This window comes from Klebsiella sp. PCX (assembly GCF_021869705.1).
In the GTDB taxonomy this organism is placed as follows: domain Bacteria; phylum Pseudomonadota; class Gammaproteobacteria; order Enterobacterales; family Enterobacteriaceae; genus Klebsiella; species Klebsiella quasipneumoniae.
This window is the reverse complement of sequence record NZ_CP091527.1, coordinates 5,018,997-5,129,959: the sequence shown is the minus strand read 5'-3', so window position 1 is coordinate 5,129,959 and position 110,963 is coordinate 5,018,997. Positions and strand designations below refer to the sequence as shown.

The following is a 110,963-nucleotide window of genomic DNA, read 5'->3' as shown; positions in this document are numbered from 1 at the left end:
CGCTATCCTGATCGTGATTCTCGGCGGCCTGGTCACCGCGGTGCTGCATAAGCTGTTCAATATTCCTCTCCCGGTGGTGCTTGGCATCTTCTCCGGCGCGGTGACCAACACGCCGGCGCTGGGGGCCGGGCAGCAAATCCTGCGCGATCTCGGGGTGCCGTTCGAGGTGGTCGATCAGATGGGGATGAGCTACGCGATGGCGTATCCGTTCGGCATCTGCGGCATTCTGCTGACCATGTGGCTGGTACGCCTGTTCTTTCGCATCAATGTCGAGAAAGAGGCCCAGCAGTTTGAGGAGAGCAGCGGCAACGGCCATGCCCATTTGCACACCATCAACGTGCGGGTGGAGAACCCCAACCTCCACCAGATGGCGATTCAGGATGTGCCGATGCTCAACAGCGACAATATCGTCTGTTCGCGGCTGAAGCGCGGTGAGCTGCTGATGGTGCCTGCGCCGGGAACCCTTATCCAGGCCGGCGATCTGCTGCACCTGGTGGGGCGGCCGGAGGATCTGCACAATGCGCAACTGGTGATCGGCCAGGAGGTGGCCACCTCGCTGTCAACGCGCGGCACCGACCTGAAGGTGGAGCGGGTGGTGGTGACTAACGAGAAAGTGCTGGGGAAGAAAATACGCGATCTGCACGTCAAACAGCGCTATGACGTGGTGATCTCCCGGCTTAATCGCGCAGGCGTCGAACTGGTGGCCAGCAGCAGCGCCAGCCTGCAGTTTGGCGATATCCTCAACCTGGTCGGCCGTCCGGAGGCGATTGACGCCGTGGCCGCCGAGCTGGGTAACGCCCAGCAGAAGCTGCAGCAGGTTCAGATGCTGCCGGTATTTATCGGCATCGGCCTCGGGGTACTGCTGGGTTCTATCCCGTTGTTTATTCCCGGCTTCCCCGCCGCCCTGAAGCTGGGGCTGGCCGGAGGGCCGCTGATTATGGCGCTGATCCTCGGGCGTATCGGTAGCATCGGCAAGCTGTACTGGTTTATGCCGCCGAGCGCCAACCTGGCGCTGCGCGAGCTGGGGATCGTGCTGTTTCTGGCGGTGGTCGGGCTAAAATCGGGGGGCGACTTTGTGGCGACCCTGACCCAGGGCGATGGCCTGAGCTGGATCGCTTACGGCATTTTCATCACCGCCATCCCGCTGCTGACGGTAGGCATTCTCGCGCGCATGCTGGCGAACATGAACTATCTGACGCTGTGCGGCATGCTGGCCGGCTCGATGACCGACCCGCCGGCGCTGGCCTTCGCCAACAATCTGCACGCCACCAGCGGCGCGGCGGCGCTCTCTTACGCTACCGTCTATCCGCTGGTGATGTTTCTGCGGATTATCACCCCGCAGCTACTCGCCGTGCTGTTCTGGGGGCTGAGCTAGCGGGCTTTGGGCCTGGACGCGGCGCAGGTGATAGTCCACCTGATACTCGCTGGCGTTGCGGAACATGACCGAATAGTTAAGAAACTCGCCGCTGTCGCTGTAGGAAAGGGAGGTAATACGCAGCAGCGGCGTCTGCTCCGGGACGTTCATTGAGCGCGCCAGCTGCCTGTCCGCCAGCACCGGCGTCAGCGTTTCATAGTTCCCGCTGATGATGATCCCGCACTCCTTCTCAATATAATCAAATTTCGACCCTTCCAGATGACTCAGCGACAGGTTGCGGAACAGCTTCACCGGCATATAGCTATCCTCCAGCATCAGCGGCTTGCCGTCGACGAAGCGCACCCGCCGTGAGAAGTAGATCCGTTCATCAATTTTAATCCGCAGCAGACTGGCGATGGCCGGCGGGGCGGGCATCACCTCGAAGGCCAGCACCTGACTCACCACCTCTTTACCCTGTTTGCGCAGCACTTCCGCCAGGCCGGTGAGATTGCTGGTTTCATGATGGACGTCTTTGCGCGCCACGTAGGTCCCCGAGCCGTGACGACGGACCACCAGCCCCCAGTCCACCAGCAGGTCGATGGCTTTGCGGATGGTCATGCGCGCCACCCCGAACTCCTCGGCCAGTTTTTTCTCTCCCGGCAGCGGGCTGCCGATGGCGAAGTCGGCAGAATTCAGCCGTAGCCGCAGGCGGTCAGCAATGGATTTGTAGATCACCAGTAGTCCTCTTGTACAGGAAAGGGCGAGGTTATTTTCTTCACCTGTTAGCAAAAAATAGGTTTTAAGACAGATAGTTATTATCCATTCATTAGATCGATTACATCCTTTAGCTTATCGATGTCTAACTTTTGTTAGCGAAGTAGACAACTTTGGCCAAATTAAAACCATGAAAGCGATCACGAATCGCAACGGCGCGGCATGTTGTCGGACGGGCAAATTCCTATTCTCGAGTGAGGCCGGTAACCAAGAAAAAGAAGGCCATTCACCCTACGAGTTGTTATATGAGGATTTCCCAATGCTCAGTCAAATACAACGCTTTGGCGGCGCCATGTTTACCCCGGTTTTATTGTTTCCTTTCGCCGGGATCGTGGTCGGTATCGCCATTATGTTGCGCAACCCGATGTTCGTCGGCGAAGCGCTGACCGCACCCGACAGCCTGTTTGCACAAATCGTTCACATCATCGAAGAGGGCGGTTGGACCGTCTTTCGTAATATGCCGCTGATTTTCGCCGTCGGCCTGCCGATTGGCCTGGCGAAACAGGCCCAGGGCCGGGCCTGTCTGGCGGTACTGGTGAGCTTTCTCACCTGGAACTACTTTATCAATGCCATGGGGATGACCTGGGGCCACTTCTTCGGCGTCGACTTTTCCGTTGAACCCACGGCCGGCAGCGGCCTGACGATGATTGCGGGGATTAAAACCCTCGACACCAGCATTATCGGGGCGATCGTCATCTCCGGCCTGGTGACGGCCCTGCATAATCGCTATTTCGATAAACCCCTGCCGGTGTTCCTCGGCATCTTCCAGGGCTCATCGTTTGTGGTCATTGTCGCCTTCCTCGCGATGATCCCCTGCGCCTGGCTGACGCTGCTCGGCTGGCCAAAAGTCCAGCTGGGTATTGAATCGCTACAGGCCTTCCTGCGCTCTGCCGGCGCGCTTGGGGTGTGGGTTTACATCTTCCTTGAGCGCATTCTGATCCCCACCGGCCTGCACCACTTCGTCTATGGCCCGTTCATCTTTGGCCCGGCGGTGGTGGAGGGGGGACTACAGGTCTACTGGGCAGAGCATCTGCAGGCGTTCAGTCAGAGTACGGAACCGCTGAAGACGCTGTTCCCGGAGGGCGGCTTTGCCCTGCACGGTAACTCGAAAGTGTTTGGTTCGGTGGGCATTGCGCTGGCGCTCTACTTCACCGCCGCGCCGGAAAATCGCGTCAAGGTTGCCGGCCTGCTGATCCCCGCCACGTTGACCGCGATGCTGGTCGGGATCACCGAGCCGCTGGAGTTCACCTTCCTGTTCATCTCGCCGCTGCTGTTCGCCGTCCACGCGGTGCTGGCGGCGTCCATGGCGACGGTAATGTACATCTGCGGGGTGGTGGGCAATTTCGGCGGCGGCCTGCTCGACCAGTTCTTGCCGCAAAACTGGATCCCAATGTTTCATCACCACGCCTCGATGATGTTCATTCAGATAGGTATTGGTCTCTGTTTCACCGCTCTCTACTTCGTGGTCTTCCGCACCCTGATCCTGCGTCTGAACCTGAAGACGCCGGGCCGGGAAGAGAGTGAAATCAAGCTCTACAGCAAGGCCGACTATCAGGCAGCGCGGGGTAAAACCACGGCGGCGGCCGTGCCAGAGACCCGGCTGGGCCAGGCCGCTGGCTTCCTGCAGGCCCTCGGCGGCGCCGGCAACATTGAAAGTATCAATAACTGCGCCACCCGACTGCGCATCGCGCTGGTCGATATGGCGAAAACGCAAAGTGACGACGTCTTTAAAGCGCTGGGCGCCCACGGGGTAGTTCGCCGCGGCAACGGGATTCAGGTCATCGTCGGCCTGCACGTTCCCCAGGTGCGCGACCAGCTGGAAAACCTGATGAAAGATTCTCTTTCGACCGAACATACCACCATGACGGAGGCAGTATCATGAAAAAATTCTCAGTTGTTATCGCAGGCGGCGGCAGCACCTTCACTCCGGGCATTGTCCTGATGCTGCTGGCAAACCAGGATCGTTTTCCGCTGCGGTCGCTGAAATTTTACGACAACGACGGTGCGCGCCAGGAGACCATCGCCGAGGCGTGCAAAGTGATCCTCAAAGAGCAGGCGCCGGAGATTGAATTCAGCTATACCACCGATCCGCAGGCGGCGTTTACCGATGTTGATTTCGTCATGGCGCATATCCGCGTCGGGAAATATCCGATGCGTGAACAGGATGAGAAAATCCCGCTGCGCCACGGCGTGCTGGGCCAGGAGACCTGCGGACCGGGCGGGATCGCCTACGGTATGCGCTCTATCGGCGGCGTGCTGGAGCTGGTGGATTATATGGAAAAATATTCGCCGAATGCCTGGATGCTCAACTACTCCAACCCGGCGGCGATTGTGGCGGAAGCCACCCGCCGTCTGCGGCCAAACGCCAAAATCCTCAACATCTGCGATATGCCAATCGGTATCGAAGGGCGGATGGCGCAGATTGTTGGCCTCAAAGACCGTAAACAGATGCGCGTGCGCTACTACGGCCTCAACCACTTCGGCTGGTGGACCTCGATTGAGGACCTCGACGGCAACGATTTGATGCCAAAACTGCGCGAATATGTGGCGAAATACGGCTATGTGCCGCCTTCTAACGACCCGCACACCGAGGCCAGCTGGAACGACACTTTTGCCAAAGCGAAAGATGTGCAGGCGCTGGATCCGCAGACCATGCCGAATACCTATCTGAAATATTACCTGTTCCCGGACTACGTGGTGGCCCACTCCAACCCGGAACGCACCCGCGCCAATGAGGTGATGGATCATCGCGAGAAAAACGTCTTCAGCGCCTGCCGGGCGATTATTGCCGCCGGGAAATCCTCCGCTGGCGATTTGGAAATTGACGAACACGCGTCGTATATCGTCGATCTGGCGACGGCCATCGCCTTTAACACCCAGGAAAGGATGCTGCTGATTGTGCCGAACAACGGCGCGATCCATAACTTTGACGCTGACGCGATGGTGGAAATTCCTTGCCTGGTGGGTCACAACGGGCCGGAGCCGCTGACGGTCGGCGACATCCCGCACTTCCAGAAAGGGATGATGAGCCAGCAGGTGGCGGTGGAAAAACTGGTGGTCGATGCCTGGGAACAGCGCTCTTACCACAAGCTGTGGCAGGCGATTACCCTGTCGAAAACCGTGCCGAGTGCCTCGGTGGCAAAAGCGATCCTCGACGACCTGATTGCCGCCAACAAAGATTACTGGCCGGAGCTGCATTAATCCCCGCCGTTGACCGGCGCCCTGCGGGGCGCCGGTTCTTCTCCCCGGTTCCTGATTTACGCTATGCTGAAGCCTGCTGCGCGATGAACAAGGAACCGTCATGAAAATCTCCCGCCTCGGCGAAGCGCCGGATTACCGCTTTTCGCTGGCTAACGAACGTACCTTTCTGGCATGGATCCGCACGGCGCTCGGTTTTCTCGCCGCTGGCGTCGGTCTTGACCAGCTGGCGCCAGACTTTGCCACGCCGCTGATCCGTGAAATTCTCGCCCTGCTGCTGTGCCTGTTTGCCGGCGGCATGGCCATCTATGGCTATCTGCGCTGGCTGAATAACGAGAAGGCGATGCGCCTGAAGCAGGATCTCCCCTATACCCGGACGCTGCTGGTGATTAGCATCCTGCTGCTGGCGGTGGTGGTCGCGGTGATGCTGCTGGTGCTGTATGGCGGATAAACGCCGGGCGCGGCGGGAAAGCGACCCGGGACTACAGCCAGAGCGTACCTCGCTGGCCTGGTTTCGCACCCTGTTGGGCTATGGCGCGCTGATGGCGCTGGCGATTAAGCACAGCTGGCACCGCGCCGGACTGCCTTTCTGGCTATCGATCGGCGTGCTGACGATAGTGGCGGTGATACTCTGGGGCTATACCCGCCGTCGTCATCTGATGGACATCGACGACAGCGATTTTTTACAGCCGCGGGCGGTTCGTGACAAATTTTTGATCGCACTCGCAGTACTTTCTTTGGCATTCCTGTTTGCTGTTACTCACCTTCAACAGATCGTTTTATTCATTAGGGATATGTCATGACAGGATGTCCGGCGAATTTGCCTCTTACTCATGCCCCCGGCCAGCACCATGACACTCCCTTTCAGGCTGTCGTTGTGGAGGCGCATCATTGCCATCAACCGCAGGCGTTCTATGCGCAGCTGCGTCAACAGGGACTCACGGCTATCCATTTTATTCCGCAGCTGGCGGCCGGCGACGCCGCGCTGTGGGGTGAGTTTCTCTGCGCAGTCTTTCACCGCTGGGTGCGGGAAGATATTGGCCGTATCAATATTTTGCTGTTTAGCGAGACGCTGAGCGCCTGGTGCGGCGAGTTGATAACGCAGGCGGGAGCGCCGGCGGCCAACAGCGCCTGCTACGGCTGTCCGTGGCTACGCCTGTGCCGCTGCGGCGAACAGGAAGACCCGCTGTGTGCGGGTTACCGACAGTTTTACGATCTCAGCGGGCCCTATATGCGGGTGATGCGGGACCTGCGCCGACAGCAGCGGCCGCCAGAGGCGTTGATGCCGCTGCTGCGCTGAAGATTAGCGCCCCTTCGCCAGATACTGCGCCATCTCCTCTTCCGGCACCATTCCGCCGCCGGTGGCCCACACCAGGTGGGTCGCCTGCTGCAGCTGCTGCTCACTCAGCCCCTGCAGCTGATGGTACGCTTTGCTGGCGCAGACGCGCTGCGGCCCGGCCATTCCGGCCAGCGCGGAGGGTTCAAGGCGGATATTTTCCGCTGTCGCCAGCCAGCCCAGCATGTCATACATCGTCTGGTCATCAAGGGTATAGAACCCGTCGAGCAGGCGCTCCATTGCCCGGCCAACGAAGCCGGACGCCCGGCCGACCGCCAGACCGTCGGCGGCGGTCAGATTATCAATGCCTAAATCCTGCACCGCTATCTGGTCATGAAGCCCGGTATAGACGCCGAGCAGCATGCAGGGGGAGTGGGTCGGTTCGGCGAACAGGCAGTGAACGTGGTCGCCAAAGGCCAGCTTGAGGCCAAACGCCACGCCGCCAGGGCCGCCGCCGACGCCGCACGGCAGGTAGACGAACAGCGGATGGTCGGCATCGACCACCCGTCCGGCTTTGGCGAACTGCGCCTTCAGGCGCTCGCCGGCCACGGCATAGCCGAGGAACAGCGTGCGCGAATTTTCATCGTCGATGAAAAAGCAGTTCGGGTCTGATTCCGCCGCCTTGCGCCCCTGTTCGACCGCCACGCCGTAGTCCTCTTCATACTCCACCACCGTCACGCCGTGGCTGCGCAGTTTGGCCTTTTTCCACGCCCGGGCGTCTGCGGACATATGCACGGTAACCTTAAAGCCGATGCGGGCGCTCATGATGCCGATCGACATCCCGAGGTTGCCGGTGGAGCCGACGGCGATGCTGTACTGGCTGAAGAACTGTTTAAACTCCGGCGTCAGCAATTTGCGATAATCGTCTGCGGTAGTCAGCAGTCCGGCTTCCAGCGCCAGCTTTTCCGCATGGGTCAGCACTTCATAAATGCCGCCGCGCGCTTTGATCGAGCCGGAGATCGGCAGATGGCTGTCTTTTTTCAGCAGCAGTTCGCCGCCAATCGGCTGGCCGAATTTTTGCTCAAGGCGGTGCTTCATTGCCGGAATGGCGACTACTTCCGATTCGATAATCCCACCGCTGGCGGCCGTTTCCGGGAAGGCTTCCGCCAGATAGGGCGCGAAGCGCTGCAGGCGGGCATGGGCGCCCTGCACGTCGTCGGCGGTCAGGCCGACGTAAGGCAATCCCTCCGCCAGAGAGGTGGTGGCGGGGTTAAACCAGGTGGTTTCTTTCAGGGCGATCAGATCCTGCACAAGCGGGAAGGTCGCGGTTAAGGTGGTCAGGTCAGCGTGTTTCATCATACGTCTCTTTGCGCTCAGATAATGAAAGAAAGCAGGAAGGTGGCGGCCAGTGCAAGTAGCGACGCGATAAAAGTCGCCGTCGTGTAGTACTTGAAGGTTTCACTGAGGCTGGCGCCGCAGTACTGTTTTACCAGCCAGAACAGGGAATCGGTGACGATCGTGCAGCCAATGGCGCCGGAACCGATGGCAATGGCGATGATCTCCGGGCTGACGCCGGGATAAAGCGGCAGCATCGGCGCGACGATGGCGGTAGCGCCCATCATCGCCACGGTGGCGGAGCCAACGGCGGCATGCAGGATAAGCGCCACCAGCCAGGCCAGCAGAATCGGGTGCATATCAAGGTTCGATAGGATCACCGCCAGGCTATCGGCCAGGCCGCTGGATTTTAAAATCGCGTTGAATGCGCCGCCTGCGCCGATAATCAGCAGGATGTTGGCGATAGACCCAAAGCCGTTTTCCGTATGGGTCAGCAGGACGCCCATCCCCATCTGCCGACGAATGCCGAGCATGTAATAGGCGACAAAGACGGCGATAAACATCGCGGTGATGGGGTTGCCGATAAATTCCAGCACCGTATACAGCGTGCCGCCTTTCTCCATGTTCAGTTCGGCGACGGTTTTCACCAGCATCAGGCCAATCGGCAGCAGTACGGTAAACAGCGTGGCGCCGAGTGACGGCAGCGTCGACGCCTCGCGGACCTCAAGGTTGGCAAATTCGGCCGGAACCGGTTTGTACGGCAGGCGGTTGCCTAACGCTCTGAGAAACAGCGGACCGCCAACCAGCGAGGCGATCAGACCGACCAGCAGGCCATAAACAATCACTGTGCCGATATCGGCGCCCAGTTTGTTCGCGACAAACAGGGCCGCCGGATGCGGGGGGACCACGCAGTGCACCGCCATCAGCGCGGTACACAGCGGAATAGCCAGCTTCAGTAGCGAGGTATTGGTTTTTTTGGCGATGGAGAAGGCCAGGGGGATCAGCAGGACCACGCCGACTTCGACAAACAGCGTGATGCCGCAGATCAGGCCGACCAGCACCATAATCACGTCCGCCGACAGCCAGCGGCAGCGCTGCAGCGTCAGGCCGATGCGCTCCGCCGCGCCGGAGACCTCCATCATCTTCCCGAGAATGGTGCCGAGACCGATCACCGCCGCAAGGAAGCCCAGCGTACCGCCGATGCCGCTCTCAATAGCGTTGACCATCTCCAGCGGGCCCATCCCCATCATCGCGCCGACGAAAAAGCTCGCCAGCAGCAGCGCCAGAAATGGATGAAACTTCAGTTTGACGATCGTTAAGACGATTAACACGATGCTGATCAGCAGCGTGCTCACAACCCAGACTTGCGAACCCATATTCCACCTCGCCTGTGAATAATCTGGCCTTATTGAAGCGAGAATCGTCATGGGCTGACAAACGATAAAAATGGGCTTTAGGGTGAGGAGAATTGAATCAAATGGGTGATTTAGCTCAAAAACAGACCATTAAATATGCTATGGGTCAAATTAACTCACCCTTTTGCGGCAAAACCGGCGTGATTTTTTTATCATCAACAGCCACTGTATTTGCCAGGAGCGCGTGATGGATGTGCTAAAAACCTTAGGTACCCGGTTGCTGAACGGCTGGCAGCTCTCCAGGCTGTCGACCTTTGAGGTGGCGGCGCGGCACGAGTCGTTTGCCCTGGCCGCCGACGAGCTGGCGCTCACGCCTGGCGCCGTCAGCCACCGGATTAATCAACTTGAAGAGGAGCTGGGGATCCTGCTCTTTGTCCGCTCGCATCGCAAAGTTGAGCTGACGCGTGAAGGTAAGCGGGTCTACTGGGCGCTGAAGTCGTCGCTGGATGGTCTCAATCAGGAGATCCTCGACATCAAAAACCAGGAGCTCTCCGGCAGTCTGACGGTCTACTCGCGGCCCTCTATCGCCCAGTGCTGGCTGGTGCCGGCTCTGGGTGACTTTACCCGCCGTTACCCGGCCATCTCCCTCACCGTGCTGACCGGCAACGAGAACGTTAACCTGCAGCGGACGGGCATCGATCTGGCGATCTATTTTGATGATGCGCCGTCGTCGCAGCTGAGTCACCATTTTCTGATGGATGAGGCGATCGTGCCGGTATGTACGCCGAATTACGCGCAACAGCGGCAGTTAATATCGAATCCGGGCAATCTGCGCCACTGTACGTTGCTCCACGACCGCCAGGCATGGAGCAACGATTCCGGCACCGACGAGTGGTATAGCTGGGCGCAGCAGTTTGCGGTGGAACTGCCGCCATCATCGGGGATTGGCTTCGATCGTTCCGATTTAGCGACGATTGCGGCGATGAATCATGTCGGGGTGGCGATGGGGCGTAAGCGGCTGGTGCAGAAGCGGCTGGAGAGTGGGGAGTTGATCGCCCCGTTTGGCGATATGACGCTGAAATGCCACCAGCACTACTATGTAACCACCCTGCCGGGTCGCCAGTGGCCGAAAATCGACGCCTTTATCGAGTGGCTGCACAGCCTGACATAAGACAAAAGCAGCCACCGGGAGGTAGCCCGGATAAGGCGTCAGCCGCTATCCGGGGCACGGCCGCCGCGCTTATACCGGCTGCTGATGATGGGTAAAGCGCGAGGCCAGCGGCAGCCAGCACAGCAGAATCAACAGACCCATCAGCATCATCAGCAGACCGAGACTGCCCTGACCGTTTTGCGGCATCATCGCCGACAGCCAGGCCAGTACGCCGGAGCCGATATTCTGCAAGCCGCCAACCAGCGCCCCGGCGGTACCGGCGAGGAACGGGAATGGCTCCATCGCGCCGCTGGTGGCCAGCGGGAACAGCATGCCGGCGCCGAAGAAGAACAGCGCCGCCGGCACCAGCAGGGTCCAGACGGTCATGACGCCCAGCAGCCCCGGGATCCACATCATCAGACCCGCCAGCAGGCAGCAGATAACCGATTGCCACATCAGTGTCGGGAAACGCTTGTTCGGGCGTCCGGCAAACCAGGCGCCGAAGAAGGCCGCCGGGATCGGCAGAATAAACAGAATACTCACCGCCATGCTGCTCAGGCCGAGCACCGCGCCCATCAGTACGCCGGAACAGGCTTCGAATACCGCAATCCCCGCCAGGCCGCCGATCAGCATCAGCAGATAGCAGTTAAACGCGCCAGTGCCGAACAGCGTTTTGTAGCTGGCCAGAAGTTTGGTGCGCGGCGCGCCCTCCGGGCGCGTTTCCGGCATCCATTTCGCCATGCTGAAGGTCACCCCGGCGCACAGAACCAGCAGGAAAGCGTAACAGGCGCGCCAGCTCCACAGGGTGTCGAGGATGCCGCCGAGCAACGGGGCAATCAGCGGGCTGACCAGAATACCCATATTTAACAGGCTATTGGCATGACGCAGCTGGGCGCCTTCGTACAGATCGCGGGGCAGGGTGCGCGCCATCACGCCGCCGACGCCGGTGCCCATCCCCTGCATGGCGCTGGCGGCGATCAGCACCGGCAGGCTATGGGTGGTCATGGCGACCAGCGTCGCCAGCATAAAAATCGACATCCCGACAAGGATCACCGGGCGGCGACCGATGCGGTCGGAGAGCGGGCCGTAAAACAGCTGTGAAATACCGTAGGTCAGCAGGTAGGCCGCCATCACGCTTTGAACCGCCCCTTCGCGAACGTTCAGCGCGACCGCCATGTCGGCGATGGCCGGAATATATATGGTCTGCGCCATCTGGCCAACGGCCACCAGCAGTACCAGCATCAACAACAAATTGAAGTTTTTATGCCGTTTCATGTCGATGAATACTTTGTGAGTAAAGAGAAATGAAGAATATGTGACTGGCACATCCCGTAATCGATGGAGGAATCTACCATATAAAAATGACAGAACAACTGCAAAGTGCCGATTGTTGAGGGAATTCCAGGCAGATTATGTAAACAGGAACGGCAACTAATGTTGCCATTGCAGGCTACGCAAGGCGCAGGAGGATCGCCCCGGCGGCAATCCCGCAGGCGGCGAAGATGCGCAGCGGCATCAGTTGCTCTTTCAGGACGATAAAAGCGATCAGCGCGCCGAACAAAATGGAGGTTTCACGCAGCGCGGCGACCACCGCCAGCGGCGCCTGGGTCATCGCCCACAGCGCCAGGCCGTAGGAGCCCATGGTGCCGATACCGCCGAGGATACCTTTTCGCCAGTGCAGGCGCAGATAGCGGCTGGCTTCAGCGCGGCGGGTCATCATTGCCCAGCTTAGCAGGCAGAAGCCGTTCATAAAAAAGGTCCACAGGGTGTAGCCCAGCGCCGAGCCCGCCAGCCGGACGCCGGTGCCGTCCACCAGCGTATAGCCGGCGATGAAGCAGGCGTTGATCAGCGCCAGCACGATGCCTTTGCGCGAGCTGGCGCGGCCGTTAAAGGCCATCGCCAGAATAGCCAGGCAGATGACGCCGATGCCCAGCCAGGCCAGCGGCGACAAACGATCGCCGAGAAACAGCACACTTATCGCCGCCACCAGCAATGGGGCAGTTCCCCGCATCAGCGGATAGGTCTGGCTCATATCCGACACCTGATAGGTCTTCGCCACCAGCACCGTATACACCACCTGTAACGCGCACGACGCCAGCAGATAGGGGGCGCTGGCCAGCGAGGGCTGCGGGGAAAAGGGCAGCATCACCAACGCGATCAGCGCGGCCGAGCCGCTGACGCCGATCGCCGCGTACATTTTATCGCCGCTGGCTTTGACAATAGCGTTCCAGCTGGCGTGCAGCAGGGCGGCGAACAGCAAAATGCAGAATACGGTGATGGTCATCGCAGACAGGTTCAACAGTGAAGGTCACCGGACTGTAACACGCGCACGCGCTGCCAGCCAGCGGGGGCTACAGCGAACAAAACAGGCGATGCGTCACCCGCGGTTCATCGTACACCGGGCGAAAGCCAAGTCTTTCATAAAAGGGCCAGGCCTGCGCCGGGGCGTGGGTGTTCAGAAAATCAAACCAGGCGCTGGAGTGGGTGATAACCGAGACCAGCAGCTGCTGGCCGATCCCCCGGCGGCGGTAGCGCTCGCTGATGTAGAGATGGCGAATACGCCCGGCCCGCGGCTGCGGGCTGAAGGGATCGCTATTGATGCCGCATACCCCAACCAGCTGGTGGTTCACAAAGGCGCCCAGCAGCGTTTCGCCCGGCGCGGTAAAGCGGTTTTTGCCGCTCTGCCAGTTTTCCGCCAGGCGGCGCAGCATATTGAAATGCTGTTCAAGGCTTTCGGTGCGCAGCGCCGCGAACCCCGGGGCATCCGGCGTCGTGGCGGCAATTAACAGGGGTGGCATAGCTTCCTCCATCAAGTCATCCCGGGACGCCCGGCGGGCGCCTGCAGGGGGGCGGTTTCCCGCCCCCCTCAGGTGCGACTTGAACCTGAATCAGCGGAACTGTTTCAGGACTGCATCAAGTAGTTGCAACACAGCAACCATGAGTTTCAGGATTAAAATAATAATATCCATTCCGCCCATACGCGCGTCTCCTGTGGTTAAGGAGCACAATAAGCTGACGTACCTTTCCGCTGCCTGTTGCCAGCTTATCCCTGCCTGTCGCCGGCGGCGTCGCCCTGGCCAATGATTGCTCCTTCCGTGGACGGCTTCCCGGCCCGCCGCCAGCAACGACAGGGGTGCGCAGCGCTGAACCACGCGTTGCCGCGCGGACCAGTGACTGCACGTTGTTGACGTAACACAGTGTGCTCTCTCGGGGTTAAGGCACTGACGGCACCACCCGTTTCAGCCAGGACTTCGTTGCGCCGGTCAAACTTGCGGCCCCCGAATGGCACACCATGAACACACCCAGTATAGATAAATACTGTATGGATGAACAGTATTTTTTGGACAAATCCGCCGCTCTCGCCCATACTCTATGACAGAGAAAAAGCGACCTTAAATTGCGCGAACTGCAGCGATCGCGTATACTTTTGGCGTTGACGTAATACAGTGTGCTTGCGGCTACCACCTGTAACCATACTGATAAAAACCTCGCTCCGGCGGGGTTTTTTGTTTTCTGCCCTTTTGCGCCGAACTGTGATCTTTCGCGCAAATTTTCGTGGATGAAAATAAATCCATTGTGAAAACGTAAAACCTGTGTTTGTATAAATTCAGCTTATTTTTCGACACAACAGGTCCCTAATGAACGCAACCCTGATCGCTTCGACCCTACTAAAAACCGCGCCAGCCGCGGTGGTCGTCGTGTCTGTGGTGGTCGTCGTCGGCAATGCGCCGTAGGGTCCGGAACAACACGAATTCCAAACCCCGCCGGCGCAAACCGAGCGGGGTTTTTTGTTGGCGAGCCCCCCGGTAAAGTCGGCCCAGAAGAAAAGGACTGGAGCATGGCAAGTTCGGGCACCACATCAAACACAATGCGCTTTACCGGCGCGCAGCTGGTTGTTCATTTACTGGAACGCCAGGGTATCACTATGGTTAGCGGCATTCCGGGCGGCTCCATCCTGCCTATTTACGATGCCTTAAGCCAGAGCACGCAGATCCGCCACATCCTGGCGCGCCACGAGCAGGGCGCGGGCTTTATCGCCCAGGGGATGGCGCGTACCGAAGGCAAACCAGCGGTCTGTATGGCCTGCAGCGGCCCGGGGGCGACGAACCTGGTGACGGCGATCGCCGATGCCCGCCTGGATTCGATTCCATTGGTCTGCATCACCGGCCAGGTGCCGGCATCGATGATTGGCACCGACGCCTTCCAGGAAGTGGACACCTACGGCATCTCTATCCCCATCACCAAACATAACTATCTGGTGCGCGACATCGCTGAGCTGCCGCAGGTGATCAGCGACGCCTTCCGTATTGCTCAGTCCGGGCGTCCCGGGCCGGTGTGGATAGACATTCCTAAGGACGTACAGTCGGCGACCATTGAGCTGGAAACGTTGCCGGAACCGGGCGAGCGCGCCGCTCCGCCGGCATTCGCCCCCGAAAGCGTGCGCGAAGCGGCGGCGATGATCAATGCGGCGAAGCGTCCGGTGCTCTATCTGGGCGGCGGGGTGATTAACGCGCCGCAGGAGATCCGTGAGCTGGCGGAAAAAGCCAATCTGCCGACCACCATGACCCTGATGGCGCTGGGCATGCTGCCGAAGGCGCACCCGCTGTCGCTGGGGATGCTGGGGATGCACGGCGCGCGCAGCACCAACTTCATTCTGCAGGAAGCGGATTTACTGATTGTTTTAGGCGCGCGTTTTGATGACCGGGCGATTGGCAAGACCGAGCAGTTCTGCCCGAACGCGAAGATTATCCACGTCGATATCGACCGCGCCGAGCTGGGCAAAATCAAGCAACCGCACGTGGCGATTCAGGGCGATGTGGCGGAAGTCTTAGCCCAACTGAACCCGCAGATTGAGGCGCAGCCGCGCGAGGAATGGCGCCAGCTGGTGGCCGACTTGCAGCGCGAATTCCCTTGCGCCATCCCGCAGGAAAGCGACCCGCTTTCCCATTACGGCCTGATTAACGCCGTGGCCGCCTGCGTGGATGATGAAGCGATCATCACTACCGACGTTGGCCAGCACCAGATGTGGACGGCGCAGGCCTACCCGCTCAACCGTCCGCGCCAGTGGCTGACCTCCGGCGGCCTCGGCACCATGGGCTTCGGCCTGCCGGCGGCGATTGGCGCGGCGCTGGCGAATCCGCAGCGCAAGGTTATCTGCTTCTCCGGCGACGGCAGCCTGATGATGAATATTCAGGAGATGGCTACCGCCGCTGAAAATCAGCTGGATGTAAAAATTATTCTGCTGAACAACGAAGCGCTGGGGCTGGTACATCAGCAGCAGAGCCTGTTTTATCAGCAGGGCGTTTTTGCCGCCACTTATCCAGGGATGATTAACTTTATGCAGATTGCCGCCGGTTTTGGCCTGCAAACCTGTGATTTAAATAACGAAGCCGATCCGCAGGCGGCGCTGCAGGCGATCATCGCTCGTCCGGGCCCGGCGCTGATTCACGTGCGCATCGACGCGCAGCAGAAAGTGTATCCGATGGTACCGCCGGGTGCGGCCAATACTGAAATGGTGGGGGAATAAGCCATGCAAAAACACTGTGATAACGTCATTCTGGAACTCACCGTCCGCAACCACCCCGGCGTCATGACCCACGTCTGCGGGCTTTTTGCCCGCCGCGCCTTTAACGTCGAAGGGATTCTTTGTCTACCGATTCAGGGCAGCGAACACAGCCGCATCTGGCTGCTGGTGAACGACGATCAGCGTCTCGGGCAGATGATTAGCCAGATTGAAAAGCTGGAAGATGTCACCAAAGTGGCGCGTAACCAGTCCGATCCCACCATGTTTAACAAAATTGCGGTGTTCTTCGAGTAAATCGCGCAAGGCTTGAACGGTAAGGTGCTTATGGTTAAGGTAAGCGCCTTTGCCGGATGGCGCTGCGCTTATCCGGCCTACGGACACAGCGCTTTGTCGCCTCAGGCACCAGGACCCTATCATGACCACCATCGCCCTTATTGACGATCATTTGATTGTCCGCTCCGGCTTTGCTCAGCTGCTGGGGCTGGAAACTGATTTTCAGGTTGTCGCCGAATTTGGCAGCGGCCGCGAGGCGCTGGCGGGGTTGCCGGGGCGCGGCGTTCAGGTCTGTATCTGCGATATCTCAATGCCGGATATTTCCGGGCTGGCGCTGCTCAGCCAGCTGCCGAAGGGGATGGCGACCATCATGCTGTCGGTGCACGACAGCCCGGCGCTGGTCGAGCAGGCGCTTAACGCCGGCGCGCGGGGCTTTCTGTCGAAACGCTGCAGCCCGGACGAACTTATCGCCGCGGTGCGCACGGTGGCGGCGGGCGGCTGCTATCTCACACCGGATATCGCCATGAAGCTGGCCGCCGGGCGCCAGGATCCGCTCACCAAACGCGAACGCCAGGTGGCGGAAAAGCTGGCGCAGGGCATGGCGGTGAAAGAGATCGCCGCTGAGCTCGGACTGTCGCCGAAAACCGTCCACGTTCACCGCGCTAACCTGCTGGAAAAGCTGGGCGTCAACAATGACGTCGAGCTGGCGCGCCGTATGTTTGACAGCTGGCAATGAAGACCATACTCCCGCGCCTGCTGTCGGTGATCGGCTGCGCCTTTATCTTCGCCGCCGCCTGGTTTTGTCTGTGGAGCATCAGCCTGCATCTGGTGGAGCGCGCCGATCTGGCGGTGCTGCTGTTCCCCTTCGGCCTGCGTTTGGGGCTGATGCTGCAGTGCCCGCGCGGCTACTGGCCGGTGCTGCTGGGAACCGAGTGGCTGCTGATCTTCTGGCTGGCGCAGGAAGTGGCGCTGGCGCACCCGATAATATTGATGACCGGAAGCCTGCTGACCCTCCTGCCGGTGGCGCTGATCTCGCGATATCGCCAGCAGCGCGACTGGCTGACGCTTCTGCGTCAGGGCGGGGCGTTAATGGCCGCCGCGCTGCTGCAATCGCTGCCCTGGCTGGCGGAGGGGGACGAGGGTCTTAACGCCCTGCTGTTGACGCTCACCGGCGGCCTGACTCTGGCGCCGACCTGTCTGGTGTTCTGGCACTACCTCACCAGCACCGTCTGGCGGCCCCTGGGGCCGTCGCTGGTGGCGCAGCCGGTAAACTGGCGCGGGCGGCATCTGATCTGGTATCTGTTGTTATTCACCATTAGCCTGTGGCTGCAGCTTGGGCTGCCCGCTGAGCTCTCCCGCTTTACCCCGTTTTGCCTTGCGCTGCCGATTATCGCCCTCGCCTGGCACTACGGCTGGCAGGGCGCGCTGATCGCCACATTGATGAACGCTATCGCCCTGATTGCCAGCCAGACCTGGCACGATCACCCCGTCGATCTCCTGCTTTCGCTGCTGGCGCAGAGCCTCACCGGACTGCTGCTGGGGGCGGGGATCCAGCGATTGCGCGAGCTTAACCAGTCGCTACAGAACGAGCTGGCGCGTAATCGTCGTCTGGCGGATCGCCTGCTGGAGACCGAAGAGAGCGTGCGCCGCGACGTCGCGCGCGAGCTCCATGATGATATCGGCCAGACCATCACCGCAATACGCACCCAGGCGGGGATCGTCCAGCGGCTGGCGCCGGACAACGCCAGCGTTCGCCAGAGCGGCCAGCTGATTGAACACCTCTCGCTGGGGGTTTACGACTCGGTGCGTCGCCTGCTGGGCCGCCTGCGTCCGCGCCAGCTTGACGACCTGCCGCTGGAGCAGGCGGTACGTTCTCTGATGCGCGAGATGGAGCTGGAGGACCGCGGCATTGTCAGCCATCTCGACTGGCGGATTAACGAGGCGGGACTGAGCGAAAACCAGCGCGTGACCCTGTTCCGCGTCTGCCAGGAGGGACTGAACAATATCGTCAAGCACGCCAGCGCCAGCGCCGTGACCCTGCAGGGCTGGCAGCAGGAGGAGCGACTGATGCTGGTGCTGGAGGATGACGGCTGCGGCCTGCCGCCGGGCTCCAGCGCGCAGGGATTCGGTCTGACCGGCATGCGCGAGCGCGTGACCGCCCTGGGGGGCACGCTGACGATCTCCTGCACCCACGGTACCCGGGTGTGCGTCAATCTACCGCTGCGTTACGCCTGAGAGGATCGCTGATGTTCGCCTTTTTAAAAGCCCCGCCTGACGCTGCGCCGATTAGCGATAAACGCGAGCTTGATGCGCGTTATCGCTACTGGCGCCGCCATATCCTGTTGACCATCTGGCTGGGCTACGCGCTGTTCTATTTCACCCGCAAAAGCTTTAACGCCGCGGTGCCTGACATTCTCGCCAGCAACGTGCTGACCCGCAGCGATATCGGTCTGCTGGCCACGCTGTTTTACATCACCTACGGACTGTCGAAATTTTTCTCCGGTATCGTCAGCGACCGCTCCGATGCCCGTTATTTTATGGGGTTGGGGCTTATCGCCACCGGGGTGGTGAATATTCTGTTCGGTTTTTCTTCCTCACTGTGGGCCTTCGCCCTGCTGTGGGCACTGAACGCCTTCTTTCAGGGTTGGGGCTCGCCGGTCTGCGCCCGGCTGCTGACGGCCTGGTATTCACGCACCGAACGCGGCGGCTGGTGGGCGCTGTGGAATACGGCGCATAACGTGGGCGGCGCGCTGATCCCGATGGTGGTGGGAGCGGCGGCGCTACATTACGGCTGGCGCACGGGGATGACCATCGCCGGCGGCCTGGCGATCCTCGCCGGATTATATCTGTGCTGGCGGCTGCGCGATCGTCCGCAGGCGGTGGGGCTACCCGCCGTGGGCGACTGGCGTCACGATGCGCTGGAGATTGCCCAGCAGCAGGAGGGCGCCGGGCTGACGCGCAAAGAGATCCTCACCCGATACGTGCTGGCAAACCCCTATATCTGGCTGCTGTCGCTGTGCTATGTGCTGGTGTACGTGGTGCGGGCGGCGATTAACGACTGGGGCAATCTGTATATGTCGGAGACGCTTGGCGTCGATCTGGTGACCGCTAACTCGGCGGTGACCATGTTCGAGCTGGGCGGATTTATCGGCGCGCTGGTGGCGGGGTGGGGCTCGGATAAGCTGTTTAACGGCAATCGCGGACCGATGAACCTGATCTTCGCCGCCGGCATTTTGCTGTCGGTTGGCGGCCTGTGGCTGATGCCGTTCGCCAGCTACGTGATGCAGGCGGCCTGCTTCTTCACCACCGGTTTCTTTGTCTTCGGCCCGCAGATGCTGATCGGCATGGCGGCGGCGGAGTGTTCGCATAAAGAGGCCGCCGGGGCGGCTACCGGGTTTGTCGGCCTGTTCGCATATCTTGGCGCGTCGCTTTCCGGCTGGCCGCTGGCGCAGGTAATGGATATCTGGCACTGGACCGGATTCTTCGTGGCGATCGCGATTGCCGCCGGCATTTCCGCGCTGCTGCTGCTGCCGTTCTTAAACGCGCAGGCGCCGCGCGCCGCCAGTGAAGCGTGATGCATCTCACTCTTTCGCCGCGAATGGGGCAAAACTAAGAAATTTTCCCGGTTTCACCTGGACGCCGTCTCAGGCCAGACGGCGCGCTGATTTTTACAATGCCTGGCTATGACGCAGGCATAAAAAATCAGCTCAGGAGATACCCATGCTGGCCTTTCTGAATCAGGTTCGTAAGCCGACCCTGGATCTGCCGCTCGACGTGCGGCGCAAAATGTGGTTCAAACCTTTCATGCAGTCCTATCTGGTGGTCTTCATTGGCTACCTGACCATGTACCTGATCCGCAAGAACTTCAATATTGCGCAGAACGACATGATTTCCACCTACGGGTTGAGCATGACCCAGCTGGGGATGATTGGCCTGGGCTTCTCCATTACCTACGGCGTAGGGAAAACCCTGGTTTCCTACTATGCCGATGGCAAAAACACCAAGCAGTTCCTGCCGTTTATGCTGATCCTCTCCGCCATCTGCATGCTGGGCTTTAGCGCCAGTATGGGTGCGGGTTCCACCAGCCTGTTCCTGATGATCGCCTTCTATGCGCTAAGCGGCTTCTTCCAGAGCACCGGCGGCTCGTGCAGCTATTCCACCATCACCAAATGGACGCCACGACGCAAACGCGGCACCTTCCTCGGCTTCTGGAATATCTCTCACAACCTCGGCGGCGCCGGCGCGGCGGGCGTGGCGCTGTTTGGCGCCAACTATCTGTTCGACGGCCACGTGATCGGCATGTTTATCTTCCCGTCGATTATTGCGCTGATCGTCGGCTTTATTGGCCTGCGCTACGGTAGCGACTCGCCGGAATCCTACGGCCTCGGCACGGCGGAGGAGCTGTTTGGCGAAGCGATCAGCGAAGAGGATAAAGAGACCGAAGAAAACGCGATGACCAAGTGGCAGATCTTTGTTGAGTACGTGCTGAAAAACAAAGTGATCTGGCTGCTGTGCTTCTCCAACATCTTCCTCTACGTGGTGCGTATCGGTATCGATCAATGGTCCACCGTGTATGCCTTCCAGGAGCTGAAGCTGTCGAAAGAGGTGGCGATTCAGGGGTTTACCCTGTTTGAGGTCGGCGCCCTGGTTGGCACGCTGCTGTGGGGCTGGCTGTCGGACCTGGCCAACGGCCGCCGCGCGCTGGTGGCCTGCATCGCGCTGGCGCTGATTATCGCCACTCTCGGTGTTTATCAACATGCCAGCAATCAGTACGTCTATCTGGCTTCGCTGTTTGCGCTGGGCTTCCTGGTGTTTGGCCCGCAGCTGCTGATTGGCGTTGCCGCCGTTGGCTTCGTACCGAAAAAAGCGATCGGCGCCGCCGATGGGATCAAGGGCACTTTCGCCTATCTTATCGGCGATAGCTTCGCCAAGCTGGGCCTCGGGATGATCGCCGACGGCACCCCGGTCTTTGGCCTCACCGGCTGGGCCGGCACCTTTGCGGCGCTGGACGCCGCCGCCATCGGCTGTATCTGCCTGATGGCCATCGTGGCTATCTTCGAAGAGCGTAAAATTCGCCGCGAGAAAAAGAACCGTATTTTGCAGACTGCCTGATTCACCAGGTATTTGGTAACCTTGCCCGGCCATTGTGCCGGGCTTTTTTATTTCTTACGTAATATGCCAGGTCCGACAGTCGACAGCGGGCAAATTCCCATTATGATAGTCAGGCTGCGATTGGATGAGAGGATGCATGATCTGGATAGGACTGGCCACCCTGGTAGTGGTATTTGTTGTGGGATTTCGGGTGCTTACCTCTGATTCACGCCGCGCGATCCGCCGCCTGAGCGAACGCCTGGGCATCACGCCCGTCCCGCTGGAATCGATGATCGATCAGCTTGGTAAAACCGCCGGCAATGAGTATTTGCGTTACCTTGAACGGCCGAATGAAGCGCATCTGCAGAACGCCGCCCAGGTGCTGCTGATCTGGCAGGTTGCAATTGTCGACGCCAGCGAAAAAAACCTGCATTACTGGTATCGCCTGATGCAAAAAGCGCGTTTAGCGGCGCCGATCACCGAGGCGCAGATCCGCCTGGCGCAAGGGTTTCTGCGCGAGCTGGATCCGGATATGAGCGATTTGCATAACCTTCAGCAGCGCTATAACGACCTGTTTCTCCCGGAAGACGGCGTGCACTGGCTGCACTGATCTCATAGTTATTCGGCCTGGGGTTCATCGCTTTTTGTGCCGGATGGCGGCTGCGCCTTATCCGGCCTACGGTTTCCGCACTCGTCACTTGTAGGCCGGATAAGCGTAAGCGCCATCCGGCAGGATAACTACAGTAGGATTTTCAGGCCGTGTTTTTGTACGACGCTAAGCAATTTTAATGACATTCCGCTTGGTCGCTTAGCGCCAGTCTCCCATTTTTGCACGGTAGACACGCTGGTATTCAGATAACGAGCGAACACGGGTTGGCTAACATTGAGTTGTTCACGTAGCGCTTTAATTTCAATGGGTTGAAGTGCGGCTACGCTACCGAGACATGATTCATCAAAATGGCGCATTGTTTCCTGTGGGATTGCGCCAACGCTGAATAGCCCCGACGCAGCGCTATGGATCGCTTCGAAAGCCGGGCTTTTGTATTTATTTTTTGCTGTCATCGCAAATCTCCACCAGTTCTTTACTTTTAACTAAGACCGTCGTTTTCTCTTAAGAGAGATTGGCATAGTGTTTTGCTAACTCACGAAAACCCATTAACTCGCGATGGTTGATATTGGCCATATCCTGTTTGGCATATAGAAAGGTATAAAACCAATACCCTGCGCTTTTGGTAAGGATGATTGCGCGATCGCGATTCTTGTTGAGTCGCTTTTTATAAACCCCTCCTCCTAAATCAACCACCTTGCCCTGAAGCGCAGATTGAATTGCCTGATAGAGCTCGTCGTCGGAAATGCCATGAGAGCTAGCCTCTCTGGCGAACCATTTGGTTTTGAAGATACGCATTGCTGACATCCTGTCGTTAAAAGTATAGCACATAGTGCTATATTAAATTCTCCTGAGATTTGTTAAAGCGATAGCAAGCATCGTTTTTTTAAACATGCGAGAAGCTACGCATCCTCTTATGAAAAGCGAGAAGAGTTGCGAAAACGTTAAATGCGTCACAAACAAAATGTTACACTGCGCAGCTTTCCGCCACTTTCTTCGCAGGTCACTCATGAGTTATTCAAATGAAGCCAAACCCTATGCACGCGAACTCGCGCGACCAAACTGGTCGGCGGTCTTCGCGGTTGCTTTCTGCGTCGCCTGCCTGATTACCGTCGAATTTCTACCGGTCAGCCTGCTGACGCCGATGGCGCTGGATTTAGGTATCTCCGAAGGGATGGCCGGGCAGTCGGTGACGACGACGGCATTCGTCGCGATGTTTTCCAGCCTGTTTATCACTTCCGTCATTGGCAAAACCGATCGCCGCTACGTGGTGATCCTCTTTTCGCTGCTGCTGACCCTTTCCTGCCTGTTGGTGTCCTTTGCCGATAGCTTCACCCTGCTGCTGCTGGGACGCGCCTGTCTGGGGCTGGCGCTCGGCGGTTTCTGGGCGATGTCAGCCTCGCTGACCATGCGGCTGGTGCCGATGCGCGTGGTGCCGAAAGCGTTGTCGATTATCTTCGGCGCGGTATCCATCGCGCTGGTGATCGCCGCCCCGTTGGGCAGTTTCCTTGGCGGGCTTATCGGCTGGCGCAACGTGTTTAACGGCGCGGCGGTGATGGGTGTACTGTGTACGCTCTGGGTGCTGAAAGCGCTGCCGTCGCTGCCTGGTGAATCGGCGGCTCAGCAGCAAAATATGTTTGGCCTGCTGAAGCGGCCGGGGGTGATGGCCGGCATGTGCGCCATTTTCATGGCCTTTGCCGGACAGTTCGCCTTTTTTACCTATATTCGCCCGCTCTACATGACCCTCGCCGGGTTTGATGTCGATGGCCTGACGCTGGTGCTGCTGAGCTTTGGTATCGCCAGCTTCATCGGCACGTCGCTCTCCTCGGTGCTGCTCAAACGCTCGGTGAAAGCGGCGCTGGCGATTGCGCCGCTGGTGTTGACCGCCTGCGCGGCGGCGCTGGTGCTGTGGGGAGAAAGCAAAATCGTCGCCTCGACGGTGGCAATTATCTGGGGCTTCGCGTTCGCCTTGATCCCGGTGGGGTGGTCAACGTGGATCACCCGTTCACTCTCCGATCAGGCGGAAAAAGCCGGGTCGATTCAGGTGGCGGTGATCCAGCTGGCCAACACCTGCGGCGCCGCGGTCGGCGGCATTGCGCTTGACCACTTAGGGCTGCTGTCGCCGCTGGTGTTGTCAGGGGTATTAATGCTGTTTACCGGCCTGTTGGTGGCGGCCAAAGTGAAGGTGAATTCACCCGCTTAAGGCCGTTCGCCTTTTGCCAGCCGGGCGTTGATGTCGGCGATCACTTCCGGCAGGTCCGCCAGGGTATCAACCACATAATGCGCCCCGGCGGCATACAGCTTGCCTGCCGCCCGCTCGCGACGGGTGGCGATTTCCTCTTTCGACATCGCCTGGTACGCCTCCCAGGTAGCGCCGAATTCGTTACCGGACACCGCCAGGCCGACGCTCCACATCCCGGCATGTAACCCTTCGCTGATACCCGGTGCGGCGTCGTCGACCTTCACGCAGTGGGCCACATCGTCTATGCCCAGGGTAATCACGTTCTGCAGCGCCATCCAGGGGCCGGGACGCCCGCCGGCGGCAAGGTCATCGGTGGCGACCCAGTGGTCCGGGGCATAGCCCTGGGCGGCGGCGGCTGGAACCAGCTTTTCCATCACCGGACGCGGATAGCCCGAGCAGGAGCCGATCTTCAGTCCGTCGGCGCGCAGCGCGGCGAGGGTGTCGACCACGCCGGCGATCGGAGCGGAAAAATCGACAACCTTAGCGATTTGCAGCGGCATAAACGCGGCGTAGATCGCATCAATATCAGCAGCCGTCATTGGCCGACCAAATTTCGCCTGCCAGCGGCTATCGACCGACGGCAGTTTGCCCAGCGCCTCAATGTGCTGCCATTTGCCAAGCCCCATCGGCACGCGGGCCTCTTCAAGGGAGAGCTCAATATCGAAGGCCTGGCGGAAGGCCTCGACGAAAATTTGCGTCGGCGCGAAGGAGCCGAAGTCCACGGTGGTGCCGGCCCAGTCGAGGATGAGTGCGGTGATACGGTTCATGGCGGTTCCTTATTGTTTCCAGTACATGGCGTTGTCGATGGCCGCCAGCAGGGCGGTGATGTCGGCGTCGTAGACTTCGCCGATGTTGCCGATGCGGAAGCAATCGCTTTGCGACACTTTGCCCGGATAGATAACGAAGCCCTGATCTTTCAGCTTCTGGTAGAAGGTGTGAAAGCGATACTGCGGCGCGTCCGGCGAATAAAAGGCGGTAATGATCGGCGAGTGCAGGCTGTCATCAAGTAGCGTCCGGAAGCCGAGCGCGCGCATTCCGGCGACCAGTCGGCGCTGATTGTGGCTGTAGCGCTGATGGCGGGCGCTGACGCCGCCCTCCTGGGCCAGTTCTTTCAGCGCCTGAGCGAAGGCCAGCACGGTATGGGTCGGTGAGGTGAAGCGCCACTTGCCGTGGTTATCCTCCATACAGCGCCACTGGGCGTAAAGATCCAGCGACAGCGAGCGCGAGCGGCCTTTGCAGGTGACCAGCTCCGATTCGCGGGCGATGACGAAAGCGAAGCCCGGCACGCCCTGAATGCATTTGTTGGCGGAGCTTATCAGATAGTCAATATTCAGCGCGGCGATATCCAGCGGAATGCCGCCGAAGCTGCTCATCGCATCGACGATATAGCGTTTGCCATACTCCTTCGCCAGCGCGGCTACCTCTTCGATCGGGTTGAGCATGCCGGTGGTGGTTTCGCTATGCACCATCGCGATATGGGTGATCATCGGGTCATCCTGCAGGATCCGCGCGATCGCCGCCGCGTCCGGACGGGCGACTTCGCCGCAATCGTAAGGATGAAAGGCGATGCCCATCAGCTGCGCCATCTCAATCATACGCGCGCCATAGGCGCCATTGCTGACGATCAGCACTTTGCCCTGTTCGCCGATGACGCTGCCGAGCACCGCTTCGACCGCGTAGCTGCCGCTGCCCTGCAGCAGCACCGCCGTATAACCGTCGGCCGGGGTGGCCAGCTGCACCAGCTGCTGGCGAATGGTCTGTACCACGCCGAGATTGTAATCATCATCCCAGGTGCAGCTATCGAACAACATCGCCTCTTTCACCGTGCGGGAGGTGGTTAGCGGGCCGGGAGTCAGCAGCAGGTAGTTCCGTGAAGTCATTTGTCTCACCATTTGGTCTATACCAGATTTATATTTATCATGGAGACAAAGCCGGGGCAGGGTCAAAGGAAATGTGGCGCTGCAACAAAAAATTCATCTGGCTATGTATAATGAGCGCACCAAACGTGGCAGCGAGTAAACATGAAATCACCCTCTGGCGAGATGCCGCAATACCTGATGATTAAGGCGCAGCTGCAGGCGCGTATTCAAAACGGCGCCCTCAAAAGCGGCGATAAATTGCCTTCCGAGCGCGAGCTGTGCGCGCTGTTCAACACGACCCGTATCACCGTGCGCGAGAGCCTGGCGCAGCTGGAGGCCAGCGGCGTGATCTACCGCGCCGATCGCCGCGGCTGGTTTGTGACGCCGGAGCGTCTGTGGCTGGATCCGACGCAGAACACCAACTTCCACAAGCTGTGTCTCGAACAGGGACGTGAGCCGAAAACGGTGCTGCTTGATGGCCGCTTAACCGCCGTGCCGCTGGATGTGATGGCGCCGCTGGCGCTGCAGCCCTTCGATCAGGTCTACCTGCTGACCCGCCTGCGCTATGCCGACGGGCGTCCGGTGTGCTATTGCGAAAACCACTGCCTGCCGGCCCGGGTGCCGGAGCTGCTGCGCCACGATCTCAATGGCAGTCTGACCGAGATTTATCAGAGTCACTACGACCTGATCTATACCAGTATGCATCTGTCGTTTTATCCCACCTCCATGCCGCCGCAGGCCGCAGAGGCGTTGGGGGTGATGGAGGGGCGCCCGGCGCTGCTGCTGCGCAGGCTGAATTACGATCAGCACGGGCGTATTCTTGATTACGATATCGAATACTGGCGGCATGACAGCCTGCGGATCGAAGTCGATACCCATTGATTTTATTGTATTAACCCTTCCCGTATCCCCGGTGGCGTCAGCGTTAACCGGGGGCGACGTATCCCCTTCGCTTTAACTCTTTCGACACACTTCTTTCATCGTTTTGTCATAAACCCTCGGTAGCGTGAACGCAAATCTGGTCTACACCAGAACAACTAACTGCGATGAGGCTAACACGATGAAACTCTCCCGACTTGCTCTGCTGTCCCTGTTCGCGCTGACCAGCTCCCCGGTTTGGGCGGACGGCGTCGTCACGGTTTACTCCGCCGACGGCCTGCATGACGGCGATAATAGCTGGTATCAGAGCCAGTTCGACGCCTTCACCAAAGCGACGGGCATCAAAGTGCAGTATGTGGAAGGCGGCTCTGGCGCGATCGTCGAGCGTCTGGCGAAGGAGCGCACCAATCCGCAGGCCGATGTACTGGTCACGGTGCCGCCGTTTATCCAGCGCGCCGCGAAAGAGCAGCTGCTGGCCACCTTTACCCCACAGGGCAGCGCGCAGATCCCCGGCGCCAATGACCGCTATTCGCCGCTGGTGAACAACTATCTGACCTTCATCTATAACGGCCAGTTGCTGAAAACCGCGCCGGCCAGCTGGCAGGATCTGCTGGATAGCCGCTTTAAGAATAAGCTGCAGTACTCCACGCCGGGCCAGGCGGGGGACGGCACCGCGGTGATGCTGCAGGCCTTCCACAGCCTTGGCGGCAAAGATGCCGGCTTCGAGTATCTGGGCAAGCTGCAGGCCAATAACGTCGGCCCATCGGCCTCCACCGGCAAGCTGACGGCGCTGGTCAACAAAGGCGAGCTGTACGTCGCCAACGGCGATCTGCAGATGAACCTGTCGCAGATGGCGCGTAACCCGAACGTCAAAATCTTCTGGCCGGCGGACGACAAAGGCGAGCGCAGCGCGCTGGCGCTGCCCTACACCATCGGGCTGGTGCAGAACGGACCGAACAGCGAAAACGGCAAGAAGCTGATTAATTTCCTGCTGGATAAACCGGCGCAATCCAGCGTCAGCGCGCGCTCCTGGGGCTTACCGGTGCGCAACGACGTGGCGCCGGATGACGCTAACTTTAAGGCAGCGCAGGCGGCGCTCGACGGCGTGAAGCGCTGGGAACCCAACTGGGACGACGTCGCGGTTTCTCTCTCGGCGGATATCGCCCGCTGGCATAAAGTGACCGATAGCGAGTAAGCCTGATGTTAATGAAAACCACCGTCATCTCTTCCCCGTCGCTGGCGGGGACCTCCGGGATCACCCTGGACTCGCTGCGCGTTTCCTACCACGGCAACGTGGTCTTAAAACCGCTGTCATTGACCATTGAGCCCGGTGAAGTGCTGGCGCTGATTGGCCCTTCCGGTTCCGGGAAAACCACCGTGCTGCGGGCGATTGCCGGTTTTGTGCAACCGGCTGGCGGGCGGATCCTGATCGGCGACACGGACGTCACCCACCTGCCGCCTTACCAGCGCGGGCTGGCGATGGTGGTGCAGAACTACGCGCTGTTTCCTCATATGAAGGTGGAAGACAACGTCGCCTTCGGCCTGCGGGCGCAAAAGCAGCCCAGGGGGCTTATCGCCGGGCGGGTGACCGAAGCCTTAAAAATCGTCGGTATGGCGGACTACGCCACCCGCTATCCGCATCAGCTTTCCGGCGGCCAGCAGCAGCGCGTGGCGATAGCCCGCGCGATTGCCGTGCGTCCTCGGGTGTTACTGCTTGATGAACCACTGTCGGCGCTGGACGCGCAAATTCGCCATAACATGGTGGAAGAGATTGCCCGTCTGCACCGCGAACTGCCGGAGCTGACCATCCTCTACGTTACCCACGATCAGACCGAAGCGCTGACCCTGGCGGACAAAATCGGCATTATGAAAGACGGGTCGCTGATCGCCCACGGTGAAACGCACGAGCTGTACCACTATCCGCCGAACCGCTTTAGCGCCGAATTCCTCGGCCGCGCCAATATCCTGCAGGCGACGGCGCTGAAAGACAGCCCCGAGCCGGGTCTGGTGAACGTAAGCTGCGGCGGCGGCCTGATTAACGCCTTCAGCCGGGGCGGCCTGCATGGCAACAATAAGCTGTTATGCATTCGCCCGCAGCACATGAGCCTGGCGCCGCGATCGGCAACCAGTAATCGCCTCAACGCCACCCTGATGTCGGTGCACTGGCAGGGCGATCTGACGCATCTGCTGTGCGACGTCGCGGGCGAAGCGGTGCGGATCGTCATGACTCAGGTCAACCCACTGCCGCGCGCGGGGGACAAGCTGGCGCTCTACTTCGAACCTGGCGATGCGGTTCTGATCGAGGTGCAATGATGGCGCAAACCCTCACGCTTGCGCGTCCGGCGCGAAACCTGCGCCCTTACCTGTGGCTGGCGTTGCCGCTGCTGGTGCTGGCGACGCTGTTTTTCTATCCGCTGCTGCTGATCGCCGAACAGGCGTTACGCGACGCCAGCGGCAACCTGAGCCTCGAGACCTTCTGGCAGGTGATCGACTCTAAGCGCTTTATTGGCGCGCTGCTCAATACCTTACAGATTGCGGTGTTCGCCACCCTTGGCTGCCTGGTGCTCGGCAGCGTCCTGGCGCTGATTCTGGTGTTTATTCCGTTCCCCGGCAGCCAACTGGTGGGCCGGGTCATTGATACTTTTATTGCGCTGCCGACCTTTCTTATCACTCTCGCGTTCACCTTTATTTACGGCTCGGCGGGGCTGCTCAACGGCACCCTGATGGCGCTGTTTGCTTTTGAACTGCCGCCGGTAGACTTCCTCTATTCGATTAACGGCGTGATTCTGGCGGAGATTACCGTGTTTACGCCGCTGGTGATGCGCCCGCTGATGGCGGGACTGCGGCAGATAGATAAGAGCCAGCTGGAAGCGGCGAGTATTCTCGGCGCTCATCCGTTACGGGTGATTACCCAGGTTATCTTCCCGGCGGCGCTGCCGGCGCTGATGGCGGGGGGCAGCCTGTGCCTGTTATTGACCACTAACGAGTTCGGTATCGTGCTGTTTATTGGCGCCAAAGGGGTCAATACCCTGCCGATGATGGTCTACAGCAAGGCGATTCTGGAGTCGGATTACAGCGTGGCCTGCATGATTGCGCTGATCAATATTTTGCTGTCGCTGGGGCTGTTTATGCTCTATCGGCTGGCGGCGGTGCGCACTGGCGTAAGGAGTTAACGATGTTGATTTGGTCGCGTAAAGGCCGCGCGGCGGCGGGCGCGCTGGCGGTGACGCTTTTTGCCGGCGTTTTCCTGCTGCCGCTGGCGGTGATTTTACTCTCCAGCCTGAGTAAACAATGGAACGGCCTGCTGCCCACCGGCTTTACCTTTGCCCACTTTGTTAACGCGTTTCGCGGGGCGGCGTGGGATTCGCTGTTTTCCAGCCTGGTGGTGGGCTTCTGCGCCAGCCTGCTGGCGCTGCTGTGCGGGATGTGGGCGGCGCTGGCGCTGCGCCAGACTGGCGCGAAGCTGCAGAAACATCTTGGGCTGATGTTTTATCTGCCCAGCGCCATCCCCTCGGTTTCAGTGGGACTGGGCATTCTGGTGGCCTTCAGCCAGGGGCCGCTGCAGATGAACGGCACCTTCTTTATCGTCCTGGCGGCGCATTTCGTGCTGATCTCGGCCTTTACCTTCAGCAACGTCACGACCGGCCTGGCGCGGATTTCCGCTGATATTGAAAACGTCGCCTCCAGCCTGGGCGCTTCACCGTGGTACCGCCTGCGCCATGTGACGCTGCCGCTGATGACGCCATGGATGATCTCGGCGCTGGCGCTGAGTTTATCGCTGTCGATGGGGGAGTTGGGGGCGACGGTGATGATCTATCCGCCGGGCTGGACGACGCTGCCGGTGACCATTTTCAGCCTGACCGATCGCGGCAGTATCGCCGATGGCTCGGCGCTGACCATCGTGCTGGTGGGCGTCACGCTGCTGTTGATGATGAAGCTGGAGCGTATCGCCCGCCGATTAAGCCAGAGATAAAGAATTGATGACGCCACCAGGGCACGGGGCTGACTGCCCGGCGGCGCTGCGCTTGCGCGGGCCTGGGGGGGATCCCGCAGGCCTCCTCAGTCGTAGCCCGGCTAAGCGTAGCGCCAGCCGGGAACGCTCCTTCGGCAATGCTATCGCATCAGAACCACGCCTCAAACATCCCGCCGACGTTCAGCGAATCCAGCTGCTGGTCCTGGGTGCCGTTCACCTTCGCGGTATGCTCATTGTCCACCTGGCCGCCGGTCACGTAGAAGCGCAGCATCGGGCGGAACTCCGGCCCCATGCCGATGGCGATGTTCTGCGACAGCGTCAGCTTCCAGCCATGGTTATCCCCGCCCTGGTCGTAGTCCACGCGCTGGTAGCCCGCTTCCAGCCAGGTGGAGTGCACGTCGTTCCAGAAATACATCGGCCGCACGATGGCGCCGTAGTTCTTGCGGTTGTCGGTGTTGTCCCTGCCGTTGTCGTAGTCGTGGAAGGCCAGCAGATATTCCACCTGCGCCTGCTGAGTGAACTTATGGCTGCCCTCGAAGCTGGCGTAGACCGTGGTCAGGTCGTCGGTCTTGTTGTAGACGCTGTTATCCGAGTTGTCGGAGTAGCGCAGGATCACCTTGTTCACCCCGCTGTCGTTGGTGTGGCTCAGCACCAGGCCGCCCTGCCAGGCTTCGAGGCGCGCGTCGCTGTCCACCGCCTTCGAGTCAAAGCCGTAGTTGGCGTACACCTCGACGTCGATCGGCCCGGCCTTGATGTTGTGGGTTTTGGTGGTCAGCGCGTAGTGGCCGTTGTCGCCGGTATCGGAGCTGCCGGTACAGGTGATGCGCGACGGGTTGGTCTCGTCGGCCATCACTTCGGGGCTACAGGATTTCACCTGCGACACCGCCGCCACGTCGAACTGTACGCCGCCGATATCAAAGTTCTTCACCCCGGCGCCCTGGCCGTCGTGGTTCATCCAGAAGTAGTCGTTGATCCCCTGTTGCGGACGCTGGTGGAAGTCGCGGCCGGCCCAGATATAGGCGTTGGGGTTGGATTCCAGCACGTTGGTGACGCCGACGTAGGCCTTCTTCAGGTTAACCTCGTCGCTCCAGTGGTCGAACATCACGTTAAGATCCCAGATAGCCCCCTGCGCGCTTTTGAAGGCCTTGCTGATCTGGAATTCGCCGCCGTTGCTTTCGTTGCCCAGGCGGCCGATCGCCGAGGCGCCGTTATAGGAGCCGTCGACGCCGACATATTTCTGGTCGCCGGTCTGGAAGTGGGCGCCATAGCGGGCGTAGCCGCTGAACTTGAGGCCGAACGGAATGGCCATATCCGGCGAGGCGGCGGTGGTCTGCGGGTTGGTGATCACGTCGACCTTTTTGTCGGCCGCGGCGTCGATTTTCGCCTGGCGTTCGGCCAGCGCTTTATCAACGGCTTTGGCGACGATGGCGTCGATCTGTTCCTGAGTAAATTCTTGCGCCATTACGGAAATTGGGCACAGCGCGGCGACAACCGCCATGGCTAAAGGCAGTTTTTTCACAGTATTCATGGTTATCTCGCTTTAATAATTAATATATTTCAGATAATAACCATCCCATTCTGGCTAAAATATATAGCCAAAATAAGCTGATTTGTTTTTTAGGGTACAGCGACGCCGGAGAATAATATTCTCGCAGGCGTTATTCCATATTAATTAACGCTGGTACAGATGGATTAATTCTTCTGAGAACTCGCGGGCCAGCAGCGAATTCATCAGATGATCCTGGGCATGTACCATAATCAGCGTCATAGGCTGACGCGCTTCACCGGCATCCTGCTCGATGAGCTGGGTCTGCATCTGATGCGCCCGACGGGCGTAACCGTCGGCTTCATTTAACAGTAAACGCGCTTCGTCGATATTTCCGGTTCGGGCCGCATGTAGCGCTTCAAAACATAATGAGCGTGACTGTCCCGCATTAACGATAATTTCCATTACCGCATCTTCTAATTCAATCATGTGTATTCCTGAGGTCTTTATTATTTAATAATGCAGTGAAAGTCCTTTTTCTGCATTATTACGCTGCCATCATATTATCTCTCCGGGGCGGAGAGGAATTAGCTAACGGTTTCTGCCACCGGAACGCTATTTTTGGTTTTCTCAACTTCGGTTTTCATTAAGGAACGTTCATAGGCGCGCAGGAACGGCAGGTAAATCACCGCCGACATCACCATGCAGATAAGGCACATCACTACCGGGCTCAGCGTCCAGTTGGCCGCCCACGAGGCGCCAATTGGTGCCGGCGTGGTCCACGGAGTGAGGGACACCACCTGGCTCAGCCAGCCAAGACGCGTCGCTCCGTAAGCCAGCACCGCGTTGACCATCGGTACGCAGACGAAGGGGATAAACATCATCGGGTTCATGATGATCGGCGCCCCGAACAGGATCGGCTCGTTGATATTAAAGAAGCTCGGCACGATGCCCATCTTGCCGATGGTGCGCAGATGCGTGGCCCGACTACGCAGCAGCAGGAAGGCCAGCGGTAGGGTTGAACCGACGCCGCCAATCAGCAGATAGTGATCCCAGAAGCCCTGCAGATAGACGTGCGGTAACACCGTGCCGGCCGCCAGCGCCGCCTGGTTTGCCGAGAGGTTAGCCATCCAGAACGGGTTCATAATACCGGTGACAATCAGCGAGCCGTGGATCCCAGCGAACCAGAAAATCTGGCACATCAGGACGGAGAGCAAAATCGCCGGCAGCGAGTCGGAGGCGGAAACCAGCGGCTCCAGCAGATGCATGATCGCCTGCGGCAGGATCATCCCGGTCTGCGCTTCGATAAACAGGTTCAGCGGATGCAAAGTACCAATCACCACCAGCACCGGGATAAGGATTTCAAACGAACGAGCGACGCCGGTCGGTACCTCTTTCGGCAGTCGAATGGTGATGTTGTTTTGCTTCAGCCACGCGTAGACGCGGGTGGAGTAGATGGCGGTGATGAGGGCGGTAAAAATGCCCTGGCCGGACAGATACTGAGTGGAAATTTTTCCATCGGCATAGGGCGCGGCGACCAGCAGGAAGGCCATAAACGCCAGCAGACCGGACATCACCGGATCCAGCTGAAACTGACGACCGAGGCTGGCGCCAATGCCGACCGAGATAAAGAAGGTCATTACGCCCATGCTGAGGTTAAACGGCAGCATCAGCTGTTCGCGGTAGTGCTGGGAGAAATCGAGCCAGCCGCGGGCAAAGCCGTTGGTGGTCTCGGGTGAAAACGGCGGAAAGATAAATACCAGCATGAAAGAGCCGATGATCATAAACGGCAATGCGGCAGTGAAGCCATCGCGGATAGCGATAACATATTTCTGCTGCCCAAGGCGTCCTGCCAGCGGAGTAATAGATTGCTCGATCACGGCAATCATGGACTGATACAGAGAACTCATTTCAACACCTCTCAGTGCGCCGCTGCGATCAGCGACAGAGCATAATTCAGGACGTTGTCTCCCCGCTGCATACCGTAGTCCATCGTATCGATGGGCTGAACAGGAATGTTCAGGGAAGCCGCTTTGTCAGACAGGGTTTTCAACATGTATTTCACCTGGGGGCCTAGCAACACCACCTGATACTGCGGAAACTGGATGTCAAATTCGGAAACGCCATAGGCGTCAATCTGCACCGGCAGATCACGTTCATTCGCCGCCTCCACCATCTTTCTGACCAGCAGACTGGTGGACATTCCGGCTGAGCAACACAGCATAATCTTGTACATCGACGACCATCCTCAAAATGTAAAAAGTTATTGCGTGGATGATTTGATATCAGACGGAAACCGGTTTCCATTTATAAAAAGCAGAACTGTGATAGTGGTCAAGATCTCCTGCTTATGGGGCGGATTTATTGGATTTGGCTCACATTATTCTGTCGATTTGGCGATGTTTTGCGCTGAAATGGAAAATCGGTTTCCAAACAAATGGCGAAATGGATATACTGCGCTGGTCATAATTGAAGCGATTCAGGTTTACAGGATTTTGGCGGGACGCGGCGCCCGCGCAGGGGAAAATGATGTCGACAATCAATGATGTTTCACGACTTGCCGGGGTTTCCAAAGCCACGGTGTCGCGAGTGTTGAGCGGCTCACGTGGCGTGAAGGAAGCCAGTCGTCAGGCGGTGCTGCAGGCGGCGGAAGCGCTCAATTACCGGCCAAACATGATAGCCCAGTCGTTGCTTAGCCAGTCCACCGGCTGCATCGGCGTCATCTGCGCCCAGGACAATATCAATCAAACCACCAGCTATCTCTACGCCCTGGAAAAACAGCTCAGCCAGCACCAGAAGCACCTGCTGCTGCGCTTCGCCAACACCAGCAGCGGCGTGATGAACTCGCTGGAGGAGTTAACCTGCGGGCTGTGCGATAACGTGCTGATCATCGGCGCGCGTTTTCCTCTGAATATTAACCGCCCGGACGTGGTGTTGGTGGACTGCCTCGACAGCGAGGGCGAAAACAGCATTCAGTTCGATCACGCCTTCGCCGCCGAAACCGCCTGCCACTATCTGATAAGCCAGGGCAGAAGGCAGATTGCGCTGATCCATCCGCAGAGCAGCGGCTTTGCCGATCAGGTGCTGCTGGGCTACAAGCACGCGCTGGAAAAAAACTTTTTGCCGTTTAATCGCAATCTGGTGTTTCTGGATAACACCTCGCCGTCGGTGGCGGTGCAGGAGCTGGTCAATAACGCCACGACGCTGAACTTTAACGCGCTGCTGGTGAGCGATGAGCTGCAGGCGCAGCGCGTGGTGCCGCAGCTGCAGGCGTTTAACCGCGCCGTTCCGCAAAATGTGATGGTGTTTAGCCTCGCCGGATCGTTACAGCTGCCCGGAATCCCGACTATCCCGGCGATTGAATATTCCATGGACGCGATGGCGTCGCGGATCGTCAACTGGCTGACCGAGAAAACGGACAACCCGGGCGGCAGCCCGCTGCGCGGCGATTTAATTATTCCAAAGCACTGATCGTCGCTCTTGCCCTGACCCGCCGCCGTTGGCTGCGGGTTTTTTAATGGCTGTTTTTTGTCGTATCCCTCACATTATAAATAAAACTCATATCTGTCGCCGGGTTTTCGAACCGGACAGCCTGCGTGACCTGCCTTAAGTTGAGTACGAAAGTTCCACTCAAAAAAACACTAACCAGAACATTCGTACCGCCTGCTTGAGGAAGTCACCCTATGAATCACATGAACGTTGTCGATGTGAAAGCGTGGATAGATGCCCGCCCGGTCTCGCGCTTTCAATGGAACGTGCTGCTGCTCTGTTTCATCATCATTATGCTGGATGGGTATGACGCTGCGGTGATGGGCTTTGTCGCCCCGGCGCTCATCGAGGACTGGGGCATCAGCCGGGCTGAAATGGGGCCGATTCTTGGGGCGGCTATGTTCGGCGTCGCCATTGGCGCGCTGGTGGCGGGCCCGCTTTCTGACCGCTACGGCCGAAAACGCATTTTACTCTGGTCGGTGGCGCTGTTTGCGCTGTTCAGCCTGGCCGGCGCCGTGGCGCAAAGCCCGTCGCAGCTGGCGCTGCTGCGCTTTCTCACCGGCCTCGGACTTGGCGCCGTGATGCCCAATTGCGTCACGCTGGTGGCGGAATATATGCCGGAGCGGCGTAAAGGGGTGATGATCACCCTGATGTACAGCGGATTCAACGTGGGTTCCGGCCTCGGCGGCTTTATCGCTGCCGGGTTGTTATCGCATTACAGCTGGCACTCGGCGCTGATTTTTGGCGGCGTGCTGCCGCTCGTGGTGCTTCCCTTTATGATCGTGATGTTGCCGGAGTCGGCGATGAGCATGGTGGCGCGCCGACTACCGGGCGAGCAGATCGCCAGGGCGCTTAACCGGCTTGGAGGCCAGTTTACGGCTGACACCGTCTTCCAGCTGAATGCGCCGCCCATCACGCGGAGCAGTAAAGTGGCGCAGCTGTTTCGGTATGGCTATGCCCGCGGCACGATAGCGCTGTGGCTGACCTATTTTATGGGGCTGTTCGTGATATATCTGCTGAACGGCTGGCTGCCAACCATTCTCCGCTCCGGCGGGCTGTCGCTGCAGCAGGCGGCGATGATGACCGGCTTGTTCCAGCTCGGCGGCCCGCTGGGCGGCATCCTTGTCGGTATGCTGATGGATCGTGCTTCGGCGAAAGCGGTGATTGCGGCAACCTATTTCCTTGGCTGCCTGTGCCTGTTGTCCCAGGGGTTGATGGACTTCGGATCGGCGGCGCTGTCGGTGCTGATTTTTATCAGCGGGATGTGCATTAACGGCGCGCAGAACGGTCTGCAGGCCTATTCGCCAGCCTATTATCAAACCGAGATCCGTGCTACCGGCGTCAGCTGGATGCATGGTATCGGCCGTACCGGGGCTATTCTCAGCTCCACGCTGGGCGGGATGCTGATGCTGGCCGTGCCGGGACACTCGTCGATCTTTTTGGTGCTTGCGCTGCCGGCCTGCCTGGCGGGGACCTGTATTTTGTTGCACCGTATGAATCACGCTAAGCCTCGACTCACAGAGGCAGAACTGGACGCTTTGTCATCCCCCCTGGAACACCGATAAGTGGAGTTATCTGATGGCTAACATTCTCGGCGGTATCGCCGTCTCTCATACCCCGACTATCGGCTTCGCGGTCGATCATCATAAACAGCAGGACCCGGCATGGTCGCCGATCTTCCAGAGCTTCGAACCGCTGCAGCGCTGGCTGGAGGAGAAAAAACCGGATGCGCTGGTGTACATCTTTAATGACCATGTGACCGCCTTTTTCTTCGATCACTATTCGACATTTACGCTGGGAATCGATAGTCAATATGACGTTGCCGATGAAGGCGGCGGACCACGCTGTCTGCCGCCGGTCCAGGGCAATGCGGCGCTCTCAAGGCACATTGGCGCCAGCCTGATGGCCGATGAGTTTGATATGTCGTTCTTTATGGATAAAAAGCTCGACCACGGCCTTTTCTCGCCGCTTTCGGCGCTGTTGCCCTGGGATGAAGCGCAGGGGTGGCCGACGGCGGTAATCCCGTTACAGATCGGCGTGCTGCAATTTCCGGTACCGAGCGCGCGCCGTTGTTACCGACTCGGCCAGGCGCTGCGCCGGGCAATTGAAAGCTTCCCGGAAGATATCAATGTGGCGATTGTCGCGACCGGCGGGCTCTCGCATCAGGTTCATGGCGAGCGCTGCGGATTTAATAATCCCGACTGGGATGCCCAGTTTGTTGACATGCTGGTTAATGACCCGGAAAAGCTTACCGAAATGACCCTTGGCGAATATGCCGAGCTGGGGGGAATGGAAGGGTCTGAGGTGATCATGTGGCTGGTGATGCGCGGCGCGCTATCAGCCAATGTCACCGAAACCTGGCGCGACTATTACCTGCCGTCGATGACCGGTATCGCTACGCTGATCCTTGAGAACAATGCGCGCCTGCCCCCCGTCGATACCCTGACGCGCCATCGCCAGCATATGGCGCAGCAGCTGGCCGGGGTGGAGAAACTGCCGGGAACCTATCCTTTTACCCACGAGCGCAGCCTGAATGGCTTACGGCTTAACCGTTTCCTGCATCGGCTGATTGAGCCTGCCTGGCGCGAACGTTTTCTGCAGTCGCCTCAGTCGCTTTATGCCGAAGCCGGACTGAGTGAGGAGGAACAGCAGTTGCTCAACGCACGCGACTGGCGGGGATTGATTCAGTATGGCGCCAGTTTCTTCCTGCTGGAGAAAATGGGCGCGGTGGTCGGCGTATCCAACCTGCATATTTACGCCGCGATGCGCGGGCAGACGCTGGAGGCGTTTCAGCAAACGCGCAACCAACAGGTAACCTATTCGGTGGCGGGTAAACGTTAAACAGTCCCGTCCTGAACCTGCTGATAAATAAAACGCAACAGCGCCTGCGTCGCCGGGGAGGGCAGGCTGCCGGCGCGAAACGTCAGCCCGATACGCCGGGTGGTATCGGGCAGGGGGACCGGCAACACGCTGAGCAACCCATTGTCAGTTTCAAAACGCATCTGGCTGGCGGAAACCGCCGCCAGCATGTCGGAGTCCTGCAGCAATCCTCGCACCATCGCCGCATCCCCGGTCTCCACCGTCGGCTGGGGCAGCGGCAGCCCCAGGGTGACAAACGCCTTATCCAGCAAATGGCGCGCCGGCGCGTTGGCGCGCGGCAGCACCCATTGCGCTGTCGCCAGCTGGCTGCGCGGATCCGGATGGCGCAGCAGCGGGTGGTTATTACGCAGTAAAATCAGCATATCCTCTTCGAATAACGCCTCGCTACAGAGGTCCGGGAGATCTTCATCCTGACGCAGGGCGCCGATAATAAAATCGATATTACCTGCGCGCATATCGGCGACCAGCGACTCATACGGGCTTTCATTGGTCATGAGGGTAATGCCCGGGTGCTGGGCCAGAAAGGCGGCGATGGCGGAGGGCAGTAGCCGGGTGCGACTCAGCGGCAGGGCGCCAATGCGCACGGTGCCCTCCAGCACCCCGCGACGGGCGGCGAGATCGCTCCAGATGTTTTCCAGCTCGTTGAGCGCTCTGCTCACCGGGGGATAGAGCAGTTCTGCGGCAGGCGTGGGACGCACCCCTTCTGGCGTTCGGCGAAACAGCGCCGAATCCGCCCCTTTCTCCAGGACCTTCAGCGCGGCGCTGACCGCCGGCTGGGTGATCCCCAACTGTTGCGCGACGGTTTGGGTATGGTTGACGTGATAGAGCTGAATAAAAATGGCTAACCGGCGGGTATTGAACAGCCAACCGGCGTCCGCCAGCGGGCCGCTGGTGCGGGTATGGTGCTTCTGCAACAGCGCCGGGATGGCCTGCAGGTCGTCAATCGCCCGCCGGGCGCGCGGCAGGATGCACTTGCCATACTCGGTGGGCACCATGCCGCTGTAATGGCGTTCGAACAGCGTGACGTTCAACGCGGCTTCAAGGTCGCGGATAGCCCGGGTTATCGCTGACTGCGTGCGGAATAAGTCATCGGCAGCACGCGAGACGCTTCCGCGCAGCGCGACCTGACAAAAAAAGCGCAGCTGCATGATATTTATGATTTTATCGTGCTTTCTCTTCAGCATTATTCGTCAGGCCTGAAATAGTGAGTGAGTCGACAACATAAATAAAAATCATAGCCTTCGCAAGTTAACGAATTACCTTCCAACGGCGGGACATGACAAGCTGAAAAAAACAACAGAGGAAGCCATCATGTCTCATCCGGTTAGCGAAAAAAGTGCCCTTGTCGTCAGCGCCCACTCGGCCGATTTCGTCTGGCGCGCGGGCGGTGCGATAGCCCTGCATGCCCTGCAGGGCTATCAGGTCCATGTGGTCTGTTTGTCCTTTGGCGAGCGCGGCGAGTCCGCCAAACTGTGGCGTAAAGGCAACATGACCGAGGAGGCGGTGAAGCAAGTCCGTCGCGAAGAGGCGCAGGCCGCCGCCGAGATCCTGGGCGCCAGCGTCGAATTCTTTGATATCGGCGACTATCCGTTGCGCGCCGATAAAGAGACGCTGTTTCGTCTGGCGGATGTGTATCGCCGTATCCAGCCCCACTTTGTTCTGACGCACTCGCTGCAGGATCCCTATAACTACGATCACCCGCTGGCCTCCCACCTGGCTCAGGAGGCTCGGATTATCGCTCAGGCAGAAGGCTATCGCCCCGGCGAGAAAATTGTCGCTGCTCCCCCGGTTTACTGTTTCGAACCGCACCAGCCGGAGCAGTGCAACTGGAAGCCTGATGTGCTGCTGGACATCACCACTGTCTGGGAGAAAAAGTATCAGGCCATTCAGTGTATGCAGGGCCAGGAGCATTTGTGGGAGTACTACACCCGCGTGGCGCTGCAGCGCGGAGTGCAGGCCAAACGCAACATCGGCATCACGGCCGCGCGCGATATCGTTCACGGCGAAGCCTTCCAGAGCATCTTCCCCCGCGTAACGGAGAACCTGGCATGAAGCTGTTAAATAAAAAAGGCCTTGTGATCCGCCATCTACCGCGCCATGACGAGGCAGTTTTGCGCCGCTGTGAGGCGGCCGGGGTGGCGACGCTCCATGAAGCCTGGGCACGCCAGGGGCTGATGGGGCCGGCAATCCGTCCGATTCAGCAGGGCGTCAGCCGGGCGGGCAACGCGGTCACGGTACTGGTGACGCCAGGCGACAACTGGATGTTTCATGTTGCGGTCGAGCAGTGCCGCGCCGGCGATATTCTGGTGGTGGCCCCGACGTCGCCGTGCGGCGATGGCTTCTTCGGCGATCTGCTGGCGACGTCTCTCCAATCGCGCGGTGTGGTCGGTCTGGTGGGCGATATCGGCATTCGCGATTCGCAAACGTTGCGGGAGATGGGATTCGCCGTCTGGTCCCGTCAGGTTTATGCCCAGGGAACGGTGAAAGAGAGCCTCGGCTCGGTTAACGTCCCGGTGATTTGCGCAGGCCAGCTTGTGCAGCCGGGCGATGTCGTGGTGGCCGACGACGATGGCGTCGTGGTGCTGCCTCACGCCCAGGTGCGTGATGTGCTCGATAAAGCGGAAGCACGCATGAGCAATGAGCTTGCGAAGCGTGAGCGGATGCGCCATGGCGAGCTGGGGCTGGATATTTACGCGATGCGCCAGCGTCTGGCGGAAAAGGGGCTGCGGTATTACGACAGCGCAGATGAGGTGGAGGAGTAAGATGGCGCAACGCGGAATTCCCTGTCTATGGATGCGCGGCGGCACCTCGAAGGCGGCCTGTTTTCTGGCTGACGATCTGCCTGCCGATCCGGTGCAACGTGATGCGGTGCTGCTGGCGGTGATGGGCTCGCCTGATCCCCGGCAAATTGACGGGATCGGCGGCGCCGATCCGCTGACCAGTAAAGTGGCGATTATCCGCCGCTCCGCACGGCCTGACGCCGATGTGGACTATCTGTTTGCCCAGGTGAACGTGACGGGGGCCTCTGTGGACTACGGCCAAAACTGCGGCAATATTCTTGCCGCCGTTGGCCCTTTCGCCATCGAGCGTGGGCTGATTCGCCACGATGCGCCGCTCACTCGCGTGCGTATTTATATGGAGAACACGGGGCAACTGGCGGTGGCAGAGATCCCCTGCGATGCCGACGGGGTCGACTACGTCGGCGAGAGTCGTATCGATGGCGTGCCGGGCAGCGCCAGCCCGATCCTGCTCCATTTTCTTGATGTGGCAGGCTCCAGCTGCGGGACACTGCTGCCGACCGGCCGGGTCCGTGACCGTTTTGACGGCGTCGAGGTGACCTGCATCGATAACGGAATGCCGGTGATCCTGCTGCGCGCGTGCGACCTCGGTTGCACCGGCTATGAGACGCGCGAACAGCTGGATAATGACGACGCGCTTAAACGTCGCCTGGAGTCGATTCGCCTGCAGGCCGGGCCGCTGATGCAGCTTGGCGACGTCAGCCAGCGCACGGTGCCCAAGATGACCCTGATCGCCGAGCCGCGACACGGCGGCGCCATCAGCAGCCGCACCTTTATCCCGCACCGCTGCCACGCGTCGATCGGCGTATTTGGCGCGGTGAGCGTGGCCAGCGCCTGTCTGCTTCCTGGATCCGTCGCGCAGGGCATGGCGCAGGTCGCGCCAGGCGCTACGTCGCTGCTCAGCGTTGAGCATCCGACAGGCGAATTTAGCGTGACGCTTCAGCTTGACGCAGACGGCGCCCTGACAGGCTGCGGCCTGTTACGCACGGCGCGACTGCTGTTTGCTGGCGAAGTTTTTATTCCGGCCCACGTCTGGCCGCGTGAGGAGTAATGATGACGACAATCGCGTTTATTGGTTTTGGCGAGGCGGGTGGCATTCTGGCGGCAGATCTGGCCCGTGAGCATGCGGTGACCATATGGGATTGCAAGCTCAATGGCCCGGAGCGAGAGGCAATGGTCAGGAAAGCCGGTGATTCGCGCGTTCAGGCGGTGAGTTCGCTGGCGCAGGCGCTGGAGAGCGCCGCGCTGATTTTTTCTACTGTGACCGCCGGCGAGGCGCTAAAGGTCGCGCAGCAGGCCGCCGCGCTGCTGCAGCCGGGGCAATATTTCCTCGATCTCAACTCCGTGGCGCCGGAAACGAAACGGCAGGCAGCTGAACATTTTCTGCCCGGCGCCTACATTGATGTCGCGGTGATGGCGCCGGTGCCGCCGGCCCGATTGCAGACACCGTTATTGATCGGCGGGCCGCAGGCGGAGGCGATCGCGCCGCGTCTGCAGGGGCTGGGGCTGAATGCCCGCTATGGCGCCAGTACGGTGGGCCAGGTGTCGGCGATAAAAATGTGCCGTAGCGTGATGATCAAAGGTCTTGAAGCGCTCACCACAGAATGCCTGTTCGCGGCCCGTGAATATGGCGTCGAGGAGGAGGTGCTTAGCTCCTTGCATCATAGTTTCCCGTCTCTGGGCTGGACAGGCGCGTTTCCCGACTATCTGATCAGCCGGGTGGCGGAACATGGCGTTCGGCGCAGCGAAGAGATGGAAGAGGTGGTAAAAACCCTGCGTGATGTGGGGAGCGCCGGGATAATGAGCGAGGCGATCGCGAAAAGCCAGCGCCAGCTTCCGGAGCAGATGGCCGCCCGTAGCCTGAGCTACAGGCAGCTGACGCCGTTTGACTGGAAAACGCTGGTCGCCAGGCTGAAATAACCGCTATTTGGCCGGACAGACGATTTTGTCGATTGCGGCCTGGTAGCTTTTTTGGTTATTGCGCTCTTTCGCCAGCGTCGCTTCGCGGACCGCGTTCTTGTTGCCGTCGGTCGCCAGCACTTTATTGGCAAAATCGTTGTCGCTGAGGTGGCTTGCTGGCGCGCATTTTTCCTTCACCGCTTTGAGCACCTGCTGCTTTTGCTGCTCGAACTGCAGGCTTTGCAGCGGTGATTCGGCCCACGCCGACGTGGCGCTCAGGGCGGTGACCAGGCATACCATCCAACATGCTTTCATCAGGCTTCTCCTTCCGTAATCGCTTCCGTCAACTATATGCGCAGGTGGGAAAACACGCAAATAGCGGTTAATTTAACTTATTGAAAAGGCGTTTGTTATCATCGCCTCAGGCGGCTCTCACCCGCCGCCGTGAGTCGATAGCGATCAGCACCACCGACGCCAGGATCAGCAGAGTGCCCAGCCAGTCCGGCAGCGTGAAGGTGATCCCCAGCAGCAGGAGCGACAGCAGGGCGCTGCTCAGCGGTTCGGCGCAGCTGAGGATCCCGGCTTTGGCGCCGCCAATTTTCTGCGCGCCGTTAAGATAAAGGCTGAATGTCAGCGAAGTACCGATCACCACCAGGTAGAAAAAAGCTAACAGCAGGCTGCCGTTCACCACAAAATCGGTGCCCTGACCGCCGTAAAACGGCAGCAGCATCGCACCGCCGAACAGCATGCTCCAGCCGACGATCGGCAGCGTCCCGTAGCGGGCAATTAGCGTCGAGGGATAGGTGGTATAAAACGCGGCGGCAAACGCCGAGGCGATCCCCCAGAACAGCGCCGCCGGCGAAATCGACAGCGTCGTCGGGTTGCCGTGGGTTACCAGCAGAAAGGTGCCCGCCAGCGAGGTGCAGATAGCCCCCAGCACCAACGGAGTGGGGCGCGCTTTGCGGGCGAGGGCGAACCAGGCGACGATGATCGTCGGGGACAGGAACTGCAGCACCGTGGCCGTGGCGGCATTCGATTTTTCAATGGTCATCAAAAAGGTGAATTGCACGGTTAACGCGCCAAACAGCGAGAAAAACAGCAGGCTGACGGCGTCGCGGCGGTTTTGCAGCACGCGGAAAATGCGGTCGCCGTGAACAAAGCCGAGCATCAACAGGATCAGCCCGGCGAACAGCAGACGCGTCATGGTCAGAAACGGCGACGACATCTGGCTTTCCTGCATAATAAACTGCGCGCATACCCCGGAACTGCCCCACAGCACGGCGGCAATCAGTACGTTCAGCATCCCTTTTTTGCTGGAGCCCATCTTTTCCTCTGGTGAAATGTGACAAAGGGGAATCATAGCATGCGCCCGCCCCGGCGGCGGGGCAGGAAATGGTAGTTGGCCGCGGCGGCAGAACGATTTTGCAGGCCCGGGAAGGCGAAGTCGCCGCCGGGCATGACCCGACAATCGCGTTCTAGCTTAAATCGACATTTTTACTGCCGAACAGCCAGGTGAGCACAAAGCCGCACAGGTAGGAGACCGCCAGTCCGCCGGCGTAAACCGCCATCCCGGCGTAAATCCCGCTGCCGGAGGTCATCAGCGGCAGCGCCACCAGCCCGGACGGACCGAACACGGTGTTCAGGCCGACCGGCAGCCCCAGCCAGGCGATCAGCCCGACGAAGAAGCCGCCGCAGGCGCCGCCGAGGCAGGCGGTAACAAACGGCTTCATCCGCGGCAAGGTGACGCCGTAGATTAGCGGCTCGCCAATCCCGAGGAAGCCCGGAATAATCGCCCCCTTAATCTGGGTTCGCAGCAGCGAATCGCGCTTCGCCCGCCAGAACAGCGCCAGCGCCGCCCCCACCTGCCCGGCCCCGGCCATCGCCAGGATCGGGAACAGCGAGTTAAAGCCCTGGGCATCCACCAGCGCAAAATAGACCGGGACAAACCCCTGATGGACGCCGAACATCACCGCCAGCAGGAACAGACCGGCCAGCACCGCCGAGCCAAACGGATTGCCATTAAGATGCAGGAACAACCACGACATGCCGGTAAACAACCAGCCGCCAATCGGCATGATCACCGTAAAGGTCACCGCGCCCATGATCAGCAGCGTCACCGCCGAGGTGAGGATCATATCGAGGTTGGCCGGCATTACCCGCCGCACCTGGCGTTCAACCCACGCGCCAAGGATGGCGGCGATCAGTACGCCGATGATATTGCCGCGCGGATCGATGCTGTGGCCGAAGAAGGTGGAGATCCCGGCGTAGACGCCGCTGGTCGCCTCCGGGTTGTAGCCCAGCACGAACAGCGAGGCGATAATCGCGCCGTTTACCCCGGAGCCGCCGAACGCCTTCTGAGCGTTATAGCCAATCAGGATGCTCAGGAAGGTGAACATCCCTTTGCTGAAGACCTTCATATAGCCAATCAGCGCCACCAGGCTGGCGTTCGGATGGGCGTTCTCCAGCACGAAAACCTGTTCCGCCAGGGTGGCGAAGCCCAGCAGCAGCCCGACGGCGATAAAGCCGGGGATTAGCGGCGTAAAGATGGTGGCGAATTTGGCGAGAAACTTCTGTACCGCGCTGGTCTGCTTGCCCTTCAGCGCCTGTTTTCTCTCCGCCGCGACATCGGCCAGCGACGGCGCGGCAGGGGCCTCCTCCAGCAGGCCGTTCATCATCTCGGCGGCGGTTTGCGCTTTGCCGGGGCCGAGCACTACCTGGAACTGCTCGTCGCTGACGATTACCCCCATCACGCCGTCAATCTGGCGGATGGCGGTGGTGTCGGCCAGCCCTTCATCGCGCAGGGTCAAGCGCAGGCGCGTCATGCAGTTGCCCGCCTGCGCGACGTTTGCGGCGCCGCCCACGTGGCTGAGGATCCGCGCTATCATCTCTTTCGTTATTTTTGCCATTGCCCGTTACCTGTCTGTCGGCGCTCAGGCGTTGCTGAGCGCCTTGCGGATATAGCCGTTGTTTTTCGCCAGCAGCGACTGCGCCTCTTCGGCGCTTAAGTCTGCCAGCACCATCACGATCGCGGTTTTACAGTGGCGGCCGCAGGCCTCCAGCGCATTCTGGGCGGTGGGGCGATCGCAGTCGGTCGCCTCCATCACGATGGAAACCTGGCGCTCAATCAGCTTGGCGTTGGTCGCTTCGACGTCGACCATCAGATTGCTGTAGACCTTGCCGACGCGGATCATCGCCCCGGTGGAGATCATGTTCAGCACCAGCTTCTGCGCAGTGCCGGCTTTCAGGCGGGTTGAGCCGGTCACCACCTCCGGGCCGACCACCGGAGTAATGGCGACGTCCGCCAGCTGGGCCATTTCGCCATGCGGGTTACAGCTGACGATGGCGACAAAGGCATTCTGGCGATGGGCATACTCCATGGCGCCAATGACGTACGGCGTGCGTCCGCTGGCCGCCAGCCCCACCAGCACATCGCGGTGGCTGAAGTTCAGGTTCTGCAGATCCATCGCCCCCTGCGCTTTATTGTCTTCCACGTTTTCCACGGCGCTGAGAATCGCTTTATGTCCGCCGGCGATGATCCCCACCACCTGCTCCGGGCGGGTGCCGAAGGTCGGTGGGCATTCGCTGGCATCGAGGATCCCCAGACGCCCTGAGGTGCCAGCACCGATATAAATCAAGCGGCCACCGGCCTGCAGCGCCGTCGCGACCTTATCCACCACCTCGGCAATCTGCGGCAGATAGGGCGTAATCGCCTGGGCCACCTGCTGGTCTTCCTGGTTTATCACCGTCAGCATCTCAAGGGTGGAAAGGGTGTCAATGTTGGCGCTGTTGGCGTTGCGTCGCTCGGTCAGCAGTTTGCTCAGGTCGATACTCATAGAAACCTCGTTATTCTCAGTCGTGCGCAGTATAAGGAATTATTTATTCCTTGCCTGTGAAGAGTATCACGATTAGTACGCGGAGAATAATACGAGAATGGTAGAGATGGCGGGAAATGGTGCGGTAATAAAGGTGGAATATTTTATTACCGCACCTGGCGTTTAGCGCGCGCTGCGCGACTGGCTGAGGCCCATTAGCAGCGCCAGCAGGTAGCAGATCGCCATCGCGAGGCTCATTTTCAGCATCGTTTCGCCGCCGAGGCCCGCCAGCGGCGCGGCGATGCCGCCGAAGACAAACATCAGGGTGCCCATCAGCGCGGACGCGGTCCCGGACTGCGCGGCGTCAACGGCGCTCATCGCCTCCGCGCCGGCGACGGTGCTGATGCCGCTCATCAGCGACACGGTAAAGAACAGGCCGACCAGCGCCAGCACCGGCAGCTGCAGCCAGGCAAACAGCAGCATGATCGCCGCGCAACTCACCGCCAGCGTCAGGCCGCCGCGCAGCAGGCTTTCGGCGCTGAAGCGGCGCGCCAGACGGGAAAAGATCATCGCCGCGATAATCAGCCCGATACCGTTCAGACCGAACAGCAGGCTGAACTGCATGGCGCTCATGCCGTATTCGCTCTGCATCACGAAGGAAGAGGAGCCGATGTAGGAGAACAGTCCGGCCATCATAAAGGCCTGAATCAGGCAGAAGCGTAGAAAACGACGATTCTTCAGCACCGGCTGGCCGGGCCGCTGGCGGGTCGCATTGGTTGCCGCGGCCGGGCGCGTTTCCCGCAGGATAGTCAGGCTCATCACCAGCAGCGCGCCGCCAATGGCGGCCATCGTCCAGAAGAGAATTCGCCAGTCGAAGGCGGTGATCACGTAGCCGCCCAGCACCGGTGACAGAACCGGCGCAATGCCGTTCACCGTCATCAGCAGGGCGAAAAACTGGGTCAGCAGGGTGCCCTGGTATTTATCGCGGGCGATGGAGCGCGACAGCACCGAACCGCCGGCGCCGGCGAAGCCCTGTAAAAAACGCCAGACAATCAGCATGTTGATATCGCTTGTCAGGGCGCACATCGCCGAAGAGAAGATAAACAGCAGCAGGGACAGCGCCAGGGGTTTCAGGCGGCCAATGCGGTCGCTCAGCGGGCCGAAAAACAGCTGACCCAGGCCGAGGCCAATCAGCGCGGCGGTCAGCGACAGCTGGGTCTGGGTGCTGGTGGCCTGCAGTTGCTGAGTTATCTCCGGCAGCGCCGGCAGATAAAAATCAGTGCACAGCGGGCCGATGCCCGACAGCAGGCCGAGGATCAGCGCCCAGGAGAGGGAAACACGTGGCATAACGATTCCTTACAGAAGCCGGGCGCGGCCGCCCGGCGGGTGAAATTAACTGGCGCCGCCGCCCAGCGACTGCCAGAGGGTGATCCGGTTATTGAGGTCGGTCTGCTGCAGGGACAGCAGCGTCGTCTTCGCCGACCACAGCGTGCGCTGGGCCGTAAGCACCGACAGATAATCGCCGACCCCGGCCTGATAGCTCTTCATGGCGATATCCAGCGAGGTCTGCTCGGCGGCGACGTACTGCCGCTGGGCATCGAGCTCTTCGCTCAGCGTTTCCCGGCGGGCCAGCGCATCGGCAACGTCCTTAAAGGCGCTCTGAATCGATTTCTCGTAGGTGGCGATCAGCCCCTTTTTCTCCGCTTCCGCATAGCGCAACTGCGCCAGGTTGCTGCCGCCGGTGAACAGCGGCAGGCTGATGGAGGGGGCGAACGACCACACCTGCATCCCGTGGCTGAACAGTGACGACAGCGAGTCGCTGCCGACCCCGGCGCTGGCGGTCAGGGAAATCGACGGGAAGAAATTCGCCCGCGCCGCGCCGATATCGGCATTGGCGCTCTTCAGGTTGTGCTCCGCTTCCTGTATATCCGGCCGGCGCAGCAGCACCGACGACGACACCCCCGCCGGCACCAGGGCGATGCTGTTATCCCCCAGACTTTCGAGGGTGCCGGGCAGCAGGCTCTCCGGCACGGTCTCCCCCGCCAGCAGGTTAATGGCGTTTTTATCCTGCGCCACCAGCGTGCGGTAGCTGGCGACGCTGGCGCGCGCCTGCTGATAGACGCTTTCCGCCGAGCTTAAATCGCCGGCGGAGGCGGTGCCCACCGCCAACTGGCGGGCGACGATGTTGCGCGAGTTTGCTGCGCTGTCCATGGTCTGCTGCGCCAGCGCCAGATTGCTGTTATCCGTCGCCAGCGTCACCCAGGCGGTGGTCAAATCGGCAATCATCGTCAGTCGGGTATTCTGCGCGGTGAATTCGCTGGCAAGCCAGGTTTCGCGCGCCGCGCGCGACAGGCTCTGGTTCTTGCCAAACAGATCCAGCTCGAAGCTGGAGACCGCGCCGTCGGCCTGCGAAGTTGAGCTCAGGCCGCTGGCCACCGTTTTGCTGCGGGTATGGCTCAGCTCGGCATCGACAGTGGGAAACAGCGACGCCCGCGTCTCGCCGTACTGGGCGCGCGCGGCCTCGATATCGGCCAGCGCCTTTTGCACATCGCGGTTGCTGTTCAGCGCGATACTGACCACTTTTTTCAGCCGCGCGTCATTGACCACTTTCTGCCAGTCGCCGACCACCGCCGTCGATTCGCCGTGCGCCCCGGGCAGGGTGGCCGGCACCGGCGCGGCCGGGCGATCATAATGCGGGTCAAGCGAGACGCAGCCCGCGGTCAGGAGCGCGATAAACATAAAACTCAAACGAAACATACTTTACTCCTGAGAAGGACGTTGGCGGGTGAAGAAGCGTTTCACCAGCACGAAGAACAGCGGCACAAAGAACACCGCCAGCAGGGTGGCCGTCAGGGTGCCGCCGATGATGCCGGTGCCGATCGCCACGCGGCTGTTGGCCCCGGCGCCGGTGGCGACGGCCAGCGGCAGCACCCCGGCGATAAACGCCAGCGAGGTCATGACAATGGGGCGCAGACGGGTCTGCGCGGCGCGGATCGCCGCCCGGGAGAGCGAATAACCCTCATCCACGGCGGATTCAGCGAACTCGACGATCAGGATGGCGTTCTTCGACGACAGGCCGATGGTGGTCAGCAGCGCCACCTGGAAGTAAACATCGTTGCTTAAGCCGCGCAGCGTCGCCGCCAGCGCCGCGCCGAGCAGGCCGAGCGGGATGACCATGATCACCGAGAACGGCACCGACCAGCTCTCATACAGCGCCGCCAGGCACAGGAACACCACCAGAATCGAAATGGCGTACAGGCTCATCGCCTGGCCGCTGGCCAGCTTTTCCTGCAGCGAAATGCCGCTCCACGCCCAGGTGGAGCCCGCCGGCAGGCTGTCGGCCAGCTTTTCCATCTTGTCCATCGCCGCGCCGGAGCTGAAGCCGGCGGCGTTTTCGCCCTGGATCTCAAAGGCGGCGGAGCCGTTGTAGCGCACCAGGCTTTCCGGGCCGTATTGCCAGTGGGTGGTGGCGAAGGCGGAGAACGGCGTCATGCTGTTATCGCTGCCGCGAACGAACCATTTGCCAAGGTCGGAGGGCACCGCGCGCGCGTCGCTCTCGCCCTGGATATAGACCTTCTTCACCCGGCCGCGATCGATAAAGTCATTCACGTAGGTGCCGCCCCAGGCGCTGGAGAGCGTATCGGTCACGTCGCTCAGCGACAGCCCCAGCGAGACCGCTTTGTTGTTATCGATATCCACCTGCAGCTGCGGCATCTGCGGCAGGTCGTTGGCGCGCACCGACTGCAGCTCGCCGCTCTGGTTGGCCGCCGCCAGTAGCTGACTGCGCAGCTTCATCAGGCTGTCGCGGTCGGTACCGCCGCTGGCCATCAGCTCGAAGGTGAAGCCGTTACTTTGCCCAAGGCCGTCCACCGATGGCGGCGTCATGGCGAACAGGGTGGCGTCGCGGATCGACCCCAGTTCTTTGTTGGCGCGCAGGGCGATGGCCTGGGCGGTATTGTCGTCGCCTTTGCGCTGCGACCAGTTGTTCAGCGACACGAAGGCCATCCCGGCGTTCTGACCGCTGCCGCTAAAGCTGAAGCCGTCGACGGTGAAAATGACGTTGGTATTGGCTTTCTCTTTCGTCAGGAACCAGTCGGTTACCTGGCGGCGCACCTCGGCGGTGCGCACCGCGGTGGCCCCGGCGGGCAGGGTGTACTGGACCATGATCTCGCCCTGGTCCTCCACCGGCAGGAAGCTGCCCGGCAGTTTCCACATCGCCAGCGCCATCGCCCCGCAAATCAGGACGTAAGCGCCCATCATCACCGCGCCCCGGCGCAGGCCGCCGAGCACGCGGCGCTGGTAGCCCGCTTCCGTACGCCCCCACAGGCGGTTAAACGCGCCGAAGAACCCTTTGGTATGAGGCCTGGAGTGGCTGAGCAGCGCGCCGCACAGCGCCGGGGTGAGGGTCAGGGCCACCACCACCGACAGCATCATCGCCGAGATAATGGTCACCGAGAACTGGCGATAAATGACCCCGGTCGAGCCGCCGAAGAAGGCCATCGGCAGAAACACCGCCGACAGCACCAGGGCGATCGCCACCAGCGCGCCGGAGATTTCGCCCATCGATTTTTCGGTGGCTTCGCGGGCGGGCAGCCCTTCGTCGCGCATAATGCGCTCGACGTTCTCCACCACCACGATGGCGTCGTCCACCAGCAGGCCGATCGCCAGCACCATGGCGAACAGCGTCAGGGTGTTAATCGAGTAGCCGAACAGCGCCAGCACCCCGAAGGTGCCGAGCAGCACCACCGGCACCGCCACCGCCGGAATGAGCGTCGCGCGGAAATTCTGCAGGAACAGATACATCACACAGACCACGAGAACGATCGCTTCGAACAGGGTCTGAATCACGTCCTCGACCGAGATTTTGATGAACTCGGTGCTGTCTTTCGGGTAGGCGATATCGTAGCCCTGCGGCATCTGACGCTGGAATTCGGCGATTTTGCTTTTCACCAGCGTCGCGGTATCCAGCGCGTTGGCGCCGGGGGCCATCATCACCGCAATCCCGGCGGCGGGGTGGCCGTTCAGATTAGCGGTAGCGGTATAATCCTCGCTGCCCATCTCCACCCGCGCGACATCGCTCAGGCGCACCACCGAGCCGTCGGCCTGGCTTTTCACGATGATCGCTTTGAACTGATCGGGGGTTTGTAGCCGCGACTGCGCGCGTACGGTGGCGGTCAGCTGCTGGGCGCTGGACGACGGCAGGGCGCCGATTTTACCGGCGGAGACCTGCACGTTCTGCGCCTCAATCGCCGACTGGACGTCGGAAGGCATCAGCGAGTAGGAGGCGAGTTTGGTCGGATCCATCCAGACGCGCATCGCGTATTCGGCGCCGAACACCTGCAGGCTGCCGACGCCCTCCACGCGCGCCAGCGGATCCTGCAGGTTGCTGACCAGCCAGTCGGAGATATCGGAGCTGGTGGCGCGGTCGGTTTTGTCATACACCGCGAGGATCAGCAGGAAGCTGCTCTGCGATTTTTCCACCGTCACGCCGGACTGCTGGACTTCGCTCGGCAGCCGCGATTCCGCCTGCTGGACTTTGTTCTGCACCTGCACCTGGGCGGTGTCCGGGTCGGTCCCCTGCTCAAAGGTGACGGTGATGCTGACCGAGCCGTCGGAGCTGCTGGTAGAGCTGAAGTAGAGCAGATGGTCGAGGCCGGTAAGCTGCTGCTCGATGACCTGGGTGACGCTGTTCTCCAGGGTTTCGGCAGAGGCGCCGGTATAGGTGGCGGAGATTTTCACCGCCGGCGGGGCGACGTCCGGATACTGGCCCACCGGTAGGGTGCGGATCGCCAGCACGCCGGCGAGCATAATCAGAATGGCGATCACCCAGGCAAAGACCGGGCGACGCACGAAGAAACGGGAGAACATCAGGCGTTGCCTCCGTTATTGTTGACGGCAACGGCCTTCACCGTCTGGCCAGGGGCCACTTTACCGGTGCCTTCGACGATCAGCTTGTCGCCCGCTTTCAGGCCGCTCAGCACCAGCCATTTATCGCCGTAGGTGTCGCCGGTTTCCACGGCGCGCTGCGCAACTTTGTTGTCGGCATCGACCACCAGCGCCGTGGCGTTGCCTTTGGCATCGCGGGTAATCCCCTGCTGCGGGGCGAGGATCGCGTCGTTCATGATGCCTTCATCGATGCGTGCGCGAACAAACATCCCCGGCAACAGGACGTGCTGTGGGTTGGGGAAGATAGCGCGCAGGGTTACCGAGCCGGTGGATTCATCGACGGCGACTTCGGTGAGCGCCAGACGCCCTTTTTCCGGATAGGTGCTGCCATCTTCCAGGGTTAACGTCACGCTGAGGGTGTCGCTGTTGCTGGCCAGGCTTTGTTTGCGTAAGCGCAGGAGATCGACGCTGGATCGCGTCAGATCGACATACATGGTGTCGAGCCCGCGGATCGTCGCCAGCGCGGTATCCTGATCGGCGGAGACCAGCGCCCCCGGCGTGACCGAAGAGATGCCGATACGCCCGGCAATCGGCGCGGTGACGGTGGTCCAGTTCAGGTTGATGCGCGCGCTCTCCAGCGCCGCTTTCTTCGATTCCACGCTGGCCTTGTCCTGGGCGCAGGTGGAGGCGGCGTCGTCGGCATCCTGGCGGGAGACGCCGTTATCCCGGACCAGCGACGCGTAGCGCTGAGCCTTCTGGCAGTCGGAGACTACCAGCGCCTGGGCCTGTTTCAGCGCCGCCGCCGCTTCGTTCCAGGTCGCGCGATAGCTGGAGGGATCGATCTGGTAAAGGGCCTGCCCGGCCTTCACCATATCGCCTTCGGTAAACAGGCGCTTCTGGATGATGCCGCCCACCTGCGGGCGTACTTCGGCGCTGAGCGAGGCGGTGGTGCGGCCGGTGAGCTGGCTGACTACCGGAACCGGCTGGCTTTGCAGAGTGACCACGCCCACTTCCGGCGTGGGTTGCTGCGGGGCAGATGTCTGCGCATTATCGCATCCGCTAAGGAGAAATAATGCTGTCGCGATGGGAGCTATGATGTATTTCATTATATTTTCTCAAGATATAAGACGTCCGCCCCGTTTATTTAAAAACGAGGGAATAGGTTGGGCGCTGAGGCATTTTCGGCTAAGCGAAAATGACAAAAAAGGAACACAGATGTTCCTGAACGTGATTGTTATTGTGTCTCCGCTGAAGCCAACCTCTTCGGCCTTCAGGAGGTGAAAAGCGCATCTCCTCTGGTTTGTGGTGAGAATGATCATTCTCATTTTTTGCCATTATACGATCCGCCGCGATAATGGAAAGGTTTTTTTGCTTACTTTTAGAACGCAAAAAATTAAGGCAAATAATCATGGAGAAAATAAGAATTTTTTGTGAAAGTGGAGAAGGAAAATAACCATTCGGCATCGCGATACTGGAGATAGTTAATGGCGTTAATCATTACAAAAAGCATTAATCCCGACGATCAACAAGAATTATTCGCCGGTCTGCGGCACTATAATCAGCAGTATCTTGATGCGGCGCAGTTTGGCGATCTGGGGGTTTACTCCCGCGATGCGCAAGGGGTGATGCAGGGCGGGCTGATTGCCAAACGCAAAGGCAACTGGCTGTGTATTGAGTATCTGTGGGTCAGCGAGGCGACCCGCGGACGCGGGCTGGGAAGCGAGCTGATGCAGGAGGCGGAGCGGCAGGCGCAGGCGCTGGGCTGCAGCCATCTGCTGGTGGATACCTTTAGCTTCCAGGCGCTGCCGTTTTATCAGAAATTAGGCTATCAGTTGCAGATGTCGCTGCCCGACTTCCCGCACGCGGGGATGCAGCGTCACTATTTGTCGAAAGCGCTGTAACGATCCTGATATCGCCGGGCGGTCAGGTACCGTACCTGTGATTGTGCCGGATGGCGGCATAAATGCCTTATCCGGCCTACACCGTTCTCCCATAGTTTCGCCCCACCCAGGACCGGCAAGCGCAGCGCCGCCGGGCAGGATATCAGGCACGGCACCTGTATTCCTGCCGGGTGGCAGCTGCGCCTGACCCGGCCTACGACTGTAGCCCTGCTAAGCGTAGCGCGAGCAGGGAAAATCCCGGATGGCGGCGCGTGGCGCCTTATCCGGGCTACAAAAGCTTTTGCCGGTCGGCGGCTGCGCTTAACCCCCGACGCCATGGCCCATCAACGCCAGCGCGTGGCTGACGATGGTCTGGCGGTTGACCGCCTGTAAACGCGGATCGCTGTGGATGCGCGAAAACGGCACCAGCACCAGGCTAATCACCGTGGTAAACAGCAGCTCCGGCGACAGCGCCGGGTTAATCTTGCCCTCCAGCTGCCAGCGGCGCACTGCCTCCAGCATCACCTGAAAACGCTCCTCGCCGAAGCGGGCGTCCATATGCTGACGCAGGATCGGCATCTCGCCGATGATCTCCTGCATCCACAGCGGCGCGAACCAGGCGTTCTTCTCCGCCATATGCGCCAGCGTTTCGACCATCATCGTCAGCGCCAGCACCGGGTCCTGCGGATGGTCGACAAAGATGCGGCTGATGTGGTTGCGCAGCGGCATAAAGCGCTCCTCAATCAGCTGCGTCACCAGCGCATCCCGCGAACTGAAATAGTAATGCAGCATCGCCGGCGTTACCCCGGCCTCTTTGGCGATGGCGTTCAACGACACGCGGGCCGCACCGTCGCGGGCAAACAGCGTCAGGGCAATGTCCATCAGCTGTTCGCGGTTGGCGGTACCCGGTTTTTTACCGCGCGGTCGCCCCGGGCGGCGGGGGGCATTCTGATCCTTTTGTGCTGTCATGATATGGCGATCTCTTGACCCGACTCATTCTTTCACTAAATATTAATTATGCATTTAATTAATTTCAAGCGAGCGTTGTAATGACTTCTCAAGTCTCGAACCCACCGGTGCAGTCGATACGCCTGCTGTTTAGCGCCTTACTGCTGGTGATGCTGCTCTCCGCGCTGGATCAGACCATTGTCTCCACCGCGCTGCCGACGATTGTCGGCGAACTGGGGGGGCTGGACAAGCTTTCCTGGGTGGTCACCGCCTATATCCTCAGCTCCACCATCGCGGTGCCGCTGTACGGTAAATTCGGCGATCTGTTCGGTCGCAAAATCGTGCTGCAGGTGGCGATTGGGCTGTTTCTCGTCGGCTCCGCCCTCTGCGGGCTGGCGCAAAACATGACCCAGCTGGTGCTGATGCGCGGCCTGCAGGGGCTCGGCGGCGGCGGCCTGATGGTGATCAGCATGGCGGCGGTGGCCGACGTCATCCCGCCCGCCAACCGCGGCCGCTATCAGGGTCTGTTCGGCGGCGTTTTTGGCCTGGCGACGGTGATCGGCCCGCTGATCGGCGGCTTTCTGGTGCAACACGCCTCCTGGCGCTGGATCTTCTACATCAATCTGCCGCTGGGCCTCTTCGCGCTGCTGGTGATCGGCGCGGTATTCCACAGCAGCAATAAACGCAGCCAGCATCAGATTGACTGGCTGGGAGCGATTTACCTCAGCATGGCGCTGCTGTGCATCATCCTGTTTACCTCGGAAGGGGGCAGCGTCCATGCCTGGAATGACCCGCAGCTGTGGTGCATTCTGGCCTTCGGCATCGTGGGTGTCATCGGCTTTATCTACGAAGAGCGGATGGCCGCCGAGCCGATTATTCCGCTGTCGCTGTTCCGCAACCGCAGCTTCCTGCTGTGCAGCCTGATCGGCTTCGTCATCGGCATGTCGCTGTTCGGGTCGGTCACCTTCCTGCCGCTCTATCTGCAGGTGGTGAAGGAGGCAACCCCCACCGAGGCCGGGCTGCAGCTGATCCCCCTGATGGGCGGCCTGCTGCTGACCTCGGTTATCAGTGGGCGGATTATCAGCCGGACCGGTAAATATCGCCTGTTTCCGATCCTCGGCACCCTGCTTGGCGTGACCGGCATGGTGCTGCTGACCCGGATAACCATTCACTCGCCGCTGTGGCAGCTGTACCTGTTTACCGGCGTGCTGGGGGCGGGTCTGGGGCTGGTGATGCAGGTGCTGGTCCTGGCGGTGCAGAACGCGATGCCGGCGAAGCTGTACGGCGTGGCCACTTCCGGCGTGACCCTGTTCCGCTCGATCGGCGGCTCCATCGGCGTGGCGCTGTTTGGCGCGGTGTTCACACACGTACTGCAGAGCAACCTGCAAAAGCTGTTGCCGGAAGGCGCGGTACTGCCGCCGGGAATGAATCCGGTGGCGGTGCAGCACCTGCCCGCGGATATCCGCCTCGACTATCTCGACGCCTTCGGCGCGGCGATCCACGCGGCGTTCCTGATGGCGGCCGGCATTATGGCGGTGGCGTTTGTCCTCTCCTGGCTGTTAAAGGAGGCGCCGCTGAAGACCGCGACGCACTAAGCGGCCCCGGCGATGCGCAGCAGCGCCTGACGCAGCGCCGGCGCGGCAAAATCGATAAATTTGCGCAGCTTAAGCGGCACCAGGTCCCGCGCGGTATACAGCAAATGGACCGGCGCCGGTTCCGGCTCGACGCGTTCCAGCAGCAGACGGAGCTCACCCTGTCGCAGGCCGTCCAGCGCCTGATAGTGCAGTAAGCGAGCTACGCCCACCCCCAGCCGCGCGGCATCAGCAGCGCTTTCCGGCGTGGTGACCGATAGCGCCGGCGGCAGATTAATTAGCTGGTCCTCGCGCTCAGCGGCGCGAAAGCGCCAGCCGCGATAGGGCATCGGCGATTCAATACGGATGATCGGCAGCGCCGCCAGATCGCGCGGCCGCTGCGGCTCGCCGTATTTCGCCAGCAGCGCCGGATGGGCGCAGGCCACAATGCGCATCCTGCCGAGGCGGGTGGCCACCATGCTGCTGTCCGCCAGGTCGCCAATCCGCACCGCCAGATCGATATGGTCGCCCACCAGGTCGGCGTTACGATCGCTGAGCAGCAAACGGACGCGAATTTGCGGGTAACGGGCGATAAATTCAGCGATCACCGGGAGAACGTGCTGGCGTCCAAACATCGTCGGCGCAGAGATCACCAGCTCGCCTTTCGGCTCCTGATACTCGCCCGTCGCCTGGCGCTCGGCGTTTTCCACCTCCTCGAGGATCCGCCGCGCGGCGGCGACATAATCGACCCCAGCGTCGGTGAGCGTCAGTTTGCGGGTGGTCCGCGCCAGCAGGCGCACCCCCAGCGCGTTCTCCAGCTCGCCGATATGGCGGCTGACGGTGGTCAACGGCATATTCAGCGCCCGCGCCGCCGCTGACATACTCCCCAGCTCGGTCACTTTCACCAGCAGCGCCATCGCGCTTAATCGATCCATTATTCTCCCGATTTTTGGAAAGATGATTGCCACTAAATCAGTATTATCATTTTTCGCAGTACAGTCCATGATGGCGCCAGACAACAGGAGGCGCTATGGCAGCAACCTTTCTCGATATCGCCATCACCCCGGACGTGATGGATGTGCAGCATGAAATGGGCAGCGACCAGCTGTGGCAAACGCCGCATAGCCGCCGCCAGGCCGACCGCTTCGGCGACAGCGAAGCGGGGATGATCGCCACCCGCGACAGCTTCTATCTGGCGACGGTGTCGCAGAGCGGCTGGCCCTATGTCCAGCACCGCGGCGGCCCGCCGGGGTTTCTGCATCTGCTGGATGACACCACCCTGGCGATGGCGGATTTCGGCGGTAACCGTCAGTACATCACCACCGGCAACCTGCGCGGCAGCGACCGGGCCTGCCTGTTTTTGATGGATTATCCACGCCGTGCCAGGCTGAAAATCTACGCCACCGTCGAGGTCGTGGCGGCAGAGGACCACCCGCAGCTGCTGGCGCAGGTGGCGCCGGCCAACTATCGCGCCCGCATCGAGCGCCTGTTTCTCTTTCATCTGCAGGCGTTTGACTGGAACTGCCCGCAGCACATTACGCCGCGCTACAGCGCGCAGCAGGTGGCGGAGTACAGCCAGAACCTGCAGCAACGTATTCATGACCTGGAGCAGGAGAATCAGCGCCTGCAGCAGCAATTAGCCCGCAGAGGAGAGTCAGCATGACCGAACAACGTCCCCCGTTACCGCCGTTTACCCGCGACAGCGCTATCCAGAAGGTCCGCGCCGCGGAAGATGGCTGGAACAGCCGCGATGCCGAAAAGGTCGCTCTGGCCTACACCGTGGACAGCGAATGGCGCAACCGCAGCGAGTTTGTTCATGGCAGGAGGGAAATTGTCGAATTCCTGCAGCGAAAATGGCGCAAAGAGCAGCAATATCGGCTGATTAAGGAGCTGTGGGCATGGCAGGAAAATCGTATCGCCGTGCGCTTCGCCTACGAGTGGTGCGACGACAGCGGCAACTGGTTTCGCTCGTACGGCAATGAAAACTGGGAGTTTGATCAGCACGGGCTGATGCAGACGCGCTACGCCTGCATCAACGATCTGCCGATCGCTGAAAGCGAGCGCCTGTTCCACTGGCCCCAGGGGCGTCGCCCGGACGATCATCCGGGGCTCAGCGATCTGGGGCTGTAAAACCGGCGCTGCGCGACGGATTAATCGGCTTTCGGGAAGTCGACCACCGTGTCGTTAACCCGGTTCACCATGTTGGTGAACAGGATCGCGCTGATGGCGCTGATAATCTCAATCACCTGCTGGTCACTAAAACCGGCGTTGCGTAGCGCGGCGACGTCGGCTTCCGGCAGCGTACCGGTGGTGGTGACCAGAGTCTGCGCAAATTTCACCAGCGCATCAAGCTGTGTCTCTTCCGCATACGCCCCGCGGCGCAGGGCGTGGATCTGCTCGCTGCTGAAGCCGGCTTTTTTCGCCATCAGGGTGTGCGCGGCCAGGCAGTAGTCACAGCCGGTGGCTTCGCTGACTGACAGATTAATCGCCTCCAGCTGTTGGGCGCTGAGGCTGCCTTTATGGAGCATCGCATTGTGCGCCAGCGCCTGCTGCAACGCCGCCGGCGAGTGGCCGCCGATGGTCAGGTAGGCGTTTGGCACTTTGCCCATCGCTTTTTTGATCCCGGCGAAAATATCGGCGGCTTTGCCGGTGGCGTCTTGTTCACGGATATCAGCTAAACGGCTCATAGTTAACTCCTGTTGTTATCGAGGGTGTGTGTTGGCATTGGGGTCATCTTAGGCCGTTGCCGCATGCTAGACTGGCGGTCTTCGTCTCACCTTTTTGTCTTATCGTCTCAGGAGAAGCATGGACAGTCTCAGTCATCTGCTGGCGCTGCTGGCGCCGCGCTGCGAAGTGAACCTGCACTGTCGCTTCGGCGGCCGCTGGCAGGCCGGGCACCAGCAAATGCGCAGCGGCGTGGTGCCGTGGCACGTGGTGCTGCGCGGTGAGGGGCGGCTTAACGTCGGCGGCCTGACTCATCACCTGCGCGCGGGAGATGTGGTCCTCCTGCCGCACGGTTCGCCGCATCTGATGGAGAGCCTGGTGGAGTGGGGCCAGGTGCTGCCGGTAGCGCACCGGTTTAACGGCACGGTGACGGAAATGCGCGCCGGCCCGGCGGAGGGGGCGCTGGAGATGCTGTGCGGCGAATTTTATTTTGGTCCGCACGTTAGCTGGCTGTTCACTGAGGCATCGACGCTGATCCATCTCCATACCGATACGCGCGAAGACTGCCCGGAGCTGCAGCCGTTGCTTAACCTACTGGTCCGCGAAAGCCTGGCGCAGCGTCCCGGCGGCAGCGCTATCGTGCGCAGCCTCGGCGATACGCTGCTGGTGCTGCTGCTGCGCATGCTGCTTGGCGAGCAGCAGCCGCCCGGCGGGCTGCTGCGTCTGATGAGCGATGAACGCCTGATGCCGGCGGTGCTGGCGGTGATGGCAACCCCGGAGCAGCCGTGGACGCTGGAAACCATGGCCGCCCGCGCCTTTCTGTCGCGGGCCACCTTTGCCCGTCATTTTGCCCGCGTTTATCACCTGACGCCGCAGGCGTGGCTGTCGCAGCTGCGAATGGCGCTGGCCGCCCGGCTGCTGCGCCTCGAGCGTCAGACCAACCTCGAGGTGATTGCCGAACGCTGCGGCTTTCAGTCGCTGGCGTCCTTCTCGAAGCGTTTCAAAATGCGCTATGGCGTGACGCCGGGCGAGTGGCGACGGGGCTAGTGCTTCGCTCTGGGGAAGATGATTTTATTTCCGGTTGCGTGGTTTGCTGTTTATTAGCCCACCCGAAAGTCGCTATAGTTTTGCACGAAAAAAACAATGACAGTCAGGACGGACAGGGTGAAGAGGATGAGATTACGTTTACGTGCCGCCGCCGCGGTAATGCTGGCGGGTCTGGCGCTGGTCGGCTGCGACCAAAAGAGTAATGAAGCGAAGCACATTAAGGTCGGCGTGATTAATGGCGCTGAACAGGATGTGGCGGAAGTGGCGAAGAAGGTGGCCAAAGAGAAGTATGGTCTGGAGGTTGAGCTGGTGGGGTTCAGCGGCTCGCTGTTGCCTAACGAATCGACCAACGCCGGGGATCTGGACGCCAACGTCTTCCAGCATCGGCCTTTCCTTGAGCAGGACAACAAAGCGCATAACTACCATCTGGTGGCGGTCGGCAATACCTTCGTCTTCCCGATGGCCGGCTATTCGCGCAAGATCAAGTCAGTCGCCGAACTGAAAGACGGCGCGACAATCGCCATCCCCAACGACCCGACCAATCTCGGGCGGGCGCTGCTGCTGTTGCAAAAAGAGAAGCTGATTACCCTCAAAGCCGGCACCGGCCTGCTGCCGACGGCGGTGGATATCACCGACAACCCGCATCACCTGAGAATTATGGAGCTGGAAGGGGCGCAGCTGCCGCGCGTACTCGACGATCCTAAAGTCGACGTGGCCATCATCAGCACCACCTACCTGCAGCAAACCGGGCTGTCGCCGGTTCGCGATGGCATCTTTATCGAAGATAAAAACTCGCCCTACGTGAACATCATCGTGACCCGTGAAGACAATAAAGACGCGGAAAACGTGAAGGAGTTTATGCAGTCGTACCAGTCGCCGGAGGTGGCGAAGGCGGCTGAGACTATCTTCAACGGCGGCGCGGTGCCGGGCTGGTAAGCCAACACACAGGGAGAGGCGCGTATGGTACGCCAACGGCAGGCTGACCTGCTGCTGATTGCTGCGACGGTGATTGCCGCCTGCGGCTGGATTTTTTCCCGCGAGGCGATCGCCGGCATGCCGGTATTCGCGTTCCTTGGGCTGCGCTTCTTCTTCGCCGCGCTGCTGCTGCTGCCGTTCTGCCGCGGGTTTCGCCCGCAAAAGCAGCACTGGCCAAAGCTCATCATCAGCGGGCTGTGGTTTGCGCTCAACCTCTGCCTGTGGATCTACTCGGTCTCCACGACGGCGTCGCTCGGCGAAGGGGCGTTTATTATGAGCCTGTCGATGATGTTCGTCCCGCTGACCGCGTGGGTGATGATGAAGGTGCGTCCGCCGCGGGCCTGGTGGGAGTGCCTGCCGATCGCGGTGGTGGGCCTGGGCCTGCTCAGCCTGCACATGCCGATAGCCTTCCACCCCAGCCAGGGCTGGTTTTTGCTGACGGCGCTGGTGCAGTCGATCTGGTTCTGTTACACCAGCCGCTGCGCGCGTGAAGTACCGCTGATCCCCCTGACCACCGTGCAGCTGGCGATCACTGGTATCGTCGGGTTGACCATCTCCGCTGCCGTTGAACGCTGGGACCAGCCGATGACCCTGCCGACCTTCGGCTGGCTGGTGGCCAGCATTGTCATCGCCACCAGCCTGCGCTTCGGTCTGCAGATGAAGGGGCAAAAGTACGCGGCGGTGGCCAGCGCGGCGATCATTATGGTGCTCGAACCGCTGCTGACGGTCATTGCCGCCGCGCTGTGGTACGGCGAACAGCTGCCGCTGCAGAAAATTATCGGCGGCGTGCTGATCCTCGTGGCCCAGCTGTGGTTCCGCTGGCGAATGCTTAAGCCGTAGCCTGCCCGGTGCGCGGCTGCGCCATCAATTGCAGCAGCGGCACCAGCGACAGCCCGTCCGGCATTTCGCCGCGGGCGATCAGCTGGTTTATCTCCTCAAAGGTAAACCAGCCGGTTTCCATTACCTCATCCTGATCCGCATCCATCCCCACCCAGCGTAAACCGGTGGCCAGCCAGGTGATAAACAGCTGATCGCTGCTGCCGTAGGAGGGGTTGAAGCGAATGATCTCTTCGACGCGTTGCGCCTGCCAGCCGGTCTCTTCCCGCAGCTCGCGCAGCGCGGCCGCCGCCGGATCTTCCCCTTCGTCAACGCCGCCTGACGGAATGGCCCACACTACCTTGTCGATCAGGTAGCGGTAGTGGCGAATCAGCAGCACTTTGCCCTCCTGGATAGCCACAACCCCCACCGCCGGGCGGGGATAGTGAATGGCGTAAAAGTCGCGGCGCTCGCCGGGGGCGATATCAATACCCACCTTGCGCATGCTGAACCACGGCGTTTCGGCGATGACCTGCGGGTCGTGCATATCGGCGGCGGTCAGTTTTTTCTTCATCCTGCCACTCCTGTCAAAAATGGAGCCTTCAGAACAACATAGCCGGAGACGGATAGCAATCGCCGCAGGTTGGCCCGATTTCATCGATCCTTGCCCAAATGCCCCTATTGCGCCAGGCTGGTACTCAGTACGATGTTCGTCAAATCACCCCCTGAGGAACGCCGACATGAACATCACCCATATCCGTAACGCGACCCAGATTATTGACTACGCCGGGAAAAAGTTTCTGATCGATCCGATGCTGGCGGACAAAGGCGCCTGGCCGGGATTTCCGGGCACCGCGCGCAGCGAGCTGCGCAACCCGCTGGTGGCCTTGCCTTTTTCCCGCGATAACATTATCGACGTTGACGCAGTGATCGTCACCCATACCCATGACGATCACTGGGACGAGGCGGCGATCGCCGCGATCCCGAAAACCCTGCCGGTGTTCGTCCAGCACGAGGCCGACGGTGCGCTGCTGCGCAGCCAGGGATTCCAGGATATCCGCCTGCTGACGGCAGACAGCGAATTTGCCGGCGTGCGCCTGCTGAAAACCACCTCCGGCCAGCACGGCAGCGATCGCACCTACGCGGTGCCGGCGATGGCCGAACGCCTGGGTGAGGCCTGCGGCGTGCTGTTTCGCCATCCGCAGGAGAAGACGCTGTGGCTGGTGGGGGATACCATCTGGCGTGATGAAATTGCGGCCGACCTGCTGAAGCTGCGTCCGGACGTGGTGGTGTTGAACGCCGGCTACGCCCACGTCATCGGCTTTGGCCCGATTATCATGGGCAAAGAGGATCTCCTGAACGTACACTTCACCCTGCCGGAAGCGAAAATCATGGCTATCCACCTGGAGGCGGTCAACCACTGCCTGGTGAGTCGGGAAGAGATGCGCCAGTATGCGCTGGATAATCAGATTGCCGAGGTAGTGTGTATCCCGCAGGATGGGGAAACCGTGGTTTATTAACGTGCGTAAGGGGAAGGAACGATGAAGCTCACCGACGTGGCGATTGTTGCCGTAGAGGGCTTTAGCCCGTTTCATTACGCCGTTCCCTGCATGCTGTTTGGCGATTCGGTCTCTGAAAACAAACGCTTTAATCTGCACATTTGCGCCGAGCGACCGGGGCTGCTGCGCGCCCGCGACGGCTTCGCGCTGTACGCCAGCGGCGATTACGCCGTGCTGGAACAGGCGGATATCGTGGTGGTGCCTTACTGGGGCGAGGTCGACCGGCGCCCGCCGCAGGCGCTGCTTGATAGCCTGGTGCGGGCCCGGAATAACGGCGCGGAAATCGTCGGTCTGTGCCTGGGCGCGTTCGTCCTTGGCTACGCCGGGCTGCTGGACGGGAAACGCGCGGCGACCCACTGGGAGTTTGAGCAGGATTTTCAGCGCCGGTTTCCGCAGGTGCGGCTGGATATCAACGCCCTGTACGTCGATGACCAGCGGATCATTACTTCAGCGGGCACCGCGGCGGCGCTCGACTGTTGCCTCTACATCATCCGCCAGCGTTACGGCAGCCTCGCGGCCAACCAGATCGCCCGGCGGCTGATTGTTTCGCCGCACCGCGAGGGCGGCCAGGCGCAGTTCATCGCTCAGCCGGTGCCGAAAAATACCCGCGATGCGCGAATCAACTGCCTGCTGGATTATCTGCAGCAGCATATTGCCGAGCCGCATAATCTCGATTCGCTGGCCCAGGTGGTGGCGATGAGCCGCCGCAGCCTGACCCGCCACTTCGCCCGGGCGACCGGGATGAGCATCACCGACTGGCTGACCGCCGAACGCCTGCGCCGCAGCCAGAGCCTGCTTGAGGCGGGGGATCTGCCGGTCGAGCAGGTGGCGGAGGCGGTGGGTTATCTCTCTGCCGTCACCTGGCGTCAGCAGTTTAAGGCGCGCTTTGGCGTCAGTCCGGCCGAATGGCGGCGTACCTTTCGCCGCGGCGCTTAGCCGCCGAGGGTCGCGCTGTCGATCACGAAGCGGTATTTCACGTCACCCTTGACCATTCTTTCCCAGGCTTCGTTGATCTCATCGCCGCGGATCAGTTCGATATCGGCGACGATGCCGTGTTCAGCGCAGAAGTCGAGCATCTCCTGGGTTTCCGCGATCCCGCCAATCATCGACCCGGCAATCGACCGGCGACGGATGATCAGATTGAACACTTCCGGCGACGGATGCGGTGTGGCCGGCGCGCCTACCAGCGTCATCGTGCCATCGCGCTTCAGCAGCGTGGTGAAGGCATCGAGATTATGCGGCGCCGCCACGGTGTTGAGGATGAAATCGAAGCTTTTGACGTGGGCCGCCATTTCCTCTTCGTTACGCGACACCACCACTTCATCAGCGCCTAGCGCTCTGGCCGCATTACGCTTGGATTCGGAGGTGGTAAAGGCCACCACGTGGGCCCCCATGGCGTGGGCCAACTTGATTCCCATATGTCCAAGGCCGCCAATGCCAACCACGCCGACTTTTTTACCCGGCCCGGCGTGCCAGTGGCGCAGCGGCGAGTAGGTTGTGATCCCGGCGCACAGCAGCGGCGCGACGGCGGCCAGCTGCGCTTCGGGATGAGTTATCCGCAGCACGTAGTGTTCTTTGACCACGATCTGCTGTGAATAGCCGCCCAGGGTGTGGCCCGGCGCGTCCTGGGTCGGTCCGTTGTAGGTCAGCACCATATGGTCGCAGTAGTTCTCCAGCCCTTCAGCGCACTCCTCGCACTGTTGACAGCTATCGACCATGCAGCCGACGCCCACCAGATCGCCGACGGCGTAGCGCGAGACGGCCTCGCCGACCGCGGTGACCCGGCCCACAATTTCATGCCCCGGCACGCAGGGGTAGAGCGTTCCGGCCCATTCCGATCGCGCCTGGTGGAGATCGGAGTGGCAGACGCCGCAGTAGGCGATGGCGATCTGCACATCCTGCGGCCCCGGTTCGCGGCGGGTGATGGCCATTGATTCCAGCGGTTGGCTGGCGGAGTAGGTACCTATAGCGTTGATCAGCATAGCGAAACCTCTTGATTATATCGGTGTTAAAACGGGCGGACGGAGGTGAGCGTTTTTTGCGCGGTAAGGATAAGCGTAGCCTGGAGCGCCCGGGATGCGAGACGGGTAGCTCAAAGCGTTAAAACCGCTCCTCACCGGGTGAGGAGCAGACTTTTCAGGGGGCGACTGGCGTCAGATAGTCCAGGCGCAGTGGCTCGGCGAGCAGGGAATCCATCTCGCCAATAAAGGCCTGAAAGTAGGGTTGGTCGATATGCTCATCCAGCGCCTGCTGGTCACGCCAGGACTCCCGCATGTAGAAGGTATCCGGCGCGTCGCGCAGCTGGAACAGCGCGTAGTCAAGATTGCCCGGCTCTTGTCTCGTCGGCAGGAGCAGACCCTGCAGGACCTTGCGCAGCGCGTCCGTTTGGCCTGGTTTCGCCTTGAGCACGGCGAGAAGGGTTATCATCTTAAAATCCCTCCAGCACAATCTTGCCCACTGCGCGTCCGGTTTCCAGCTGGCGATGCGCTTTCTGCAGATTGTCGGCGGTGATAGCGCCGTAGTGTTCGCCGAGTGTGGTTTTGATCGTGTGGTTGTCGATCAGGGCCGCCACGCGGGTTAGCAACTGATGCTGGGCGATCATGTCATCCGTCTCAAACATTGAGCGGGTGAACATAAATTCCCAGTGCAGGGACAGGCTTTTGGCTTTCAGCGGCACCACGTCCAGGGTCTCCGGGTCATCAATCAGCGCCAGCTTGCCCTGCGGGGCGAGGGCGTCGATCAGCGCGTTGAAGTGCTGGTCGGTGTTGGTCAGGCTGGCGACATGGGTCACCGCGTTGATGCCGATGCGCGCCAGCTCGTCGGAGAGCGGCTTGCTGTGATCGATAACATGGTGCGCGCCCGCCTCGCGGACCCAGCGTTGGCTCTCCGGACGCGAGGCGGTGCCGATCACCGTCATGGCGGTCAGTTTGCTGGCCAGCTGGGTCAGGATCGACCCCACGCCGCCCGCCGCGCCGACGATCAGCAGCGTGTCGCCCGCGTTGCCGCCTTCCGTGACGCCAAGACGGTGAAACAGCAGCTCCCAGGCGGTGATAGCCGTCAGCGGCAGCGCGGCGGCGGAGGCGTTATCGAGGGTGCGCGGTTTGTGGGCCACCAGGCGCTCATCCACCAGCTGATATTCACTGTTGCTGCCGGCCCGGCCCAGGGCGCCGGCGTACCAGACCTCATCGCCTGGTGCGAACAGCGTCACTTCCTCACCGACGGACTGCACCACGCCAACGGCGTCCCAGCCCAGCACCCGCGGCGTGTCGCCCTGGAAGCCGGCGCGCACTTTGGTGTCCACCGGATTGACCGAGACCGCCTTCACGGCAACCAGCAGATCACGCCCGTGGGCGGAAGGGACCGGCAGGTCGATCTCGGTTAAAAAAGGGATATTGTCGCCGTCAGCGGCGGCTTGAGTAATGGCGATAGCTTTCATAACTGCTCCGGTCTGTGAATCGGGTGAATAAAGCGATGACGCGATAGTAGACCGGCGCCGGGAGGGGAAAAACGGGTTAATGGCAATAACAGTTATATGCAGAAAGTGAAAATCAGCCCACCTGATAAAAATCGAGCATCACCCCATCCTGAGTACGTCCGCCCGCGCAGATAAACAGCGAGGTGGTTAGCCAGCTGAGCGCGGGGGTATCCACCTCGAAGGTGGGGACGGTGCGAAAATAGATTTCTTCCGGCGGAATAGTGCTAAAAAAGCGCATATCGTCGGCGAACAGCTGGTCATGATAGCGGGCCGGCACCCGGCGGATACCGTGGTTTTCCACGTACACCGTCCCTTCCTCCACCTGCAGGGCATAGCGGGCGGATAGCCTGCACGTGCCGTCGGGCTCGATAATCTGGCTATCGACGCCGCCGGGCAGCACGTGGCCGCGAAGTTGACCCGAAACGCTGCCGCCGAGAATCGGGATCAGCTGACGCTTGCCGGTTTGCGGACTGCGGGAAACGATTATCGGTTTATCAACCTGGATGGTAATGGAAAAACAGTGTCTCAGTTCGGGGGTCATCATGGCTCTCCTGTTTCGGTTGGCAACGGCACGCGGCCTTTGCGCCAGTGTAACGGGTTCGCAGGAGACAAAATAACGCAGAGTTTGGATGAAAATGATTGACTGGGATGATGGGTTTTGCGGCTCAGTTTGGTATGGCGTGGCGGTGGAGGAGCAGAGGCAAACTGGCGGAAGATCACAGGAGTTGAACCTGCCCGGGACCGCTGGCGGCCCCAACTGGATTTGAAGTCCAGCCACCTCACCGGAGATGACGATCTTCCGCGCCTCGATTGCTACATGGAGGCGGGGCGCATTATAGCTACTTTCAGCCGTTTACCACATACCTGAACGCACTTTTTTACTGTTAAAACTGGACTTTGCAGAACAGTCTGAAACAAATCCGTTCAAAATCCATGGGTTACACTTTTTCATACGCTTTCAGGCTACCGCGATCACAGAAAACAAGAAACGTAATCTGATAACGAGATATCGCAATTCATCTTCCTGCGGCAAAGGTTTACAAGAAATGTAACCGGTACCAATCCGTGGCGCCGCTAAGGGAATTGTGCCCATATGAAAGATCATATTTTGTCCGTCAAAGAGAAAATTGGCTACGGCATGGGTGACGCCGCCAGCCACATCATTTTTGATAACGTTATGTTGTATATGATGTTTTTCTACACCGATATCTTCGGCATCCCCGCTGGTTTTGTCGGCACCATGTTCCTGCTGGCGCGCGCGCTGGATGCGATCTCCGACCCGTGCATGGGCCTGCTGGCCGACCGTACCCGCAGCCGCTGGGGTAAATTTCGCCCGTGGATCCTCTTCGGCGCCATACCGTTCGGCCTCGTCTGCGTACTGGCCTACAGCTCGCCGGACTTAAGCCACCACGGCAAGCTGATTTACGCTGCGGTAACCTACACGCTGCTGACGCTGCTCTACACCGTGGTAAATATCCCCTACTGCGCGCTCGGCGGCGTGATCACCGACAACCCGACACAGCGCATCTCACTCCAGTCCTGGCGCTTTGTGCTGGCGACGGCAGGCGGCATGCTTTCCACCGTGCTGATGATGCCGCTGGTCAATTTTATCGGCGGCGATGACAAAGCGCTTGGCTTCCAGGGCGGCATCGCGGTGCTGTCGGCGATCGCCTTCCTGATGCTGGCCTTCTGCTTTTTTACCACCAAAGAGCGTGTCGAAGCGCCGCCGAGCAGCACCTCGATGCGCGAAGATTTGCGCGATATCTGGCGCAATGACCAGTGGCGAGTGGTTGGCGTGCTCACCATTCTCAATATCCTCGCGGTCTGCGTTCGCGGCGGCGCGATGATGTACTACACCACCTGGATCATGGGCTCGGCGGCGCTGTTCACCGTCTTCCTCACCACCTACTGCGTCGGCAACCTGATTGGCTCGGCGCTGGCGAAACCGCTGACCGACTGGAAATGCAAAGTCAGTGTCTTCTGGTGGACCAACGCCATCCTGGCGGTGCTCAGCGTGGCGATGTTTTTCGTACCGATGGATGCCGAAATCACCATGTTCGTCTTTATCTTCGCCATTGGCGTACTGCACCAGCTGGTGACGCCAATCCAGTGGGTGATGATGTCCGACACCGTCGACTACGGCGAATGGTGCAACGGCAAACGCCTGACCGGCATCAGCTTTGCCGGCACCCTGTTTGTGCTCAAGCTGGGTCTGGCGCTGGGCGGCGCGCTCATCGGCTGGATGCTGGCCGGCGGCGGTTACGACGCCGCAGCCAAAACTCAGAACGGCACCACCCTCACCATTATTATCGCCTTGTTCACCCTCGTTCCGGCGGTGTGTTACCTGCTGAGCGCGGCGATCGCCAAACGCTTCTACACGCTGAAAACGCCGTTCCTGAAAAAAATGATGGCCGAGCTGGCCGAGGGCGCGCGTCGTAATGAACAAGATTTCGCAACAGCCCCGATTGACAAAGAATGGCAAAACTAAGAGGACGTTTTAATGAAAATCAGTGATGGAAACTGGCTCATTCAACCAGGGCTCACCCTGATCCAACCCGTACAGGTTTATGAGGTGGAGCAGCAGGGGAATGAAATGGTGGTCTATGCCGCGCCGCGCGATGTCCGCGAACGCGCCTGGCAGCTGGATACGCCGTTATTCACCCTGCGCTTTTTCTCCCCGCTAGAAGGGGTGATTGGGGTGCGTATGGAGCACTTCCAGGGCGCGCTGGATAACGGTCCGCACTACCCGCTGAACGTGCAGAACGACGTCAATGTCACCATAGAGGATACGGCCGAATTCGCCGAGCTGAAAAGCGGTAGCCTTAGCGTGCGCGTCACTAAAGGCGAATTCTGGGCGCTGGATTTTCTGCGCGACGGCGTGCGTATCACCGGTAGTCAGCTGAAAAACAACGGCTACGTGCAGGATAGTCAGACCCAGCGCAATTATCTGTTTGAGCGCCTCGACCTCGGTGTCGGCGAAACCGTCTACGGTCTCGGCGAGCGCTTTACCGCCCTGGTGCGCAACGGCCAGACGGTAGAAACCTGGAACGAAGACGGCGGCACCAGCACCGAGCAATCCTATAAAAACATTCCGTTCTACCTGACCAACCGCGGCTACGGCGTGCTGGTCAATCACCCGCAGCGCGTCTCCTTCGAGGTGGGCTCGGAGAAGGTCTCGAAAGTCCAGTTTAGCGTGGAAGGCGAATACCTTGAGTACTTCGTGATCGATGGCCCAACGCCGAAAGCGGTGCTCAACCGCTATACGCAGCTCACCGGTCGCCCGGCGCTGCCGCCGGCATGGTCGTTTGGTCTGTGGCTGACCACCTCGTTCACCACCAACTATGACGAAGCGACGGTGAACCGCTTTATCGACGGCATGGCCGAGCGCCAGCTGCCGCTGCACGTCTTCCATTTCGACTGTTTCTGGATGAAGGCCTTCCAGTGGTGCGATTTCGAATGGGATCCGCTGACTTTCCCGGACCCGGAAGGGATGATCAAGCGCCTGAAGGCGAAAGGGCTGAAGATCTGCGTGTGGATCAATCCGTATATCGGCCAGCGCTCGCCGGTGTTCAAGGAGCTGAGAGAGAAGGGCTATCTGCTGAAGCGCCCGGACGGTTCGCTGTGGCAGTGGGATAAGTGGCAGCCTGGGCTGGCGATATATGACTTCACCAACCCGGAAGCCTGTCAGTGGTACGCCGACAAACTCAAAGGCCTGGTGGCGATGGGCGTCGACTGCTTCAAGACCGACTTCGGCGAACGCATCCCGACCGATGTGCAGTGGTTTGATGGTTCTGACCCGCAGAAAATGCACAACCATTACGCCTTCATCTATAACGAACTGGTGTGGAACGTGCTGAAAGAGACCGTCGGCGAGAAAGAAGCGGTGCTGTTCGCTCGCTCCGCCTCGGTGGGCGCACAGCAGTTCCCGGTGCACTGGGGCGGCGACTGCTACGCCAATTACGAATCGATGGCGGAAAGCCTGCGCGGCGGGTTGTCGATCGGCATGTCTGGCTTCGGTTTCTGGAGCCACGATATCGGCGGTTTCGAGAATACCGCCCCGGCCCACGTCTACAAGCGCTGGTGCGCCTTCGGCCTGCTTTCCAGCCACAGCCGCCTGCACGGCAGTAAATCCTATCGTGTGCCATGGGCCTACGACGAAGAGTCCTGCGACGTGGTGCGCCACTTCACGCAGCTGAAATGCCGCATGATGCCCTATCTCTATCGTCAGGCGGCATTGGCCAATGAGTACGGCACCCCAATGCTGCGCGCGATGATGCTCGAGTTCCCGGACGATCCGACCTGCGACTATCTCGACCGCCAGTATATGCTGGGTGATTCAGTGCTGGTCGCGCCGGTGTTCTCCGAAGCGGGCGATGTGCAGTTTTATCTGCCGGAAGGGCGCTGGACGCATCTGTGGCATAACGATGAATTGCCGGGTAGCCGCTGGCATAAGCAGAATCATAATGCGCTGAGTCTGCCGGTCTACATTCGCGACAATACTCTGCTGGCGCTGGGCAACAATGATCAGAAACCCGATTATGCCTGGCATGAAGGCACCGCCTTCCAGCTGTTCCACCTCGAAGAGGGGCGCGAGGCGCGCTGTCAGGTTCCGGCGGCGGACGGTTCCACGATCTTCACCCTGAAGGCGAAGCGCCAGGGCAACACCATCGCCGTGAGCGGCGAAGGCGAAGCCCGCGGCTGGACGCTGTGCCTGCGCAATATCCAGCAGATAGCCGGCGTTCAGGGCGGCACGCAGACCGGCAGCGAATGGGGTGTGGTGGTGAGCGCCCGGGGCAATACGCTGACGATTACGTTGTAAAAGACTGCGTTAACGGCAGAGACCCTCTTCGCCTGGCGGAGAGGGTTTTTTATTCCATTTTTGTACAAAAAGTAATATTCATTTCAGTCTGGTGACTCAGGCCGCAGACGCCGTTGCTGAACGGTGATAGCGTATTCTGCCGCTGAGAGGAGCCCGCCATGGACGTAGAAAATATCTTTCGTGACGTGAAGCTAAGCAAAACGGAAATGACCGTGCTGCGCTTTATCCAGAACGACCCGGAGCAGTGTATCCGCCAGGGGGTCCGCGCCGTGGCGGAGCAGTGCTACAGTAATCCCTCCTCGCTGGTACGGCTGGCGAAAAAGCTTAAGTTCAGCGGCTGGCTGGAGCTGGTCTATTTCATCAAGTTCAATATCACCATGCCGAAGCTCGATGTCACCAACGATATCGACTATATGAGCATTCAGCCGGCGGAGGCGCTGACGCCACTGCTGGCAAGCCTCGCGCAGCAGCGCGTCCTGATCCACGGCAGCGGCTTTTCGCAGCTGATCGCCCAGTATATTTATAACAAGTTTCTCGTCACTGGGGTGAATGCCAGCCTGGCGCTGTGGCCGGATTACGAAATTCTTGAACAGAAAAACGCCGCTCGCTTCGACTCCATCTGGATCATTTCGAAATCCGGGCGCAGCAGCTCAGCGCTTAACTGGGTGAAGGCCCTGGAGGGGAAGGAGATTAATCTGGTCTGCTTTACCGGTGATTATCAGAGCCCGCTGGCGCAGGCTGCAGATACGGCGTTTATTATTCACGACCCGCAGAAGTTTGACGATGATATTTACTGGAGCAACCCGTTTTTCGGCTACTGCATCTTAGGCTTTGAGCGGCTACTGAAGATGTGGTTTACCCGCGTACGGAGCAATAGCTAGCCCCGCTAAGCGCGGTGCGAGCGGGGGGAGTTCCCGGATGGCGGCTGGCGCCTTATCCGGGCTACCGGGTGATGCAGCTATTTGTCGGGTGGCGGCTTACGCTTGACCCGACCTACATATAATAATAACCGCTCCGTTCGTAGCCCCGCTAAGCGCGGTGCGAGCGGCGGGAGTTCCCGGATGGCGGCTGGCGCCTTATTCGGGCTACCGGGTGATGCGGCTATTTGTCGGGTGGCGGCTTACGCCTGACCCGACCTACATAAAACACAAACCGCTCCGTTCGTAGCCCCGCTAAGCGTAGCGCAAGCGGGGGAATCCCATCGGCGGCAGGTTACCGCCAGGCGGCGAACTGCTCATCGTCGAGGTAGGCCTCGACCAGGGTTTTCGCCAGCGACCAGGAACCGATCAGCGGGTGCGCCATCAGCGCCCGCACCGCCAGCGACTTATCCTGCTGCAGGATCGCCGCAACCGCCAGCCGCTCATACTCTTTCACGCAGGAAATCATATTTTTCTGCGCCGTCGGCACCTTCACCGGCGTTACCGGCTTGAGACCCTCCCGGCTCAGGTCGCAGCTGATCTCAATCACGTCGTCAGGGCGCAAAAAGTCGAGCGTGCCATTATTCTGGATCGACACCACGATCCGCTTGGTGGTGGTGCTGTTCACCGCTTCCAGAATATCCAGCGCCACCCCGGCATAGCCGCCGGTGTCCGGCTCTTCGATAAACTGCCGCAGCGTCAGCGGCTCGCGGGTATGAAATTTCTCCTGACGGGATTCGTTCTGCATATAGCTGTTTTCCCGGCGAAGGTAGTGTTGCATCCAGATATTGAAGGCGGCTTCCGGCTGCGTTCTGGCATCCACGGTGCGCAGCGCCTGGCGCATCTCCTGATTGATACGGGCGATCTGCTCCCCGCGCGTTTCGCCTGCCCCCTGAATCGCCTTCAGCGCCTCGTCGCGATAGTAATAATAATAGAGATATTCGTTGAGTAACTGGTTATCGCACAGCCGCACCAGTTCGGGTGAGAAATACTGCATCGCGGTCTTCTGGTACAGCGCCGGGCTGGCGATCAGCCGCTCGGTCACCGCTTCCCCGCGCACGGTGAAGTGGGTAAACCAGGAGAAATGGTTCAGCCCATAGCATTCCACGCTCAGGTCGCGCTCCTCACAGCCGAGGATCGCCGGCAGCTCACGAATCAGCTCGGAGGGGGCATCGCAGATCCCGTAGACCCGACGCTTAAAGCCGGACTTAACGATCGCTTCCGTCACCAGGCCTGAGGGGTTGGTAAAGTTAAACAGAATGGCGTCTTCGGCGGCATGCGCTTCGATCAGCCGGCAATAGTCGAGGATCGCCGGGATCGAACGCATGGCCATCGCGAAGCCGCCGGCGCCGGTGGTCTCCTGGCCGAGGGTGTTATGTTGCAGCGCAATGCGCTCGTCGCGAATACGGCTTTCATCACCACCGACCCGCAGGGTGGTAATAATATAATTAGCGTTTTGCAGCGCCGCGACCGGGTCGGTGGTGGTCGTGAAATGAATATCCGGGCGAATGGTCGTAAATACATAGCGGGCAATTTCGCCGAATATCGCCAGATTATCTGCAGAGTTATCGAGAAAAACCACCTCCGTTAAACCAATGCGGTGAGCATTATATGCCAGAGATTTCGCTAAAAATGCAGAGCGAACGCCGCCCCCGCCTAATACGGTTAATTTCATACAAACTCCTCATTAATTTTCTGCTAACCAGTTATCAACCCGGGAACGTACCTGTCCCACTTTTACGCCATAAATAACCTGAACCTCATTGCGATTGCGCACTACGCCGTTGGCGCCGGTATTTTTTAATTGCGCGTCATCAACCCGCGCCATATCGCGCACGGCCACGCGCAGGCGGGTAAAACAATTATCGACGGAGAGAATATTCTCCTTGCCCCCGAGACCGCGGATAATGTCATCGGTGACCGACTGCGGCTGCGCGACTTTCTGGCGATACTCCGCTTTGCTGTAGAGCTTCACGTTCTCGTCATCTTCCCGGCCCGGCGTTTTCAGATTCAGCTTCACCACCAGAGTGCGGAAAATCACGTAGTAGACGGCGAACTGGCCGATACCGATAAGGACATATCCCGGCCAGCGCGTTAAGGAGACCGGTAGCGGCAGGTTATAGATCAGAAATTCGATCAGGCCCGAGGCTCCCCAGGGGCGTACGGTGAAGAGGTCGCAAATGGCCTGCGAGGCGGCGGTTAACGTCGCATGGATCACCCACAGCAGCGGCGAGACAAACAAGAAGGTAAACTCAATCGGCTCGGTGATGCCAGTCAGCATCGAGGTGATAATCGCCGGCAGCAGAATCGCCTTGGCCATCACTTTTTTCTCCGGCTTCGCGGTGTGGTAGAACGCCAGCGAGGCGCCGGCCAGGCCGAAGATGGTGGTCATCCCTTGCTGTGAGAAGCGTAGGGCCTCATTCATCACCGGGGTCAGATCCGGATGGCGCATATAGGCGAGAAAAATGGCCTGGGTACCGGAGACCACCTGACCGTCCACGTTCAGGGTGCCGCCAATCTGGGTGAGCTGGAAGGGTGACCAGACAAAATGGTGCAGGCCGGTCGGGATAAGAAATTTTTCAAAGAAACCATAGACGAAGACCCCGGCGACCCCGGCATTTTTCATAAAGCCGGTGAGGGTGGAGATGCCGTGGGTCATAAACGGCCAAATCCAGGTAAAGGCGATGGCGTAGAAGATAACCACCGGCGTCATCGCCACCAGCGTCAGCTTGGCGCCGCCGTACATCGACAGCGCGCCGGGCAGCTCAATGGTAGAGACTTTATTGTGCACCCACGCGATAGTGCAGCCGAGAATAATGCCAAGGAAAACGCCCATATCCACCACTACAAAGCCCAGCAGTTGGGTTTGCCCGGTGCCATAATATTCACCGTTAATTTTTTCGGCGAGTCCGTGGGTGTGTTCCAGCCAGGAGTGGTTGGCGCCAAGAAACATAATGAAGCACATCACCGCAACCAGCGCGACTTCGGTTTTTTTATCTTTTGCCAGGCCATAGCTAATACCGACGCAAAATAATAAGCCGAGGTTGCCAAATAGAGGCCAAAAGGTGTCGCCGAGCATCTGCCCAAGCTGGTGCAGGAAACTGGTTTCAGCTATTAATGTCGGATTAGTTAATACTGAACTGAGGGCCAGAATTAAGCCAATGACCGGCAAGAACAATACGGCGCCGATCATGGCCCGGGAGAATTTTTGCATATTCTCCAGAATACGCTGACGTATTTCAGGCATGATTGATCCTTTTATATTTTTGTAGGTACAGGGAGCGGTTTCTTTTTATCGACTTCCAGTATTTTGGTTATAGCAACTCTGATATTTGAAAGGAACCAGTAGCGGTAAATAGGCACAGATAGCCGCTTATTGCACACAGGTTTCAGAATGCTTGCAGACTCCCTCCCTGAAAGGGAAAGGGCGTAGCCAGAGCGGAGTGTTTGCAGAGAAGCGTTCCCTCTCCCCGTGGGGGAGAGGGTGATGGGGCATCGCTAGGGCGTGACGGGAGTGGGCGTTGGCGCGGCGGGGGCGGTATTGACCTCGCCGTTGCGCATCGTTTGCGCCACCTGCTGTTTCTCCATATTCACGGCGCTAAGCTGTGCGTTGACCGTCGGCTTGAGCGGGGCATCGGCCTGCACGCTGCCGCTGGCGGTCAGCTGGAGATTGCCATCCCCGCTAATGGGGAGCGAAGGCCAGCCCCAGGCCTGCAGAATATTCAGCGGCACGCCGCGGCCGTTCAGGCTCAAATTGACCTGGCGCTGCGGCAGCTGGGATACGGCGGCGGTGGCCTGCAGAATGCCGCGCTCGGTGAAGGCGCTGAGCTCAGTGATATTGACCGTCGACGCCGTGGCGCTCAGCTTGAGTGAAGGGCGACGCACGTCAATTCGGTTAAAGGTCGCCGCCGCGGCGTTCAGCGTCGCGCTACCGTTCCACACCCCCCAGCTGCCGTTTTTCACCAGCTGAAGCTCGCCGCCATAGCCATCGAGAGCGGTAATTTGCCATGGGAAGGCTGGGTCCACATCGATGATCAGGTTGCGGCTGGCGCTGAATTTTTTCAGCGTCAGGCTTTGCAGCCAGGCCGGCAGCGGCGTCATCCACAGTGGCTTCCAGTTCGCCGGCAGCGTGTACTCCAGCCCGGCGAAGGCGGTGTCGTCAAGCACCAGCGCGTTACCGGCGCGCAGCCAGTTGCCGGAGGTTCGCACCATGCCGCCCTCCCAGCGCGAGGAGAACTGGCGCAGGGCAATACCCTGGGGTGAAAATTCGGCATTCAGGATCGGGTCGAAAAAGTGCAGCGAGCCGTAGATAAATTCGCTGGCATTCATCGACAGCGCGCCGTCCTGGCTCTGCCAGCCGCCGTGACTGAGCGTCAGGTTGCGCAGGCTCAGGTCAAGGTCGGTTACCGCCCAGTCCGGCCCCTGCAGGCGGGCGTCGGTGATATCCAGGCGGCCAATCTGCAGAGAGGGGACCGTGGTTAACGGCGCGAAAAAGTCGGCCAGCGAGGCGGCGCTCTGCAGTCGGATCTCATTGAGCTGCAGGTTATCCACCAGCCAGCTGCCGTCGGCGCTGCGTTTCGCATTGCCGGTTAAGGTGCCGCGGGCGACATCGGCGCCGAGGGTGGAGAGGGTGACCTCGCCCTGATCAATCTTGCCCTGAATCAGAACATTGCTGGCTTCGACGCCATTGAGCGTCATCGAGCCCGCGCTCATCTGGATCTGCGCCGTTTTCCCCAGCACATTGCCTGCCTCCGGCGCCCATGGGCTGACGCCGCCAGTGACGCGCTGCGCGCTGAGCGCCCAGCCGGTTTCCGGACTATTGAAGGCCATATTGCGCAACATTAGCCGGTCTGCAGCGAACGGCAGGTCGGCAGAGTGGGGTGACAGATTCAGGGTGCCGTCGTTAAGGACAATCTCATCCGCATGCAGCGGGTCGCTAAACTGGCGGGTGCTGAAGCCAATATCGACCGTTTTCGCCACCAGGGTTGCCGGCTTGCCTTCCCGGCCAAAGGTGACGTTTTGCAACTGCACATGAAGAGGGGAGGAGAAATCGTGGTCCATCGCATCGAAGGAGACCTGCCAGCCGGTGCCATTGCTGAGCCAGGCGCTGGCCTGGCGGGCGCCCCAGTGGGTTTGCAGCAGGAACCACGCGCCAACGATGACGAGCAGCAGAGCGACTAGCAGCCAGAGAATCAGCTTTCCAAGAAATTTCATGGTCTTCCATTCTGTGAGATGCACATAACCGTGTTATGCCCGATTTATGCGCACTTCTCAAGGCAGGCGTGGTTTATTTCCGTGACGGGGCAGGCGGTGGAGGGCAGCGCCAGGGTGCCCCGGCCGATGGCACGACCGGGACGCGTTAAATCAGGCTTTTTCTGGCGGGAAAATTAAATTCAGAACAATCGCCGTGATACCGCCGGCGGCGATACCGGAGGAGAGCAGATTCTTCAGCCAGTCCGGCGCGAACTGCAGGATCAACGGCTGCTGCGACACGCCGAGGCCCACCGCCAGCGACAGGGCGATAATCAGGATCGCCCGGCGATTCAGCGGCTCGCGGGAGACGATGCGCACGCCGGACGCGGCGATGGTGCCGAACATCACCAGCGTGGCGCCGCCGAGCACTGGCTCAGGGATATGCTGTACGAAGCCGCTCACCGCCGGGAACAGCCCGAGGACGATCAGCATCAGCGCCACCACAAAGCCGACGTAGCGGCTGGCGACGCCGGTCAGCTGGATCACGCCGTTGTTCTGGCCGAAGCAGGAGTTCGGGAAGGTGTTGAAGACCGCGGACACAAAGGAGTTGAGGCCGTTAGCCAGCACGCCGCCTTTCAGGCGCTTCATATACAGCGGACCCGAGACCGGCTGTTCGGAGACGTCGGAGGTGGCGGTGATATCGCCGATGGTTTCCAGGGAGGTGATCATAAACACCAGCATCAGCGGCAGCAGCAGGCTCCAGTCAATGCCGAGGCCATAGTAGAGTGGCGTCGGGACGGTGATGAGGCTGCTGTTGGTCGGGGCGGTGTTGGCCGGCAGCATATCCAGGAACCACGCCGCCAGATAGCCCGCCGCCATGGCAATTACCAGCGAAGCGATGCGCAAATAGGGATTACGCTGGCGGTTGAGAATGATGATCAGCGCCAGCACGATGCCCGCCAGCAGCAGGTTCTTCGGCGCGCCGAAGGTATGGTCGGCCATCGCCGCGTAGCCGCCGCCGATGGAGGTCAACCCAACCTGAATCAGCGACAGGCCGATGATCATCACCACCACGCCGGAGACCAGCGGGGTAATGATGCGGCGCGCGAGGTGCAGGACGCGGGAGAGGACCATTTCCGTGCAGCTGGCCAGCATCAGGGTGCCGAACAGGGCGGCCATCATCGTCGGGACGTCGGCGCCGCCGGTTTTCAGCGCGGTGCCGCCCATGATCAGCGGGGCGACAAAGTTGAAGCTGGTGCCCTGGATGGAGAGCAGTCCGGAACCGACCGGGCCCCAGGCTTTGATCTGAATAATGGAGGCCACGCCGGAGGCGAACAGCGACATGCTGATGATATGTTGGGTATCTTGCGCCGGGAGACCGAGAGCCTGGCAGATTAATAGCGCCGGGGTGATCACCGCGACAAACATCGCCAGCAGGTGCTGGAAGGCGGCGAACAGGGTTTGCGGTAGGGGCGGGCGATCTTCGAGGCGGTAAATTAATTCGCTGGCTGGTTTATGCGCAACCGGTTGCGCATTTTCTGACTCTGCGGTGTTAACGGACATCACAAGCAATCCCAAGGTGGCAAAGCGGGAATTTTATCGGACTGTAGACCAAAAGCAAACGTTTGCCAGCGTTTGCCCATAAAAATTTATGCTGTGAATATGCGCAACGAGATTATTAACATTTTGTATGCTAAATCGCATCATTCAGGATACAAAATATCTTTTTCTGTCATTTTTTCCGCCGTTCTGCGTAAAATCCCCCTCTGCCTCCTCATGAAGAGAAGCTAAAGACACCAGGAATATCGTCGCGTGTGAATGGATCATGCGCCCATAAGGAGCTTTTTATGTTTCATCTCGATACCTTATCGACGCTCGTTGCCGCAACGCTTGTGCTATTACTCGGCAGAAAACTCGTCCAAACCGTACCCCTCCTCAAGAAATACACCATTCCTGAACCTGTTGCCGGCGGTCTGCTGGTGGCGCTGGCGCTGCTGGTGCTGAAAAAAAGTATGGATATCGATATTGATTTCGATATGAGCCTCAAAGATCCGCTGATGCTGGCGTTCTTCGCCACCATCGGTCTGAACGCCAACCTGGCCAGCCTGCGGGCGGGCGGCAAGGTACTGGGTACCTTTCTGATTGTGGTGGTTGGTCTGTTGCTGCTGCAGAACGCCCTCGGTATCGGCATGGCGAAGCTGTTGGGCCTGGATCCGCTGATGGGTCTGCTGGCCGGTTCTATTACCCTTTCCGGCGGCCACGGCACCGGGGCGGCATGGAGCAAGCTGTTCGTTGAGCGCTATGGTTTTGCCAACGCCACCGAGGTGGCGATGGCCTGCGCGACTTTCGGCCTGGTGCTCGGCGGCCTGATCGGCGGCCCGGTGGCGCGTTACCTGGTGAAACACTCTTCCTCGCCGGACGGGACGCCGGACGATCAGGTGGCGCCGACCGCCTTCGAAAAGCCGGACGTGGGGCGGGTGATCACCTCGCTGGTGCTGATCGAGAGTATCGCCCTGATCGCTATCTGTCTGACGGTGGGCAAGGTGGTTGCGCAACTGTTGGCGGGCAGTGTCTTTGAATTGCCGACTTTTGTCTGCGTGCTGTTTATCGGCGTGATCCTCAGCAACAGCCTGGCGCTGGCGGGGCTGTATCGGGTGTTCGATCGCGCGGTGTCGGTGCTGGGCAACGTCAGCCTGTCGCTGTTCCTCGCCATGGCGCTGATGAGCCTCAAGCTCTGGGAACTGGCTTCTCTGGCGCTGCCGATGATTATTATCCTGGCGGTGCAGGCGGTAGCGATGGCGCTGTATGCAGTGTTCGTCACCTATCGGATGATGGGTAAAAACTACGATGCCGCGGTGCTGGCAGCCGGGCATTGCGGGTTTGGTCTGGGGGCAACGCCGACGGCGATCGCCAATATGCAGGCAATTACCGACCGTTTCGGCCCGTCACATATGGCCTTCCTGGTGGTGCCGATGGTGGGGGCGTTCTTTATCGATATCGTCAACGCGCTGGTGATTAAGCTGTACCTGTTGCTGCCGATGTTTGGTTGATAAAAAACCCGGAGGCGGTGCTGCGCACCTGTCCGGGCTACAAGATCGTGCTGTTTGGGGTTTTGTAGCCCGGCTAAGGCGTTTACGCCGCAAGCCGGGAATACCTCCACAATCTTACGCTTCGTCGTGCTCTTCCCACGCTAACGCGCGTTTCACCGCTTTCTTCCAGCCGCTGTAACGATAGTTACGCTCGGTGGTTTCAATCCCCGGGCGGAATTCACGCTCAATCACCGCTTTTTCCTGCAGCTCATCGAGGTTCTGCCAGAAGCCGACCGCCAGACCGGCCAGATAGGCGGCGCCCAGGGCTGTAACTTCGCGCACTTCCGGACGCTCCACGCGGGTGCCGAGGATATCGGACTGGAACTGCATGAGGAAGTTGTTGGCCACCGCGCCGCCATCCACGCGCAGCGCATGCAGACGGATACCGGAGTCAGCCTGCATCGCTTCCAGCACGTCGCGGGTCTGATAGGCGATGGACTCCAGCGTCGCACGGATAATGTGGTTCGAGTTCACGCCACGGGTGAGGCCGAAAATCGCGCCGCGGGCATAGGGGTCCCAGTACGGCGCGCCAAGACCGGTGAACGCAGGCACGACGTACACGCCGTTGGTGTCCTTCACTTTGGTGGCGAAGTACTCGGAATCGAACGCATCGCTGATGAGCTTCATCTCGTCGCGCAGCCACTGAATGGAGGCGCCAGCCATAAACACCGCCCCTTCCAGTGCGTAGTTCACCTCGCCGCGCGGACCGCAGGCGATGGTGGTCAGCAGACCGTGAGTGGAGGTCACCGCTTTTTCGCCGGTGTTCATCAGCATAAAGCAGCCGGTGCCGTAGGTGTTTTTCGCCATCCCTTCCTTGACGCACAGCTGGCCGAACAGGGCCGCCTGCTGGTCACCGGCGATCCCGGCGATAGGAATGCGGGTCCCGCCTTTACCACCGATGTTGGTCTGGCCGTACACTTCGGACGACTTGCGTACTTCCGGCAGCATGGCGCGCGGAATATCCAGCGCGTCGAGCATCTTGTCGTCCCAGTCCAGGTCGTGGATGTTGAACAGCATGGTACGCGAGGCGTTGGTGTAGTCGGTGACATGCACGCGACCCTGGGTCATCTTCCAGATAAGCCAGGTGTCCACGGTGCCGAACAGCAGCTCACCGCGCTTCGCACGCTCACGGGAACCTTCGACATGGTCGAGGATCCATTTCACCTTGGTGCCGGAGAAGTAGGGGTCCACCACCAGGCCAGTGGCCTTGCGGATATACTCCTCCATCCCGTCACGCTTGAGCTGCTCGCAGATCTCGGCGGTGCGGCGGCACTGCCAGACGATGGCGTTATAGATCGGTTTGCCGGTCTCGCGCTCCCACACCACCACGGTCTCACGCTGGTTGGTGATACCGATGGCCGCGATCTGATCGGAGTTGATATCCGCTTTGGCCAGCGCTTCGACCAGCGTCGAGCTTTGGGACGCCCAGATTTCCATCGGGTCGTGTTCAACCCAGCCTGGCTTAGGATAAATTTGTTCGAATTCTCGCTGGGAGACGCTGACGATATTGGCATCATGATCCATCACAACGGCCCGGGAGCTGGTAGTGCCCTGGTCAAGCGCAACGATATATTTTTTGTCGGTCATAGTCGGTGTCCCGTAGTCAGATTACAGCGAAGCTTTATGTTGAGTGGAGGAAGAGGAGGGGCTCTCTTGCTCTTCGTCCACGCAGGTGTCGCAAGGCAGGTGGCGGCCAATCAGCTTACGATAGCTGAACGCGCCCAGCGCCGCGCCGACCACCGGTGCGCACAGCGGCACCAGGAAATAAGGAATATCTTTACCGCCGGTGAAGGCGACGTCGCCCCAGCCGGCCAGCCAGGCGAAGGCTTTCGGGCCGATATCACGCGCCGGGTTCATGGCGAAGCCGGTCAGCGGTCCCATGGAGGCGCCAATCACCGCGATCAGCAGGCCGATCAGCAGCGGCGCCAGCGGGCCGCGCGGCACACCGTTGCCATCGTCGGTCAGCGCCAGGATGACGCCCATCAGGATAGCGGTAATCACCATCTCTACCGCGAAGGCCTGCACAAAATTGATATGCGGGTTCGGGTAAGTGGAGAAGATGCCAGCCAGATCAAGGCTTTCCACGCTGCCGCGTACCATATGGTGGGTGGTTTCATAATCGAGGAAAAGATTGTAATAAAGCCCGTAAACTAATGCCGCAGCGCAAAAGGCGCCAGCGAATTGCGAAATAATAAAAGGAACCACTTTGCGGCCATCGAAGCAGGCGAACAGCCAGAGCGCGATAGTCACCGCAGGGTTAAGGTGCGCACCGGATACCCCTGCGGTCAGGTAGATCGCCATGGCGACGCCCAGACCCCAGATGATGCTGATTTCCCACTGTCCGAAGCTGGCTCCCGCGACCTTGAGCGCAGCCACGCACCCAACGCCGAAAAAGATCAACAACCCGGTACCGAGGAACTCTGCGATGCACTGGCCTTTTAAGGTTGATGTTTGGCTCATAATCGAATCCTGAAGCGTGGTGATGATTATTGTATGTAGGGTGGTCACAGACGACCATATTGCCATGTAGGCATAGTGTTAATTTATCGTTAACGAGCAAAAACGAGAAATATCGAACTTCAAATGTGTGTACCACGTCAAGAAAATGAGCGTTTTCGCGCCATTCGCGCGCATTAAGCGCGCTGCCGGAGCGTTTCACCTCGCATTTTGTTAACCATAATATTAACAATGGCTCATGAAGTACGAGCGAACTGCGCTGAAAGTACCAGGTAAAGACTGAAAAGTGTTGCAAACCGCAATCTGCGCGGCTTGTCGCTGGACAGGGGCGGCGGGGATTCATACAATCGACGATAACACCGCTATGTGCGCTAATTTTCGTTAAGGCGGGACCGCGTATACGAAACACCAGTTTCTATCAACGCCTTGCAAGTTCAGGAGAGGTATGACGATGTCATTAGAAGTGTTTGAGAAATTAGAATCTAAGGTTCAGCAGGCGATTGATACCATCACTCTGTTGCAGATGGAAATCGAAGAGCTGAAAGAAAAGAACAACACCCTGGTGCAGGAAGTTCAGAGCGCGCAGCATGGTCGTGAAGAGCTGGAGCGCGAAAACAGCCAGCTGAAAGAGCAGCAGCAGGGCTGGCAGGAGCGTCTGCAGGCGCTGCTGGGCCGCATGGAAGAAGTCTAATCGCTTCACGCCCTCTCCCGCCAGGGAGGGGGTGATCCTTATCCCTTCCTTTATACTCACAAGTTATAGCCAATCTTTTTTTATTCTTTAATCATTGAATCGCTTTCTGGCACGCTTAGCCCATCACAACACGACATAAAGAGAGCGGTGCGATGAATAAGTGGGGCGTAGGGTTAACTCTGTTGCTGGCATCCGCCAGCGTTCTGGCAAAAGATTTTCAGCTATTAAACGTATCTTATGATCCAACGCGCGAGCTGTACGAACAGTACAACAAAGCGTTCAGCGCGCACTGGAAGCAGGAGACCGGCGACAACGTGGTGATCCGCCAGTCGCACGGCGGCTCCGGCAAGCAGGCGACCTCGGTGATTAACGGTATTGAAGCGGATGTGGTTACGCTGGCGCTGGCCTACGACGTCGACGCGATCGCCGAGCGCGGCCGTATCGATAAAAACTGGCTGAAGCGCCTGCCGGATAACTCCGCGCCTTATACTTCCACCATCGTGTTCCTTGTCCGTAAGGGCAACCCGAAACAGATCCATGACTGGAACGACCTGATCAAACCGGGCGTGTCGGTCATCACCCCGAACCCGAAAAGCTCCGGCGGCGCTCGCTGGAACTACCTGGCGGCATGGGGCTATGCCCTGCATCAGAACCATGGCGACCAGGCGAAAGCCCAGGATTTCGTCAAGGCGCTGTATAAAAATGTGGAAGTGCTGGACTCTGGCGCGCGCGGTTCGACCAATACCTTCGTAGAACGCGGGATCGGCGATGTGCTGATCGCCTGGGAAAACGAAGCGCTGCTGGCGACCAACGAACTGGGCAAAGACAAGTTTGAAATCGTGACCCCGAGTGAGTCGATTCTGGCTGAGCCGACCGTTTCGGTGGTCGATAAAGTCGTGGATAAGAAAGGCACCCGCCAGGTGGCGGAAGCGTACCTGAAGTATCTCTACTCGCCGGAAGGCCAGGAGATTGCGGCGAAGAACTTCTACCGTCCGCGCGATCCGAACGTGGCCAAGAAATATGCTAATGAATTCCCGAAACTGAAACTGTTCACTATCGATCAGGAGTTCGGCGGCTGGACGAAAGCGCAGAAAGAGCACTTCTCCAACGGCGGCACCTTCGACCAGATTAGCCAGCGTTAATTCTCTTGTCCCTGCTTGCGCTACGCTTAGCAGGGCTACAGTTTTGCGCTGTGCGTAACCCGGGTAAGGCGTCAGCCGCTACCCGGGAATCCCTGCTTGCGCTACGCTTAGCAGGGCTACAGTTTTGCGCCGTACGTAGCCCGGGTAAGGCGCCAGCCGCGACCCGGAAAACGCTCCGCCCGTCATCTGTTTTCATTTAGTCATCAAATTACGTTACTCTTCCGCTTCAGGCTTAACAGGGAATGAAAATGAGAAGAGTAAGATACTTTTTGCTGGCGCTGCTAGTGGCGATCCTCGCGGCGCTGGCGGGCGGCTACTACTGGCTGCACTCTGGCAACCCGGACGCGTTGCGCAAGATTGTTCTGCAGCAGTGCGTTCCCCATCAGCAACAGCAGCAAAACCCGTCGCCGTGTGCCGAAGTGAACCTCAAGGGCGGCTATGTGCTGTTTAAAGATCGTAACGGCCCGCTGCAGTATTTGCTGATGCCGACCTACCGCATTAACGGCACCGAAAGCCCGCTGCTGTTGGATCCACTGACGCCGAACTTCTTCTGGCAGGCCTGGCAGGGGCGTGAGATCATGAGCCAGCGCCACGGCGCGCCGGTTCCCGATAACGCGGTATCGCTGGCGATCAACTCGCGCAGCGGACGCACGCAAAACCATTTCCATATTCATATCTCCTGCCTGCGCCCCGATGTGCGCGCGCAGTTAGACAAGGATGCGGCGGCGATCAGCAGCCGCTGGCTGCCGTTGCCGGGTGGGCTTCAGGGCCATGAATATCTGGCGCGCCGGGTGACGGAGGCGGAGCTCGCCCAGCGCAGCCCGTTCCTGATGCTGGCGGAAGAGGTGCCGGAGGCGCGTCAGCATATGGGACGCTATGCGCTGGCGATGGCGCAGCAGAGCGACGGCTCGCTGGTGCTGCTGGCGACGGAGCGTAACCTGCTGTCCCTGAACCGGGCTTCAGCGGAAGAAATTCAGGATCATCGCTGCGCCATCCTTAACGCAAACCACTAGTTCTGGCGTTTACCTGTCTTACCTGTCGTCGTATTCTTGCTGAAAAAAACGACAGGAGACAGGCATGTCGCTCTGGCTTACCCACCCGCTGTTCCTCCCTTCACTGATTGTCGGCGTTACCATTGTGCTCTGGGCGTCGTCGCTGCTGCCGGAATTTATCACCGCGCTGCTGTTTTTCGCTGCGGCGATGATGGCGAAAATCGCCCCGCCGGAGGTGATCTTTGGCGGCTTTGCCTCCTCGGCCTTCTGGCTGGTGTTCAGCGGCTTTGTGCTCGGCATCGCGATCCGTAAAACCGGGCTGGCGGACCGGGCGGCGCAGGCGCTGTCGGCGCGGCTAACCGACTCCTGGCCGCGGATGGTCGCCAGCGTGGTACTCCTGAGCTATGCCCTGGCGTTCGTGATGCCTTCCAACATGGGGCGCATCGCGCTGCTGATGCCGATCGTGGCGGCGATGGCCCGCCGGGCGGGCATTGCCGACGGCAGCCGCGGCTGGTTCGGCCTGGCGCTGGCAGTGGGGTTCGGCACCTTTCAGCTTTCGGCGACGATTTTGCCCGCCAACGTGCCGAATCTGGTGATGAGCGGCGCGGCGGAGGGCTCGTACGGTATCCATCTGAATTATGTTCCCTATTTACTGCTGCATACGCCGGTGCTTGGCTGGCTGAAAGGGGCGGCGCTGGTGGCGCTGATCTGCTGGCTGTTTCCCGGTAAGCCGCATCCGCCGCGCGACCTGGCGCCGCTGCCGGCGATGAGCCGCGACGAGAAGCGTCTGGCGTGGCTGCTGGCGGTGGTCCTCATGCTGTGGGTGACCGAGAGCTGGCATGGCATCGGCCCGGCGTGGACCGGCCTGGCGGCGGCGGTGGTCACGCTGCTGCCGCGGGTGGGCTTTATCAGCGGCGAAGAGTTTGCCAGCGGGGTGAATATGCGCACCTGCATTTATGTTGCCGGGATTCTGGGACTGGCGATCGCCGTCACCCAAACCGGAATTGGCGGTGCGGTGGGCAATGCGCTGCTGCAGGTGATGCCCCTGGATAAGGACAATCCTTTCACCAGCTTCCTGGCGCTGACCGGAATTACCAGCGCGCTGAACTTTATTATGACCGCCAACGGCGTGCCGGCGCTGTATACCACCTTTGCCCAGAGCTTTGCCGACGCCACCGGCTTCCCGCTGCTGAGCGTGATTATGATTCAGGTGCTGGGCTATTCCACGCCGCTGCTGCCGTATCAGGCGTCGCCAATCGTGGTCGCGATGGGGTTAGGCAAAGTCCCGGCGAGGGCGGGGATGTTGCTTTGTCTGGCGCTGGCGGCGGTGAGCTATTTGATTTTACTGCCGCTGGACTACGCGTGGTATCAGCTGTTGGGGAAACTGTAACGGCAAAAGAAAGCCCGGCTTGCGCTGTGCTAAGCCAGGCTCCCACGTTTTGTCAGTCAACCCGGTCGCGTGTCGCCACCGGGAAAAGCGAATTACGCTTTTTTCGCTGCTTCTGCTGCTTTAACGATCACCGCGAAAGCGTCAGCTTTCAGGGAGGCGCCGCCAACCAGCGCACCGTCGATGTCCGGCTGGGTGAACAGCTCTGCGGCGTTGCCAGCGTTAACGGAACCGCCGTACTGGATGATCACTTGCTCAGCGATTTTCGCGTCAGCTTTAGCAATGTGGTCACGGATGAATTTGTGCACCGCCTGAGCCTGAGCCGGGGTCGCGGATTTGCCGGTACCGATAGCCCATACCGGTTCGTAAGCGATAACCACGCCTTCGAAAGCGGCAGCGCCCTGCGTTTTCAGTACCGCGTCGATCTGACGTGCGCAAACTTCTTCCGTTTTGCCCGCTTCGTTTTCGGCTTCGGTTTCACCGATGCACAGTACCGGAGTCAGACCCTGCTCTTTCAGCACGGCGAATTTCTTCGCGATCAGCTCGTCGGATTCTTTGTGGTAGGTACGACGCTCGGAGTGGCCGATGATGATGTACTGCGCGCCGATATCTTTCAGCATTTCGGCGGAGGTTTCACCGGTGAAAGCGCCGGACAGGTTTACGTCAACGTTCTGCGCGCCCAGGTGGATGTGGCTGCCTTCTGCCGCACGCTTAGCCAGGTCCAGATACATTTCCGGCGGGGCGATGGCAACTGCGCAGCCGCTTACGCCAGCCAGCTCGGTACGCAGGTTCGCAACCAGTTCGTTTACCATGTGGCGGCTGCCGTTCAGTTTCCAGTTACCCATCACTAAAGGATGTCGCATTTTAATTCTCCACGCTACTTAAGCGAATTAAGGAATATAGCCGCCCCAGAGGGCAGCATGGTCTGTGAAACAGTATAGAGACTCGTCACTGGAAAGGCTTTGCTTTTTGTCATTTATTGTTACCTTCCAGCGTTTCAGATAGCGCCAGCTTAATCGGTTCAACAGCGAAGGTCAGACCCTTTTCACCATGATCTGCCACCACATAGCGCACAGCGCCCTCGGTGTCGGAGAAGTAGCGTTTGCCTTTGCCGGCAGTCAGCAGTTTCTGCAGTTTTTGCTGGCTCTGCGCCGGGCTAAGGGTGGGCACGAAGGCGCGGATCATGGCGCTCATATACTCCAGCGCTTTGGCCTTCGCCGCCTTTTGCTCCGGCCCCTGGATCGGCAGCCAGGTGATCTGCATGGATTTGATCTTCAGCGTGCCGCGCTCCAGCGCGGTGGAGGCGTAGAGATTTTCGTTAATCTTGCTGGCGGCGCGGGTCAGGTTAGCCCTATCGCGGCTGGTTGATATGGAACGGAATTCATTCAGAGGCAGCTTCGGGTTATCGGCGTTAAATTTTTCCCGGAACTGGCTGATCGACAGGTCAAAACTCGGCGCGCCGGCGAGCAGGTAGGGGGCAGCGGTCGTCGATTCGCTTTCTGCGGACAACGCATGCGGGCCGACGGCAAGGCCCATCAGCCCACTGAAACACAAGATTGTCCACTTCTTCATGCCCGTCGTTCCTTTTTTTGCCTGCTGACGATTAAATCGGGAAGCGCGGCGCTTGTCAAAAAGTCACGACGCCAGGGTAAACTACGCAGACGATGATGATAAGGAAAAACGCATGACCCTACAGCAGTGGTTATTCTCAATTAAAGGGCGCATTGGCCGCCGCGATTTCTGGATCTGGATTGCCATTTGGCTGGTGACCATGAGCGCGCTGTTCACCCTGGCAGGCAGCAATCTGCTTAATCTGCAGACGGCGGCGTTTATTATTGTCTGCCTGCTGTGGCCGACGGCGGCGGTGGTGGTGAAGCGGCTGCACGATCGCGGCAAATCCGGACTGTGGGCGCTGCTGATGATTCTGGCGTGGATGCTGCTGGCGGGGAACTGGGCGATGCTGCCGCAGGTCTGGCAGTGGGGCGTTGGGCGCTTTGTGCCGACGCTGATTATCGTCATGATGCTGATCGACCTGGGGGCGTTTGTCGGCACCCAGGGCGAGAATAAGTTCGGCAAGGAGACCCAGGACGTGCGCTGGAAAGCGGACGCCTGATTACCAGTAGTGCTCCGCCGTCATGTGGCCCGGCCGGCGACGCAGATGTTTGGTCATCTGCCGGGTCTCTTTTAACAGCTGTTGGGTATCGCGCACCATCTGCGGGTTGCCGCACAGCATCACATGGCTGGTGTCGCGGGTCATCGGCAGGCCGACCGCCTCCTCCAGCGCCCCGGTTTCAATCAGGAACGGCACCCGGCCGGTCAGCGAGCCTGCCACGGTTTCGCGGCTGACCACCGTCTGGATGCGTAATTTGCCGGCGTAGCGCTGCTCGAGTTCGCGCATCAGCGGCAGATAGCTCAGGTCCGCGGCGTAGCGCACGGCGTGGACCAGCACCAGATGATTAAATCGCTCAAGATCTTTGCCTTCCTGGAGAATCGACAGATAAGGCCCGAGGGCGGTGCCGGTCGCCAGCATCCACAGAGTATCGCAATCCGGTACTTCCTCGAGGACGAAGAAGCCAGCCGCTTCGCTCACCACCTGGACCTCATCGCCCGGTTTCAGCGCCGCCAGACGCGGGCTCAGCTTGCCTTCCGGGACGGTGACCAGATAGAACTCGAGATCGGGATTGCCGGGGGCGTTGACGTAGGAGTAGGCGCGCTGCACGCGTTCGCCGTCGATTTCCAGCCCGAGCTTGGTAAATTGCCCGGCGGTAAACGGATGGACAGGCGCCCGCACGTATAAACTGAACAAGGCGTCCGTCCAGTACTCCACTTTTGTCACTTTGCCGCTAACCCAGTCCGCCATCGTCTTCTCCTGTTGCCAAGCGATGCCTTATCTTCGGCCCTGACGGGCAAGATTTCCACCCCGCAGGCGCAAGAAAGCTCTATTGATCAAATATAAACGAAGAACAGGACAACCGCCCGCGGACGGTTGCCTGGAGGAGAGAAAGCGGTATTACAGGATGTGCTGCTGGACGTCCGGATCTTTACGGTCGAGGTAATGAATCGACTGGATCCGACGGATGGTGCGCGACTTGCCGCGGATCAGCAGCGTCTCGGTGGTGGCCATATTGCCCTTACGGGTGATGCCGTCCAGCAGATCGCCTTTGGTGATGCCGGTAGCGGAGAAGACGACGTTATCGCTGCGCGCCATTTCATCAAGGCGCAGCACTTTACCCGCTTCGATGCCCATGGTTTTGCAGCGCGCCAGCTCGTTTTCACCGATGCGGCGATTCTCTTCGCTGTCGCCCTTCACGTGGTGACGAGCCAGCAGGCGGCCCTGCATATCGCCGTCGAGCGCGCGGATCACCGCGGCGGAAACCACCCCTTCCGGCGCGCCGCCGATGCCGTACAGCACGTCCACTTCGCTATCCGGCATGCAGGTGAGAATGGAGGCCGCGACGTCGCCATCGGGAATGGCGAACACGCGCACGCCCAGCTGCTGCAGCTGAGCAATCGCCGCATCGTGGCGCGGTTTCGCCAGCACGGTGACGGTCAGCTCGCCCAGCGGCTTGTTCAGCGCGCGGGCGATATTGCGCAGGTTCTCTTCCAGCGGCAGATTGAGATCGATAGCACCTTTAGCGCCTGGGCCGACAATCAGCTTTTCCATATACATATCCGGCGCGTTGAGGAAGCAGCCTTTATCGCCGACCGCCATCACTGCCAGGGCATTAGCCTGGCCCATCGCCGTCATCCGGGTACCTTCGATGGGATCGACGGCGATATCCACCGCATCGCCCTGGCCGGTGCCCACTTTTTCGCCGATATAGAGCATCGGCGCTTCATCGATTTCGCCCTCGCCGATGACGATGGTGCCGTCGATATTGACGAGGTTAAGCATAATGCGCATGGCGTTAACCGCTGCGCCGTCGGCGGAGTTTTTATCGCCGCGGCCCAGCCATTTATAGCCCGCCAGCGCGGCGGCTTCGGTGACACGCGAAAATTCGATGGCCAGTTCTCGTTTCATAATCCACTCATTGTGTAGAAAGATTGCCCGCAGCGCGGCAAAAGCGCGCTACGCGTTGGAATAGCGTTCGGTTTCCGGCATCCAGCGCTCGATCAGCGCCTGGGCCTGCAGCGGATAGCGTTCATGAATGTGGCGCGCTATGCGCTGAACGTCGGGGATCATCGCCTGATCGCGCAGCAAATCCGCCACTTTAAACTCAGCGTTGCCGGTCTGGCGGGTGCCGAGCAGCTCACCGGGACCGCGAATTTCAAGGTCTTTCTGGGCGATGACGAAACCGTCGTTACTGTCACGCAGCACCTGCAGGCGTTTCTGCGCCGTTTTAGAGAGCGGCGATTTATAGAGTAGCACGCAGTGGGAAGCGACCGCGCCGCGCCCGACGCGCCCTCTGAGCTGGTGCAGCTGCGCCAGACCCAGACGTTCCGGGTTTTCGATAATCATCAGGCTCGAGTTCGGTACGTCGACACCGACTTCAATGACCGTCGTGGCCACCAGCAGATGCATTTCGCCCTGCTTGAAAGCCTGCATCACCGCCTGCTTCTCCGCCGGTTTCATCCGCCCGTGCACCAGACCGATATTCAGCTCCGGCAGCGCCAGCTTGAGCTCCTCCCAGGTCGCTTCCGCCGCCTGGGCCTCCAGCAGATCGGACTCCTCAATCAGCGTACAGACCCAATACGCCTGGCGGCCTTCGTGGGTGCAAGCGTTGCGCACGCGGTCAATAATATCGCTGCGCCGGGTGTCCGGGATAGCGACGGTAGTCACCGGGGTTCGGCCCGGCGGCAGCTCGTCGATAACCGAGGTATCGAGGTCGGCGTAGGCGGTCATCGCCAGGGTGCGCGGGATCGGCGTGGCGGTCATGATCAGCTGATGCGGGTGGAAACCTTGCTGCTGACCTTTCTCCCACAGCGCCAGCCGCTGGTGTACGCCGAAGCGGTGCTGTTCGTCGATGATCACCAGCGCCAGGCCGTTAAACTGCACCTGTTCCTGGAAGATGGCGTGGGTGCCGACAATCATCTGCACCTCGCCGCTGGCGATAGCGTCCTGCTGCGCCTGGCGTGCTTTGCCTTTCTGTTTGCCCGCCAGCCAGCCGACCTCAATGCCCAGCGGTGCAAACCAGCTGCGGAAGTTGTTGGCGTGCTGCTCGGCGAGCAGTTCGGTGGGCGCCATCAGCGCCACCTGTTTGCCGTGGGCGATAGCGCGCAGAGCGGCCAGGGCGGCGACCAGCGTTTTACCGGAGCCAACGTCGCCCTGCACCAGGCGCATCATCGGCACGTCCAGCGCCATATCGCGCTCGATCTCGGCGGTGACCCGCGCCTGCGCGCCGGTGGGCTTAAAGGGCAGAGAGGCCAGCAGCTGATTTTTCAGGGTATCGTTGGCGCCGAGCGGCAGGGCGTGATAGCGCTGGGCGCCTGCCCGTAGCGCCAGCATGCTGAGGTTGTGCGCCAGCAGCTCTTCCAGAATCAGGCGCTGCTGCGCCGGGTGCTTGCCGCTTTCCAGCTCGCTAAGTTGCAAGGAGGGAGGCGGACGGTGCAGCGTACGCAGCGCCTCCGGCAGGCTCATCATCCCCTGCGCCAGCTCCGGCGGCAGGAGTTCGCTAATTGCGCAGGTCTCGAGCAGCTCGAGCGCCTGATCGGTGAGCTTGCGCAGGGTCGCCTGCTTAATGCCTTCGGTAGTCGGGTAGACCGGCGTCAGGGTCTCCTGCAGCTCCGGGGTGCTCATATCGCCCTGGACGCGGTATTCCGGGTGGATCATTTCGGCGCCGTACTTCCCGCGTTTGGCTTCACCGTAGGCCAGCACTCGTCGACCGGTCGCGAGGCTGTTTTTCATCGCCGCGTTGAAGTTGAAAAAGCGCATGGTGAGGATGCCGGTGCCATCGCTGATCTGGCAGGTCATCATTCGACGGCCGCCGAAGGTGATATTGCTGTTGAGCACTTCGCCTTCCACGGTGGCATAAACCCCGGGCAGCAGATCGGCTATCGGGTAAAGATGGGTGCGATCTTCGTAGCGCAAAGGCAGGTGCAGCAGCAGATCCTGTACCGTATGCAGGCCGATCTTCGCCAGCTTGCTGCTCTGCGCAGCCCCAACGCCGGTGAGTGAACTGAGCGGAACGGCATCTAACAGGCGGCCTGACATAGGGTTTACCTCGCAGCCTGCATGGTGGCCCACCACGCGGCATCGGCTTCCACTTCGCCCTGCTCGTTAACGTGGGGGTAAGGCAGCCCTTTCTGTCTCGCGACGCGGGCCAGCACCGGATAGCCGCCTTCAAACAGCAGGCGCTGCTGCTCTTCCGGCGGCAGCATGCTGTTGGCGCGTTGGTACATCCCGGCGTTCTGTCGCTGCCGCTGGGCTTCATACAGGATCAGCGCCGAGGCGACGGAGACGTTCAGCGACTGCACCATGCCGATCATCGGGATAATAATGTCCTGATCGGCCAGGGCCAGCGCTTCCTGAGTGATGCCGGTTTTCTCCTGACCCATCAGGATGCAGGTTGGGCGCGTATAGTCGATTTCACGGAAATCGATGGCTTTGCCGGAAAGATGGGTGGCGAGGATTTGCATACCCTGGCCTTTGAGGTGGCCGACGGCATCTGCGATGGTACGGTGGGTTTTCACCTGCACCCAGCTGTTGCTGCCCGCGGCGGCGGAGGCCATGGTGCGCATCCGGCTGCTCGGCCAGACCGCGTGCACCTCGTGTACGCCAACGGCGTCTGCGGTCCGGATGACCGCAGAGACGTTATGGGGCTTATGGACCTGCTCCATGCAGACCGTCAGGTCAGGCTGACGCCTGGCGAGCATCTCGCAGATACGCGCATAACGCTGTGAATTCATTACACTTCATCCTTCGAATTACCTCTTTAGTCGCTGCGGATCACGCGGCCCATCCCTGAGCCTCGCCCCTGACGGGGCCTGCAAGCAGCGTTCAAATCTGCTCCCGGCAGATTTGTCATTCGCTTGCTGCCTTGATGCAATTCGAATGTTTTGTCTAAAAGCTAATTTCGGTTACGGGTGACTTTAATCACGTCCGGCATGACGCGGATTTTGCGCATGATATTCGCCAGATGCACGCGGTCGCGGGCGGTCAGGCGGATAAAGGCGCTGTATACGCGGCCATCTTTCTCTTCCGTATTCAGACTCTGGATATTGGAAGAGGCGGTGTTGATCGCCGCCGTCAGGTTAGCCAGTGCGCCCTGGTGGTTAAACATATCCACCTTGATTTCCGTAATGAACTCCTGAGCGGTCTCTTTATCCCACTCAACCGCCATAAATTTCTCCGGCTCTTTCTGGTAGCCGCGGATGTTACGACAGGATTCATGATGGATAACCAGCCCTTTGCCGGGACTGACGTGGGCGATAATCGGGTCACCGGGGATCGGACGACAGCATTTGGCGAAAGTGATCAGCACGCCATCGGCGCCTTTGATTGGCAGATGGCCGTGGTTCGAGGCATTGGCCGGCACCGGTGCCGCAGCGGCTTCGCCCTGCTGCAGGTTTTTCGCCACCACCACGCTCATGGCGTTGCCCAGACCGATCTCCGCCAGCAGATCGTCAAGCGAGGCCAGCTTCATCCGGTCGAGCTCGCGCTGGATATTCTCCGGCGGGATCTCGGCGAGTTTGCGGCTACCGCCCAGCGCGTGGTTGAGCAGACGACGGCCAAGGCTGACCGAGTCATCGCGCTTGAGGTTTTTCAGCAGCTGACGGATCTTGGCGCGCGCCTTTGAGCTGACGACAAAGTTCAACCAGGCGGCATTCGGACGTGCGCCCGGCGCGGTAATAATTTCGACAGTCTGACCGCTGGAGAGCGGCTGCGACAGTGGATAGGGCTGGCGGTCGACGCGCGCGCCGACGCAGGCATGGCCGATATCGGTATGCACCGCATAGGCGAAGTCCACCGGCGTGGCGCCAGCGGGCAGTTCGACAATGCGCCCTTCCGGGGTGAAAACGTAAATCTCATCGGGGAACAGATCGGATTTAACGCTCTCAATAAATTCAAACGAGCTGCCGGCGCTCTGCTGCAGCTCCAGCAGGCTTTGCATCCAGCGCTGGGCGCGGATTTGCGCGGTGGTGCTGCTTTCGCCGCCGTGCTCTTTATAAGCCCAGTGCGCTGCGACCCCCATCTCCGCCATCTGATCCATGTCTTCGGTACGAATTTGTACCTCGACCGGGACGCCGTGGGGGCCGATCATCGAGGTGTGCAAAGACTGATAGCCGTTCGCTTTCGGAATGGCGATGTAATCTTTGAAACGACCTGGACGCGGTTTATAGAGGCTGTGCATCTGGCCAAGCACGCGGTAGCAGACATCGGCATCGTGGACGATAACGCGGAAGGCGTAGATATCCATGATCGAGTGAAAACGCTGCTCTTTGAGCACCATTTTGCAGTAGATCGAGTACAGATGCTTTTCGCGACCGCTGACGCGGCAGGGAATCCCCGCTTCCTGCAAACGCCCTTCGATTTCCGAGAGGATCTTTTGGATCATCTCTTTACGGTTGCCGCGCGCCGCTTTGACCACCTCTTTAATGACGCGGTAGCGGTTCGGGTACAGCGCCTCAAAGCCCAGCTCTTCGAGCTCAGTTTTGATGTGATGGATACCTAAACGGTGCGCCAGCGGGCTGTAGATTTCCAGCGTTTCACGGGCGATGCGGCGGCGTTTATCCGGGCGTAGCGAGCCCAGGGTACGCATGTTGTGGGTGCGGTCGGCAAGCTTGATGAGGATGACGCGGATGTCCTGCACCATCGCCATGATCATTTTACGAAAGTTTTCGGCCTGCGCCTCTTTCTTATCGCGGAACTTGAGCTTATCAAGTTTCGATACCCCCTCTACCAGTTCGGCGACGCTTTTACCAAAAAGCTGTTCCATGTCCTGGTAGGTGGCGGGAGTATCTTCAATCACATCATGCAGCAGCGCGGCCATCAGCGTTTCGTAGTCGAGCTTCATCTCGGCCAGAATACAGGCTACCGCGACCGGGTGCGTGATATAAGGTTCACCGCTTGAACGTGTCTGACCCTCGTGAGCGTCACGTGCAACGAGATACGCCTGCCGCAGACGTTTGATCTGGTCTTCCGGCAGGTAGTTTTGAATCAGCTGATTCAGGCTTTCAAACAGATACAAGGGCGACCCGCTGTGTGATTAACGACGACCTTCAGCAATCGCGGTAACGGCTTGTAATTCAGCGGCTTCCTGCTCTTGCTGTTCCTGGCGCTCACGTACGTCGAGGATCTGGTTGTTGATCAGACCTTCTTCGATTTCGCGCAGTGCGATTACGGTGGTTTTATCGTTTTCTTCCGGTACCAGCGGATCCTTTCCGCCTACCTGCATCTGACGAGCGCGACGCGCGGCGACCAGTACCAGGTCAAAACGGTTACCAATTTTCTCTACAGCGTCCTGAACAGTTACGCGTGCCATACTTAAAATGCTCCACAGGTGAAGAAATGACTGGGCATGATACTGAATGTGGGTTCAGTCTGCCAATAGTTTGGTGATTAAAGCGCCATGTCGCTGCTTTTGGCGGCTCATGCGCAGACGTTCAGCGCGGATGATATTTTTCAGGTCGCTCAGGGCGGTGTCAAAATCATCATTCACAATCAGGTAATCATATTCGGCGTAATGGCTCATTTCCGCAACGGCCTGGGCCATTCGTTTCGCGATCACCTCTTCGCTGTCCTGGCCGCGGCCGCGCAGGCGACGGTCCAGTTCATCTTTTGACGGCGGCAGAATAAAAATGCTGCGTGCGCCCGGCATGCTTTTACGGATCTGCTGCGCGCCCTGCCAGTCGATATCGAGGAAGACATCAACACCGGTCGCCAGCACCTGCTCGATCGCTTTACGCGACGTGCCGTAATAGTTGCCAAAGACCTCTGCATGTTCCAGAAACGCGTTTTCGCCAATCATCGAGCGGAATTCGTCGTGATTCACGAAGAAATAGTGTTCGCCGTGCACTTCACCCGGACGCGGCGCCCGCGTGGTATGGGAAACCGATACCTGGGTGTCATACAACGGTTGGGTTTTTAATAAAGCCTGAATCAGGCTGGATTTACCCGCGCCGCTAGGGGCGGAAACAATATAAAGCGTGCCTTGAGCCATGAGTGTCTTTTGTATGTGGTTATCGAAAGAGGTCCTACATACGAGCCTATTATACACGTCGCCGCGGCGTGACGCAGTCCTTGTCACACTTTTTGCCGCTGTTTCTTTCATTTTGCCTGCCGTTTTCCTGAATTCGCCAGCCGTTGCTGCAACGAGGTGCAAATCCTGGAAGGCGCTTCGCAGGGTGAAAAAGCCCCCGTCGCGGTTTCCGGTATTCTGCCGCAGACTCTCCGTCAGGTGCTGAAGGAGGGAACTGGAATGCGTAAAGGAGGGGGGTGGCTGGCGATAGGGATGTTCTCTGCCAGCGCGCTGGCGACGTGCCCGGACTGGCCGCCGGCTAAAGGCAGACAGGAGATTGCACGTCTTCATCAACAGATTGACGCCTGGAACGAGGCTTACTGGCGACAGGGCGCCAGCGAGGTGAGTGATGACGTTTACGACCAGCTCACCCAGCGCCTGACGCAGTGGCGGCAATGCTTTCCGGGCGCGACGCCTGAGGAGGACGGTCTGTCTCCACCGACCGGCGATACGCGTCATCCGGTCGCCCATACCGGCGTACGCAAGCTGGCGGATGAAGCCAGCCTGGCCCGCTGGATGAAAAATAAAACCGACCTGTGGATACAGCCTAAGGTGGACGGCGTGGCGGTAACCCTGGTCTATCGCCAGGGGCATCTGGTTCAGGCTATCAGCCGCGGGGATGGCCTGCGCGGTGAGTTGTGGACCGCCCGAGCGCGGCAGATCCCGGCGCTGGCGAAGCTGACGACCGGCGAACTGGCCAACAGCGTGCTGCAGGGGGAGCTGTTTCTGCGTCGGGAGGGGCATGTTCAGCAGCAGGCTGGCGGAATGAACGCGCGGGCGAAAGTCGCTGGGTTGATGATGCGGGCTGACGCGGCGGCGCCCCTCAGCCAGCTGGACGTTTTTATCTGGGCCTGGCCAGACGGTCCGTCGGATATGCACCGTCGTCAGAAGCTGCTGGCGCAGGCGGGGTTTATCTACAGCGGACAATACACCCATCCGGTGACGCGTGTTGAGCAGGTGGCGGAGTGGCGCCAGCGGTGGTATCGCTCGCCGCTGCCCTTCGTCAGCGATGGCGTGATTGTGCGTGAAGGGCGCGAACCGGCGGGGCGCGTCTGGTCACCGGGAAAGGGCGAATGGCTGGCAGCCTGGAAATATCCTCCGGCATCGCGGGTGATGGAGGTGCGGGCGATCCATTTCAGTACCGGCCGCAGCGGTAGAGTCAACGTAGTGGCTGAGCTTGAGCCCCAGCGACTGGATGACAAACGCGTGCAGCGGGTTAACGTTGGCTCTGTGGCCCGCTGGCAGGCGCTGGATATTGGGGTTGGCGATCAGCTGCAGATCAGTCTGGCAGGTCAGGGTATTCCACGGATCGACGCGGTCGTCTGGCGGATGGCCGAGCGCCTTAAACCGACGCCGCCGGCGGCCAAATTCAATGCGCTAACCTGCTATTTCGCCACCCCTGAGTGCAGCGAACAGTTTCTTTCCCGGCTGGTCTGGTTGTCATCAAAGTCGGCGCTGGATATCGATGGCGTAGGGGAAAACGTATGGCGCGTCATTCAGCGGCAGCACCCGATGGAGCATCTTTTTTCCTGGCTGGCGCTCACGGCGGAGCAGCTGCAGGCGATGCCTGGGATCTCGGCCGCCCGTGGGCAGCACCTCTGGCATCAGTTTGATCTTATTCGTAAACGGCCTTTTATACGCTGGGTGCTGGCGATGGGGATCCCGGCGCCCCAGGAGGCGCTGGCGCAGCCTGGAAATGAAAACTGGCGCCTCCTCACGGCAAAGAGTGAAGCGCAATGGCGCACGCTGCCGGGCGTGGGGGCGATCAGAGCCCGACAGCTGGTGGCTTTCCTGCATCACCCTGACGTGGCGGCGCTGGCGCAATGGCTTAGCGGGCAACGCATCCCCGGGTTTTGAGGCGGTTAGTGGGCGTCGTGGGTGTAGTGGAAGACCGGTAGCCCGAGCTTCCAGCGCAGCGCCAGCATGCGGGCGGTAAAGCCGAACAGCAGCGTGGTCAGGACCACCACATCGTGGCTGCTAACGTAATGTTGCAGCGCTATATAGAGTACCGCTGCGGCAAACGAGATCCCGGCGTACAGCTCTTTCTGGAAGACCAGCGGAATGCGTTTGCAGAACATATCGCGCAGTACACCGCCAAAAACGCCGGTGATGACCGCAGCAATAGAGGCGATAACCGGCCCTTCTCCCATATCCAGGGCGATTTGCGCACCGATGATGGAAAATACGATCAGCCCCAGCGCATCCAGCACCAGGAAAAGCCGGCGCAGGTGCGGCATTACCGGGGCGGCAATTGTGGTAAGGACGGCGGCGACGGCGACAATAATGACGTATTCCGGATGCTTCACCCAGCCGAGAGGATAGTGTCCCAGCAGGATATCGCGAACGGAACCCCCGCCCAGCGCGGTCGCGGTGGCGATAATAATGACGCCGAACGTATCCATCCGCCGACGCCCGGCAGCCAGCGCTCCGGTCATGGCTTCCGCGGTGATACCGATTAAATACAGAACATGAAGCAGCATAGATCCCCCCAGACAGTGGCCGGCAGGTTAACGATTTGTGCGCAGGATCACGATTGAGATTTTCTAAAGTGAAATCGTTAGGCCAGGAAAAACTAATGCCAATATAGATTAAATTGGCTTTAATTGGCGGTTGATTTCTATTTTATGAATTTTTAAAGATTAGAAAAAGTAATGACTTGTTCCCGCTCGATTTTCTATATTGAAAACGCTACGAATACCTAATGTTTAAGTCCCGACCTTTATCCTTTTATTTTCTTTCTCGAGGAGATGAGAAAATGCGTGTCGCCGCTGCGAGCAAACATTCTCTGACTCGCCTGTTGGCCGTGGTATTAACCGGGATTTTGGCCGGTCTGTCCGGCATGGTTTTGGCACTGATTTTACACGCCATTCAGCACCTGGCTTTTGGCTACAGTTCCGGGCAGATCGTCGGTTCGGTGTCATTTTTACAGGGCGTCACGGCGTCGCCCTGGCCACGTCGCATCGCGGCAATCGTGGCCGGCGGCATCGTCGCCGGATTTGGCTGGTGGCTGCTTGGTCGCTATGGGCAGAAGCGGGTTTCCATTGCCGCGGCGGCGGCTAACCCTTCCGTCCCCATGCCCGCGGGCACCACGACGATCCACGCCCTGTTGCAGATCGTCACCGTAGCGCTGGGTTCCCCGCTTGGCCGCGAAGTGGCGCCGCGGGAAATGGGCGCGCTGGGAGGGGGGATGGTGGCGCGTAAGCTGAGCCTGCTGGAGGATGACACCCGCACGCTGATTGCCTGTGGGGCGGGCGCGGGCCTGGCGGCGGTGTATAACGTCCCGCTGGCAGGGGCGTTGTTCACCCTCGAGGTCATGCTGCTATCGTTTAGCTGGGAAAAAACGCTGGCGGCGATAATGACCTCGGCGATTGCCGCCTGGACGGCCACCCTCGGGTTAGGGGATGAATCGCAATACCATTTTGTTTCCAGCGCGCTTCCGCACACCTTTCTCTGGTGGGCGATTCTGATGGGCCCGATTCTGGGCGCCGGCGCCTGGCTCTTTCGCAAAGCGACCAGCGCAGCGCGTTCACGCGTGCGAAGTAACTGGCAGATGCCAGTGTTCTGTCTGCTGGCGTTTTCACTTCTTGCCGTTCTGAGCCTCTGGTTCCCTGCGCTACCGGGCAATGGCAAGGGGCCGATGCAGCTGGCGCTCAGCGACGGGCTGCCTCTCTCCATGGTCGCGATCCTGTTAGGGCTGAAGATGGTGGTGATCCTGGCGGTGCTGCGCGGCGGCGCGGAGGGCGGGTTGCTAACCCCGGGGCTGGCGGTGGGCGGGCTGGCCAGCCTGCTGCTCTGCGCGCTCTGGCAATCAGGGTTCCCCGGCGGAGATGAAAGTAGTTTCGCCCTGGTGGGAGCAGCCGCTTTTCTCGCCGCCTCCATGCAGATGCCGCTGACGGCGGTGGTGCTGGTGATGGAATTCACCCACATGGATCACAGCTATCTGGCCCCGACGCTGCTGTGCGCGGCAGGGGCGTTTTTGACCTGCCGGGTACTGGATAAGAAATATTGCTTTTGAAATGGATGAAAAAAGGCCGGTAAACCGGCCTTCAGAAAGGTATCTGAGATTACTCGATATTCTGGATCTGCTCGCGCATTTGCTCGATCAGCACTTTCAGCTCAATCGCGGAGTTGGTGACCTCGGCATTGATCGATTTTGACGCCAGGGTGTTCGACTCACGGTTGAACTCCTGCATCATAAAGTCGAGACGGCGACCCACGGCCTCTTTCTTTTTCAGAATGTTGTAGGTCTCTTTCACGTGGGCTTCGAGGCGGTCCAGCTCTTCGGCAACGTCGATACGCTGCGCCATCAGCACCAGCTCTTGCTCGAGACGGTTATTCTCCAGCTGCACTTCCGCATCCTCCAGCTTGGCGACCAGACGCTCGCGCTGCCACTGGAGAATTTCCGGCATATGAGCGCGAACTTTCGCCACTTCGCCGCTCACGCCTTCAAGACGCTGCTCGATAAGCGCTTTCAGCGCCTGGCCTTCCGTTTCGCGAGCGACGATGAAGTCATCCAGCGCGCCGTCAAGGGCTGCCAGAATGTCGGCGGCGATGGCGTCAAGATCCTGCTCTTTGGCGGCCATCACGCCCGGCCAGCGCAGGATATCAACCGGATTGATTTCCCCTTCATCGCTCTGCATTTTCACCCAGTTGGCAGCGTTAACCAGCTGTTTAGCCAGTTTTTCGTTGAGAATGAGTTCGCCCTGAGCGCTGGGGTCTTGTTCAAAACGCAGGGTGCATTCGACTTTACCGCGAGTCAGGCGGGCGCGAATGCGTTCGCGTACCACGGGCTCCAGGCTACGGAACTGCTCCGGCAGGCGGAAGTACGTTTCCAGATAGCGCTGGTTTACCGAGCGCAGCTCCCATGCGGCGCTACCCCAGTCACCCTTGATTTCACGGCGGGCATAGGCGGTCATACTGCGGATCATAGTCGTTCCTGTTTTTAAAGGAGAGTGGGGAGGATTATAGCTTTCGAGACCTTATCAGGATAGGAATAAGCGCCTTTAATCCGTATAATGCGCAGCCACATTCGTTTCAAGCCGGAGATTTCTATCATGCGTCCAGCAGGTCGTAGCGCCAACCAGGTGCGCCCCGTTACCCTGACCCGTAATTACACAAAACACGCTGAAGGCTCTGTGCTGGTTGAATTCGGTGATACCAAAGTGCTGTGCACCGCCTCCATTGACGAAGGCGTACCGCGTTTCCTGAAAGGACAGGGACAGGGGTGGATCACCGCTGAATATGGCATGCTGCCGCGTTCAACGCACACGCGTAACGCGCGTGAAGCGGCAAAAGGCAAACAGGGCGGCCGGACGATGGAAATTCAGCGCCTGATCGCCCGTGCGCTGCGCGCGGCGGTTGATCTGAAAGCGCTGGGCGAGTTTACCATCACCCTCGACTGCGATGTGCTGCAGGCCGACGGCGGCACCCGCACCGCGTCTATTACCGGTGCCTGCGTGGCGCTGGCCGACGCGCTGAATAAGCTGGTGGCGGCCGGCAAGCTGAAAACTAACCCGATGAAAGGGATGGTGGCGGCGGTCTCTGTTGGGATCGTTAATGGCGAAGCCATCTGCGATCTGGAGTACATCGAAGACTCTGCCGCGGAAACCGATATGAACGTGGTGATGACCGAAGATGGTCGCATCATCGAGGTGCAGGGTACGGCAGAAGGCGAGCCGTTCACCCATGAAGAGCTCCTCACTCTCCTGGCGTTAGCCCGAGGGGGGATCGAATCCATTATTACGACGCAGAAGGCGGCGTTAGTAGATTAGTTTTTAAGGCGACTGAGAAGTCGCCTTTTTTTTGACCGTAAAAAAGTAAGATGAGGAGCGAATCCATGAAGCCGTATCAGCGCCAGTTTATTGAGTTTGCGCTTAGCAAGCAGGTTCTTAAGTTTGGCGAGTTCACGCTGAAATCCGGGCGTAAGAGCCCCTATTTCTTTAACGCCGGCCTGTTTAACACCGGGCGCGATCTGGCTCTGCTGGGCCGTTTTTATGCCGAGGCGCTGGTGGATTCCGGGATTGAGTTCGACCTGCTGTTTGGCCCGGCCTACAAAGGGATCCCGATCGCCACCACCACCGCGGTGGCGTTAGCCGAACACCATGACCGCGACCTGCCTTACTGCTTTAACCGTAAAGAGGCAAAGACTCACGGCGAAGGCGGCAATCTGGTCGGTAGTCCACTGCAGGGGCGGGTCATGCTGGTGGATGACGTGATCACCGCCGGTACGGCGATTCGCGAATCCATGGAGATCATCCAGGCCAACGGCGCGCAGCTGGCGGGCGTGCTGATCTCCCTGGATCGTCAGGAGCGCGGCCGCGGTGAAATCTCCGCCATTCAGGAAGTGGAGCGGGATTACGGCTGCCAGGTTATCTCGATCGTAACCCTGAAAGAGCTGATCGCTTACCTGGAAGAGAAACCGGAGATGGCGGAACACCTGGCGGCCGTTCGCGCTTATCGCGAAGCCTACGGCGTGTAACGAAAATGCCCGGTAAGCAGAGCGCTACCGGGCAATGCAAAAAAACTACTGCAGCTGTGCGGCGACCAGCGGCCAGCGGGCGTCGAAATCATCCGTCGGACGGTATTTGAACTCGCTGCGCACAAAGCGCGACAGCATGCCCTCGCAGAAGGCCAGCAGCTGGCTGGCCAGCAGCGTTTCGTCGAGAGTGTAGCCTTCGCCTTCGCGCATTTTTTTCTCGCGCATCACCTGACGCAGCTGCACTTCGATGCGTTCAAAAAGCTGGTTGATACGGCCCTGCAGCCGATCCTGTTCGAACATCAGCGCGTGTCCGGTGAGGATGCGCGTCAGCCCAGGATTACGCTCGCCAAACCCAAGAATCAACAGAACAATCAGGCGCAGGCGCGCGGATGTGTCCTTCTCATCTTTCAGAATCAAATTGATGCGCGTAATCAGACTGTCTTCAATGAACTCGATCAGGCTGTCAAACATGCGGGTTTTGCTGGGAAAATGGCGATACAGCGCGGCTTCAGAAACGCCGACGGAAGCCGCCAGTTTCGCGGTGGTAATACGTTGGCTACCATCGCTGGATTCCAGCATTAGCGCCAGAGATTGAAGTATTTCTTCGCGACGATTCCGTTTCGCAGTTTGCTTTTCTGCCATGTTTTAAAATACCCCTGAAAATAAGCACTTGTCAGGCAGACATCCACAACGCGACCGCAAACCAGAGTTTGCGGTGATGTTATTGCATTATGCGCGTTGGGATGCAGATTCCGTGTTGCTGGGCTTATTTACGCCCTGAGTGACCGAAGCCGCCTTCGCCGCGGTCGGTGGCATCGAAAGATTCCACCAGGTTAAATTCCGCCTGCACGACCGGCACAAAGACCATCTGCGCGATACGTTCGCCCGGCTCGATAATAAAGCTCTGCTGACCGCGGTTCCAGACGGACACCATCAGCTGCCCCTGGTAATCGGAGTCGATAAGGCCCACCAGGTTGCCCAGCACCACGCCGTGCTTATGACCCAGGCCCGAGCGCGGCAGGATCACCGCCGCCAGAGAGGGATCGGCGATATGAATCGCAAGGCCGGTCGGCAACAGCGTGGTTGCGCCCGGCGCAAGCTCTACGGCGTCGTCGAGACAGGCTCGCAGGTCAAGTCCGGCGGAGCCGGAGGTGGCATAGGTCGGCAGCGGAAATTGCTGGCCGACACGCGGGTCCAGAATCTTAACGTCGATTTTTTTCATCATAACGGGTCACGATCTCGTCGAGTAATAATTGGCCCAGGAGTTCCTTGCGCTCAAGTGGTAAGCGCTTTTCCCCATCCTGCCAGAAAAGGTGTAATGCGTTGCTATCGCTGTTAAAGCCCTGATTAGGCTGGGAAACATCGTTGGCGCAAATCAGGTCGAGGTTTTTGCGGGCACGTTTTTGCCGCGCATATTCTTCCACATTATTCGTTTCGGCGGCAAACCCAACGACGTAGGGGCGATGCGATTTTAGCGCTGCAACCCCGGCCACGATATCCGGGTTTTTAACCATTTTTATTGTTAATTCATCACCTTGTTTTTTTATTTTATCTTCGGCGATGGCGGCGGCGCGGTAATCCGCCACCGCGGCGCAGCCAATAAAAATGTGCTGCTGCTGAGCGCCGGCCTGGACGGCCGCTTCCATTTCCAGCGCGGTAGTGACATCAATACGCTGCACAAAGGGCGGTGTCGGTAGCGATACCGGTCCGCTGACCAGGGTCACGTTCGCGCCGCGCTGTGCGGCGGCGGCGGCAATCGCGAAGCCCATCTTACCGGAGCTGTGGTTTGAGATGTAACGCACCGGATCCAACGGCTCACGGGTCGGGCCCGCGGTAATCATGAGGTTGAGATGTTGCAAATCTTTGACAGGGGAGGCGAAATGCTGTGCAACCATCTCCACGATGGTTAACGGATCGAGCATTCGCCCCGGGCCGACGTCGCCGCAGGCCTGGCTACCGCTGTCCGGTCCCCACAGCAGCAGGCCGCGGGAAGCGAGCGTCTGCAGATTATGCTGGGTGGCCTGCGCGCGATACATCTGCTGGTTCATGGCGGGCAAGACGGCAACCGGGGAAGGGGTGGCGAGACAGATCGTCGACACCAAATCATTGGCCATGCCTGCCGCCACGCGGGCGATCAAATCGGCGGTCGCCGGGGCGAGGATCACCAGGTCGGCCCATTTTCCGAGCTCAATATGGCCCATGGCCGCTTCCGCCGCCGGATCGAGCAGGCTGTCGGAAACCGGATAGCCGGATACCGCCTGCAGGCTGAGTGGGGTGATGAACGCTTTTGCCGCCTCCGTCATTGCGACACGCACTTCCGCGCCGCGTTCACGTAGTCGCCGTACCAGTTCCGGGGTTTTATACGCCGCGATACCGCCGCTGACGCCCAGGACGATTTTTTTACCCGCCAGAGTCATCATGATGTATTCCTGTTGCCGTAGACCAGAATCCGCGCATCTTATCACAATCCTGCCGCCGTCGTGCCTCTGACGGGCATTCACTTTGCGAGCGGCTACGCAGGGTGAAAAGCGGCGGGTCGGCAGCGTCGTCAGGTTGTGCCAGGATAGGCTGATTCACGCAGGAGGGCGCATGGACGGAACGGAAAATCTGATGCCACGGGAGAAGATGCTGCAATTCGGCATCGAGGCGCTGACGGATGTTGAGCTACTGGCGCTGTTTCTGCGCATTGGCACACGCCGTCAGGATGTGCTGAGCTACGCCCAGGCGTTGTTGCAGCGTTTTGGTTCGCTCTACGCTCTGCTTTCCGCTGATAAAGCGCAACTGGTTGCCGTTGACGGGCTGGGGCTGGCGAAATATGCGCAACTGAAGGGGATTGCCGAGCTGGCGCGGCGCTATTTTAGCTCGCAGCTGGTTGAGGAGGCCGCGCTGGTCACCCCCTCGATGACGCGGGAATTTTTGCAAAGCCAGCTGACGGAAGAGGAGCGCGAGATCTTTATGGTGATCTTTTTAGATAATCAGAACCGCGTGTTGAAACATAGCCGCCTTTTTTCTGGTACTCTTAGCCACGTTGAGGTGCATCCGCGAGAAATTGTACGCGAAGCCATCAAAGTGAACGCCGCCGCCGTGATCCTTGCGCATAATCATCCCTCCGGTAGTCCGGAGCCGAGTCAGGCTGACAGGCTGATTACCGAAAGGGTGGTAAAGTGTTGTCGATTCATGGAGATACGTGTGCTTGACCATCTGGTTATCGGCCGCGGTGCGTATGTATCTTTTGCCGAACGTGGCTGGATTTAGCCCCGAACTGGCGATCCTTCGGGATCTTTGTCTGTTCGGGACTTGAGCACATCGCCGAGTCAGCGTATACTACGCCACCTTTGAGAATCTCGGGTTTGGCATTTGGGCCTGGCAGTCGAGAGTTCACATTGAACTGCGATGACCAGGCTGTAAAGCCTGACGAGGCGCCAATACCCCATACGAAGCTCGAGCTAATTTGATTTTTGGAGAATAGACATGTCCCGAGTCTGCCAAGTTACTGGCAAGCGTCCGGTGACCGGTAACAACCGTTCCCACGCACTGAACGCGACTAAACGCCGTTTCCTGCCGAACCTGCACTCTCACCGTTTCTGGGTTGAGAGCGAGAAGCGTTTTGTCACCCTGCGCGTATCTGCTAAAGGTATGCGTGTAATCGATAAGAAAGGCATCGATACAGTTCTGGCTGAACTGCGTGCCCGTGGCGAAAAGTACTAAGTACTTAGAGGAAATAAATCATGGCTAAAGGTATTCGTGAGAAAATCAAGCTGGTTTCTTCCGCTGGTACTGGTCACTTCTACACCACCACGAAGAACAAACGTACCAAACCGGAAAAAATGGAACTGAAAAAGTACGATCCGGTTGTACGTCAGCACGTTATCTACAAAGAAGCTAAAATCAAATAATTTTAGCCTCCTTGTATAAAAACCCCGCTCCGGCGGGGTTTTTTGTTTTTAAAACTCCCCCATATTGCTTTCACACACTCCCTTTTCAGCCACCTGTCCGTGAAGCACAATACGCCGGGTTAATGGAGGAAAATCATGCCTGAATTACCAGAGGTGGAAACCAGCCGTCGCGGCATTGAGCCGCACCTGGTTGGCGCCACCATTCTGCACGCCGTCGTGCGCAACGGACGGTTGCGCTGGCCGGTTTCCGAAGAGATTTATCGCCTGAGCGACGTTCCGGTGCTCAGCGTGCGACGTCGCGCCAAATATTTGCTTCTGGAACTCCCGGACGGCTGGATCATCGTCCATCTTGGGATGTCGGGGAGCCTGCGCATCCTGAGCGAAGAGCTGCCTGCGGAAAAACACGATCACGTTGATCTGGTTATGAGTAACGGTAAAGTCCTGCGCTATACCGATCCGCGCCGCTTTGGCGCCTGGCTATGGACCAAAGAGCTGGAAGGCCACCCGGTGCTGGCGCATCTGGGGCCGGAACCGCTAAGTGATGCCTTCAACGCCGACTATCTCCAGCAGAAATGCGCGAAGAAGAAAACCGCGATCAAACCCTGGCTGATGGATAACAAGCTGGTGGTGGGCGTCGGCAATATCTACGCCAGTGAATCGCTGTTCTCCGCCGGGATCCACCCTGACAGGCTGGCGTCCTCGCTGTCGCGGGACGAGTGCGAGCAGTTGGTGAAGGTGATTAAGCTGGTCCTGCTGCGCTCGATAGAGCAGGGCGGCACCACGCTGAAGGACTTCCTGCAAAGCGATGGCAAGCCCGGTTATTTTGCCCAGGAGCTACAGGTCTATGGCCGCAAGGGCGAACCCTGCCGGATCTGCGGCACGCTGGTCGTCGGGACCAAGCATGCCCAGCGGGCGACCTTTTATTGCCGCCAGTGTCAGAAATAGTCACCGGAACAGGAATGATTGTCGGCCAGGTCAGCGAAACTGCGGGTGCGCATCTGGCGGACCCGGGGCGTTTGTAGGCCAGGTAAGCGCAGCGCCACCTGGCATCAAGACAGAGACAGAGCCGGTGTGGATGGCCCAGCAGCGCAGCGCCAGCCCGCGTGGCTCACGCCCCAGCAGATGCGTTACTTCAGCTTATTCAACAGCGCCTGGTGGACGTTGGCTGGCAGGAAATGAGAGACATCGCCCTGGTGGCGCGCGACTTCCTTCACCAGCGAAGAGGAGATAAACGACCACTCTTTGCACGGCATCAGGAACACGCTCTCAAGGGTGGGCATCAGATGGCGATTCATATGGGCCAGCTGCATCTCATACTCGAAATCCGCCACCGCCCGCAGGCCGCGGATCAGGATGTTGGCCTGCTGCGCGCGCGCGAAGCTGGCCATCAGGTCGCTGAAGCCGACCACCTGCACGTTCACCAGGTGGGCCGTCGCCTGCTCCGCCAGCGCAATGCGTTCATCAAGGCTGAACATCGGCTTTTTGCTCGGGCTGGCGGCAATAGCCAGCACCACTTTATCGAACATGCTCGCCGCGCGGGTGACAATATCGATATGGCCATTGGTGATGGGATCGAAGGTACCCGGATAGATCGCTTTTGTGCTCATGATGACTCTTTCTCCGAGTAGCCGTGGCTCAGCGCCCACAGC

The 110,963-nt window shown here is 59.7% G+C and carries 111 protein-coding genes, 1 tRNA gene and 1 pseudogene (2 of these 113 cut by a window edge); 56 read left to right on the top strand and 57 right to left on the bottom strand.

Annotated features, from left to right (window positions below):
* A protein-coding gene (locus GQR96_RS24560; protein ID WP_004202271.1) for a putative transporter crosses the window boundary here: on the top strand, positions 1-1,375 show its 3' portion. 287 nt of this gene lie to the left of the window's left edge; only the last 1,375 of its 1,662 coding nucleotides appear in the window; the start codon falls outside the window, past its left edge; the stop codon is at positions 1,373-1,375.
* Here the strand turns inward: GQR96_RS24560 and GQR96_RS24555 are convergent.
* Positions 1,343-2,089, bottom strand: a complete 747-nt coding sequence (locus GQR96_RS24555) for a GntR family transcriptional regulator (RefSeq protein ID WP_043522861.1) — start codon at positions 2,087-2,089, stop codon at positions 1,343-1,345. The genes GQR96_RS24560 and GQR96_RS24555 overlap by 33 nt on opposite strands.
* Positions 2,090-2,387: 298 nt before the next feature.
* Between GQR96_RS24555 and GQR96_RS24550 the strand changes: the two genes are divergently transcribed.
* From GQR96_RS24550 to GQR96_RS24530, 5 genes are all read left to right on the top strand, one after another.
* Positions 2,388-4,010, top strand: a complete 1,623-nt coding sequence (locus GQR96_RS24550) for an alpha-glucoside-specific PTS transporter subunit IIBC (protein ID WP_004202268.1) — start codon at positions 2,388-2,390, stop codon at positions 4,008-4,010.
* Positions 4,007-5,329, top strand: coding sequence for a 6-phospho-alpha-glucosidase (locus tag GQR96_RS24545; RefSeq protein ID WP_017899668.1), 1,323 nt, complete (start codon positions 4,007-4,009; stop codon positions 5,327-5,329). The genes GQR96_RS24550 and GQR96_RS24545 overlap by 4 nt, the downstream gene beginning before the upstream one ends.
* Positions 5,330-5,429: 100 nt before the next feature.
* Positions 5,430-5,777, top strand: coding sequence for a YidH family protein (locus tag GQR96_RS24540; RefSeq protein ID WP_004202264.1), 348 nt, complete (start codon positions 5,430-5,432; stop codon positions 5,775-5,777).
* A complete protein-coding gene (locus tag GQR96_RS24535; RefSeq protein ID WP_004202261.1) occupies positions 5,767-6,129 on the top strand; it encodes a DUF202 domain-containing protein in 363 nt (120 codons plus the stop codon). The genes GQR96_RS24540 and GQR96_RS24535 overlap by 11 nt, the downstream gene beginning before the upstream one ends.
* Positions 6,130-6,203: 74 nt before the next feature.
* Positions 6,204-6,626, top strand: a complete 423-nt coding sequence (locus tag GQR96_RS24530; protein WP_025999188.1) for a radical SAM protein — start codon at positions 6,204-6,206, stop codon at positions 6,624-6,626.
* Positions 6,627-6,629: 3 nt separating this feature from the next.
* Here the strand turns inward: GQR96_RS24530 and dsdA are convergent, their stop codons facing one another.
* Both dsdA and dsdX read right to left on the bottom strand, forming a co-directional pair.
* Entirely contained in the window at positions 6,630-7,958 is a 1,329-nt protein-coding gene (gene dsdA, locus GQR96_RS24525) for a D-serine ammonia-lyase (protein WP_065904181.1), read from the bottom strand.
* 17 nt (positions 7,959-7,975) lie between these two features.
* Positions 7,976-9,313: a D-serine transporter DsdX gene (gene dsdX, locus GQR96_RS24520; protein ID WP_004202257.1), complete on the bottom strand. Its 1,338-nt coding sequence runs from the start codon at positions 9,311-9,313 to the stop codon at positions 7,976-7,978.
* Between the two features lie 92 nt (positions 9,314-9,405).
* On the opposite strand from dsdX, the gene GQR96_RS24515 reads away from it, so the two are divergent.
* Both GQR96_RS24515 and dsdC read left to right on the top strand, forming a co-directional pair.
* A complete protein-coding gene (locus GQR96_RS24515; RefSeq protein WP_032425824.1) occupies positions 9,406-9,540 on the top strand; it encodes a hypothetical protein in 135 nt (44 codons plus the stop codon).
* Positions 9,540-10,463 carry a DNA-binding transcriptional regulator DsdC gene (gene dsdC, locus GQR96_RS24510; protein WP_069135957.1) on the top strand — a complete coding sequence of 308 codons (924 nt, stop codon included), beginning with the start codon at positions 9,540-9,542 and terminating at the stop codon, positions 10,461-10,463. Before GQR96_RS24515 ends, dsdC begins: the two co-directional genes overlap by 1 nt.
* 69 nt (positions 10,464-10,532) lie before the next feature.
* Here the strand turns inward: dsdC and emrD are convergent, their stop codons facing one another.
* From emrD to GQR96_RS24485, 5 genes are all read right to left on the bottom strand, one after another.
* Positions 10,533-11,717 carry a multidrug efflux MFS transporter EmrD gene (gene emrD, locus GQR96_RS24505; RefSeq protein WP_004202254.1) on the bottom strand — a complete coding sequence of 395 codons (1,185 nt, stop codon included), beginning with the start codon at positions 11,715-11,717 and terminating at the stop codon, positions 10,533-10,535.
* Positions 11,718-11,892: 175 nt separating this feature from the next.
* A complete protein-coding gene (locus GQR96_RS24500; protein WP_049092136.1) occupies positions 11,893-12,726 on the bottom strand; it encodes a DMT family transporter in 834 nt (277 codons plus the stop codon).
* 67 nt (positions 12,727-12,793) lie between these two features.
* Positions 12,794-13,240, bottom strand: coding sequence for a GNAT family N-acetyltransferase (locus tag GQR96_RS24495; protein WP_004202251.1), 447 nt, complete (start codon positions 13,238-13,240; stop codon positions 12,794-12,796).
* Positions 13,241-13,330: 90 nt separating this feature from the next.
* Entirely contained in the window at positions 13,331-13,450 is a 120-nt protein-coding gene (gene tisB, locus GQR96_RS24490) for a type I toxin-antitoxin system toxin TisB (RefSeq protein ID WP_004145059.1), read from the bottom strand.
* A gap of 450 nt (positions 13,451-13,900) precedes the next feature.
* The gene (locus GQR96_RS24485; protein ID WP_072096580.1) at positions 13,901-14,068 is read right to left on the bottom strand and encodes a hypothetical protein; all 168 of its coding nucleotides are present in this window, start codon (positions 14,066-14,068) and stop codon (positions 13,901-13,903) included.
* Between the two features lie 12 nt (positions 14,069-14,080).
* Here GQR96_RS24485 and ivbL point away from each other — a divergent pair, with 12 nt between their 5' ends.
* The 8 genes from ivbL to GQR96_RS24445 all read left to right on the top strand — a co-directional run bounded on the left by ivbL (position 14,081) and on the right by GQR96_RS24445 (position 21,940).
* Positions 14,081-14,176, top strand: coding sequence for an ilvB operon leader peptide IvbL (ivbL, locus tag GQR96_RS24480; RefSeq protein WP_002923286.1), 96 nt, complete (start codon positions 14,081-14,083; stop codon positions 14,174-14,176).
* 104 nt (positions 14,177-14,280) lie between these two features.
* The gene (gene ilvB / locus GQR96_RS24475) at positions 14,281-15,969 is read left to right on the top strand and encodes an acetolactate synthase large subunit (RefSeq protein WP_017899674.1); all 1,689 of its coding nucleotides are present in this window, start codon (positions 14,281-14,283) and stop codon (positions 15,967-15,969) included.
* Between the two features lie 3 nt (positions 15,970-15,972).
* Entirely contained in the window at positions 15,973-16,260 is a 288-nt protein-coding gene (gene ilvN / locus GQR96_RS24470; RefSeq protein WP_017899675.1) for an acetolactate synthase small subunit, read from the top strand.
* A 121-nt stretch (positions 16,261-16,381) separates the two neighbouring features.
* Positions 16,382-16,975: a transcriptional regulator UhpA gene (gene uhpA, locus GQR96_RS24465; protein WP_023319382.1), complete on the top strand. Its 594-nt coding sequence runs from the start codon at positions 16,382-16,384 to the stop codon at positions 16,973-16,975.
* Positions 16,976-16,992: 17 nt separating this feature from the next.
* The gene (gene uhpB / locus GQR96_RS24460) at positions 16,993-18,474 is read left to right on the top strand and encodes a signal transduction histidine-protein kinase/phosphatase UhpB (protein ID WP_025999189.1); all 1,482 of its coding nucleotides are present in this window, start codon (positions 16,993-16,995) and stop codon (positions 18,472-18,474) included.
* A gap of 11 nt (positions 18,475-18,485) precedes the next feature.
* Entirely contained in the window at positions 18,486-19,814 is a 1,329-nt protein-coding gene (locus GQR96_RS24455; protein WP_004202243.1) for an MFS transporter, read from the top strand.
* Positions 19,815-19,959: 145 nt separating this feature from the next.
* Positions 19,960-21,351, top strand: a complete 1,392-nt coding sequence (gene uhpT, locus GQR96_RS24450) for a hexose-6-phosphate:phosphate antiporter (protein WP_004202242.1) — start codon at positions 19,960-19,962, stop codon at positions 21,349-21,351.
* A gap of 136 nt (positions 21,352-21,487) precedes the next feature.
* On the top strand, positions 21,488-21,940 hold the full coding sequence (locus tag GQR96_RS24445; protein WP_004181583.1) for a DUF1198 domain-containing protein: 453 nt from the start codon (positions 21,488-21,490) through the stop codon (positions 21,938-21,940).
* A gap of 128 nt (positions 21,941-22,068) precedes the next feature.
* Here the strand turns inward: GQR96_RS24445 and GQR96_RS24440 are convergent, their stop codons facing one another.
* Complete coding sequence (locus GQR96_RS24440) at positions 22,069-22,392, bottom strand: helix-turn-helix domain-containing protein (RefSeq protein ID WP_004173862.1); 324 nt, start codon at positions 22,390-22,392, stop codon at positions 22,069-22,071.
* Positions 22,376-22,735, bottom strand: a pseudogene (locus tag GQR96_RS24435) (type II toxin-antitoxin system RelE/ParE family toxin). The gene GQR96_RS24440 and the pseudogene GQR96_RS24435 overlap by 17 nt, the downstream one beginning before the upstream one ends.
* A 211-nt stretch (positions 22,736-22,946) precedes the next feature.
* On the opposite strand from GQR96_RS24435, the gene nepI reads away from it, so the two are divergent.
* Positions 22,947-24,140 (top strand): purine ribonucleoside efflux pump NepI, encoded by a 1,194-nt coding sequence (nepI, locus tag GQR96_RS24430; RefSeq protein ID WP_065904167.1) that lies wholly within the window; start codon positions 22,947-22,949, stop codon positions 24,138-24,140.
* Here nepI and phnX read toward each other — a convergent pair.
* Together phnX and phnW are read right to left on the bottom strand one after the other, a co-directional pair.
* A complete protein-coding gene (gene phnX / locus GQR96_RS24425) occupies positions 24,137-24,946 on the bottom strand; it encodes a phosphonoacetaldehyde hydrolase (RefSeq protein WP_069135955.1) in 810 nt (269 codons plus the stop codon). The two genes, nepI and phnX, sit on opposite strands and share 4 nt — an antisense overlap.
* A 9-nt stretch (positions 24,947-24,955) precedes the next feature.
* On the bottom strand, positions 24,956-26,059 hold the full coding sequence (gene phnW / locus GQR96_RS24420) for a 2-aminoethylphosphonate--pyruvate transaminase (protein ID WP_065904159.1): 1,104 nt from the start codon (positions 26,057-26,059) through the stop codon (positions 24,956-24,958).
* 141 nt (positions 26,060-26,200) lie between these two features.
* Between phnW and phnR the strand changes: the two genes are divergently transcribed.
* From phnR to phnV, 5 genes are all read left to right on the top strand, one after another.
* The gene (gene phnR, locus GQR96_RS24415) at positions 26,201-26,920 is read left to right on the top strand and encodes a phosphonate utilization transcriptional regulator PhnR (protein ID WP_004202235.1); all 720 of its coding nucleotides are present in this window, start codon (positions 26,201-26,203) and stop codon (positions 26,918-26,920) included.
* Between the two features lie 178 nt (positions 26,921-27,098).
* A complete protein-coding gene (gene phnS, locus GQR96_RS24410; RefSeq protein WP_004202233.1) occupies positions 27,099-28,112 on the top strand; it encodes a 2-aminoethylphosphonate ABC transporter substrate-binding protein in 1,014 nt (337 codons plus the stop codon).
* 5 nt (positions 28,113-28,117) lie between these two features.
* A complete protein-coding gene (gene phnT / locus GQR96_RS24405; protein ID WP_069135953.1) occupies positions 28,118-29,230 on the top strand; it encodes a 2-aminoethylphosphonate ABC transport system ATP-binding subunit PhnT in 1,113 nt (370 codons plus the stop codon).
* Positions 29,230-30,090 (top strand): 2-aminoethylphosphonate ABC transporter permease subunit, encoded by an 861-nt coding sequence (gene phnU / locus GQR96_RS24400; protein WP_004202231.1) that lies wholly within the window; start codon positions 29,230-29,232, stop codon positions 30,088-30,090. The genes phnT and phnU overlap by 1 nt, the downstream gene beginning before the upstream one ends.
* Positions 30,091-30,092: 2 nt before the next feature.
* The gene (gene phnV, locus GQR96_RS24395) at positions 30,093-30,890 is read left to right on the top strand and encodes a 2-aminoethylphosphonate ABC transport system, membrane component PhnV (protein WP_050533507.1); all 798 of its coding nucleotides are present in this window, start codon (positions 30,093-30,095) and stop codon (positions 30,888-30,890) included.
* A 148-nt stretch (positions 30,891-31,038) separates the two neighbouring features.
* Here the strand turns inward: phnV and GQR96_RS24390 are convergent, their stop codons facing one another.
* From GQR96_RS24390 to GQR96_RS24375, 4 genes are all read right to left on the bottom strand, one after another.
* Positions 31,039-32,418: a carbohydrate porin gene (locus GQR96_RS24390; protein ID WP_048326094.1), complete on the bottom strand. Its 1,380-nt coding sequence runs from the start codon at positions 32,416-32,418 to the stop codon at positions 31,039-31,041.
* 144 nt (positions 32,419-32,562) lie between these two features.
* A complete protein-coding gene (locus GQR96_RS24385) occupies positions 32,563-32,865 on the bottom strand; it encodes a PTS lactose/cellobiose transporter subunit IIA (protein WP_004205145.1) in 303 nt (100 codons plus the stop codon).
* A 98-nt stretch (positions 32,866-32,963) separates the two neighbouring features.
* Positions 32,964-34,286, bottom strand: coding sequence for a PTS sugar transporter subunit IIC (locus GQR96_RS24380; RefSeq protein WP_004205144.1), 1,323 nt, complete (start codon positions 34,284-34,286; stop codon positions 32,964-32,966).
* An 11-nt stretch (positions 34,287-34,297) separates the two neighbouring features.
* Positions 34,298-34,612 carry a PTS sugar transporter subunit IIB gene (locus GQR96_RS24375; protein ID WP_004205143.1) on the bottom strand — a complete coding sequence of 105 codons (315 nt, stop codon included), beginning with the start codon at positions 34,610-34,612 and terminating at the stop codon, positions 34,298-34,300.
* Positions 34,613-34,905: 293 nt separating this feature from the next.
* Between GQR96_RS24375 and GQR96_RS24370 the strand changes: the two genes are divergently transcribed.
* From GQR96_RS24370 to GQR96_RS24360, 3 genes are all read left to right on the top strand, one after another.
* Positions 34,906-35,847, top strand: a complete 942-nt coding sequence (locus GQR96_RS24370) for a LacI family DNA-binding transcriptional regulator (RefSeq protein ID WP_004205142.1) — start codon at positions 34,906-34,908, stop codon at positions 35,845-35,847.
* A 212-nt stretch (positions 35,848-36,059) separates the two neighbouring features.
* Positions 36,060-37,430 carry an MFS transporter gene (locus tag GQR96_RS24365; RefSeq protein ID WP_043522802.1) on the top strand — a complete coding sequence of 457 codons (1,371 nt, stop codon included), beginning with the start codon at positions 36,060-36,062 and terminating at the stop codon, positions 37,428-37,430.
* 13 nt (positions 37,431-37,443) lie between these two features.
* Positions 37,444-38,706, top strand: coding sequence for a gallate dioxygenase (locus GQR96_RS24360; RefSeq protein ID WP_004205139.1), 1,263 nt, complete (start codon positions 37,444-37,446; stop codon positions 38,704-38,706).
* Here the strand turns inward: GQR96_RS24360 and GQR96_RS24355 are convergent.
* Entirely contained in the window at positions 38,703-39,929 is a 1,227-nt protein-coding gene (locus GQR96_RS24355) for a LysR family transcriptional regulator (RefSeq protein WP_017900183.1), read from the bottom strand. The two genes, GQR96_RS24360 and GQR96_RS24355, sit on opposite strands and share 4 nt — an antisense overlap.
* 127 nt (positions 39,930-40,056) lie before the next feature.
* On the opposite strand from GQR96_RS24355, the gene galB reads away from it, so the two are divergent.
* From galB to GQR96_RS24335, 4 genes are read left to right on the top strand one after another with little or no spacing between them, the layout of a single operon-like run.
* Entirely contained in the window at positions 40,057-40,797 is a 741-nt protein-coding gene (gene galB / locus GQR96_RS24350; RefSeq protein WP_004205133.1) for a 4-oxalmesaconate hydratase, read from the top strand.
* The gene (locus GQR96_RS24345; RefSeq protein WP_017900182.1) at positions 40,794-41,507 is read left to right on the top strand and encodes a 4-carboxy-4-hydroxy-2-oxoadipate aldolase/oxaloacetate decarboxylase; all 714 of its coding nucleotides are present in this window, start codon (positions 40,794-40,796) and stop codon (positions 41,505-41,507) included. Before galB ends, GQR96_RS24345 begins: the two co-directional genes overlap by 4 nt.
* A gap of 1 nt (position 41,508) precedes the next feature.
* The gene (locus GQR96_RS24340; RefSeq protein ID WP_069734280.1) at positions 41,509-42,594 is read left to right on the top strand and encodes a 4-oxalomesaconate tautomerase; all 1,086 of its coding nucleotides are present in this window, start codon (positions 41,509-41,511) and stop codon (positions 42,592-42,594) included.
* A 2-nt stretch (positions 42,595-42,596) separates the two neighbouring features.
* Positions 42,597-43,463, top strand: a complete 867-nt coding sequence (locus tag GQR96_RS24335) for an NAD(P)-dependent oxidoreductase (RefSeq protein WP_043522797.1) — start codon at positions 42,597-42,599, stop codon at positions 43,461-43,463.
* Positions 43,464-43,466: 3 nt separating this feature from the next.
* Here the strand turns inward: GQR96_RS24335 and GQR96_RS24330 are convergent, their stop codons facing one another.
* The 8 genes from GQR96_RS24330 to eefA all read right to left on the bottom strand — a co-directional run bounded on the left by GQR96_RS24330 (position 43,467) and on the right by eefA (position 54,246).
* Positions 43,467-43,757 (bottom strand): YicS family protein, encoded by a 291-nt coding sequence (locus GQR96_RS24330; RefSeq protein ID WP_002923120.1) that lies wholly within the window; start codon positions 43,755-43,757, stop codon positions 43,467-43,469.
* A 106-nt stretch (positions 43,758-43,863) separates the two neighbouring features.
* Positions 43,864-44,766: a DMT family transporter gene (locus tag GQR96_RS24325; protein WP_004205129.1), complete on the bottom strand. Its 903-nt coding sequence runs from the start codon at positions 44,764-44,766 to the stop codon at positions 43,864-43,866.
* A 151-nt stretch (positions 44,767-44,917) separates the two neighbouring features.
* Positions 44,918-46,348: a PTS N-acetylmuramic acid transporter subunit IIBC gene (gene murP / locus GQR96_RS24320; protein ID WP_043522794.1), complete on the bottom strand. Its 1,431-nt coding sequence runs from the start codon at positions 46,346-46,348 to the stop codon at positions 44,918-44,920.
* 24 nt (positions 46,349-46,372) lie between these two features.
* The gene (murQ, locus tag GQR96_RS24315; protein WP_017900180.1) at positions 46,373-47,275 is read right to left on the bottom strand and encodes an N-acetylmuramic acid 6-phosphate etherase; all 903 of its coding nucleotides are present in this window, start codon (positions 47,273-47,275) and stop codon (positions 46,373-46,375) included.
* Between the two features lie 162 nt (positions 47,276-47,437).
* Complete coding sequence (locus tag GQR96_RS24310) at positions 47,438-48,601, bottom strand: multidrug effflux MFS transporter (protein ID WP_060656552.1); 1,164 nt, start codon at positions 48,599-48,601, stop codon at positions 47,438-47,440.
* A 45-nt stretch (positions 48,602-48,646) separates the two neighbouring features.
* Positions 48,647-50,011: a multidrug efflux RND transporter outer membrane subunit EefC gene (gene eefC, locus GQR96_RS24305; RefSeq protein ID WP_032456754.1), complete on the bottom strand. Its 1,365-nt coding sequence runs from the start codon at positions 50,009-50,011 to the stop codon at positions 48,647-48,649.
* Between the two features lie 3 nt (positions 50,012-50,014).
* Positions 50,015-53,122, bottom strand: coding sequence for a multidrug efflux RND transporter permease subunit EefB (eefB, locus tag GQR96_RS24300; protein ID WP_049003858.1), 3,108 nt, complete (start codon positions 53,120-53,122; stop codon positions 50,015-50,017).
* The gene (eefA, locus tag GQR96_RS24295; RefSeq protein WP_017900176.1) at positions 53,122-54,246 is read right to left on the bottom strand and encodes a multidrug efflux RND transporter periplasmic adaptor subunit EefA; all 1,125 of its coding nucleotides are present in this window, start codon (positions 54,244-54,246) and stop codon (positions 53,122-53,124) included. The genes eefB and eefA overlap by 1 nt, the downstream gene beginning before the upstream one ends.
* Before the next feature lie 205 nt (positions 54,247-54,451).
* Between eefA and GQR96_RS24290 the strand changes: the two genes are divergently transcribed.
* A complete protein-coding gene (locus tag GQR96_RS24290) occupies positions 54,452-54,574 on the top strand; it encodes a hypothetical protein (protein ID WP_032426094.1) in 123 nt (40 codons plus the stop codon).
* Here the strand turns inward: GQR96_RS24290 and GQR96_RS24285 are convergent.
* The gene (locus GQR96_RS24285) at positions 54,534-54,650 is read right to left on the bottom strand and encodes a hypothetical protein (protein WP_032426093.1); all 117 of its coding nucleotides are present in this window, start codon (positions 54,648-54,650) and stop codon (positions 54,534-54,536) included. The two genes, GQR96_RS24290 and GQR96_RS24285, sit on opposite strands and share 41 nt — an antisense overlap.
* Between GQR96_RS24285 and GQR96_RS24280 the strand changes: the two genes are divergently transcribed.
* Positions 54,625-55,041 carry a GNAT family N-acetyltransferase gene (locus GQR96_RS24280; protein ID WP_004205120.1) on the top strand — a complete coding sequence of 139 codons (417 nt, stop codon included), beginning with the start codon at positions 54,625-54,627 and terminating at the stop codon, positions 55,039-55,041. The genes GQR96_RS24285 and GQR96_RS24280 overlap by 26 nt on opposite strands.
* Positions 55,042-55,341: 300 nt before the next feature.
* Here GQR96_RS24280 and GQR96_RS24275 read toward each other — a convergent pair whose 3' ends face one another.
* Complete coding sequence (locus tag GQR96_RS24275) at positions 55,342-55,989, bottom strand: TetR/AcrR family transcriptional regulator (protein WP_004205117.1); 648 nt, start codon at positions 55,987-55,989, stop codon at positions 55,342-55,344.
* Between the two features lie 80 nt (positions 55,990-56,069).
* Here GQR96_RS24275 and GQR96_RS24270 point away from each other — a divergent pair, with 80 nt between their 5' ends.
* The gene (locus GQR96_RS24270) at positions 56,070-57,563 is read left to right on the top strand and encodes an MDR family MFS transporter (RefSeq protein WP_069135555.1); all 1,494 of its coding nucleotides are present in this window, start codon (positions 56,070-56,072) and stop codon (positions 57,561-57,563) included.
* On the opposite strand, the gene GQR96_RS24265 is transcribed toward GQR96_RS24270, so the two are convergent.
* Positions 57,560-58,474 carry a LysR substrate-binding domain-containing protein gene (locus tag GQR96_RS24265; RefSeq protein WP_069603467.1) on the bottom strand — a complete coding sequence of 305 codons (915 nt, stop codon included), beginning with the start codon at positions 58,472-58,474 and terminating at the stop codon, positions 57,560-57,562. The two genes, GQR96_RS24270 and GQR96_RS24265, sit on opposite strands and share 4 nt — an antisense overlap.
* Before the next feature lie 95 nt (positions 58,475-58,569).
* Here GQR96_RS24265 and GQR96_RS24260 point away from each other — a divergent pair, with 95 nt between their 5' ends.
* Positions 58,570-59,202 (top strand): pyridoxamine 5'-phosphate oxidase family protein, encoded by a 633-nt coding sequence (locus tag GQR96_RS24260; protein WP_023319359.1) that lies wholly within the window; start codon positions 58,570-58,572, stop codon positions 59,200-59,202.
* Entirely contained in the window at positions 59,199-59,669 is a 471-nt protein-coding gene (locus tag GQR96_RS24255) for a nuclear transport factor 2 family protein (RefSeq protein WP_032456743.1), read from the top strand. The genes GQR96_RS24260 and GQR96_RS24255 overlap by 4 nt, the downstream gene beginning before the upstream one ends.
* A gap of 20 nt (positions 59,670-59,689) precedes the next feature.
* Here GQR96_RS24255 and GQR96_RS24250 read toward each other — a convergent pair whose 3' ends face one another.
* Positions 59,690-60,226 carry a carboxymuconolactone decarboxylase family protein gene (locus GQR96_RS24250; protein ID WP_004205112.1) on the bottom strand — a complete coding sequence of 179 codons (537 nt, stop codon included), beginning with the start codon at positions 60,224-60,226 and terminating at the stop codon, positions 59,690-59,692.
* Positions 60,227-60,344: 118 nt separating this feature from the next.
* Here GQR96_RS24250 and GQR96_RS24245 point away from each other — a divergent pair, with 118 nt between their 5' ends.
* The 3 genes from GQR96_RS24245 to GQR96_RS24235 all read left to right on the top strand — a co-directional run bounded on the left by GQR96_RS24245 (position 60,345) and on the right by GQR96_RS24235 (position 63,065).
* The gene (locus GQR96_RS24245) at positions 60,345-61,250 is read left to right on the top strand and encodes an AraC family transcriptional regulator (RefSeq protein ID WP_069734279.1); all 906 of its coding nucleotides are present in this window, start codon (positions 60,345-60,347) and stop codon (positions 61,248-61,250) included.
* A gap of 126 nt (positions 61,251-61,376) precedes the next feature.
* Positions 61,377-62,186, top strand: coding sequence for a lipoprotein NlpA (gene nlpA / locus GQR96_RS24240; RefSeq protein ID WP_017900755.1), 810 nt, complete (start codon positions 61,377-61,379; stop codon positions 62,184-62,186).
* A 24-nt stretch (positions 62,187-62,210) separates the two neighbouring features.
* Positions 62,211-63,065 carry a DMT family transporter gene (locus GQR96_RS24235; protein WP_004205109.1) on the top strand — a complete coding sequence of 285 codons (855 nt, stop codon included), beginning with the start codon at positions 62,211-62,213 and terminating at the stop codon, positions 63,063-63,065.
* Here the strand turns inward: GQR96_RS24235 and GQR96_RS24230 are convergent.
* Positions 63,055-63,615, bottom strand: coding sequence for an NUDIX hydrolase (locus tag GQR96_RS24230; RefSeq protein ID WP_004205107.1), 561 nt, complete (start codon positions 63,613-63,615; stop codon positions 63,055-63,057). The two genes, GQR96_RS24235 and GQR96_RS24230, sit on opposite strands and share 11 nt — an antisense overlap.
* A 166-nt stretch (positions 63,616-63,781) precedes the next feature.
* Here GQR96_RS24230 and GQR96_RS24225 point away from each other — a divergent pair, with 166 nt between their 5' ends.
* Together GQR96_RS24225 and GQR96_RS24220 are read left to right on the top strand one after the other, a co-directional pair.
* On the top strand, positions 63,782-64,561 hold the full coding sequence (locus GQR96_RS24225) for an MBL fold metallo-hydrolase (RefSeq protein WP_004205106.1): 780 nt from the start codon (positions 63,782-63,784) through the stop codon (positions 64,559-64,561).
* Between the two features lie 21 nt (positions 64,562-64,582).
* On the top strand, positions 64,583-65,536 hold the full coding sequence (locus tag GQR96_RS24220) for a GlxA family transcriptional regulator (protein WP_043522774.1): 954 nt from the start codon (positions 64,583-64,585) through the stop codon (positions 65,534-65,536).
* Here the strand turns inward: GQR96_RS24220 and GQR96_RS24215 are convergent.
* The 5 genes from GQR96_RS24215 to GQR96_RS24195 all read right to left on the bottom strand — a co-directional run bounded on the left by GQR96_RS24215 (position 65,533) and on the right by GQR96_RS24195 (position 68,876).
* Positions 65,533-66,582, bottom strand: a complete 1,050-nt coding sequence (locus GQR96_RS24215; protein ID WP_004205104.1) for an NAD(P)-dependent alcohol dehydrogenase — start codon at positions 66,580-66,582, stop codon at positions 65,533-65,535. The genes GQR96_RS24220 and GQR96_RS24215 overlap by 4 nt on opposite strands.
* A gap of 154 nt (positions 66,583-66,736) precedes the next feature.
* Entirely contained in the window at positions 66,737-67,027 is a 291-nt protein-coding gene (locus GQR96_RS24210; RefSeq protein WP_004205103.1) for a putative quinol monooxygenase, read from the bottom strand.
* 1 nt (position 67,028) lies between these two features.
* Positions 67,029-68,036, bottom strand: coding sequence for a zinc-binding alcohol dehydrogenase family protein (locus GQR96_RS24205; protein WP_004205102.1), 1,008 nt, complete (start codon positions 68,034-68,036; stop codon positions 67,029-67,031).
* Between the two features lie 112 nt (positions 68,037-68,148).
* On the bottom strand, positions 68,149-68,616 hold the full coding sequence (locus tag GQR96_RS24200; RefSeq protein WP_032456750.1) for a DUF3237 domain-containing protein: 468 nt from the start codon (positions 68,614-68,616) through the stop codon (positions 68,149-68,151).
* A 165-nt stretch (positions 68,617-68,781) separates the two neighbouring features.
* Positions 68,782-68,876 (bottom strand) — tRNA-Sec (locus tag GQR96_RS24195).
* Between the two features lie 292 nt (positions 68,877-69,168).
* Between GQR96_RS24195 and GQR96_RS24190 the strand changes: the two genes are divergently transcribed.
* From GQR96_RS24190 to GQR96_RS24180, 3 genes are all read left to right on the top strand, one after another.
* Positions 69,169-70,563 (top strand): glycoside-pentoside-hexuronide family transporter, encoded by a 1,395-nt coding sequence (locus tag GQR96_RS24190; protein WP_069734278.1) that lies wholly within the window; start codon positions 69,169-69,171, stop codon positions 70,561-70,563.
* Between the two features lie 12 nt (positions 70,564-70,575).
* Positions 70,576-72,894, top strand: a complete 2,319-nt coding sequence (gene yicI / locus GQR96_RS24185) for an alpha-xylosidase (protein ID WP_069734277.1) — start codon at positions 70,576-70,578, stop codon at positions 72,892-72,894.
* A 158-nt stretch (positions 72,895-73,052) separates the two neighbouring features.
* Positions 73,053-73,775, top strand: a complete 723-nt coding sequence (locus tag GQR96_RS24180) for a MurR/RpiR family transcriptional regulator (RefSeq protein ID WP_004205097.1) — start codon at positions 73,053-73,055, stop codon at positions 73,773-73,775.
* 331 nt (positions 73,776-74,106) lie between these two features.
* On the opposite strand, the gene GQR96_RS24175 is transcribed toward GQR96_RS24180, so the two are convergent.
* From GQR96_RS24175 to GQR96_RS24160, 4 genes are all read right to left on the bottom strand, one after another.
* Positions 74,107-75,486: a family 4 glycosyl hydrolase gene (locus GQR96_RS24175; protein ID WP_004205096.1), complete on the bottom strand. Its 1,380-nt coding sequence runs from the start codon at positions 75,484-75,486 to the stop codon at positions 74,107-74,109.
* Between the two features lie 12 nt (positions 75,487-75,498).
* Positions 75,499-77,058, bottom strand: a complete 1,560-nt coding sequence (locus GQR96_RS24170; RefSeq protein WP_065903745.1) for a PTS transporter subunit EIIC — start codon at positions 77,056-77,058, stop codon at positions 75,499-75,501.
* Between the two features lie 251 nt (positions 77,059-77,309).
* Complete coding sequence (locus GQR96_RS24165) at positions 77,310-79,025, bottom strand: AsmA family protein (RefSeq protein ID WP_064150992.1); 1,716 nt, start codon at positions 79,023-79,025, stop codon at positions 77,310-77,312.
* A 150-nt stretch (positions 79,026-79,175) separates the two neighbouring features.
* Positions 79,176-80,567 carry a nucleobase:cation symporter-2 family protein gene (locus GQR96_RS24160; protein WP_004150226.1) on the bottom strand — a complete coding sequence of 464 codons (1,392 nt, stop codon included), beginning with the start codon at positions 80,565-80,567 and terminating at the stop codon, positions 79,176-79,178.
* Positions 80,568-80,851: 284 nt separating this feature from the next.
* On the opposite strand from GQR96_RS24160, the gene gltS reads away from it, so the two are divergent.
* On the top strand, positions 80,852-82,054 hold the full coding sequence (gene gltS, locus GQR96_RS24155) for a sodium/glutamate symporter (protein ID WP_004205093.1): 1,203 nt from the start codon (positions 80,852-80,854) through the stop codon (positions 82,052-82,054).
* 114 nt (positions 82,055-82,168) lie between these two features.
* Here the strand turns inward: gltS and glpK are convergent, their stop codons facing one another.
* Positions 82,169-83,680 (bottom strand): glycerol kinase GlpK, encoded by a 1,512-nt coding sequence (glpK, locus tag GQR96_RS24150; RefSeq protein ID WP_004873089.1) that lies wholly within the window; start codon positions 83,678-83,680, stop codon positions 82,169-82,171.
* 21 nt (positions 83,681-83,701) lie between these two features.
* Positions 83,702-84,553, bottom strand: coding sequence for an MIP/aquaporin family protein (locus tag GQR96_RS24145; protein WP_004205091.1), 852 nt, complete (start codon positions 84,551-84,553; stop codon positions 83,702-83,704).
* A 442-nt stretch (positions 84,554-84,995) separates the two neighbouring features.
* Here GQR96_RS24145 and zapB point away from each other — a divergent pair, with 442 nt between their 5' ends.
* From zapB to GQR96_RS24125, 4 genes are all read left to right on the top strand, one after another.
* Complete coding sequence (gene zapB, locus GQR96_RS24140; protein WP_004150222.1) at positions 84,996-85,241, top strand: septal ring assembly protein ZapB; 246 nt, start codon at positions 84,996-84,998, stop codon at positions 85,239-85,241.
* Between the two features lie 152 nt (positions 85,242-85,393).
* Positions 85,394-86,383, top strand: a complete 990-nt coding sequence (locus GQR96_RS24135) for a sulfate ABC transporter substrate-binding protein (RefSeq protein WP_004205090.1) — start codon at positions 85,394-85,396, stop codon at positions 86,381-86,383.
* A 242-nt stretch (positions 86,384-86,625) separates the two neighbouring features.
* Positions 86,626-87,396, top strand: coding sequence for a CDP-diacylglycerol diphosphatase (locus GQR96_RS24130; protein ID WP_072500780.1), 771 nt, complete (start codon positions 86,626-86,628; stop codon positions 87,394-87,396).
* Between the two features lie 64 nt (positions 87,397-87,460).
* Entirely contained in the window at positions 87,461-88,765 is a 1,305-nt protein-coding gene (locus GQR96_RS24125; RefSeq protein ID WP_065903747.1) for an SLC13 family permease, read from the top strand.
* Between the two features lie 92 nt (positions 88,766-88,857).
* On the opposite strand, the gene tpiA is transcribed toward GQR96_RS24125, so the two are convergent.
* Together tpiA and GQR96_RS24115 are read right to left on the bottom strand one after the other, a co-directional pair.
* Positions 88,858-89,625: a triose-phosphate isomerase gene (gene tpiA, locus GQR96_RS24120; RefSeq protein WP_002922909.1), complete on the bottom strand. Its 768-nt coding sequence runs from the start codon at positions 89,623-89,625 to the stop codon at positions 88,858-88,860.
* Positions 89,626-89,734: 109 nt separating this feature from the next.
* The gene (locus tag GQR96_RS24115; protein WP_017900062.1) at positions 89,735-90,334 is read right to left on the bottom strand and encodes a YiiQ family protein; all 600 of its coding nucleotides are present in this window, start codon (positions 90,332-90,334) and stop codon (positions 89,735-89,737) included.
* Positions 90,335-90,446: 112 nt separating this feature from the next.
* Here GQR96_RS24115 and GQR96_RS24110 point away from each other — a divergent pair, with 112 nt between their 5' ends.
* Complete coding sequence (locus GQR96_RS24110) at positions 90,447-90,875, top strand: DUF805 domain-containing protein (protein WP_004173894.1); 429 nt, start codon at positions 90,447-90,449, stop codon at positions 90,873-90,875.
* Here GQR96_RS24110 and fpr read toward each other — a convergent pair whose 3' ends face one another.
* From fpr to gmk, 7 genes are all read right to left on the bottom strand, one after another.
* The gene (fpr, locus tag GQR96_RS24105) at positions 90,876-91,622 is read right to left on the bottom strand and encodes a ferredoxin--NADP(+) reductase (RefSeq protein WP_004205086.1); all 747 of its coding nucleotides are present in this window, start codon (positions 91,620-91,622) and stop codon (positions 90,876-90,878) included.
* A gap of 150 nt (positions 91,623-91,772) precedes the next feature.
* Positions 91,773-92,783, bottom strand: a complete 1,011-nt coding sequence (gene glpX, locus GQR96_RS24100) for a class II fructose-bisphosphatase (RefSeq protein ID WP_004205085.1) — start codon at positions 92,781-92,783, stop codon at positions 91,773-91,775.
* Between the two features lie 48 nt (positions 92,784-92,831).
* Entirely contained in the window at positions 92,832-94,913 is a 2,082-nt protein-coding gene (gene recG, locus GQR96_RS24095) for an ATP-dependent DNA helicase RecG (RefSeq protein WP_023319342.1), read from the bottom strand.
* 5 nt (positions 94,914-94,918) lie between these two features.
* Positions 94,919-95,608: a tRNA (guanosine(18)-2'-O)-methyltransferase TrmH gene (trmH, locus tag GQR96_RS24090; RefSeq protein WP_023319341.1), complete on the bottom strand. Its 690-nt coding sequence runs from the start codon at positions 95,606-95,608 to the stop codon at positions 94,919-94,921.
* Positions 95,609-95,769: 161 nt separating this feature from the next.
* Positions 95,770-97,890, bottom strand: coding sequence for a bifunctional GTP diphosphokinase/guanosine-3',5'-bis pyrophosphate 3'-pyrophosphohydrolase (gene spoT, locus GQR96_RS24085; protein ID WP_004205080.1), 2,121 nt, complete (start codon positions 97,888-97,890; stop codon positions 95,770-95,772).
* Positions 97,891-97,908: 18 nt separating this feature from the next.
* A complete protein-coding gene (rpoZ, locus tag GQR96_RS24080) occupies positions 97,909-98,184 on the bottom strand; it encodes a DNA-directed RNA polymerase subunit omega (RefSeq protein ID WP_000135058.1) in 276 nt (91 codons plus the stop codon).
* 54 nt (positions 98,185-98,238) lie between these two features.
* Positions 98,239-98,862, bottom strand: coding sequence for a guanylate kinase (gmk, locus tag GQR96_RS24075; RefSeq protein ID WP_002922664.1), 624 nt, complete (start codon positions 98,860-98,862; stop codon positions 98,239-98,241).
* Positions 98,863-99,120: 258 nt separating this feature from the next.
* On the opposite strand from gmk, the gene ligB reads away from it, so the two are divergent.
* The gene (gene ligB / locus GQR96_RS24070) at positions 99,121-100,797 is read left to right on the top strand and encodes an NAD-dependent DNA ligase LigB (RefSeq protein WP_065903748.1); all 1,677 of its coding nucleotides are present in this window, start codon (positions 99,121-99,123) and stop codon (positions 100,795-100,797) included.
* Between the two features lie 5 nt (positions 100,798-100,802).
* Here the strand turns inward: ligB and GQR96_RS24065 are convergent, their stop codons facing one another.
* On the bottom strand, positions 100,803-101,420 hold the full coding sequence (locus GQR96_RS24065; RefSeq protein ID WP_065903750.1) for a trimeric intracellular cation channel family protein: 618 nt from the start codon (positions 101,418-101,420) through the stop codon (positions 100,803-100,805).
* A 275-nt stretch (positions 101,421-101,695) separates the two neighbouring features.
* Between GQR96_RS24065 and GQR96_RS24060 the strand changes: the two genes are divergently transcribed.
* Positions 101,696-102,955, top strand: a complete 1,260-nt coding sequence (locus tag GQR96_RS24060; protein ID WP_065903752.1) for a chloride channel protein — start codon at positions 101,696-101,698, stop codon at positions 102,953-102,955.
* A 49-nt stretch (positions 102,956-103,004) separates the two neighbouring features.
* Here GQR96_RS24060 and GQR96_RS24055 read toward each other — a convergent pair whose 3' ends face one another.
* The gene (locus tag GQR96_RS24055; RefSeq protein WP_002922636.1) at positions 103,005-103,868 is read right to left on the bottom strand and encodes a YicC/YloC family endoribonuclease; all 864 of its coding nucleotides are present in this window, start codon (positions 103,866-103,868) and stop codon (positions 103,005-103,007) included.
* A 126-nt stretch (positions 103,869-103,994) separates the two neighbouring features.
* Between GQR96_RS24055 and rph the strand changes: the two genes are divergently transcribed.
* Positions 103,995-104,711: a ribonuclease PH gene (gene rph, locus GQR96_RS24050; RefSeq protein ID WP_004205074.1), complete on the top strand. Its 717-nt coding sequence runs from the start codon at positions 103,995-103,997 to the stop codon at positions 104,709-104,711.
* Positions 104,712-104,776: 65 nt separating this feature from the next.
* Positions 104,777-105,418, top strand: coding sequence for an orotate phosphoribosyltransferase (pyrE, locus tag GQR96_RS24045; RefSeq protein ID WP_004205073.1), 642 nt, complete (start codon positions 104,777-104,779; stop codon positions 105,416-105,418).
* Between the two features lie 45 nt (positions 105,419-105,463).
* Here pyrE and slmA read toward each other — a convergent pair whose 3' ends face one another.
* From slmA to coaBC, 3 genes are all read right to left on the bottom strand, one after another.
* Entirely contained in the window at positions 105,464-106,060 is a 597-nt protein-coding gene (gene slmA / locus GQR96_RS24040; protein WP_004205072.1) for a nucleoid occlusion factor SlmA, read from the bottom strand.
* 124 nt (positions 106,061-106,184) lie between these two features.
* A complete protein-coding gene (dut, locus tag GQR96_RS24035) occupies positions 106,185-106,643 on the bottom strand; it encodes a dUTP diphosphatase (protein ID WP_004145270.1) in 459 nt (152 codons plus the stop codon).
* A complete protein-coding gene (coaBC, locus tag GQR96_RS24030) occupies positions 106,621-107,835 on the bottom strand; it encodes a bifunctional phosphopantothenoylcysteine decarboxylase/phosphopantothenate--cysteine ligase CoaBC (RefSeq protein ID WP_048295735.1) in 1,215 nt (404 codons plus the stop codon). The genes dut and coaBC overlap by 23 nt, the downstream gene beginning before the upstream one ends.
* A gap of 172 nt (positions 107,836-108,007) precedes the next feature.
* Here coaBC and radC point away from each other — a divergent pair, with 172 nt between their 5' ends.
* From radC to mutM, 4 genes are all read left to right on the top strand, one after another.
* On the top strand, positions 108,008-108,673 hold the full coding sequence (gene radC, locus GQR96_RS24025) for a RadC family protein (protein ID WP_017900054.1): 666 nt from the start codon (positions 108,008-108,010) through the stop codon (positions 108,671-108,673).
* Positions 108,674-108,889: 216 nt separating this feature from the next.
* Entirely contained in the window at positions 108,890-109,126 is a 237-nt protein-coding gene (gene rpmB / locus GQR96_RS24020) for a 50S ribosomal protein L28 (protein WP_000091955.1), read from the top strand.
* Between the two features lie 20 nt (positions 109,127-109,146).
* Positions 109,147-109,314 carry a 50S ribosomal protein L33 gene (gene rpmG, locus GQR96_RS24015; protein WP_002922510.1) on the top strand — a complete coding sequence of 56 codons (168 nt, stop codon included), beginning with the start codon at positions 109,147-109,149 and terminating at the stop codon, positions 109,312-109,314.
* A gap of 135 nt (positions 109,315-109,449) precedes the next feature.
* Entirely contained in the window at positions 109,450-110,259 is an 810-nt protein-coding gene (gene mutM / locus GQR96_RS24010; RefSeq protein WP_065878874.1) for a bifunctional DNA-formamidopyrimidine glycosylase/DNA-(apurinic or apyrimidinic site) lyase, read from the top strand.
* A gap of 182 nt (positions 110,260-110,441) precedes the next feature.
* Here mutM and coaD read toward each other — a convergent pair whose 3' ends face one another.
* Entirely contained in the window at positions 110,442-110,921 is a 480-nt protein-coding gene (coaD, locus tag GQR96_RS24005) for a pantetheine-phosphate adenylyltransferase (protein ID WP_004205067.1), read from the bottom strand.
* A protein-coding gene (locus GQR96_RS24000) for a glycosyltransferase family 2 protein (protein WP_023319330.1) crosses the window boundary here: on the bottom strand, positions 110,918-110,963 show its 3' end. The gene runs 731 nt beyond the window's last position; 46 of the gene's 777 nt are visible here — the last part of the coding sequence; the start codon falls outside the window, past its right edge — the gene reads right to left on this strand; its stop codon occupies positions 110,918-110,920. Before GQR96_RS24000 ends, coaD begins: the two co-directional genes overlap by 4 nt.

Bases quoted from the DNA above. Each gene is read 5' to 3' on its own strand.
- GQR96_RS24550 (WP_004202268.1), top strand. From the start codon at position 2,388: ATGCTCAGTCAAATACAACGCTTTGGCGGCGCCATGTTTACCCCGGTT.
- GQR96_RS24545 (WP_017899668.1), top strand. From the start codon at position 4,007: ATGAAAAAATTCTCAGTTGTTATCGCAGGCGGCGGCAGCACCTTCACT.
- GQR96_RS24540 (WP_004202264.1), top strand. From the start codon at position 5,430: ATGAAAATCTCCCGCCTCGGCGAAGCGCCGGATTACCGCTTTTCGCTG.
- GQR96_RS24535 (WP_004202261.1), top strand. From the start codon at position 5,767: ATGGCGGATAAACGCCGGGCGCGGCGGGAAAGCGACCCGGGACTACAG.
- dsdA (WP_065904181.1), bottom strand. From the start codon at position 7,958: ATGAAACACGCTGACCTGACCACCTTAACCGCGACCTTCCCGCTTGTG.
- dsdX (WP_004202257.1), bottom strand. From the start codon at position 9,313: ATGGGTTCGCAAGTCTGGGTTGTGAGCACGCTGCTGATCAGCATCGTG.
- dsdC (WP_069135957.1), top strand. From the start codon at position 9,540: ATGGATGTGCTAAAAACCTTAGGTACCCGGTTGCTGAACGGCTGGCAG.
- emrD (WP_004202254.1), bottom strand. From the start codon at position 11,717: ATGAAACGGCATAAAAACTTCAATTTGTTGTTGATGCTGGTACTGCTG.
- GQR96_RS24500 (WP_049092136.1), bottom strand. From the start codon at position 12,726: ATGACCATCACCGTATTCTGCATTTTGCTGTTCGCCGCCCTGCTGCAC.
- GQR96_RS24495 (WP_004202251.1), bottom strand. From the start codon at position 13,240: ATGCCACCCCTGTTAATTGCCGCCACGACGCCGGATGCCCCGGGGTTC.
- ivbL (WP_002923286.1), top strand. From the start codon at position 14,081: ATGAACGCAACCCTGATCGCTTCGACCCTACTAAAAACCGCGCCAGCC.
- ilvB (WP_017899674.1), top strand. From the start codon at position 14,281: ATGGCAAGTTCGGGCACCACATCAAACACAATGCGCTTTACCGGCGCG.
- ilvN (WP_017899675.1), top strand. From the start codon at position 15,973: ATGCAAAAACACTGTGATAACGTCATTCTGGAACTCACCGTCCGCAAC.
- uhpA (WP_023319382.1), top strand. From the start codon at position 16,382: ATGACCACCATCGCCCTTATTGACGATCATTTGATTGTCCGCTCCGGC.
- GQR96_RS24455 (WP_004202243.1), top strand. From the start codon at position 18,486: ATGTTCGCCTTTTTAAAAGCCCCGCCTGACGCTGCGCCGATTAGCGAT.
- uhpT (WP_004202242.1), top strand. From the start codon at position 19,960: ATGCTGGCCTTTCTGAATCAGGTTCGTAAGCCGACCCTGGATCTGCCG.
- GQR96_RS24445 (WP_004181583.1), top strand. From the start codon at position 21,488: ATGATCTGGATAGGACTGGCCACCCTGGTAGTGGTATTTGTTGTGGGA.
- GQR96_RS24440 (WP_004173862.1), bottom strand. From the start codon at position 22,392: ATGACAGCAAAAAATAAATACAAAAGCCCGGCTTTCGAAGCGATCCAT.
- nepI (WP_065904167.1), top strand. From the start codon at position 22,947: ATGAGTTATTCAAATGAAGCCAAACCCTATGCACGCGAACTCGCGCGA.
- phnX (WP_069135955.1), bottom strand. From the start codon at position 24,946: ATGAACCGTATCACCGCACTCATCCTCGACTGGGCCGGCACCACCGTG.
- phnW (WP_065904159.1), bottom strand. From the start codon at position 26,059: ATGACTTCACGGAACTACCTGCTGCTGACTCCCGGCCCGCTAACCACC.
- phnR (WP_004202235.1), top strand. From the start codon at position 26,201: ATGAAATCACCCTCTGGCGAGATGCCGCAATACCTGATGATTAAGGCG.
- phnS (WP_004202233.1), top strand. From the start codon at position 27,099: ATGAAACTCTCCCGACTTGCTCTGCTGTCCCTGTTCGCGCTGACCAGC.
- phnT (WP_069135953.1), top strand. From the start codon at position 28,118: ATGTTAATGAAAACCACCGTCATCTCTTCCCCGTCGCTGGCGGGGACC.
- phnU (WP_004202231.1), top strand. From the start codon at position 29,230: ATGGCGCAAACCCTCACGCTTGCGCGTCCGGCGCGAAACCTGCGCCCT.
- phnV (WP_050533507.1), top strand. From the start codon at position 30,093: ATGTTGATTTGGTCGCGTAAAGGCCGCGCGGCGGCGGGCGCGCTGGCG.
- GQR96_RS24390 (WP_048326094.1), bottom strand. From the start codon at position 32,418: ATGAATACTGTGAAAAAACTGCCTTTAGCCATGGCGGTTGTCGCCGCG.
- GQR96_RS24385 (WP_004205145.1), bottom strand. From the start codon at position 32,865: ATGATTGAATTAGAAGATGCGGTAATGGAAATTATCGTTAATGCGGGA.
- GQR96_RS24380 (WP_004205144.1), bottom strand. From the start codon at position 34,286: ATGAGTTCTCTGTATCAGTCCATGATTGCCGTGATCGAGCAATCTATT.
- GQR96_RS24375 (WP_004205143.1), bottom strand. From the start codon at position 34,612: ATGTACAAGATTATGCTGTGTTGCTCAGCCGGAATGTCCACCAGTCTG.
- GQR96_RS24370 (WP_004205142.1), top strand. From the start codon at position 34,906: ATGTCGACAATCAATGATGTTTCACGACTTGCCGGGGTTTCCAAAGCC.
- GQR96_RS24365 (WP_043522802.1), top strand. From the start codon at position 36,060: ATGAATCACATGAACGTTGTCGATGTGAAAGCGTGGATAGATGCCCGC.
- GQR96_RS24360 (WP_004205139.1), top strand. From the start codon at position 37,444: ATGGCTAACATTCTCGGCGGTATCGCCGTCTCTCATACCCCGACTATC.
- GQR96_RS24355 (WP_017900183.1), bottom strand. From the start codon at position 39,929: ATGCTGAAGAGAAAGCACGATAAAATCATAAATATCATGCAGCTGCGC.
- galB (WP_004205133.1), top strand. From the start codon at position 40,057: ATGTCTCATCCGGTTAGCGAAAAAAGTGCCCTTGTCGTCAGCGCCCAC.
- GQR96_RS24345 (WP_017900182.1), top strand. From the start codon at position 40,794: ATGAAGCTGTTAAATAAAAAAGGCCTTGTGATCCGCCATCTACCGCGC.
- GQR96_RS24340 (WP_069734280.1), top strand. From the start codon at position 41,509: ATGGCGCAACGCGGAATTCCCTGTCTATGGATGCGCGGCGGCACCTCG.
- GQR96_RS24335 (WP_043522797.1), top strand. From the start codon at position 42,597: ATGACGACAATCGCGTTTATTGGTTTTGGCGAGGCGGGTGGCATTCTG.
- GQR96_RS24330 (WP_002923120.1), bottom strand. From the start codon at position 43,757: ATGAAAGCATGTTGGATGGTATGCCTGGTCACCGCCCTGAGCGCCACG.
- GQR96_RS24325 (WP_004205129.1), bottom strand. From the start codon at position 44,766: ATGGGCTCCAGCAAAAAAGGGATGCTGAACGTACTGATTGCCGCCGTG.
- murP (WP_043522794.1), bottom strand. From the start codon at position 46,348: ATGGCAAAAATAACGAAAGAGATGATAGCGCGGATCCTCAGCCACGTG.
- murQ (WP_017900180.1), bottom strand. From the start codon at position 47,275: ATGAGTATCGACCTGAGCAAACTGCTGACCGAGCGACGCAACGCCAAC.
- GQR96_RS24310 (WP_060656552.1), bottom strand. From the start codon at position 48,601: ATGCCACGTGTTTCCCTCTCCTGGGCGCTGATCCTCGGCCTGCTGTCG.
- eefC (WP_032456754.1), bottom strand. From the start codon at position 50,011: ATGTTTCGTTTGAGTTTTATGTTTATCGCGCTCCTGACCGCGGGCTGC.
- eefB (WP_049003858.1), bottom strand. From the start codon at position 53,122: ATGTTCTCCCGTTTCTTCGTGCGTCGCCCGGTCTTTGCCTGGGTGATC.
- eefA (WP_017900176.1), bottom strand. From the start codon at position 54,246: ATGAAATACATCATAGCTCCCATCGCGACAGCATTATTTCTCCTTAGC.
- GQR96_RS24290 (WP_032426094.1), top strand. From the start codon at position 54,452: ATGATCATTCTCATTTTTTGCCATTATACGATCCGCCGCGATAATGGA.
- GQR96_RS24280 (WP_004205120.1), top strand. From the start codon at position 54,625: ATGGCGTTAATCATTACAAAAAGCATTAATCCCGACGATCAACAAGAA.
- GQR96_RS24285 (WP_032426093.1), bottom strand. From the start codon at position 54,650: ATGCTTTTTGTAATGATTAACGCCATTAACTATCTCCAGTATCGCGAT.
- GQR96_RS24275 (WP_004205117.1), bottom strand. From the start codon at position 55,989: ATGACAGCACAAAAGGATCAGAATGCCCCCCGCCGCCCGGGGCGACCG.
- GQR96_RS24270 (WP_069135555.1), top strand. From the start codon at position 56,070: ATGACTTCTCAAGTCTCGAACCCACCGGTGCAGTCGATACGCCTGCTG.
- GQR96_RS24265 (WP_069603467.1), bottom strand. From the start codon at position 58,474: ATGGATCGATTAAGCGCGATGGCGCTGCTGGTGAAAGTGACCGAGCTG.
- GQR96_RS24260 (WP_023319359.1), top strand. From the start codon at position 58,570: ATGGCAGCAACCTTTCTCGATATCGCCATCACCCCGGACGTGATGGAT.
- GQR96_RS24255 (WP_032456743.1), top strand. From the start codon at position 59,199: ATGACCGAACAACGTCCCCCGTTACCGCCGTTTACCCGCGACAGCGCT.
- GQR96_RS24250 (WP_004205112.1), bottom strand. From the start codon at position 60,226: ATGAGCCGTTTAGCTGATATCCGTGAACAAGACGCCACCGGCAAAGCC.
- GQR96_RS24245 (WP_069734279.1), top strand. From the start codon at position 60,345: ATGGACAGTCTCAGTCATCTGCTGGCGCTGCTGGCGCCGCGCTGCGAA.
- nlpA (WP_017900755.1), top strand. From the start codon at position 61,377: ATGAGATTACGTTTACGTGCCGCCGCCGCGGTAATGCTGGCGGGTCTG.
- GQR96_RS24235 (WP_004205109.1), top strand. From the start codon at position 62,211: ATGGTACGCCAACGGCAGGCTGACCTGCTGCTGATTGCTGCGACGGTG.
- GQR96_RS24230 (WP_004205107.1), bottom strand. From the start codon at position 63,615: ATGAAGAAAAAACTGACCGCCGCCGATATGCACGACCCGCAGGTCATC.
- GQR96_RS24225 (WP_004205106.1), top strand. From the start codon at position 63,782: ATGAACATCACCCATATCCGTAACGCGACCCAGATTATTGACTACGCC.
- GQR96_RS24220 (WP_043522774.1), top strand. From the start codon at position 64,583: ATGAAGCTCACCGACGTGGCGATTGTTGCCGTAGAGGGCTTTAGCCCG.
- GQR96_RS24215 (WP_004205104.1), bottom strand. From the start codon at position 66,582: ATGCTGATCAACGCTATAGGTACCTACTCCGCCAGCCAACCGCTGGAA.
- GQR96_RS24210 (WP_004205103.1), bottom strand. From the start codon at position 67,027: ATGATAACCCTTCTCGCCGTGCTCAAGGCGAAACCAGGCCAAACGGAC.
- GQR96_RS24205 (WP_004205102.1), bottom strand. From the start codon at position 68,036: ATGAAAGCTATCGCCATTACTCAAGCCGCCGCTGACGGCGACAATATC.
- GQR96_RS24200 (WP_032456750.1), bottom strand. From the start codon at position 68,616: ATGACCCCCGAACTGAGACACTGTTTTTCCATTACCATCCAGGTTGAT.
- GQR96_RS24190 (WP_069734278.1), top strand. From the start codon at position 69,169: ATGAAAGATCATATTTTGTCCGTCAAAGAGAAAATTGGCTACGGCATG.
- yicI (WP_069734277.1), top strand. From the start codon at position 70,576: ATGAAAATCAGTGATGGAAACTGGCTCATTCAACCAGGGCTCACCCTG.
- GQR96_RS24180 (WP_004205097.1), top strand. From the start codon at position 73,053: ATGGACGTAGAAAATATCTTTCGTGACGTGAAGCTAAGCAAAACGGAA.
- GQR96_RS24175 (WP_004205096.1), bottom strand. From the start codon at position 75,486: ATGAAATTAACCGTATTAGGCGGGGGCGGCGTTCGCTCTGCATTTTTA.
- GQR96_RS24170 (WP_065903745.1), bottom strand. From the start codon at position 77,058: ATGCCTGAAATACGTCAGCGTATTCTGGAGAATATGCAAAAATTCTCC.
- GQR96_RS24165 (WP_064150992.1), bottom strand. From the start codon at position 79,025: ATGAAATTTCTTGGAAAGCTGATTCTCTGGCTGCTAGTCGCTCTGCTG.
- GQR96_RS24160 (WP_004150226.1), bottom strand. From the start codon at position 80,567: ATGTCCGTTAACACCGCAGAGTCAGAAAATGCGCAACCGGTTGCGCAT.
- gltS (WP_004205093.1), top strand. From the start codon at position 80,852: ATGTTTCATCTCGATACCTTATCGACGCTCGTTGCCGCAACGCTTGTG.
- glpK (WP_004873089.1), bottom strand. From the start codon at position 83,680: ATGACCGACAAAAAATATATCGTTGCGCTTGACCAGGGCACTACCAGC.
- GQR96_RS24145 (WP_004205091.1), bottom strand. From the start codon at position 84,553: ATGAGCCAAACATCAACCTTAAAAGGCCAGTGCATCGCAGAGTTCCTC.
- zapB (WP_004150222.1), top strand. From the start codon at position 84,996: ATGACGATGTCATTAGAAGTGTTTGAGAAATTAGAATCTAAGGTTCAG.
- GQR96_RS24135 (WP_004205090.1), top strand. From the start codon at position 85,394: ATGAATAAGTGGGGCGTAGGGTTAACTCTGTTGCTGGCATCCGCCAGC.
- GQR96_RS24130 (WP_072500780.1), top strand. From the start codon at position 86,626: ATGAAAATGAGAAGAGTAAGATACTTTTTGCTGGCGCTGCTAGTGGCG.
- GQR96_RS24125 (WP_065903747.1), top strand. From the start codon at position 87,461: ATGTCGCTCTGGCTTACCCACCCGCTGTTCCTCCCTTCACTGATTGTC.
- tpiA (WP_002922909.1), bottom strand. From the start codon at position 89,625: ATGCGACATCCTTTAGTGATGGGTAACTGGAAACTGAACGGCAGCCGC.
- GQR96_RS24115 (WP_017900062.1), bottom strand. From the start codon at position 90,334: ATGAAGAAGTGGACAATCTTGTGTTTCAGTGGGCTGATGGGCCTTGCC.
- GQR96_RS24110 (WP_004173894.1), top strand. From the start codon at position 90,447: ATGACCCTACAGCAGTGGTTATTCTCAATTAAAGGGCGCATTGGCCGC.
- fpr (WP_004205086.1), bottom strand. From the start codon at position 91,622: ATGGCGGACTGGGTTAGCGGCAAAGTGACAAAAGTGGAGTACTGGACG.
- glpX (WP_004205085.1), bottom strand. From the start codon at position 92,783: ATGAAACGAGAACTGGCCATCGAATTTTCGCGTGTCACCGAAGCCGCC.
- recG (WP_023319342.1), bottom strand. From the start codon at position 94,913: ATGTCAGGCCGCCTGTTAGATGCCGTTCCGCTCAGTTCACTCACCGGC.
- trmH (WP_023319341.1), bottom strand. From the start codon at position 95,608: ATGAATTCACAGCGTTATGCGCGTATCTGCGAGATGCTCGCCAGGCGT.
- rpoZ (WP_000135058.1), bottom strand. From the start codon at position 98,184: ATGGCACGCGTAACTGTTCAGGACGCTGTAGAGAAAATTGGTAACCGT.
- gmk (WP_002922664.1), bottom strand. From the start codon at position 98,862: ATGGCTCAAGGCACGCTTTATATTGTTTCCGCCCCTAGCGGCGCGGGT.
- ligB (WP_065903748.1), top strand. From the start codon at position 99,121: ATGCGTAAAGGAGGGGGGTGGCTGGCGATAGGGATGTTCTCTGCCAGC.
- GQR96_RS24065 (WP_065903750.1), bottom strand. From the start codon at position 101,420: ATGCTGCTTCATGTTCTGTATTTAATCGGTATCACCGCGGAAGCCATG.
- GQR96_RS24060 (WP_065903752.1), top strand. From the start codon at position 101,696: ATGCGTGTCGCCGCTGCGAGCAAACATTCTCTGACTCGCCTGTTGGCC.
- GQR96_RS24055 (WP_002922636.1), bottom strand. From the start codon at position 103,868: ATGATCCGCAGTATGACCGCCTATGCCCGCCGTGAAATCAAGGGTGAC.
- rph (WP_004205074.1), top strand. From the start codon at position 103,995: ATGCGTCCAGCAGGTCGTAGCGCCAACCAGGTGCGCCCCGTTACCCTG.
- pyrE (WP_004205073.1), top strand. From the start codon at position 104,777: ATGAAGCCGTATCAGCGCCAGTTTATTGAGTTTGCGCTTAGCAAGCAG.
- slmA (WP_004205072.1), bottom strand. From the start codon at position 106,060: ATGGCAGAAAAGCAAACTGCGAAACGGAATCGTCGCGAAGAAATACTT.
- dut (WP_004145270.1), bottom strand. From the start codon at position 106,643: ATGATGAAAAAAATCGACGTTAAGATTCTGGACCCGCGTGTCGGCCAG.
- coaBC (WP_048295735.1), bottom strand. From the start codon at position 107,835: ATGACTCTGGCGGGTAAAAAAATCGTCCTGGGCGTCAGCGGCGGTATC.
- radC (WP_017900054.1), top strand. From the start codon at position 108,008: ATGGACGGAACGGAAAATCTGATGCCACGGGAGAAGATGCTGCAATTC.
- rpmB (WP_000091955.1), top strand. From the start codon at position 108,890: ATGTCCCGAGTCTGCCAAGTTACTGGCAAGCGTCCGGTGACCGGTAAC.
- rpmG (WP_002922510.1), top strand. From the start codon at position 109,147: ATGGCTAAAGGTATTCGTGAGAAAATCAAGCTGGTTTCTTCCGCTGGT.
- mutM (WP_065878874.1), top strand. From the start codon at position 109,450: ATGCCTGAATTACCAGAGGTGGAAACCAGCCGTCGCGGCATTGAGCCG.
- coaD (WP_004205067.1), bottom strand. From the start codon at position 110,921: ATGAGCACAAAAGCGATCTATCCGGGTACCTTCGATCCCATCACCAAT.